Source organism: Spirosoma jeollabukense (assembly GCF_054777855.1).
Window position 1 is genome coordinate 69,933 of sequence record NZ_BAAHAD010000007.1, and the last position, 115,343, is coordinate 185,275.

Below are 115,343 nucleotides of genomic sequence, written 5' to 3' on the forward strand. Positions count from 1 at the left end.
AGTGGCAGCCTGCCTGCGGGCCTGAATCTGAATACCACCACGGGCCTGGTGTCGGGCACCCCCACTCAGAGCGGGAGTTTCCCCCTCACCGTTAGGGTCACCGATGCCAACGGCTGCTCAGCCACCAGTGCGACGTACACGCTGGTAGTGATTGATCCCACTCCCACCCTGGCAGCCTTAGAGGCCAGTCCGAGTGCGGTCTGCGTGGGCAGTCCCGTCACCTTCACCGCTACCGTGGGTAATGTGACGGGCAGCTACAACTACATCCTGACCAACGGCAGCAGTACGTCGATAGCAGGCACCTCGTCCAATACGAGTTTTAGTCAGACCCTGACCGCTAGTGGTGCGGGGAGTCAGAGCTTCACCCTGACAGTGAGTGCCAACGGCCAGGCAGCCAGCGCTACTACCAACGTAACCGTCAACAGCTTGCCTACAGCGGGTTTGACCAACAACGGGCCGCTGAGTTGCGCCACTACGTCGGTGACGCTGACCGCATCAGGGGGCACCTCCTTCACCTTTGCCAACGGCAGCGGCACGCTGGGCACCCCAGTGGCCAGTAACACCCTGGTGGTCAGCAGTCCCGGTACGTATTCGGTGAGTGTGGCCAATGCCAGCGGCTGCGTAAGCAGCACCACCACCACCGTGCTCAGCGCCACAGGCACCGTAGCGGTGAGCAATCCGGGTATCACCAGCGGTACGTTGACAGCGGCCTTCAGCCAGAGCTTCACCGCGTCGGGGGGCAGTGGCCCTTACAGCTACAGTCTGGCCAGTGGCAGCCTGCCTGCGGGCCTGAATCTGAATACCACCACGGGCCTGGTGTCGGGCACCCCCACTCAGAGCGGGAGTTTCCCCCTCACCGTTAGGGCCACCGATGCCAACGGCTGCTCAGGTACTAGTGCGACCTATACGCTGGTAGTGATTGATCCCACCCCCACCCTGGCAGCTTTAGGGGCCACTCCCTCAGCCGTCTGTGTAGGCAGTCCCGTCACCTTCACCGCTACCATCGGCAACGTAACGGGCTCTTATAACTATACGCTGACCAATGGGCTAAGTACGCCCCTGACGGGTACCTCCAGCAGTGCTACGTTTAGTCAACTGGCCACCGCGTCGGGCTCGGGGACTCAGAGCTTCACCCTGACGGTGAGTGCCAACGGCCAGGCAGCCAGCGCGACCACCAGCTTAACCGTCAACAGCTTGCCCGTGGCCGGGCTGACCAACAACGGCCCGCTGAGTTGCGCTACTACGTCGGTGACACTGACCGCATCAGGGGGCACCTCCTTCACCTTTGCCAACGGCAGCGGTACGCTGGGCACCCCGGGGGCGACCAACACCCTGGTGGTCAGCAGTCCCGGTACGTATTCGGTGACGGTCGCTAACGCCAGTGGCTGTGTGAGCAGCACCACTACGACCGTGCTCAGTGCCACAGGCACGGTGACATTAACCAACCCAGCCACCACCACAGCCACTCTGAATAGTGCTTTCAGCCAGAGCTTCACGGCCTCGGGTGGCAGCGGGCCTTACAGCTACAGTCTGGCCAGTGGCAGCCTGCCCACGGGCTTGAGTCTGAATACCACCACCGGCCTGGTGTCGGGCACCCCCACTCAGAGTGGGAGCTTCCCCCTCACCGTTAGGGCCACCGATGCCAACGGCTGCTCAGCCACCAGTGCGACCTATACGCTGGTAGTGATTGACCCCACCCCCACCCTGACAGGCTTGTCAGCCAGCCCGAGTGCGGTCTGCATTGGCAGCCCCGTCACTTTCACGGCTAGTGTGGGCAACGTAACGGGTTCTTACTCATACACGCTGACCAATGGGCTAAGTACGCCCCTAACGGGTACCTCCAGCAGTGCTACCTTCAGCCAACTGGTCACCGCGTCGGGCACCGGAGTGCAGAGTTTCACCCTGACGGTGAGCGCCAATGGCCAGTCAGCCACCAGCGTGACGCCCGTAACAGTGAACAGCTTGCCCGTGGCCGGGCTGACCAACAACGGCCCGCTGAGTTGCGCTACTACGTCGGTGACGCTGACCGCATCAGGGGGCACCTCCTTCACCTTTGCCAACGGCAGCGGTACGCTGGGCACCCCGGGGGCGACCAACACCCTGGTGGTCAGCAGTCCCGGTACGTATTCGGTGACGGTCGCCAATGCCAGTGGCTGCGTAAGCAGCACCACTACCACCGTGCTCAGCGCCACAGGCACCGTAACGGTGAGCAATCCGGCCACCACCACGGCCACCCTGAGCAGTGCTTTCAGCCAGAGCTTCACGGCCTCGGGTGGCAGCGGGCCTTACAGCTACAGTCTGGCCAGTGGCAGCCTGCCTGCGGGCTTGAGTCTGAATACCACTACCGGCGTGGTGTCGGGCACCCCCACTCAGAGTGGGAGCTTCCCCCTGACGGTGCGGGCCACCGATGCCAACGGCTGCTCAGCCACCAGTGCGACCTATACGCTGACGGTGTTAGGAGGCCAATTGGCCGTGGCAGCACCTGACTACAACTGTGCCACCGGGGCCATCACCTTCCACGTCACGGGCGGAGATGGGACACCTATCGAGTTCTTCGCCCCCGGCGTCACGCCCTGGACCACTAACCCGAACCAGACCGTCGAGATCAACCTACAGGCCGACCCCAAAAAGTTCGTGATATATGCCCGCCAGAGTGGCATGCAGTCCAGCTACCTTTTCGATCTGCCAGCCTACTGTGCCGGACTGCCTACCCCACCTCAGTCCACCACCAGTCCTGGGCCTTTTATCGCTCAGGGTATTACTGCTCAGACCACTACTCAAAATCAGCCGTATAGTTTTAGTATTCCGGCGGGCACCTTCATCCAGCCTCAGGGATTACCCCTGACGTACACCATGCTGGGTCTACCATCGGGGCTAAGCTTCTCAGGCACTACCCTCAGTGGTACCCCCATTATAGCAGGCCGCAAGACCGTTACGGTCGTTGCTGTGGACGCTTCGGGCCAGACGGCTAACACCAGTTTCTCGCTGGCCGTCAATCCCCCAAATCCCCCCGCCCCCACGGGTGATCCGTTCCAGCTCCTGGCCCCTGTCTACAACTGCTCAGGCGGCTGGATCACCTTCCAGACTACAGGCGGCAATGGCACAGCAGTGGAGTTCTATGCCGAGGGCATTACAGACTGGACCAGCCTGGCCACGCAGGAAGTCCCTGAGCAACTGCGGGATCATCCCACCACCGTGCTGCTGAAGGCCCGCCAGAACGGCGTGGAGGTGAGTCGACGGGTGGATCTGGCGGCCCTCTGCCAGCCCGATTTGACTCCCCTCCTGTCGACCAGTCCCTCAACGATATACGGGACTAGTACGCTGAACGTGGTGGTGGACGTAGTGGAACTCAACAGTCGGTCCAGTAACGGGCTCATCCAGGTTTACCTGGCTAAAGACCCCTTGTTCAGCCTCAGTTTTGATCCGGCCACCACCAGCGTGCTGGGTCGTCGGGTACAGAACACGGTGTGGCAGTTTGACGCGACCTCGAGCGAGAGTTTCTACATTCTCAGCACAAGGGGTTTAGGCGCCGGTGCCAAAGTGTCGGTGGGTTTGATCGGTCAACTGCGGCCGGGCAATACCAAAGGGCGTTTAAGTATCAGTGCCCTGGTGATGGGCAGTGCTATTGGGGAGTTACAATTGTCCAACAACTCGGATGCTGACCTGATCGAATATTTCAATAAATAAGATAAGACTGATACCCGCCAGGGGTTATATCCAAAGCGGTTAACCGCCTATAACCGGCGCAAAAAGAACCAGTTAGACGTATGTCTGGCTGGTTCTTTGCGTGTAAGGCACATGAGATTAGTCACCGTTTTCACATAGGGTCTAATCTGTCTTTAAACGATTACTCAATTAGTATCATATTACCAGAAAACTATCTTTTTATTTAACAAACCAGTAATTTGCCAGTACGAAAAAATCGAACGTGTTTGATTCTACGTAGTTGGATAACTAATGGTGTGCCAGAATGCGCTTACTCTACCTACTCTTCGTTCTACTTCCCTTTACGCTGGTTGCCCAGCCAACCCATAGAACCGCCAAGGGCTGGCAGGAGCTTACTATTTCTGACGGCCTGTCGCAGGGGATGGTGTATGACCTCAAACAAGATCCCAAAGGGTTCATTTGGGTGGCCACCAAAGATGGGCTCAACCGATACGACGGCTATAATTTCACCGTATTTACCCACGATCCTTATAACGATTATAGCCTTTCCGACAATAATTGCTCGTCGCTGCTGGCCGATAGCCGGGGATGGCTCTGGGTAGGTACGCTTAACAAAGGTCTTAATCTGTTCAATACGCGCACCCAACGCTTTTATCATATTAATATTCGCGACCAGGCATTGCCCAACGCGGGAAATTACGCCATCAACAACATCTTCGAAGATCCACAGGGCGCTATCTGGGTGGTGGCGGGGGAGATTAAATTATTTAAAATCCAGTTGCCCAACTCGCTTAAAAATGGTTTCCCCGATCAGGCCAACTTAACGGATCAAGTACAGATCATACCGATTTCAATTGATGGAAAGGTGACGGGCATCATCAAGCCCCTTAGCTTTCGTACCGACGGTCAGGCCATGGCGGTATGCATCAATGGGTTGTTCCTATTTAACTGGCAACATCCCCAGAAAGCGAATACATTCAATCGCTTTACAGGTGATTTCACCAAGGGTTTATCCTTTTATGGTGATATAAATCAGGATGCCTTTCTAGCGACGATCGACGAGGAGAACAAAATCGTCTGCCGCCATCGGGGCAAGCAGAAAACTGTCCTGATGGCAAGAAATAATGGGGCTGTCATTACCCAGAATGCCCTCAATGCAACCACACTGGCCATTACCAGGGGCGAATTCCTCTGGATCATGTCGCTGGATGAACTCATGCGACAGGACAGCCTGACGGCCCATAATGCCTTTACCACTTTACCCACTGACCTCTATGCGATTACCAGCCTACTCAGAGATCAGACGGGGAATATATGGGTGGGAACGAGTGGGTACGGCCTGCGAAAATTCAACCCCCAGATCAGGCAGTTTCAATCCACACTGCCGGGCATGACCCTTTCCTACCTGTATGCCGATCAGCAGGGACGCACCTACGTCCGGCATCAGTTCTCCTATTACCAATTCGATCGGCTTAATAACCGGACTCAGCCTTTTATGCCCGATGCGCTGCCCCCCGGTGATAAACGGCAGCGCTACCTGATGCAGGATCGACAGGGTACGTTCTGGGTGTCGAACGTGCACTTCCAGACGCACCAGATGCACCTGTTTAAGTTTAGCACCGATTGGCAACTGCTCAAAAAATACCCTATTCCTTCCAATACATCGTTCGGGTTCTACTACAATCAGACCGTTGAGGATAAAGCCGGTAAGCTCTGGATTGGAGCAATAGATGGTAAACTTCTTCAATTCGATCCAAAGACGGAAACATTTCGGGTTTTCTCCTATCAGTCGCTGTTACTGCAGAAAGGAGCCGAAATCGAAACCTATGCCCTGTACTTCGATCAGGCCGGTACACTCTGGATTGCGACCCAACAGGGATTAGTACGAGCCGACCATACACAGACCAGCCCGACGTTTGCCCTCTACAAAAACAGTGCGACAGATCGCCAGAGTTTGAGCAACGACATTGTGCTGAGCCTGCTCGATGACCCCCATGAACCGGGTCGCTACCTCTGGGTGGGTACAAAAGGCGGGGGACTTGACCGCCTGGACAAACAGACGGGGCACTTCACCCATATTACTGAAAAGAACGGCCTGCCTAACAAAGTGGTGTATGGCATCCTGACCGATACGTTCCTGAATCTCTGGTTGAGCACCAACAGAGGACTGGCTCAGTTCAACCCCAAAACAAAGCAGTTTCGCAACTTCACCAAAGCCGACGGCTTACAGGACGATGAGTTTAACACGGGCTCTTTTTTCAAGACCCCTTCGGGCGAGTTGATGTTTGGGGGCGTTAATGGACTAACGACGTTTCGAGCCGCCGACCTGGTTCGAAAAGGGGGTTCTACGCCACAGGTGCAGCTGATTGGCCTGAAAGTTAATAATGAGGCCATTGATGTGGGAAGCCCCGATGGTATTTTGACGGAAAGCATTGAAAACACCCAGCGCATTGACCTGGCCCATGATCAGAACCTAGTTACATTCGAGTTCGGCCTGATGGATTATGCCAATTCGGCGAAAAACCAGTACCGATATCGACTCGAGGGCATCGACGAGAAGTGGGTGTCGGCGGGCACTAATCGCTTTGCCAACTACGCCCAGTTACCATCGGGCAACTACACCTTGCAGATGAGTGGGTCGGTGGAGGGGGAGCACTGGAGTAAACCGATTGCGTTACAGGTACGGGTGCATCCGCCCTTTTATCGGACCTGGTGGGCGTATGGGGTTTATCTGCTCCTACTGGCGCTTATTGCCTGGCAGTTGCACCGCATCCAGACCCAGCGTCTATTGCTTCAGCAGCAGGTAGCCTTCCGGCAACAGGAAGCGAGTCGACTGGTGGAACTGGATACGCTTAAAACACAGTTTTTTACCAATATTTCGCATGAGTTCCGCACCCCGCTCACGTTGATTCTGGGCCCACTGGCTAATCTGAAAAAACGATTTCCTGATGATTCGGACCTTACGTTGATGGAGCGAAACGGCCAGCGGCTACTCAGCCTGACAAATCAGTTGCTCGACCTGAGCAAGCTGGAAGCGGGTCAGTTAAAAACGGAAGCCGAGCCGGGCGATATTGCCGCCTTTCTCAGGACACTGGCCAGCTCGTTTAGTTCGCTGGCCGACAGCCGGGCTATTCAGTTCATCTTCACGCAGGATCAACCTACGTACTGGGTTCGTTTTGATCGGGATAAGGTGGAGAAAATTATAACGAATCTGCTGTCCAACGCCTTTAAGTTTACGCCCGATGGTAACGTAGTGCGCCTGACCGTGGCGTATGAGCCCAGGGGAGTCATCCTGCGGGTAGCAGACACGGGCATTGGCATTGCTACCACCAACCTGCCCAAAATCTTCGACCGCTTTTATCAGGTAGATAGTCAGTCTAATCGAAATTACGAAGGCACGGGCATTGGTCTGGCGCTGGTCAATGAACTGGTGAAGGTCTTGCAGGGCACGATTTCGGTCGATAGTATAGAAGGCAAGGGCACTACGTTTACGGTTCACCTGCCACTGACGCCAGTGGCCGAACCCATAGCGGCTGACAATACACTAGCCCCTGCTGACACCTCCGGCGGTGAAGCCTCCTTTAGGGATGAGCGACCGCTTTCAGTGGAAGTACTACCACTGGAAGTGCCGATCAATAGATTAGTTGATTCTCCGGCCACCGATAATATTCTGCTCATCATCGACGATAATGCCGATATCCGAGCTTATGTGCGAAGCATCTTTGAGACCGATTACCAGATCATTGAAGCGGTTGATGGCCAGGACGGTCTGGAAAAAGCCACGGCTACGTTGCCTAATATCGTTATCTGCGATTTGATGATGCCCCGGCTCGATGGCTTTGGCTTCTGTCGGATGCTGAAAACGCAGGAAGCCACCAGCCATATTCCGGTGGTGATGCTCACCGCCAAAGCCACCGTTGAGGATCGGATCGAAGGCTTTGAACTTGGCGCCGATGATTACCTGACCAAGCCCTTTAACCAGGCAGAAATTCAGGTACGGGTGCGGAATCTGCTTGATAAACAGGAACGTCTGCGGCTCCATTATACCAGCAACCTGCTCTTTCACGAACCCGTTTCGGTTCAGGCTACGTCTCCCGAAGACGCTTTTCTGAAAAAGGCACGAGCCATTATCGAGGAACACCTGAGCGATAGCCGATTCGGTGTCGAGCCGTTCAGCAAAGCCATGAACCTGAGTCCGTCACAATTGCTGCGCAAACTAAAAGCCCTGACGAACTTAACCGTCGTGGAGTTTTTGCGGCAATATCGGCTACAACGCGCGGCCACCCTGCTGGCTCAGGGCGATGGCACTGTCTCGGCCATTGCCTATCAGGTGGGTTTTGAAAACCTATCCTATTTTACCAAAATGTTCCAGGAAGAGTTTGGCGTACTGCCGTCGGCCTACGCGGAAACGTAGCAAGCTTTTCGGCTGAAAATACCTGAAAAGCCAGCACTCAAATAACTCGAATTTCTTCGTCCCCCGTAAAAACACCCTTTTTGACAATTGGGTGTTTTTGCTGCTTTGGGATGTAGTCTGGATATAGACTTTTGTCGAAAACATTTTCCGGTGGAATGATAGCCGATAGTATACGGCCCTGTAGCCTTTTACTGGCAAAAAAACGTTTTGTGGGCAAATGCTGAAAATGAGTCAAAGAATGCTGAAAATGAGTTAACACTTGGCTTAGCTAAACTACCACATTTGTTAACTCCTTCTGACTATCATTTGGACGTACTATAATTGGATATCCTCTCAACCTTTCTCTTCTTTTTTAGGTATGAATACTTCCCTGAATCAATCCACCAGTGCCCTTAAAATGCACGTTCGCAATACGGGCAAAATTACACTTCCGTTTGCGGATCTTATGTTCTTACAGGCGACCGGCAATTATAGCTGGCTGCATTGGAAAGACGGTCAACGCATATTGCTGCCCCGCACCTTAAAATACTATGAACCGCAATTGCCCATTGAGTTGTTTGTGCGTGCCCACCGCAGCTGCATCATAAATATTCACTATATCGAGCGGATGGTGCCTACTTACCCCGACCGGGGGGGCGTCATTCATCTGCGCTCGGGGGATGTGCTGCCGGTGTCGCGTCGTCGGTGGGTAGCGATTCGAAAAATTTATCAGAGTCTATCCACCACGGATCGGTACCCCTCAACTGGTACAGCCTAGAAGCTCAGTACGCACGAAACAATTCAGGCCGCCCCAGCGAGACAGCCCGAAACACCTCCACAAATAGCAAAGTCAAGTTTTTCAATAGGTTGTACATACGTGGTCCAGCAGGTAGTTGGATTGACAGACCCAGATAAAACAGATACTCGGGTCAGAATGCCACAACATAGAAGTGGGCTTACTACATTTGGTTGTACAGTTTAAAAATGAATGAACTACTACGCCAAAGATAAGTGGCTACGTATCATCGGGATTACCCTGCTGGTCGTGGTATCCGTTACGATTGATGACTTCTACCGCCAGCCGCTTACCGGGATGGTGTTTGTTAAATTCCTGATCGGGGCTGGAACAACCATAGCAACATGGCAGTTGAACCGGACGATCATTCTCCGGTATAAGGCAGCCTTTCCGGCCAGAAACCAGGCAGCTAAGCGCCTGTTGCTCACATTCCTGAGCGGGGCGCTGTCTACTACGTTCCTTTCCTGGTTCTCAAACGCGCTCGAATTTCTAGCCATCCATGGAACGCTAGCCAGCTACTTCGGTAGTTACAAGGGCATGTCGGTTACAATTAACAATCTGACAATCAAGCTATCCCTCTACGGTTTTGACTTTTTGCACGGCATTCAATATGCTCTTTTCTTTATAGTTATTTACGGAATTCTGTTTTTTGTACAGGATTCATCTTTGTATAAAGATCGGCTCAGGCGGGCCGAACAGGAACGGGAGGAGCTTCGGGCGGCTCATCTGCAAAGCCAGCTTGACGCGCTCAAACAGCATGTCAATCCGCACTTTTTGTTTAATTCCTTAAATTCATTGTCGTCCCTGATTAGTGAAGATCCTAAGCAGGCCGAGCGATTTGTCGATAAACTCAGCGAAGTTTACCGGTATCTGCTTCGGTCTAATCAACAGCATCTTACTACGCTGGACGCTGAACTACAGTTTATCAACGCCTATTACCATCTCCTGCAAACTCGCTATGGCGCAGCGTTGCATTTAGAGGTGGCGGTACACGAATCTTATTTCTCCTACCAGCTTCCGCCCCTGAGCCTTCAGTTACTGGTCGAGAATGCCGTCAAACATAACGTAGCGTCGGTCAAACGTCCCCTTCATATTCAGATTACGGTTGATCAACAGGCCTGGCTACGGGTCAGTAATACGCTACAGCGCAAAACAAGCCGGGTATTATCGAATGGTATCGGTCTGACCAATATCGTAGCAAAATATCAGATGCTACATCTTTCTCAACCTATTGTGGAAGAAACAGATACCCAGTTCACAGTCGTGCTGCCGCTGCTGGCCTGATTCGAAAATGCTTGCCCCAAAATCTTGCCGGAAACGAAATAGTTAGTTTATTGCCGCATGATAGCTCAACGACCGATACAAGCAATTTTCCTCGACATTGGTGGCGTGTTACTAACAAATGGCTGGGACCAGCAGGCGCGTTTGCGGGGATCTCAGCAATTTGGCCTGGATTTCAATGTGCTGAACGAGCGCCACCACCGCATATTTGATACGTATGAGTCGGGTAAAATGACGCTGGACGAATACCTGACGCGGATTGTCTTCTACGAACCCCGCGATTTTTCCCGCGATACATTTACGCAGTTCATACTGGATCAATCAGAGCCCCATACCGCCATGATTGATTTGTTTCATCAGCTAAAAAAGCAGTATGGACTAAAGCTGTTTGCCGTCAACAACGAAGGGCGGGAACTCAATGCATACCGAATTACGCACTTTGGTCTTAAAGAACTTTTTGATGCCTTTATGTCGTCCTGCTACGTTCATGTGCGTAAACCCGACCCGGAAATTTTTCGTGTAGCCTTAGATATTACCCAGATAGACCCAGCGCAGGTAATTTATTTCGATGACCGGCAGATGTTTGTTGAAGTAGCGCAGTCGGTCGGCATTCAAGCTTTTCAGCACCTCGACTATGAATCTACCCGCCAAAAACTGGCGACACTGGGTTTTTCACTAACTGAGGACTGAGCCCTTAAGTACTGTAGCTGACAGTTGCCTACTCGTCGTCGTCATCGTCTTCAGCGCCCGCTAACTCAGCGGGGTACCGCTTTTTCCCCTTTGCCGAAAACCATAAAATCCGGTTGAGTAAGTCATCATGGCCCCGGTCAATGAAATGAAAACCGTATTTTTTTGATTGATTGGCAAACCGTAGCGACGTTCCTTTCAGGCCGGTTGCCGGGTTCATTTCGGCCAGATCAACGCGATTGGGTTGTGCTTTGTAGGTAAATGACAGATCAGGTTTGTCCGTAAAACAGTCGAACATGGGCAAGGCCGTCGCATCAATCACGTTCATGGGCGGTAAGCCCAGAATCTGTTCCATCGTGCGCACGACGGAGGTTTGATTATAATTTGTGTGGATGGTTTTCTGTAAGCGAGAGTATGGGCTAATAATGTAACCCGTTGTCCGATAGGCCGATACGTGGTCCCAGCCCGCCTGAGAGTCGTCTTCCGTAATAAAAATGACGGTCGACGCTGCGAATCGACTTTTCGTGACGGCTTCAACGATACGGCCAACGGCCAGGTCATTATCGGCCACCATGGCCTTGGGAACGGGAAATCCTGGACTCAAACCGGCCGTATGGTCGTTGGGCAGCGACATAACCATCAGGTTGGGCAAATCGGCATTTGGGTTTGCATTGGCCTCCTGCAATTCCTTAATGAACGCATCAGCCCGCATTTGATCGCTGACGGTTTCGTCGTCGCAGCCCGGAAAATTCATGGATAACACGGGCCTGACGCGGGAAATTGTCGTGGTGTTTGTATACGAAAAAGGCTGGCTGGTCTGCCGCATCTGATACAACTTGCTCCAGTCGTATTGTTTCTTGTCGAAGGCACAGGAACAGGCTTCGCCATAGATACGTACCGTTTTGCCATGATCGAGCGCATTGTTCCAGATCAGCCCTTTTTTATCGTAGACCATCGCGTCATATAATACGTGCGGATAGCTCCTGAACCAGGCCCGAACACTCTTTTCTGTATAATCGGTAACCATAGCCGCGCTGGCCCAGTGATGCCCTTCCGCCGAAGACTTCCCGGATACGTGGTAGTTGTCGAGCAGCAAGTAGTCCTGAGTCAGCCGGTGTTGATTAGGCGTTATGCTATCCCCAAATATGCACAAGGACGGCATCCCGTTCCCCTGTGGCATATCGCCCAGCACCTGGTCGTAGGTACGGTTTTCTTTGATAATGTACAACACATGCTTAAATACCGACGGCTCACCAATACGTTCCGGAACAGGTTTTGGGGCAATAGCTGGCCGGGGTGCCTGCTCGGTCAGCGCCAGCCGAAACTCAAGACTCTGTTTTTTTACTTTCTCCGTGAAGGCTGCCAGTTGGGTCGCATTGGGTACCGGAATAAAAGAGATGGAAGCTAACTGTTTGTGGGAGTTATACGCCTTCGTATCCTGACGTGGATTTTTACCCTGACTGCCCTGATCGACCGGATTGGCAACTCTAGGGCCAACGGCTTCTAAGTTCGTTACATACAATTCATTCTCATTCAGCACAATGCCGGACGGATAGGCTTGGGTAGGAATATAGCCCTTGATTTGGTGATTCCCCGTGGCATTGGTGGATGCCGTACGGCCCAACCCGACCACGCAGATCGCATTATCCATCCCATTCGCTACGTATAACGTAATGCCCTGCGGATCAATGGCCAACGCATTGGGTGTGCTGCCAATGTAGCCATTTCCCCGATTGAACAGGCCGACAAAAATAGAGTCGGTAACCTGCTGTTTCTGAGCATCGATGATAGAAACATAATCGCTGTTGCCATTCGCTACGTATAGAAACCGCCGATCGGGACTACTAATTATGGCATTGGGGTGCAGCCCTACAGACAGTTCCCGCTCTGCTTTCCCTTGTCGAATGTCAATGACAGAAACCGTTCCCCGTGCCATAGCGCCCGTTTTGGGATCAATGTAAGCGCTCCCCCAGGGTACACCGGCCGTTTCCAGCCCGTTGCTGGCATCCGGAACGGGCCCAGCCCAGTTAGTAATGTAGGCTTTCTCACCAAGTATGGTTAGGCCAAACGGGGCTACTCCCGTCGGGGCTGTCCAGATCACTTTTTGATCAGCAACCCGGACTTTAACGAACTGATTATTGCCATTCAAAACGGCATATACATACAATTCACCGGCTTCTTCTTTAACGGCCACTTCGTTGGGTAAGGCAATGGTTGCCGGGGCAATAGCCTCAAAGGGAATAGTTCGAAGCAGTCGGGCGCGCGTGCCGTCCCACACCGCCTGCATGACGTATGAATTTGGTTTTCCCCGGCCGCCAGCGCCCCAGAAAATGTAGGTCGAATCGTGATGAACGATGGCTTTGATACCTGAGAAGGAACTCATGCTCCCTTTGAGATTCGAGCCTTTCGTATAGTCCCAGCGCGAAATCAACTCTTGTTGTTTTACATCAAAAAAAGCGATGCCAAACCGATCTTCAACGACCAGCGTTTTCTTATCCGGTAGCAATACGGCGTCCAGACTATGGTTTTCAAGGCTGGCATCGCCAAAACTGACTGATTTCCCGGCGGCATCGATGATGCGGTTGTAAGGCATTAGAAACGGGGACTTATCGCTGGTCAAGGTACTATCATCCGTAGCGATTTTATAGGCTGACGTATATTTTGTGGTTGGGCCAAACGGATGACAGCCAGCCAATAAAAACAAGTCGCAAAGAGCGAATAACCCGTAAACGATTGACTCAATTTTGATTTTCATACAATCCAACTGCCAGAAAGCCTTAGGCGGGGAAACCCGGAATTTTTAAATCGGCAGGTATGTAACCCGCCCCTCTCCCGGAAGGAGAACAAAGTAGGCAAGGTTTACTCAAAAATCGATGGTCGTTGTGTGTCTTTCCAGTAAAAATATAAATGCGCATTGGCTTCGCTGGCTTTCTGCTACGTTAGCTATAACCCGGTGGTTCATTAGTAGCCCCCTGTTGCGTAGCTGTACATAAGCGGACGGGGCCTGTCCGAAATCGTACAATGAGCGCCACGCTAGTAGCGCTATATCAGTACATACGGTGTTTTTAATGGGCTGGTACGATAGTTGCCATTAGCTAGGAGAAATTGGTCAGGCAACTGCCAGGGCGCCTGGGGAAACCAATTACAGCAAAGCATATTCCGACTCTTTGGCCAATGAGCCTACAGTCGACTTCATAAATTTAGTTTAGGTTAGGTTATAAACTGGAAAGCATATACAGACTCTGTATATGCTTTTTTATTTTGGTCGACAAGATGGCTGTCTTGCTGCTTGTTCATCAGCGACACTGCATGCTGGACAGGCCGGAAATAGTCTTTTCAGGATAACCGGCTAACTAGTTGGACCGGTTAAATTTCTGATACACCCCCCGGATAATCAAATCGCTCATTTCATCGAGATGAAGCAGGTTGTGCTTCCGCAAAAAATACTGATGCAAAGGCGACTCAACCACCCATAGTTTCAATTCACGCTGTATTTTCATACCAATGCCTCCGCTTAGTTCGCTATGGCAGAAAGCCGTAAACTCTTCCTCACTCTTTCCCATGTATTTTTCCATCCCCTCGAAACGAGGCAGCAGATAGGCAACAGCCTCGTCCAGCGTTGTCAAGGTCACGCTATCAGCCGCCGAGTCGGCGGCCTTCGAGGACGTATTTTTTTCAATCAATTCATGCTGATAGTCCAGCACTTTATCGAAGGCCTTCAACGAACTAGTCAAATAATCGGCTAATACACCATTGGGAGAACTGGTATTTTCTTTACGGTATTTCTTGAGGAGTGCTTCTACTTCCGTTCTGAGCGTGATTTCCATACATTAATAGTCTTTTGTTTTCAACTCTAAAACCGATGTTTTCATTGTCGGGCGAATGGCTATTTCCAGCTATTTTCTTATCTAAAGCACATTAGAAAACTATCAAACCTATATACATAGGACGAAAAGTTATTATCGAGTCATTATGTGCCGTTTAATAAATAATGAGTAGACTATTTAATGTATACACATCTAATTGGGTTATGACAATCGTATGTGAGCTATTAACCCATTTAAAAAGCATCAACTTGCCATTCTCCAATGAACGTAACTTTAACTGACGAAGAGATGATTCGGGATTACTTACCTGTTCAGCCCAATCAACTTTTCGAAACACTTTACAACCGATATGTGAACAAGGTCTATAAACGATGCCTTTATATGACCAAAGATTCCGAAAAAGCACAGGATTTCACCCATGACATATTTATAAAAGCCTTCGATAAACTGGATGCCTTTCAAGAACGATCCAATTTCTCGACCTGGCTGAACACAATTGCCTTTAATTACTGCTCCGATCAGCTACGTATAGCCAAGCGGCTAAATACAACTCCGCTGGATGAAAATCACGAGTTGTCGGACTCCAGAGAAGCTGGCTTGCAGGAGGAAACACTTCAGTTGTTCCAGCAGGCGTTGGCCAGCCTTCCTTTAAAGGAACAGACCTTATTGCGACTGAAGTATGAACAGGGAATGACCGTTGAGGAGATTGCCCAAATCTACCGGCTCAAAACCAGTGCAGTTAAGATGCGCCTGAAGCGAAGTAGGGAGAAATTACAACAGCTATGCGCAATAAATTACGCAAACTGAATGACCACGATAACGTAAATGGTGAGCGTATCAAACTGGGATATAACAAATTTTGCCGGATGAGGCCAATCGATAAACGGCTCATCCGGCAAAATTTGTTATATGAGATTTTACATAACAAGTGGGATCTTTATGATCCCACGGCGTTACCCAGTACTACCTTTTTCGCTTGATAGAAGTTCTGGCAGCTACCTCCGCCTGAAACTTGATCTTTAATTGCCGATCAAGCTCCTTATCACGCGGTACATAAATACTGGTTTTCCCGTCTGACGACTTAACCAACCAGTAGGCGTTGTCCGTTGTTGGCGGAATAGAGGTGTAAATGGGTTTGCTCATAACTTAAATGTTAATGTTTACATGTGTCGTTTGCGCACGATGTCTATTACAAGAACTCTATTTTGATCAGATTAGTGTCCTGATAGGGTTGTATACGAAAACAAAACCCCCGTTACCGGCGATTACTGGCATACAGGGGTGTTTATGAGGTAAAGAAAGTTGCTTGTCAGCGCGTTACAGCCTGAATTTCATCCTGTTGTTGCTGACGCACCTGCTGCCCAATAGGTACATACTCAACTTCACAGGGATACCCGAACAGGCAATTGGCTTTTATTTGTTCGGCGACTCGTTCTGGCACCAGTTTTTCCCAGCCATCTTCGCCCCGCTGAATCATTTCCAGAACACCATCGGTCGATATGTGCAGATTCTGTTCATTAAAATCTGTAATGTCCTCAATCTTGTCATTACGAACCAGATACTGAAACAATGGCTCCAGGGTGGGCGGCAATTCAAACTCGTTGCAGGTATAGATCGCGCCATGCCTCAACGTTGGGTAGACAAACAGTTTGACTTTTCGGCTAAACAACGTAGCGAACGACTCCAGAATACCACCCGGCAGAAACTCATAATGGCCTTCCTCAAAAATATATTCCAGGTTTGGAATACCGACAATCAGACCAATTTTGAGCCGTGTCAATCGAGCCAGGTAGGCCACCAGTTTGTAATATTCCAGGTAGTTGGAAATCATCACGGTCTGGCCCATCGAACACAGAATATCCACACGGTCCAGAAAATCTTTTTCGTCAATGCCCTGTTCGTTGGCTTTCAGGTTATGAAGTGTTAGCTCCGCCATAGAAACCACTCGATTGGCGTCTACATCAGGCTCGTCTTTAAACTGTTTCAAGCCATTTTCGATCATATCCATCTGAACATTCGTAACGGGACGTAGTCGCCCGCGCATGACCAGAATATGCTTTTTATAGAGTGCTTCCGATGGCTGTAAAACCTGTCCATCAGCACCGAACAGGGCGGCATCGGTAAACCCGTTTTTGACCAGGTGTAAGCTCATCAATCGGTTATCCACGTCGGCAAAATCCGGCCCACTAAACCGAATCATGTCAATTTGAATACGATCCGGAGACAGGTCATCCATGAGCGATAATACCAGCGTTTCAGGCGATTTGGCGTAGTAATAACACCCGTAAATCAAGTTGACCCCAATAATACCCAAGGCCTGCTGCTGCAATATATTCTCGTTGTCGATCATTCTAACGTGAATAATCACGTCATTATAGCCTGCCTGCGGATTCAACTGAAATCGACATCCGATCCAGCCATGCGCTTCATTAGTCTTCTGATAATTGAGTGCCACAACCGTATTGGCAAACGAAAAAAACGTAGTATCGGGACCACGTTTTTCAGCTAATCGCTTCTCTAACAAGCTGTATTCCTTACTCAGCATTTTCACCAATCGCGACTCCACTACGTAGCGCCCACTTTCTTCGACGCCGTAAATTGAGTCACTGAAGGTCATGTCGTAGGCCGACATGGTTTTAGCAATAGTACCCGAGGATGCGCCTGCCTTAAAAAACATGGCCGCTGTTTCCTGGCCCGCGCCGATCTCAGCAAAAGAGCCATAGATCCGGCGGTCGAGGTTAATACGTAGTGCTTTTTGCTTAGTACCTATATTCTTTTCGTACATAGTGGTGGCTGCTTGCTGATGCTAAAGTTACATTATAAAACGCCAAAAACACCCTTCTAAGCTGTTAGTCCCTTGAAATAACACAATAATAATGTCGTACGTTCAACACGTTATAGTAGCCGAATGGCTGCCTTCTCACCCCGAACTTCCTTAGCTGATCACGAACCCGTTAGGTTGACTTGCCAGCCTGATTACCAGTCCATGAATGATCTTCTATAAAATCTCAGAAAAATGCATCTTCAATATGGTTTATGCGCAATTCGTTGCCTGCTAATGTAACGGCTACAATATCGAAGCGAATATCATGAAGCCAGTCATTGGCAAAAATATAATTCTCGGCAGCTTTCATGACCAGTTTTGCTTTCGTGTAGGAAACAAATTCTTCAGGATTACCATAGCTGAGGTTCGTGCGCGTTTTCACTTCTACAAATACTAAGAGCTTCCCTTTTTTGGCGATAAGGTCAATTTCAGCATGTTGATACCGATAGTTTCGAGTCATGATTTCGTAGCCTTTCTGCTGTAGGTATTGAACGGCTTCCAGTTCACCCTGCTTCCCCGTTTCGTTGTGTTGAGCCATTGTTTTGATTTAGGTTACAAATGACGAATCGAACGAAAGATACCGAAGTGATTGTTATCTAACCAACGGGAGGTAGCCTTAGGAAAGGGATTGCTCTTTCGTAAGAGCAATGAATAGTAGAGTCAATAAACAAGTTGAGGTTAAGGGATGGGGGCTGATTGATTATCAGGAGGCCTGGAATGAGCAGGAACGCCTGTTTGCCACCATTGTTGATCAAAAACTGCTGAACCGAACCCTTCCCGCCGACGAGCAGACAATCACCCCGAATTATTTGCTTTTTTGCGAACATCCACCCGTCTATACGATGGGGACGAGTGGCCACGCCGAAAACCTGTTGATCGATGAAACCCGGTTAACTACCGAGCTGGGGGCAACGTTTTTTAAGATCCGGCGCGGGGGCGACGTTACGTATCACGGCCCCGGCCAGCTGGTCGGCTATCCAATTCTGGACCTGGATAATTTCTTCACTGATATCCATCGCTACATGCGGTTACTGGAGGAAAGCATCATTCTCACACTAGCTGACTACGACCTGAACGCGGGCCGGATCGATGGATTAACAGGCGTTTGGCTTGATTATGACGGGGGCAGTAACCAGCCAGACATGAGACCTCGAAAGATTTGTGCGATGGGTGTCAAAGCGAGCCGTTGGGTAACGATGCACGGTTTTGCCCTGAACGTGAATACAGATTTAAGTTATTTTAACCATATTGTCCCCTGTGGCATTACCGACAAAGCTGTTACGTCAATGGCGGTCGAATTAGGCCGTGAAATACCACTGCCTGAAGTAGCTGAACATGTACAAAAGCATATGGCTGTGTTGTTTGACATGGAATTGATTGGGACAAAAATTGCAAGGCCCCAGATGTAAGATTCTATATAGCGTTAGGCGATACGTATATATTGCCTATACTAGTACTTCTTGTTTCTGAGTTCATTATGAAAAAAGACATTAATTTTTTGCCCGTTGAGGGCGTGCATATTGCCATCGCTCGGAAAGCAAATGCAGCGGGTGAGTTTGATTGGCAGGTTTTCCTGATTAACCAGAATAGCGTACCGATCAAAACCGTGTTTGTAACATCGAAAGGATATGGGCTGAAAAACGACGAGGAACAGAAAACGTCTACGTTGCGGCATTTCTTTGTGGAAGTACCGGCAGGTGCCTATGAGATCGTTGAGTCAATTATGCCCGACGTATTTCACCTTAACAATGAGTACTGGGTAAGCTATTTTATTGATGATCAGATCTTTGACAAAAAATTCATTTTTGTACCCGATAGTATTGTCGAAGACCATCTTGTCACGGTACCTGTGCTGGGACTGGAAGGAATTTTGCATGCGTAGTTCATTTTGAGATTTTCTTATTCCTATGCCTCAACCCGTCTCCTGGAAACGTCGACTCAAAAATTTCCTGTTTATTGACCTTAAAACAGTAGCAGGTGAACCATCGCTTCTGGCAGTCGAACCGCGTTTGCAACGACAATGGGAGGAGAAAAGCCGCTTTTTCAAAAGCGAAGATGAACTCTCTGCCGCTGGCTGGTATGACCGACGAGCCTCTTACTATGCCGAATTTGGTAAGATTATCTGCGTGGGTGTCGGTGGGCTGTTTTTCGATGATGAGGATAAGCCGCACCTGAAAGTAAAGCTGCTTAGTAACGACGATGAAGCCGCGCTTCTGGAAGAATTCATTACCATTGTCAACCGCTACCCACCCGGCGAATTGACGCTCTGCGCGCATAACGGAAAGGAATTTGATTTCCCTTATCTGTGTCGGCGTCTGATGGTTAACGGATTGCCCCTACCACCTGCTTTGCAAATTTCGGGTAAGAAGCCCTGGGAAATTCCTCATAAGGATACGCTCGAATACTGGCAGTTTGGCGATAAACGGCATTTTGTGCCACTCGATTTACTGGCAGCCGTCCTGAACGTACCGACTCACCCACTCGAATGGTCGGGCGATCGCACCAGCGAAGTTTATTACCGCGAACATGACTGGCAACGTATTGAACAGTACGCCCGCGATTCGATGGTCATGCTCGTACAGGTTTATTTAAAAATGGTGGGTGCCCCGCTCGTGGCCGACGAGCACATTGTACAGAGTGACTGATCACACAGAAACGGAGTATTTTATAGACGCCGATAAACATTGTGAACCAACAGTCTGTCCTGTATTAACCATTTTAGCTTGCTGATTTAGCGAGCACACAACATGAAAAACGGAAAACCGAAACAAGATAAATATAGCAAAGCCGGATCCGCCAAATCTGGCACCGGACAGCCGCATACAGCTCGCCCGCGCGAAAAGGGCATAGAGAAATCAGCAAAAACCCGGCCTATTCAACAGACCGATTCGTTTCTGGACGAGTTAAAAAACGACCTGATGGCGTTTTTCCAGGTAAATGACGACCAGTCGTTTACCCAACAACAAGTGCTTGAGCACTTCGATACGGGCGACCGCAGAATGAAACTGATCATGCATGGCCTCATGGCTGAACTCACTGATGAAGGCGCCTTGATCCGTCAGGCTGATGGTAGTTACCGTGCTGATGCCGACGCGAATGTTATCGAAGGCGTAGTCGACCACGTAAACTCGCGGTTTGCATTCGTCATTCCTACGACGGCCAGCGGCATTCGCGGAGATCGTAACAATGATATTTGGGTTTCAACCGACGACCTCGCCGGAGCCGTTGATGGCGACCGCGTACGGGTGGTTCGCTTTAATGACTCAGGCAACCGCAGCAGACGCGTTGAAGGTAAAGTTGCCAATGTTATTGAACGGGGACGTACTGAATTGGTCGGTCGAATTGAAGTTTGGCCAACCTATGGATTTGTTGTTCCTGACAGCAAGAAGATTTATGATGACATTTTCATCCCGAAAGAAAAACTTGGCGGGGCCAGCGATGGCGAAAAAGTCATTGTCCGGTTAACTAAATTTCCTGATCCCAAAAGCAGCAAACAGCGCTTTGAAGGGGAGGTCATTGCGGTTCTGGGCGTAGCCGGTCAGAACAACACCGAAATGCACGCCATTCTGGCTGAATTCGGATTGCCCATTCATTTTCCGGCCGATGTTGAGCAGGAAGCCGAAGCGATTCCAACTAAAATCCTGGCAAAGGATTTAGCTAAACGGCGCGACATGCGTGAGGTAACGACCTTCACCATTGACCCCATTGACGCAAAAGATTTTGACGATGCCTTGTCGGTACAGCTGCTTGACAATGGCAACTACGAAATCGGTATTCACATTGCCGACGTGACGCACTACGTGCTGCCGGGCACGAAACTGGAGGAAGAAGCGTACAAACGAGCGACGTCGGTCTATCTGGTGGATCGCGTGGTGCCTATGCTTCCCGAAAAATTGTCGAATGGACTATGTTCACTACGTCCTAATGAAGACAAACTTACGTTCTCAGCCGTCTTCGAACTGACGCCCGACGCCAGAATCGTGAATGAGTGGTTTGGTCGAACGGCTATTCACTCGAACCGGCGATTTGCTTACGAAGAAGCTCAAGACATCCTGAACAACAACAGTGGTGATTATCTGGAAGAACTTCGCTTGCTGAACGAACTGGCGTACAAACTTCGCGATGAACGGTTTAAGAATGGAGCGATCAATTTTGAAACGGTTGAAGTACGGTTTCGGCTTGATGAAAACGGCGTGCCGCTGGGCGTTTATCCAAAAATTCGGCAGGACACCAACAAACTCATTGAGGAGTTCATGCTCCTGGCCAACAGACGGGTGGCTGAATTTGTGCATTCGCTCTCAAAACGAAATAAGAATAGCGAGGAGAACACCATGGTTTACCGCGTTCACGAAGGTCCGGATGACGAAAAACTGCGTAGTTTCTCCGACTTTGCCCGCAAGTTAGGCTACAAACTGAACGTAGACGATGAGCAGCTCTCGAAATCCATGAATCGGTTTATGACCAGCATCGAAGGCAAGCCCGAAGCTGGAATGCTGCAAAAACTGGCCGTGCGTACCATGTCGAAAGCTCGGTACAGCACCGAAGATCTTGGGCATTTTGGTCTGGCTTTTAAACGATATTCTCACTTTACGTCGCCCATTCGTCGCTATCCCGACATGATGGCGCATCGATTATTGCAGTATTATCTGGACAAAGGCAAACCCGCCGACCGCGACGAATATGAAGATAAATGTCGCCACTCATCTGAGCGGGAGAAAATGGCCGCCGAAGCCGAACGGGCCAGCATTAAATACAAACAGGTTGAGTTCATGAGTCGAATGGCGCCCGACCAGGCATTTGAAGGCGTCATTTCGGGCGTTACGGAGTTCGGTTTCTTCGTCGAAATCACCGAAAACAACTGCGAAGGCCTGGTTCGGATGCAGGATTTAACTGACGATTACTACGACTTTGATAAGGATAACTACCGGATCATTGGGCAGCGTCATAAGAAAATGTACACCTTCGGTGACCCGGTGGTTGTCAGTTTGAAAGAAGCGAATCTCGCGCGCCGGAGCATGGATTTCAAATTGGTGAGCGATAAAGCCGGGCGGGCAACGGACTCCGAGCCTGGCCGTTCGTTAGGGCAACGTAGTACTACCCGAAGTTCACGCTCGGGCAACTCACGGACGACATCTTCATCACGACCAGGAGGCAGCTCTAAACGTAGTGAAGGCACGGCGGCTAAAGGTGAAAATCGCCGTGGAGGCCGCGGACGCCGATAAAAGTCATTAGTTTGTTCCAGAATAAGCTTGGATTTTAGTCATCGAATCTCGTATCTTTGCACTCCCAAATAGGGAAATTGCCTGCTTCCGTAGTTCAATGGATAGAATTTCGGTTTCCGGTACCGACGATAGGGGTTCGAATCCCTTCGGGAGCACAAATCCTACCTTTTACGGGATCAATTAAAGTGAAGAAAACGCTAATTCTTAACGAGTTAGCGTTTTTCATTTATTCTACTTTACCAAAAGAAATACGGTTTCATCAACTAAATCCGTCAACCATTCCGTCAACTGTATTGCTATTCTTCGTAACTTGGGATTGACCAAACCAAGAAGAATAATGAAAACCGTTTCTGACCAGAACGTCAAGTTTTTACTTAAAGACCCTCGCGCCGACCGGCCAACGCTCATTTCACTCTTTTATCGGTATGATAATAACCGGTTTGTGTATTCGACCGGGTTGACGATTGATCCCTACCAATGGGATGCCCAACACCAACGCGCCCACACCAATCAGAAGAGCCGCGCCGACCGCGAAACATACCAGACGATAAATGCCGGTCTCGACCGCTACCGGACCGCCTTAAAAAAGACGTTGACCCGGTTGCAATTAGCTACTGTCTCCCTCGATAACAAGATCCTAAAACAACACCTCGACACAGAGTTAGGCCGCGTCAAGAAAACAAAACCCGCGCCGGTTGATGTAGTGGCACAAGAGACGTTCACACAGTTTATAGAACGGTTTGTTGAGGAAGGCCGCGCCGGTCGTCGGCTCAACGCTAAGAGTAGCCACTATTCACCCTATACCCTGGCTGGCTACCTCAAACTAAAACGGTTGTTGGAGAATTTCAGCGATGCCACCGGGCAACCGATAAACTACCCCGCTTTTAGTCTTGACTTCTACAATGCCTTTAAAGGCTGGCTGACCGGGCGAGGGCTGACACTTAATTACGTCGGCTCATTGATGAAAGATTTGAAAGTGATGCTGAAGCAGGCACACGCCGACGGACTGCACACGAACACCATATTTCAGCATAAGGACTTTAAAAAGTTCTCGGAGGAGGTAGACAGCATTTACCTCACTGAAACCGATCTGACGCAGCTCTATAACCTTGACCTGACCAATACGCCCGGCTTAGACAAGGCACGGGACTTATTTCTGATTGGTTGCTACACGGGGTTACGGTTTTCGGACTTCATGCACTTACGGCCAGAGAACATTAAAGGCCGCATTTTGACCCGTAACACTCTCAAAACATCGGAACGGGTTTCCGTACCTCTAAACTCTAAAGTTCTTGCTATTGTCGCTAAATACAACGGAGTACCACCTCGACCAATCAGTAACCAGCGGCTCAACGATCATCTAAAGGAACTTTGCAAACGGGCGGGACTGACCGAACGAATTGAGGTCAGTAAAACGCGGGGCGGCAGTAGTGAAACCTTATATCCTGAAAAATGGGAACTAGTGGGAACGCACACCGCCCGCCGATCATTCGCAACAAACGCCTATCTAGCAAAGGTGCCACCGGTTGCCATTATGAAAATAACGGGCCATCGTTCGGAAAAGATGCTACTACGCTACATCAAAATCTCCTCACAGGAAAATGCTGTGATGTTGCTCGATCATGCCCATTTCCAGTAAATAGATATTAGATGAAGGATTTTGAGAGCTTACACTTCGTTTTTACTTTCAATTTACGACCAAACCAAGATTCGACTTATGTCTATTTTGACCAATTGTGTTTCCAATTTTAGTGACTTGAATACTAGAATTAATCTCTACCTGATGGTTACTGATCTTTGCACTCAGCGTTTAGATTCGGTCATTATCCAACAGGTTAAAGACTTTATAAAGGCAGATGAATTAGAGCCTGCATTAACTGATTTTTTTGTAACGCGAAATGAAGCGGCTCTACAATATACTTATGCCAAAATTTTAGTAGGGCATCTTTTAAATGACTGGTTGCCGACAAATAAATTTGTCTTTGAAAAACTGATACACTTACAAAATATAAACTATGTTGAAATAAAGGTTTCGGATAGTGGTGATTTACTTTCAGTTACAGAAATAGATACGTCAGTTCCAGATTTTGCATACGTTAGAGAAAATTTAACTACGGTGAGCTGGTTGCATCAAACATTAGAAGGACTCAACCGAATCATTATTCATCAAATAAGGCAATTTGCACCCGACCTTTATACAAATTATCGAAATACATTCTACGATTTCATCAACCTTAAAGACTATAATATTATTGCAGTTGATCAAGAGCCACTATCAAAGGAAACAGAAGTCAAACTTAAATGGAACTGTAAACCCGCTATTGCTGGCTATATCATTTCCGAGCTTATACGCGCCGGATACATTGAACCACCCGTTCGGCGTGGCGACCTTAATCTGAAGGAATTAGCTCGTATATGCGATCAACTATTTGAGTTCAAAGACTATAAACCGGGGGTTGATGGCTGGCGTAACAATGTTGACCAAACCCGTAACGAATTAACGGAGATACCCCGTGCTAAACTAAAACTGCATGACCTCGACCAGTTATCTTAACTGAACAACTCCTACTATCATGATAGTAGCGTGATAGATGTAGCCTGTTCAGAACTGCCAACTTTGACTTGTACAAAATAAAGTACGATTCAAAATGTACGGCACAGTAACACAAATCCAGATTACCCCCGACCAGTTGACTGAACTGGTACGCGGGGCAGTTCGCTCGGAGTTGGCGAACTACTCACCACCCGCCCCCGCCGGGTTAGCCCTACCCGACTTGCTGACACGTCGGCAAACCGCCGATACATTGCAAGTATCGCTCACTACTTTACATGATTGGGCAACTGACACCGACGACCGCCCCGCCGTGTTACTCCCACTAAAAATAAACGGGCGTGTTCGCTATCAGAAAACCGACGTATTAGCCGCGCTCAAACAGCCACGCCGATTCAAACACCAAAAGGCACAGGAGGGCCGGGGCCAATGACCTACTTACCTACCTCCCACCGCCTAACCTTTCGGCTCGATGCCGACCGGGGCCGTTACATCGTCAAAGAATGTGAGCCGGGCTTTTGTAAGGTCCCGCGTGAATTGACTGTCGAGGAACGGCGATTTAATGACAACATAGAGGCTGAGGTCATTCTACGGGGTCCCAATACCCAAAAGAAAGACACCGGCAAAAAGGCAGGGCGAAAGATTACCTTCTTCACGGGTCTGCAACGTACCGACTATATAGGCGTTTACGTTGGCAATGTTGTGACGTTCAGCCAGAGCGGGGAAAAAGTTCGTAATGGGGTTGTCGTGCAATTCTCAACCGACGCTGGACATATGACCCTCCGCTACTTTCCCGCCTACTATCCTTATCCCAAAGACCGGGCCGCCTTCGTTTCTGCTCTTCTCCAACGGGGATTACTCTAATAACTATCCACACCTGACGAACCGCCCCACGCGGGCAAGTACCACACGATGGAACGTGTGGGCGGTTCTCCTATGCCATGTTCGACGGAATCACCATACAGGACCTTTCGGTAAATGTAGACGCATTGCTAAACAATGACCGTCTAACGTTCTGCTCAATGGTTGATACCCAGACTGGATTTGTTTTTAACCCAAACCGCTGGGCAAATCATCGGGGGCTAACGTTTAGGATTGTGCCCCGAAAAAATGGGCAAGGCCACCGGGTTGAGTTGAAAGGGAGCTTACATAAGTTTCACAACAACGGGCAACATAACGCCGATCAGTTCACTCTGAATGATTTGTTGCTGACCCTCGATGAGTTAGTTCATGCTTACGGGTTCAACCTTTTTGACTCCAAGATTAATAAGGTTGAGTTTGGCGTCAACGTTGAATTGCCGTTTCCGGTTAGTCAGGTTTTGGATAACCTTGTTTCCTACAAAAACCAGCCGTTTAGCCGTGACACCAGCAGCGGTACGCCGTATTACGTTTGCAATTTTCAACGCTACGCCGTAAAAATTTATGATAAAGGCAAACAGAAGGGGTTAGCCTGTCATATGCTACGGTTTGAGATTCGTGCGGATAAGATGGAATATTTCAATGGCAAGGGTATAGAATTATACACCTTAGCCGATCTTTTGAATAGTTCGAATTACGGCCTTTTAGGGGCCTTATTGGTCGATACGTTCAAGGAAATACTGTTTGATGACCCAGCGATTAACAACGCCCCCCTAACGCCCACCAATAAAGAAATTTATCGCAATGGACGCAACCCGCGTTACTGGCAGATACCGGACAATCTAACTCCCAAACAGGCCAATGCCCACCGCCAACGATTGAACCGAGCTAGACAACGTTACCGATCATTATATGAGCAATACGGCGGTAGTTGGCAAACAGAGGTAGCCGCACTCATTGGTGAAACCTGGACTCGTTTAACCCTCCTTAGTGATGACTTACGGAGTCGGATTGACACGCATAAGACAGAATGGAAATTTGGGGTAGGCTGTCACAAATTAACCGAGGTTGAGCCCTCTTCAGATGAGCCGATCTCGAATCGTTCGCCGGAGTTAACCTGTCACGAATTAACCAACATTGACCCACCGATCTGTAACAAATTAACCGACCTTCCTACGGCGGACCTGTCACAAATTAACCCTTTATATTCTGAGTTACATTGTGACAGCAACCAACCGGCCAATAATACCGTAGAACCTGTTCACCTACTGCCAAAACCGGGGGCGGTTGTCTGTCTAATTACAGGTCTTACGATTGAATCACCGCGCCTGCGTCAACGGTTCGTTTCAGCCACCCAGTTAAAGAATCTACACGCTACCGACCGCCCTACGTTTGATAGAATAGCCGCGCGATTTCTGACCGCGAAACAGGCCGGGGCTACCCTCAACCAGCAATGCTATTACATGGCTCACAATATCCGTAACACTTACACCAATCTATTCAACAACCCCCTACGGCGACTTAAAAAGTATCTTAGGAGAAACCAAAGGCCGTTGCTGTTTACACTTAATAAGGCTCAATTGACTGAGCGCATACAGGCCGGAATTGGGTATCGGGAGGGAACACGCTACGAAGTGGAATTGTAGAATGAGCCTTAGCTACTATCCATATAAACGGCTTCAGTGCGTGTATTCCAAACGGCATAAATAAATAGGTAGCCAAAACATGATTGGGCCATTTATAATGCTGAATTTAGCCGCTTAGATTATACTAATAGCTTCTACTACACATTCTATTTTAACCGTCGAATTTATTGTCCATGACTACATCATTACGTTCTGTCAAGTTATTGGCACTCCTCAAAATTACGCTTATAAGCATATTACTAAGTCAGATCAGCATAGCTACCATCAGCTATGCCCAGGACGGACCTGTTTGCACCACTTTTGTTAACAGAACTACAGCCAATGGACTAGGCGGTAATTTTACCAATGGAGTATATGCCAACGGTTCGACTCTCTATGCCGCTACGCAAGGCGGATTATCTATTTCTACGAATGGAGGGAGCACCTTTACTACGGCCAATGGAACGGCTGGTCTTTATACCTTTAATGTGTTTGCCGTTGGCTCAAATGTTTATGCCGCAACTGTAACCGGCGGCCTGAAAATTTCCACTGATGGTGGAGCTACCTTTACTACAGCATCGGGAATCGGCAGCCCTACCGTATATGATGTGTATGCAGTAGGCTCGACCGTCTATGCCGCAGTGGCTAATGTTTCTGGGTTAGGTGGGGTGAGCATTTCCACCAATGGGGGGGCTTCCTTCACGGCGGCCCCAGGAATCAGCAATGTAAACGTATATCGGTTGCATGTGGTAGGTTCAACAATCTATGGGGCCACTGACTCTGGTTTAAAAATATCTGCGAACGGTGGAGCCACCTTTATCACAAAAACCACTGCTGACGGACTGGGCAGTAACAACGTGAGAGATGTATATGCGGTCAATTCTACCGTCTATGTTGCAACAGCAGCAGGTTTAAGTATATCCACTAACGGGGGAGACACGTTCAATACTTATACTACCGCCAATGGACTCGGCAGTAATGAGATACGGGCCGTGTATGCCATTGGCTCGACGGTCTATGCAGCAACAGCAGGCGGCTTAAGTATCTCCACAAACGGAGGAGCTAATTTTACCAATTATACAATGGCTAATGGGATTGGCAGTAATTCAGTACTAGGTGTTTTTGCCACTGGGACATCCGTGTATATGGCTACTGAAGCAGGCTTCTCATTATGCCCGGATGCTACGGCCTCTATCCCAAACGGCCCCGTATGCACCACTTTCGGCACCAAAACTACTACTTCAGGCTTGGGTGACAATGGTGTGATTGGTGTTTTTGCAGAAGGTATTAAGCTTTATGCAGCTACTCGCAAAGGTGTGAGTATTTCCACTGATGGAGGTAATTCTTTTCAAAATAAAACTACCGCTGACGGCTTGGGTGACAATTTTGTAGCTGATGTTTATGCAGTAGGCAACATGGTTTATGCGGCTACTAACGACGGGATAAGTATCTCTGCTGATGGCGGTAACTCCTTTACGAATAAAACATACTTCGATAATGGATTAGGCAATAATTATGTAAATGGTGTTTATGCAGTAGGTAACACAGTGTATGCCGCGACTAATGGGGGATTAAGTATATCCACTGATGGAGGTAATACTTTTACGAATAGAACCATGACCAATGGACTAGGGGACAACACTGTCTCAGATGTCTATGCGGTAGGTAATATGATTTACGCTGCCACTAACGGCGGGGTGAGCATATCCATTAATGGAGGCATTTCATTCGTCAACAAAACTCCTAGTAATGGATTAATTAGTAAGTATGTGAGTGGTATCTATGCGATAGGCAATTCAATCTATGCCGCGACCAATGAAGGAATAAGTATTTCCACTGATGGAGGTAATTCCTTTCAAAATAAAACTATTGCTGATGGTCTGGGGGATAATGTCACTTTTAATATATATGCCTTGGGTAGTACGGTATATGTTGCTACTACTAACGGATTGAGCATCTCCACCGATGGAGGTAATACTTTCACAAGCTATAACAAGAGTAACGGACTGGGTGATAATTCAGTATATAAGATATATGCTACAGTCGCTACAGTTTATGCGGCTACTAATGGTGGTTTATCTTATTGCTCCAATGCGGCTCTGCCTGTAAGTTTAGTGAATTTTACGGCCCAGGTGCAACCAGAACACACGGTGTTAGTGGCTTGGCGTACGGCCTGGGAACGCGTCAATAAGAGCTTCATTGTCGAACGTAGCAAAGATCTGCAAACCTATGAGAGAGTCGGAGAAGTGGTTGACGTAGCTGGGACAAGCGACAATTTCAACACATATCGTTTTGTCGATCAGAGTCCTATTAAAGGCACGAGTTACTACCGCCTGCGACAAGTCGATCTGGATGGCAGCAGTCGTACGTATCCGGCCGTTGCAGTGGTCCTTAATGGTACCTATGGGGTGTACCCTAATCCTGTAGCGGGCTACTCCTTTACACTCGATCTGGATGAACCTGTTACTGCCTTATTACAACTATACAGTACCAATGGACGGGAAATAAGCTTTGACAGGAAAGTCATTAGTGGCAGTACTATACAGCTAAGTTCATCCATCAAACTAGCCGCCGGTGTGTATGTACTGACCGTGGAAGAACGCGGTACTCGCCGAACCCACCGTTTAGTCGTTCAGTAGATTCAAAAAGGGAGTGGCCTTTGTTTGACGTGCCAGAGGAGTTGATCCGGGCGGTCAGGGTTGGGGATTTGTAATGAGGGGAAATGTGCGTTGCATTGTAGGAGGCCTATAAAATATATAACCCGCTCAAGCTGTCCCAGCATAAGCGGGTTATACTACCTATAAATAGATGCTCTTATTTCTTATCGACCAGTTGCTTGACCAACTGTTTTAACTCGTCAATTTCCTTTTGCTGCTGAATACTATATAGGGTCAACTCCTCAATTTTCTCCAGCAACTTGGCATCCATCTTGGCCACGTCTACCCCTTGTTCAACGATCTCAACCGCTGAAGGAACGCCCGGCAGGTGACCGGTTTTTTGAATGTGCAGTTCCACTTCAACCAGGCTTTTCAGGTTATACCCTTTCTCAAAGACCTTGTCGCTCCAATCATTGGTGCTTTTGACAGCGACTTTTACCTTCTCAGTCAAGATGCCCTCGGCAACGTATAACCGATAACCTGCCGGCGTTTTATTCACACCTGAGCCAATCACCACTCCACCTGAATTGCTATTTTGGAGATTATCCCCGGCGGTCTGCCACAAGCCGTCCGTGTCAGCTCCTACCCGGCCAGATCCGTTGATGCTGGCCAGGATGACATCTCCCTGAGCATTGACGGTCAGAAATTTGGTCTGGTTCAGCACTGTCGTCGTGTAGGAGGAGGTCAGATTGGTAAAGCGAAGTCCACTATTGCCCGGAGTGCCCTGCGTGATTTCCAGTTTGTTGGCCGGGGCCGTGGCACCAATGCCAATGTTCATCGCATTGTTGCCCAGCACCAGCGCATTGGAGGCTGACACGACAGCGCCTGCCCCAATCGCCCCTGCGTTGGTGATATTGCCCGCGCTGGGAGCCGCATTGGCCTGCCAGCCTATAAAGAGGTTATTACTGCCACCCGTAATGCTTGTTCCGGCTTCCTGACCAATAAAGACATTGTTATTACCGTTTTGATTGTTAAAGCCAGCGCTAGAACCGACAAAGGTATTTTGATTCCCTTGGTTTTTATAGCCCGCACCGCTGCCGATGGCCATGTTGTAATTACCGGACACGTTTAAAGCACCCGAGGAGCTGCCAAAGAACATGTTAAAGCTACCACCGGCATTGTTGGCTCCAGCCTGCGGACCGATAAAGACATTGTCACCACCGCTTGTATTATTATAGCCCGCTAAGGTGCCCGCAAAGACATTACTGGCTCCAGTGGTATTGAGGTAGCCAGCTTGCTGGCCGATGAACAGATTGTTGTTGCCAGAGGTGGTGCTATAACCAGTTTGATAGCCCAGAAACGTATTGGCATCGGCGTTATTATAGGCGCCAGCACTAACACCCATAAAAGTATTATAACTTCCAACTGAGTTCGCGGCACCTGAATAGGCGCCTGTAAAGGTATTATAGCTCCCCGTTTTGTTGCCCCCACCCACATTTGCACCAAAAAAGGAATTAAATGAGCCAATTGTATTCTGACTGCCAACACCACTCCCCACAAAGGAGTTAAAGTTCCCCGTCGAGTTGTTATTACCTGCACTAGAACCAACAAAAGCATTAAACGAGCCGGTTGTATTAGCAGCGCCCGCAAAGGCTCCAAAGATGACATTAGACCACCCCGTTGTGCTAGCGGAGCCGGCATTATACCCAAAAATGGCATTTTGAACCCCCGTCATAGTAGAATTACCGGCATACGGTCCTACCAGTGTGTTGAATATTGCGGGGCTTGATGAGTTAGCCGAATTGGCTACGTAGTTGCTTTGGCCAAGCGTTAAAACGGGGAGGCTAATGAATGCCAAACAACCTAAAAAGCGTCGATAGAAAGTAAACATAAACTGGTCCATATAAATAAAAAAGTGTAGAAAAAATGTACTCAAAAGTAAATTAAAGCAATATTCATTCATATTGGATAGCCTGATAAAGTGGCTTATTTACTATTTGGTAGTCTTTGGATATATTAGGCATTTTGATTTGGGTGTGGATAGAATCAAAGGCCCTCTGAGTTAGATTGTGACACCAACCAACAGGCCAATAGTAGCGTGGAACCTGTTCACCTACTGCCAAAACTGGGCACGGTTGTTTGTCCGATCACGGGTCTTACGATTGAACGTCCGCGCCCGCGTCAACGGTTCGTTTCTGCCACACAGCTAAAGAATCTACACACTACCGACCGCCACACGTTCGATAAAGTAGCCGCGCAATTCCTGACCGTAAAACTGGCGGGGGCTACCCTCGACCAGCAATGCTACTACATGGAGCATAATATCTGCAATGCCTACGCCAATCAGTTCAACAATCCCCTACGCCGACTGAAAAAGTATCTGGGAGGAAATCAAAGGCCGTTACTGTTTACGCTTAGTAAGGGGCGCTATTGACCGACCGCATACAAGCCGGGGTTGAGTACCGGGAGGGAACGCGCTACGAAATAGTTCTGTAGAGCAAATATTGAGTAACGAAGTCACACATCTTTAGAGATAACACTTACCTTTTAAAGACATTCATATTGAAGATTAACGATATAAGAAACGGGCAGGTGATTGGGGTAAGTATTAATTGCACTAATCCTAATCACTTTGCCATCCTTGTCAAAATCGTAACTAAATTCATTCGAGAGTGTACCAAATCCTGTCGAAGTTAAAACGTTAGGAGTGGACGTTTTTTTAAGTAAATTAGAATAAGTTTTTCCGCTCATTCCAATCAATAGGTCTCCTGTTATAATATTTAAATCATAAAAGGGCAAGAAGCCCGATTGTGTTGTCAATGTATAATAGAATTAGACTTATCCATATAGAACTCATTCGTTGTAATTCCTAAAACTGAGTTGCTTATAGTTGAAGTTATAGTACTTGAAGAGGGATTACCAAGATTACTTAGGCTATAACTTATAAATTGCCCACTTTGGCTATAAGATTGGCTAGCCAGATAGCCACTGCTATTGTAGTTATTCGTAACAATATAGCTATTTTGACCACTCTGATACTTAGCTAGTAGGATGTAGCCATTATTGTCTAAGGTAAATCTGCTGGCGGGTGTTGCGTTGGTTACTCCATTTTTGTCAACTCTATATAAGTCAGCCTGATTGGTTGTGTAGATTAGTTTATAGACATTACCATCACTAGTAGAAATACTAGAAAGTTTATTATCAGTTGAATAGGAATAGGTAAGTGTTATACCTCCTTCAACACCGTAGGAAACTAGTCGGCAGTTTTGTTGAGGTTGTTTTGCCACTGGCTCTTTCTGGCAACTACTCAATAGAGCTAACAGGATTAAAAACACAACTAAACTACTATGTTTCATAATAAGAAAGAATGGATTCCTATAAGTGTGAAGCCTTTCCAGATTAGATTTCAATAATAACCAACGCTGTAAAAATAGAAAAAACTTAATACAGGCTGGAATCGAGTATCGTGAGGGAACACGCTATGAAATTAGTTTATAGCCATTACACTACGTAGAGGACGTTTTACCGTGCCTCGACTATCGCTATTTCTTCTTCTGTCAATCCGTAGAGCGCGTAAACCGTCTTATCTATTTCGGCTTCTAATGCCAACGTATCGGTAGTTGAGTCAGTGGCTTTGGCCTTTAGAATTTGGCTGACTAAAACCTCTATTTGCTTATCCTCTTCGTTTGCTACTATTAGAATCGGTAATTGGTTCATATAAATTGACTGTAATGCTAATGCACCCCCTTGAAGCTTTGAGGCAATTTGATTTAAAAAAAACCAACTCATTTTAGAATTCATTATACCAAGAAGGAATTTGGTAGCATCAGGTATAAAGAAAAGTTTGTTATTGCAGTAGTATCCTTCGTTTTCAAACGAGAATGTCTGGTATGTACTAATTTCCTGGAACAGAATCTTGGGCTTTTCAAATTCCTCAAAGGAACCAGAGCCAAACCTTTGCAACGCATACCATTCATAACGTATGCCTGTTTCAGCTTTATTTCTGTTAGCAAGCTCAGTTTTAAATTTCAATAAGTGTTGATAAATAGCAGGATAACTTTTTTCAAACAGCTGTTCAGATTTTATAGAAGCCCCTTTTATTGTGGAATCTTTGTGTAATGGAAAGTGCCATGGAATGTAAATCAAATACTTGTCTACTTTCGGTATTTGATATCGTTTTAAATCCCTCCCTGCCAAAAACGGTTTAATCACATCAGCACTACGTGGGTCTTCAGCAATTAAACGGTCTTTAGTTTCTGCATCAATGACAAATGCATTATTGAATCCGGTCTTAATGCCGTAATAGATTTTACCGTCAACGTATTCGCCTAGTGGCTTGCCCTTTGCCCGCAGCTTAGCCATAAGTTGCTGTATTGTCTGGTTGGTCAACTGCCAACCCTCATCCTGCAACGTATCGTTTCTAACCTCAAAACGATTATCCAGAATATAATTGGCTAATCCATTCGGATAGGTTAATGTGTCAATTTGCGCTACCTGAAACGGAGCATTTGCCAACGTATTCCGAATGCTCAATATACTTGGATAGGTTATAGCTTCATCAAAAACGGCTAAATCGCCAAAGTCGGCAATTTGCTCAATCGCTAGAGTTTTCAGCCATTTACGGAGACTTAGACCATACCCCGCCCGCATCCATTTGTTTGGAATGATGAAAACGAACTGACCGTTTTGCCGCAAAATTCGTAAACCATGCTCTACGAACATGACGTACAAATCAGCCGTACCCGCGTAAGTTTTTGGGAAGTCTTTCTTCAGCAACTCTTTAGATTCGCCTAACTCCTCCTGTCGGATATAGGGAGGATTACCAATAACGGCATCAAAACCAATGTAGTTACCCTGTCCGTCTAAAACTTCGGGGAACTCAAACCGCCATTCAAACGAGCCGCGATAGAGCGCGTTATTTTCAATATCTGTAATCTCCGATTCAACCTGTTCAATTAGTTTGTCGTACCGTTTTTTTTCAAGGGCAATCAATTTGGGGTCCTTTACGGTATCGAAAATGCTTAGTTCACTATCTAATAAAATGCGTTCCCCGCGCAATTTTGACAACTTCTTTCGGCGCGGATCTCGATTGATGACCGTTTCCCGAAACTGATTTTTTATTTCGTTGATGAAACGTAGTAGTTCCGCTTTAGCATCCTTGCTCTTTTCATCCTTGTAGGCTTTAACTGCGTTTTTGTAGGTCTGAATATTGAACTTCTGTTTTTTAAATACGTCGCTGAGGTCTTCCGTTAGACTAAACTTGCTCAACAGACTATTCCCCTGTTTGATGTTAATATCAATATTGGGCAAGGTTTCCAGTTCGGCAAAATCAGAGTCAACGGTATAGTAGGCGTTCTTCAGCAATTCAATCCAGAGCCGTAACCGGCAAATCTTAACCGAGTTGGGGTTTATGTCCACCCCAAACAGACAGTTTTCGATAAGGGTCTGTTTTTCCTGAAACAGTGTCTTTTGTATTCGTTGCCGTTCGGCGGTTGGTTTGCCCGTTGCGGTCTGTAGTTGATAGCTGAATGGTTCGTCGTCTTCATCCTGCACAACCAATTCATCATTCAACACGCTAACCGTATAGCCTTTTAGCCGTTTCCCGGTTTCATCTTGTAATACCTGCAAATCAGACTTGATAGCAATCAGTTCATTGAGTGCCGATACCAGAAAGTGACCCGAGCCCACGGCCGGATCACAGATACGGATTTCATTAAGAAGAGCGTTGGCTTCGTTGCGGTCTAGGTCTTTGTCCTGCAAGTCGGCAAAGTCGTTGCAATCCCACCCTTTGGCCTCGTTGAACTTCTGCACAACCGTTTTACGGATGGTTTCGCGGCACATATATTCAGTAATGAACCCCGGCGTATAAAAGGAACCGTCTTTGTAGCCGTTGATTTTCTCAAAGATCAGTCCTAACACGCTGGCATTAATGAGCGTCCGGTTTTTTTCCTGTATCTCATCCCGACTTTCAGATGCAAAATCATAGGCGTCCAGAAAGGCAAATAGATAGGAGAGCGTATTGAGGTCTTTATTACTCTTGTATGAGGGGTTATCGTTGAGGACGCTCTTAGGTAGTATCGGCAGCTTTAGACCGTCTTCCAGGCTGTTTATATTGATCGTAGCGTCTTCTAAGTCGGTAATTTCAAACAGCGAACTATTCAGATAAGGGACCCGGCCAAATTTGATTTGAATGGACGTTTGCCGTTCAGACGGTCTTTTAGCCAACACCCGAAAGAAGAGCTTATAGAGTTCGTCAAAGTCGGCAATCGTTTCGCGGTTTAAAAAGGCATAGTCTAGGTTGCCGTTCTGGTATTTGATAACCTGCGATTCCAGCAGTTTAAGAAAAGAATCCGGTTTACCCATGTAATACACAGCTCCAGCGCTACGCTAAACAGTTGCTCATCGTTGGTGGCTCCGTATTGTGCCCGGTCGTGTAGGTGATATAGCTTATTGGCGGTATACAGTTGAACAATGGTGTTTTCCAGTAGTGACCCCTCATCCCGTTTGCCCGCTTCTTTCCGACGAATGACTTTTTTACCGCCTTCTTTGACCTCTTCCAATCCAATAAGGTGTAAGAGTTCCCCGTAAAATTTAGGATTCAGCCGGTTACTATCGGTAGCGGCTGGCAACTTCAGCAGATGCGTAGGTGACAGAATCTTGTAGAGAGACAGTAAGGCTTTATCGTTGGCCTTATCCTCATCCGAGACAATTTTCTGAAAGTCTCGTAGGTCGAAATAAGTAAAGGGTATTTCGTCGGGTAGGTCAACTAGAAAGGGCTTGACAATTTCGTTGTAGAACAGGTCATTGTTTCTGCTTACCTTTTGGCCGGACTCCCAGGCTTTATACTCTTTGGTTAAATGAGCGTTCCGAAAAAATAGCCGATCAATCAGAGCCGCGTCAAAGATGAACCATTCATACACGTTGGTAATGACGCAGTGCCGAATGTCGCTGTTTTTAGATCGTTGCCGTTCCTGAAAATAGTATAGTAGGAGTTCGTGAAAGGCTTTAGTGTTGAGGTTTTGGCGGGTAATCATTTCGCCTTTATTGGCCGGTCGTTTGACCTCAAATAATACGCCCGCCTGCGTAGTGGCGTCTTTGCCTAAGTGAATGACAAAATCGGTTTTTCCTTTTGGTGCTACTACGTGGGCGTCTTTGTAATAGACCTCTTTGAGAAAGTCCATCAAATGATCTTTTACGTTTTCCTCGCTCTCCTTTTCGTTGATATGTCCTAAAAGTTTGACGAAGTGCGTTTTAAATAGCTCAATCTGTTCACGGGTAGCCGATTGAAGACGATACGTTTTTTCAAGAGATTCGGAAGGAGTGAGGATGTTAAGGTGCATTGCATTTGAGCGTTAGGAAGAGCAAGTAACGCACCGTAAGACAACCAAACAAATGAACGAGTGTAACAGTAGGGAGGGGTAGGTAAAATCATCAAAATCAGGGTCGCCACAACCGCTAGCCTAGGCAAGAAAAATCGGTGTCAAAATTCAGGGGGTGGGGTATTCTTGATTTTCATATCTAGATAATAAGTTGGTGAGAACAAATAATGGACAAAACGATATTCTACCTTTTTACTAATTAGTGATACTAGCCAGTAGATTAGTTAGTCTACTGCATTTCATAAAAAAAAACATATGGCCATGATAAACAGCTATTTAACAAGGGCGATCTCTGGGATTCTGTTGTATGTTTCCCTGTCCTTATCGTGTCCCTTATATGCACAAACGGCTCTCATCCCTGTTCAGCCTACTTATCTTTGTAGCAATGGATTTATTGCCTTCAATACAGTTGGGGGAGATGGGACAACTATTACTTATTCAGCAACGGGCGTTACCCTTTCCTCACCTACGAGTAGTACAGGTGTTGTAGATGAAGCCTGGCGAAACAGTCCCGGCAACCCAATTATCATTCAAGCCACTCAGAGTGGAGTTACGGCTACTTACAGCATAGATATACAAGCCTATTGCGCATCGAATAACAGGTATTACAGCCCTTTCTTAAAAAGTCCTATACCAGACATTACATTAACTGAGTCAACGACTAGCACTGCCATTAATGTTGGAGATTATTTTGGTTCTAATGATAATGGTTATGACTACCGAGCCTTATTCAGTTATGAAGCTTACAACCTACCTCCCGGCTTAGTTTTTAATAGTGCGAGGAGCACACCTCCTGGCTATGCCTTTATTAATGGTGTTCCCAATCAGACGGGTGTTTATCCGGTAGCCGTTGTAGTTACTAAACTAAATGCCTTTAACGCTGCCTATTCGGTAGCTGATACGTTTACAATTACGATTGCACCAAAACCATTGTCGGTTGATTTAATCTCTTTCACAGCCAGACCAAATGCCGCTCAACAAATTGAATTAGTTTGGAGAACCCAGAACGAGATAAACAACCAAGGATTTCTTATTGAGCGTAGCAAGGACTTACTTCTGTTTGAAAGAGTAGCTGAAGTTGGTAAGACGGAATTAGTGAATCAAACAATTAATGATTATTATTTCACTGATACAACGCCCTATACAGGTACTAGTTATTATCGATTAACTCAGATTGATTCAAATGGCCAGCGCAAAACCTATCCTTCTAGTTCTGTCATATTGCGGGATAGTCCCTATTCAGTAACACCGAATCCTATTACCGACCAAGGTACGTTTGTAATCCAGTTGGACGAACCCACAACGGCAGCTATTCATATCACTAATAGTGATGGTCATTCAATACCTTACACGAAAACGGACATAGGACCACAGAGCCTGCTACTGGCTTTAGCAGAATGCACCTCAACTGGTTTATACATAGTGACGGTTAAAGAACGGGGCCAAACTCGCAACTACCGTATACTAGTCAAGTGATATCCCGAAAACTTGTAGTCTTACAAAAAACGGGTCGGGGGAACCACCCACCCGACCCAATGAGCCGAGGGAACCACCCGCTCGGCTCTGACCAAACCAAGTGACCCGTAAAGGCCGCTCGATAGAACGGTAAAGTTACAATCTCTATCAACCAGACCGTCAACTGATCAATAAATAGTTTCGTATGTTAGACAATCCGTCAACTATTCCGTCAACCAACTAACTATTCCTTAAATTGTACCCTGATATACAGTAAGTTACAATAAATATTCAAGTCCCTTCGGGAGCACAATTAATGAATAAAGGCTAATCAGGATTAGAGTTTAATTACTCAAAATCAACTGATTAGCCTTTTTGCTTTATCGGACTTTACTAAAACAAAGGAGTAAACCGAGCTGGAAATCGTTCGGCTTAATGAATTCGAAGTGAACCGATAACAGGTAATGCCCACTAAAAGCTGAGGAACTTAAAGAGCATTGATTCATTCGAACAGTTTTGTAAAATATAGGTCTATTGTCAGGAGTTCTAGACCTTAGTGGAGGTGACCTGATCGCGACTCATGTCGGCCAGTAGCAGAAGGCTTGGGAAATGGTTGATGGTCAGGATACCACCCAGCCCTGGTGGGTCCTTTACGAATGCCACAAACCTAACCTATCGACAGTAGTTCACTACAGAAACCTGTTCACAGCATCCTGCTGGATTATTGTCAGAGAAAAGAAACAGATCAATTCATTTTTCCGTTTCTCAAATACAAGTACCGTAACTATATGTAGCTAGAACTTGAGGAACCGATCCAGTCCGCAAGTTGATGACTGTGACAGGTTACTAAAAAAGGTTGCGGCTATGCCTGGCATTAGTGAAAACATACCCCTGTACACAGCTCGTCATAGCTTGGCAGAACGTTAAATGGAATCAACAGGATAAATAAATAAAAACGTTGCAGGATTCGCTAGTCATACTGCTATCAGTGCAACCCAACGATACAGTTCCCGGATGAATCAGAGCCGCTTAGATATGGGTAATTTCGGTTGCGAACGTTGGCAAATACCAACCGAAACAACCGACGATGACCAACAGGTCCCCAAGGCCCTGAACTAAATTCGTACTGAAACCATACTGAAGTATTTGGCGAATCCCTCGAAAACGACGGTTCGAAAAAAAGCTAACTAATTGTTATTCAACTAAATGCGAAACAAAGGTTTCGTTTACTTTCGCGCTATGAATATGATGGACATGTTCGGGAAAATGAAGGAAGTTCAATCCCGAATGAAAGATGCCCAGGAAACACTCAGCACCATTTCGGAAACGGGTGAGTCGGGTGCAGGCCTGGTTAAAGTGACAGTCAACGGTCTGAAAAATGTATTGAAAATTGAGATTGACCCGGATTTAATTCGGCCGGACGACCGTGAAATGCTACAGGACCTGATTGTAGCGGCTACCAATAAAGCGATGTCGAATATTGAAACAAAGTCTCGTGAACACCTCCGTCAGGCTACCGAAGGGTTGTTGCCTAACATTCCCGGTTTGAATCTGGACGGGCTGATGCAATAAATAGTTTGTAAGTTTGTCGTTTATAGTTTGTCGTACGCGCTACCCGTACCTGTCGTAACGTCAAACTACAAACGTCAAATTCGTTGTGTGGATACGCTTGCTATAGTTATACTGAATTACAACGGGCAACCGTTTCTGGCCAAATTTCTGCCTACGGTGCTGGCCAATACCGATGGGCATCCGGTTTACGTAGCGGATGGTGCGTCTACGGATTCATCTGTTTCATTTGTACGGGCTAATTTTCCCGAAGTTCGTCTTATTGAGCTTCCTTACAATGATGGCTACGCAGGTGGGTACAATATGGCACTCGAGCGTGTCCGAACTGAATATGGAGGAGCTACTTACTACGTTCTGCCCAACTCCGACATTGAAGTGACACCGGGCTGGCTTTCACCCGTGTTGACGTTGCTGTCCAATAATCCGAAGATTGCTGCCTGCCAGCCCAAAATCCGGTCGTATGACCAGCGGGAATTGCTGGAACATGCGGGCGCAGCGGGAGGATTTGTCGACTGGCTGGGGTATATCTTCTGCCGGGGACGAGTTTTCGCTACGTTCGAAACCGACCATGGGCAATATGACGACAGTCGACAGATATTCTGGGCAACGGGTGCCTGCCTGTTCATGCGTGCCGACGTATTCCACCAGACTGGCGGCTTCGACGCGTCATTTTTTGCACATATGGAGGAAATTGACTGGTGCTGGCGCATTCAGCGGCTTGGCTATGAGGTGTGGGTATGCGGTCAGTCGACAGTGTTTCACGTTGGCGGAGGCACGTTACACAAGTCCAATCCCAAGAAGACGTACTTAAATTACCGGAATAGTCTGTTCATGCTCTACAAAAACTGGCCCGCCGATGGCTGGTTGTGGCCTAAAATACTGCTTCGACTGGTTCTGGACGGCCTTTCCTCCCTCCTCTTTCTGAAAGTTGGTGAGTGGAGCGATGTGGGGGCAATTTTACGAGCACACTTCGCATTTTATAAGCGTCTGCCTACCCTTCACCGGGAACGGAAGCGCTTACAGCAGCAACAAACGACCGAGGTCAGGCTGTTTCCGCGTAGTATTGTGTGGCAGTATTTTGCAGAAGGGAAAAAGACGTTCGAGGAAATATATGATACAGAGGCATGATGCGGTTGGGAATCAGTATACAACGTGCGTTAGGAAATACATCATACGTCCTATATCCTATACTATCTCATAATTCCCAGATGGTTGGATGAGCATGCCGACGCAGGTGTTTGTTCATTTCCATCCAGAAGGCAAGGATAAGGTATAAAATAACGGGCGAACCGAGTGTTAGAAACGACGTATAGATAAAATACAACCGAATACTGCTGGCTGAGATATTCATCTTCTCCCCTAATCGCGAGCAGACGCCAAAGGCCTGACTTTCAACGAAATATCTGATCTTATTCATGCCGTTTAGTTTGCGAAGCGTATGGATGTAAATTGAACCTATCTGAGGGTCACTAACTAATATGTGTAGTAGATTGTTTGCCGTTTACACAGAAAACCAGTATAAACATAGTGAAAATAGCTAAAAAGTATCGTCAATCTATCTGAAGTCAGAACATTTTTGTTTTCTTTGTGTTGTAACGGCGTTAACGGGCACTATGCGTCATTTGCTACGTTACGCTTAACAAAGTTCGATGATTTTCAACTAATTTCTTGTGTTCTCTGATGCTCTGGTAGTTGTTTCGTGATCTTTGTTAGTAACTGACCCTTTGTATGTTTAATTGTTTAATTGATTACGTTTTATGCAAACAGGTGTAGTAAAATTTTTTAACGAAAGCAAAGGTTACGGATTCATAGTTGAAGACGATACCAATCGGGACATCTTCGTCCACATCACCGGCCTGAACGGAATTACCATTCGAGAGAAAGACCGGGTGCAGTTTGAAGTGGTTGACGGCAAAAAAGGACTTAACGCTGTAAAGGTGAAAAAAATAGACTCAGATTACTAACTCTCCTACGTCTATATGTGACATTGAAACCCCGCCCGGTATCAGGCGGGGTTTTTCTTTGTTGCTTTCCAACCGGCAAATCAGTTGTTGGATCATCCGTAGAAACAAGGTAACATACTATGAAAACGTTGATATTCATGCTCCTGACAGGTTTGCTAATGACCTGCAACAAAAAGGAAATCACATCTACCTGCAATGCTAACACTGAGTATACCAAAGATGCCGACCAGGCCCGCAAATGGATCGTGGGTGACTGGAAATTAGTGCGTGTTACGAGTATGATTCCTAACCCAACGGTAGATAACGTGGTGTTGAAGTTTTCTGATACCGGTCAGGTCTCTATTAATAAAGATGATACACCAACGGCAACCAATACGTATCAGATAGCCGATGTGCAAGGTAATTTAGTCCTCAAAACGGATGCAGAACCAACAGGAGAAAATTGGTACGTTCGAAACCCAATAGTACGAATATGCTCCCGTGAGCTGGTTTTGGACGGTGGTATTGCGTACGATGGGCCTGGTTATACGTTCCAACGTATCAAATAAGTCATAGAATGCAACTAATCTCTTGCATTCTATGACTCGTGCTTGTTATCCTATCCAACCTTTAACATCGTCAAGAGTTGGCATTTTAGCCTCTAGCTTCAATTTCTTTCGAACGCCCCCAAGGTCGTTGAAGAGTTTGTTTGGGTTGGCCGTACTCAGCTGATCAACCGTCAAAAAGCCCAGTTTCTGCACGGCAGGAACCCACTCGGCCGGAACGCCCGCGGCCACGAAATCACTTTCGTCCGACTGCTCCACTTTCTTTTCGGGCCGCATTTGTGGGAAAAACAATACGTCCTGGATCGACGGCTGGTTGGTCATAATCATCGCCAGACGGTCAATGCCCAGACCCACGCCTGCCGTTGGCGGCATACCGTATTCGAGCGCCCGCAGAAAATCTTCATCCAGCGCCATGGCTTCTTCGTCGCCCCGTTCGGCTAAGCGAAGTTGCTCTTCAAAACGTTCCCGCTGATCGAGTGGATCATTTAGCTCAGAGTACGCATTTGCAATTTCCTTTCCATTACAAATCGCTTCAAATCGCTCCACCAAACCGGGTTTACTACGGTGCTTTTTGGTCAATGGCGACATCTCAACGGGGTAGTCGGTGATGAACGTTGGTTGAATCAGGTTAGGTTCGCAGGCATCGCCGAACAGCTCATCAATCAGCTTCGACTTGCCCATCGTGCTGTCTACTTTAATCCCTCTATTTTCGGCTACCTGCCGAAGGGCATCCTCGTCCATTTCCGATACGTCAACGCCTGTATATTCCTCAATGGCTTCGAACATAGTCAGTCGTTTCCAGGGTCGTTTGAAGTCGATGACATTTTCGCCAACCGTCACTTTAGTCGTTCCGGCTACGTCCAGCGCCACTTTCTCCACCATCTCCTCGATAGTATCCATCATCCAGAGGTAATCTTTGTAGGCAACGTAGAATTCCACCTGCGTAAATTCCGGATTGTGCGTCCGGTCCATGCCCTCATTTCGGAAGTCCTTAGCGAACTCAAATACGCCATCATAGCCGCCTACAATCAGGCGCTTCAGGTATAACTCGTTGGCAATCCGCATGTAGAGCGTCATGTCGAGCGAGTTGTGGTGGGTGCGGAACGGTCGCGCGGTGGCGCCACCGTGAATGGGTTGCAAGATGGGCGTTTCGACTTCCAGGTAGCCTTTCGCGCTCAAAAACTGCCGGATTGAGTTGACCAGCTTCGTACGTTTTATGAATACCTCACGCACCTGCGGATTCACGATCAGGTCTACGTAGCGCTGGCGATAGCGTTGTTCAGGATCGGTAAACGCGTCATAGGTCTCTTTTTCGCCTTTTTCATTCACCACCTCCTTCACTACCGGAAGAGGACGTAGTGATTTGTTCAGGATTTTGAATTCCTTCACGTAAACAGACAATTCACCGGTCTTGGTGGAGAACACATGACCACGAACGCCAATGATGTCGCCAATGTCCAGTAGCTTCTTGAAAACGGTGTTATACAGGGTTTTATCGTCGCCGGGGCAGAGATCATCACGCCGAAAGTAAAACTGCATACGACCAGTCGCATCCTGAATTTCGGCAAACGAAGCACTGCCGCTAATGCGGAACACCATAAGCCGCCCGGCCAGTTGAACATCGCCCCAGCGCTCGTCGCCAGAGAGATCCATTTCTGGCTCAACATCACTACCAAAAGCAGCTCGAATGTCGGCGATGGTGGTTGTTACGTCAAATAATGCGGCTGGATAGGGATCAATGCCCATCCCGATTAACTCTTCGCGTTTTTGTCGGCGATTTATTTCTTGTTCACTCAGCATGTCAGTCAGATCGTTGGTCAGTCAGTACGTTGACCAGGTATTTGAGTGGGCAAAAATAGTGAAAAGGATTGGCGTTTACTGGTATAAGGCCGAATATGCCATTGCTGTAATCAGACAACCGCTCTTCTATTTTTTGATGAGGCAAAGAAAATCATTCGTATCATTGTGATATTAAAACGATATCACATTTTCACCTTACTCTTTACCGTCATGCAGGAGAAAAAACTTACGTCTGTTTCGGGTTATATTTTTGTCATAGGCGCCCTGGTCTGTTTTGGTGTGGCGGCATTGGCTGCTACCTATAATGGGGCACTACTGGCCATACTGTTAAGTTTGATCGGTGTTTTTCTGCTGAAAGGTATCGTTGTTATTTATCCAAAAGAAGGGATGAATGCTACGTTCTTTGGCGACTATGTCGGCACCATTAAAGAAACGGGATTGCGGTGGGTGAACCCACTGTATAGCAAAACGAAAATCAGTCTACGCGCTCGTAACCTAAATGGGCAGACGCTGAAAGTAAATGATAAAATGGGCAATCCGGTAGAGATTGCCGCCGTTGTCGTCTGGCAGGTGAGCGATGCCGCCAAAGCCTTATTCGAAGTTGACAATTACGTTAATTTCGTGCAGATTCAATCCGAAGCGGCCGTGCGGAAATTAGCCAACTCATATGCGTATGACCATATGGAAGATGAAACCTCGTCGGTAACCCTGCGCGACAGCACGGGCCAGATCAACGAATTTCTTGAAAAGGAACTCAACGAGCGTCTCGAACGAGCTGGCGTTGATATTATTGAAGCCCGTGTCAGCCATTTGGCGTATTCCTCCGAAATTGCGGGGGCCATGCTACAACGCCAGCAGGCATCAGCCATGATAGCCGCTCGTCGTTTGATTGTGGAGGGAGCTGTTGGGATGGTGGAGATGGCGCTGGAACGCCTGGAAAAAAATGGTGTAATTTCGTTAGATGAAGAACGTAAAGCCGCTATGGTAAGCAACCTGCTTGTTGTTTTATGTGGCGAAAAATCCGTTAGCCCAGTCGTAAATGCGGGAACTTTGTATAATTAACAGGAGAGAGGGAGAAGGGAAAAATCTGACTAGCTTGTCATCCTTCTCCCTTTTTTCCCTTCCCTCCTCTTTCTCCCTTTTATGGCTACAGAAAAAAAAGCATTTGTCTTACGGATTCAACCGGAAATACTAAAAGAGCTGGAGCGTTGGGCACAGGAAGAATTCAGGAGTGTGAATGGGCAGATCGAATACCTGCTCAACGATGCGCTCCGAAAACGGAAAAAGCAGAGTCAGCCTATAGCTGATGATGAACCGACTCCCCAATCCGATACGTAGCACAACTTATTCCTGTGAGGGAACAGACTCTCTGGCAGAAGCCGTTCCAGTATCTTTATGCACCAAAGAATTATACTGATCGATGAGCACCAGGCGCCCTAAAAGGGTACGGGTATTGATATTGTGCTGCTGCACATATGCCTGCAGCTCACGATCATAAGTCATCATTAGCGGTTGGTAAATTTCCAGGTAAAACCGATCCAACGCCATCAACTGACCCGCATCCTGTACATAGTAGTCAAAAAGATCGGTACTCTGCGCCATAATAGGCTGATCGGCGTAATTTGATGGGTGCCCAAATGCTCGTTTAAATAAACCATGCGGTCGTCTTAGTCGCCGAACGACAGTCAGTGGACCATCCATCCATACCTCGAAAAACGTACGGTTGTCATGATTTTTAGTTGGAGAACCCGACAACGATCTAAAGTCCCTATTTTTGTGTAGACTATAATCGAACCAGCCAAACTGAACAACCTGATTCGCTGAGAGCGTGTATAAACGCCCATCTGACTGACGAAACATGACCATCTCCGCCAGCCAGTTATAGGATAGGTTTCCTTCCAAAACCGTTTTATCCCAGAGCGTTATATGGCCCGTATGCCAGACTTCTTTCTCAGGTGAAGCTTGAGCGGAAAAAACACAAAATAATACAAGTATAGTGATTAGTGTACGTTTATAAAGAGTTTTCATAATTGTTGATGATACGTTGATAAATATGATTTTTCGGCGACTCTTTCCTCTTACTGAACACTGTTGAGTCAGGCCACTTAGAGCAAGTTAATGAATAGATAAACGCCTTATTATCAGGGGATAAATAATCCTATTTTTGATTATTTAATTATGTATAGATAGGATAGAACTGATAAAGGAAAAAATTGGTAATGTTCTATTTCTATATTCTTTGTTAAAAAAAAGCAGCCGTAAACTTTTGACTTTATGGTCTGGAATAAATTAATATTTTTTACGCCTATTAATATAGTACAAAAAAAGCGCCCTAATTAGGGCGCTTCAAGCGTTATCAAATTAACCAATAAGGTTATTTAGTCGATGCGGTGACCAGATCACCAATAAGTCGTATGCCCTCGAGAGTCAGGGAAGGAACAACGTCGGTGAAGGCGTTGCGTAGTGATGGGATTCGGCCCGACAGTCCACCCGTAGCTACGGCAAGGCAATCGCCCTGAAGTTCGGCTCGAATGCGATCAAGTAAAGAACGTACTAAACCCTCATAGCCGAGAATAACGCCAGCCTGGATCGCCAGCGTTGTACTGGTACCAAGTGCAGACACGGGTACTTCAATAGGCACTTCGGGTAATTGGGCTGTATTCGCAAACAGCGACCGAATGGCCGTTTTCAGACCCGGTGCAATGGCTACACCCAACATTTTTCCCTCGCCCGATACCGTTGTAAAGGTAAGCGCCGTTCCAAAATCCACGACGACGCAGTTGCGATGGTAGCGCGTATAAGCCGCCAGTGCATTAGCGACAAGATCGGCCCCAATTTCATGCGGGCGAAGAATCTCAATTGGTAATATTGGATAAATTTCCGGCCCGGTCACCACGGGTTCAAAACCAAATAATTCAGCTAGCATGGCCCGCATAATGGGCGCTAGTCCAGGAACAACGCTGCTGATGACGGTGGTTCTGACAGCACTCAAGGGAACACTGGCTTCCAGCAGCCAGAGCCGTAGTCGACGCTCATAAGAGTCAGCGGTTTCATCGAGCCGGGATGGTGTACGCCAGATGTGTTTCCAGGTGGTTTGATCGTAAAGTCCGAAAACAGCGTCGGTATTACCAATATCAACTATAATCTGCACAGGAACGGGAAATAGACAGTTGTCGGGGCGAAATAAGGAGAAAAATGGCAGATTCCCGCGTAGTTGTCAAACGATAGGCATGTATTCACCCTAAAGTACCGCCTTCTTCGGCTGCGTTGTCATGAAATCTTTGAGGTAGAACGGTTCGAAAGTGGCCAGATTTTCAAACCGACTTTCCGAAAATGAATGCGTGGCTAATTGACCAACTGTCCGGGCAGAAGGCACTACGTTCACATTTGGAAATATAGCATTAGCCTGTTTTCCAAGTAGGGCCCGGCATTTGGCGGCTCCATCGCCAAAGAATACAACCGGGCTTTGGGTCAGCCACTCGTTGAATGAGCTATCGTCGATGATTTGCGCCCAGGTAGGTTTGATCTCCTCCCCTTCAGTTGTATACAGTGCGCAATAAACTTCCATCCGTCGCGCATCGATCATTGGGCAAAGAACAGAATCAGCCGGGAAATACGACCCGACTTGTGCGGCCAGTGCGGCCAGCGTGTTAATAGCCAGCAACGGTTTGTCCAGCGCAAAACAAAGTCCTTTTGCTGTTGAAACACCAATGCGCAGACCCGTATAGGAACCCGGCCCTTTGGCTACGGCTACGGCATCTAACTGGCTCAATTCGTGGCCCGTTTGCTGCACTACATTGCTAATCAGCGTCGTAAGCATAGCTGCCGAAGTACGTTCTGTATAAAGCTCGTGGCAACCCAGCAAAACCCCATCCTTGTGGAGCGCAACCGAACAAACTGTAGTAGACGTATCGAGGGAGAGAATAAGCATATTAAGGATGAATGATGAATGATAAATGATGCTCAGTAGGAAATCATTTATCATTCATCATCGCTCCGGCGACCCGGTCATAACTCATCATTTACTTTTTAAAATTGTACTGTACCTATTCATGTCCTTAAAGAGGTTGAGAGCGGCTTTCATTTCGGGGTCCGTAGCAAATGAAGCTTCTTTGAGGCCCTTCTGTAAATAATAGTGCCCGGCTATTTCCTGCTCCAGCAGCGTCTTGATCTCCGTCTTGAAGGTATTCAGGTCCGCATCTTTGCTGTGCGACATTTTCGTTTTGAGCGACTTCAGCTGATCCTGAATCTGGTCGAAATATTTTTCTTTCTTAGCTGAGGCTTCGAGCGTACCAAGGTCTTTTTCCACCTGCGTCGTGTAATCGTAGTCTTTGTCAGCGACCCACTTGGTGAAATCCTGATATTCGGCATCAGTCAGATGGAATTCGCGGGCGGGTTTGATGCTGGCGTGTTCGTGGCGGTATTTAACGGCATAATCAAAAAGTAGTCCCTTGTTGTTCAGGCTTAGCGCAATGGGCGTAGGCGTCTGGGCTTCAACCACTACGTCGGGCAGAACGCCACCCCCATCATAGACGACCCGGCCCGCTTTGGTTTTAAAGGCCGTTTTCAGCGAATCGGGAATCTTACCAACGCTTCCGTCGGGATTGCGGTGGCTGTAGTCAATCGCCTGAATGCAACGCCCGCTGGGTATGTAATACTTGGCCGTTGTAATTTTCAGTTTCGTATTGAACGACAGCTCACGGGTGGTCTGCACCAGGCCTTTGCCATACGTACGCTGGCCAATCAAAACACCCCGGTCGTAATCCTGAATCACGCCCGACACGATCTCTGCCGCCGATGCGCTGTGGCTGTTCGTCAGGACAACAATCGGAATGTCAAGATCAAGCGATGGATTTAGCGCCGTGTAGGTCTTGTTCCACTCGGTTACTTTCCCTTTTGTCGTTACAACTTCAGAATCTTTCGGGATAAAAATATTGGAGATATCAATAGCCATATTGAGCAAGCCACCGGGGTTTTCGCGCACGTCGAGAATGAGTTTCTTCATTCCTTTCCCTTTCAATTCCTGAAAGGCGCTACGTACTTCCCGAGAGGCCGTAGCCGTAAAATCTTTAAGATCGATATAGCCAACGTCATCGGAGACCATCCCGTAATAAGGCACGTTGGTCATCTTCACTACGTCACGTAGCACGCTAAGCTCCACCGGATCTTTCTGCCCAAATCGCTGAACCGTCAGTTTTACGGCCGTATTGTTCTGGCCTTTTAATAGTTTTCCCGGATCAGCGTCTTTAAGGCTTTTCAGCGCTACGCCGTCAATCTTTACGACCTCATCCCCGATTTGCAATCCCGATTTTTCGGCCGGTGTTCCTTCATAAATCATGAGCACGATGCTCTTGCCCAGCCGCTGGCCAATCAGCGCACCGATGCCGTTGTAGCGGCCGGTGGTCATGGTCATGTAGTCCTCTATTTCGTCTTCGGCGAAAAAGTTCGTGTACGGATCAAGGGCTTTCAGCATCGCGTCGATGCTGGTTTTCACCATGCGGTTGGGGTTCACTTCATCGACGTAGTAGAGATTCAACTCTTTGAACAACGTAGCGTAGATGTCGAGGTTGCGGGCAATCTCAAAAAAGCGATCGTCGGTCTTAAAGGAAAAGAAACCAATGCCACCCGCTACGAGGGCCGACGAAGCTAACAGGGTAAAACGTTTAGAGAAGCGCATAAGTGAGTTGATACCGGGTCGCCGGTGCGATCGTTAGTCAAGGAGTCGATAGCTGGCAGTTGATAGTCAGGGTGCCTTTTTGAGTCCACGATTGACTAATAACTATCGACTGACGACTTTTTGTATAGCTAATTTCATACCTTTTTCTATCTCTTCAAACGAAATTATTTGTTTGGCGGTATAAAGAAAAGCAATGTAGGGAGGATAGGTCGTTTCCTTGTCGAAAAGATGCTTATTTAGTCGATACGCTTCCCGTACTCGCCTGCGGATGAGGTTGCGGTCAACGGCGCGTTTGAAGGTTCGTTTGGGAACGGTGATGACAATGGCTGGCAGTGCCGATTCGACTGCTGGCTCGGATGCGGACGCACGCATATATAGTGTCCGAAACGGAAAAAGGTAGAACGTCCCGACAGACATACTACCTTTTTTAAATAATTCACCCAGAATTTTTTTACTGCAAAGCCGTTCGGATTTCGGGAAGGTTTGCGGCATAAAGTAATGGGAATCAATAGCTGTTTACGTGTCAGTGGCACTATTAACTAACGACTGACCACTATTGACTATCGACTAGATTTTAAAGCGTTCGCCTTTTTTCTCGTCCGAGACGGTCAATTTGTGGCGACCTTTGGCACGACGGCGGGCCAAAACCTGACGGCCATTGGCACTGGCCATCCGCTCGCGGAAGCCGTGTTTGTTTTTCCGCTTCCGATTCGATGGTTGGTACGTTCTTTTCATGATATATCTTTCCTAAACCTGTATTTTCCAAATGAGTCCGCAAAGATAGCAGAATGACTACAGTTTACCAAGCGTAAGTTTATAAAAACGAATTGATCTATTGGACGTTACTTTTGTAGAGACGTTTTTCGCCGGAAGTTGGACCTTATTATAGCTATTACTTTAGTATACAGGGCATCATGGCCTTCGGCGACTGTTATTTTTGGGCCTTACTCTTCTGTTAATTCTTACTCTTCTGTTAATTTATGCATTATCGACTGTCTGCCGACCGGGCCATTCCGCATTATATTGCCGTTGACGCGCATCTAACGAATATCACAACGCCGGAAGTGGATTTACAGTTGCCCGCCTGGCGACCTGGCCGGTATGAATTGCAGCAGTTCGCTAAAAATATTCAGCGGTTCGAGGTTTTCGACGAAAAAGGGCAACCCCTGCCGTTTCGGAAAATCACGAAAGACCGCTGGCGCGTTCAGACGAACGGGGCGACTGCATTGACTGTACAATATAATTATTACTCGCTACTCCCTACGCCTAATCTGCTTAATGCAGGCAGCAGTTTCATCAGTGATACGTTACTTTATGTAAATCCGGTAAATCTGTGCCTATATGCTGAGGGACGTATTACAGAGCCCTGTACGCTTGAATTGGATATTCCTGATGGCTGGATGATTGCCTGTGGACTGGAACAAACTGATCCTAAAAACCTGCGGGCGGCTGATTTCTATGAACTGGTAGACTGCCCCTTGATTGCTGCGCCGATTATGCAGCATATTCACTATGAGGTGGGTGGCGTGCCGTTTCACGTCTGGATTCAGGGCGGTCGACGTACCGATGGAAACACTACGTTCGATGCCGACCGGATCATCCAGGATTTCAGCCGGTTCTCGCAAAAACAATTTGATCTGTACGGCGAATTTCCCGAGAAAGCCTATCATTTTCTGACCCTGATACTACCCGTACCGCATTACCACGGCGTCGAACACCGCAATTCGACGGTGCTGGTACTGGGGCCAAATGATGAAGGAGAAGGATTGTATCAGGATTTACTGGGTGTGTCGTCGCATGAGTTATTTCATGCCTGGAACATTATCCGTATTCGGCCTGTCGAGTTATTGCCCTATGATTTCACACAGGAGAATTACTTTACAACCTGCTTTGTGGCAGAAGGCGTAACGACCTATTATGGTGATTTGATGCTTCGGCAGTCGGGCGTATTCACGGATGAAGCGTACCTGAAAGAGTTGCAGGTTGTGTTCAAACGTCATTTCGAGAATAACGGGCTGGCCTTTCAATCGCTGACCGAGTCGTCGTGGGATTTGTGGCTCGATGGTTACGACAAAGGGGTGCCGGATCGCAAAGTGTCGGTTTATCACAAAGGGGCCATTGTCGCGCTGATTCTGGATTTGCACATTCGCCGACTCACGAACCACGAGCGTTCGCTGGACGACGTCATGCGGCTGATGTGGCAACGTTTTGGAAAACCCTTCGTTGGCTACACCCTCGACGATTACCGTGCCGTGACAGAAGCCGTTGCCGGTGAGTCGCTGGACTGGTATTACGACGTGTGTATTTTCGGCAATCATCCGCTCGAAGCCACATTAAACGAGTATCTGGCCTGGGTGGGGCTCCAGGTTGTGTATGAAGAGCCCAGCAACGACCATCCCGGAGGTATCCGGCTGCTGGAACTGAATAGTGACCAGGCTAACGGCCAGTTCGTCTACCAGCAACGGGCGCGCTGGTTTGGCCAGGCAGCGACCGCCGAACTACCAACCGAGCTTCCCCATGAAGCCGAACTGGTGCCTGACAAAAATATAGGTAAAATAGTAGTGGCCAAATGATGATGTCTGGCTTTTCATCAAGCGATTAAACCCTAACCCGATCTATAATGAAGCGTTCGTTTCTATTCCTTTTCCTATTGCCAGGCTGCCTGTTGGCGCAACCCAAACCCGAAAAGCCCTGGATGCTGGGGCCATTTCAAAAAGAGAATGCCCATAACCCGATTCTGGATGCTAAAAGCAGCACCACATTTGCCTGCCCGATACGTAAAGAAACCGTTCGATGGGAAGAAAAAGACGTATTCAACCCGGCAACTGTAGTACGTAATGGAAAGGTATATATGATTTACCGGGCCGAAGATACTGTTGGAAAGTATGCCGGTACGTCGCGCCTGGGATTGGCGGAGAGTACGGATGGTATTCATTTCAAACGGATGCCAAAACCGGTGTTTTATCCCGATAACGATGCGATGAAGGTATATGAGTGGGAAGGAGGTTGTGAAGACCCGCGCATTGTTGAAAGCCCGAATGGCGTATACGTAATGACCTACACATCCTACGACGGTGATATAGCGCGACTTTGCGTAGCTACGTCGCGCAACCTGATCAAATGGAACAAACAGGGACTGGCGTTCAATCAGTTCGATAATGGCAAGTATCGGAATTTATGGTCGAAATCAGGGGCGATTGTATGCAATCGTATTGGTGACCGATTGGTTGCACAGAAAATCAACGGGAAGTATTGGATGTATTGGGGCGACCAGCCAAAGCTTCGGCTTGCTACGTCGGATGACCTTTTGCACTGGTCACCACTCGAAAGCGACAAGGGCGAACCTGTAATTGCCGCCGAGTCGCGACCGGGTAAATATGATTCTCGATTAATTGAACCTGGCGCGTTTGCCATGCTCACGAAAGCCGGTATTCAGTTAATTTATAATGGTATGAATGCCGATCAGAATGGTGATCCAAATCTTCCTAAAGGAGCTTATTGCGGAGGGCAATTGCTGTTTGATGCACACGATCCGGCAAAACTGCTCGACCGTTCGGAAACCTATTTTATTAAGCCCGATCAGCCGTACGAAATACAGGGCCAGGTCAACCAGGTCTGTTTTCTGGAAGGCCTGGTACCCTTCAAGGGACGCTGGTTTTTGTATTATGGAACCGCCGACTCTAAAATCGGGGTAACCGTTGCCAAACAATAGACGGCCGTCTATCCATCCCAAAACCTACCCTATGCAAACTTCCCCTGCCCAAGCCCTATCCTTTGAAGAGTACGTCAAGCACGATGCTACATCGCTGGCCGAACTTGTTCGCACGGGCGAAGTAACGCCTGCCGAACTCCTGGAAATGGCCATCGTTCGCGCTGAAGCCGTCAATCCGAAGCTGAACGCCATTGTTACGCCCTTGTACGACAAAGGCAGAGACATAGCGAAACAATTGCCACAAACAGGCCCATTTCGCGGAGTGCCGTTTCTGCTGAAAGACCTGGAATTTGAATGGGCCGGAACACCTATGAAAGCGGGTTGTGCAGGGTATAAAAATTATGTCTCCACAACCGATAGTGAAATTATTAAGCGTCTGAAAGCCGCGGGTCTGGTGTTCTTTGGCAAAACCAATACGCCCGAATTTGGGCTGACACCTTACACAGAATCGAAACTCTACGGTCCTGCCCGCAATCCCTGGAAACTGACGCACTCACCAGGCGGGTCGAGTGGTGGGTCAGCGGCTGCCGTAGCGGCTGGGGTTGTTCCAGCGGCTACTGCTTCAGACGGTGGCGGCTCGATTCGCATTCCATCGGCCTGCTGCGGTTTATTTGGGCTCAAGCCTTCGCGCGGACGCATAACGCTCGGTCCGCGTTTTGGCGAATTATGGAACGGAGCCGTGACGGCCAACGTCGTAACACGTAGTGTCCGGGATAGTGCAGGCTTCCTGGATGTGATTGCGGGCCCGTTGGCAGGTGATCCTTACGGCATTGCCCCACCCGAACGACCCTTTCGGGAAGAAGTTGATCGGGAGCCGGGGCAGCTACGTATTGCCTTCTCAACCCAGTCGCTGATGCCTTCGCAGGTTGTTGATCCGGAATGCGTAAAAGCGGTTCAGGAAACGGCTCGCTTGCTCGAAAGTTTAGGCCATACAGTTGAAGAAGTGCCCTTGCCGTATGAAAAAACACTCGTGACAGAAGCATTTTTTCTATCGGTGCTGAGCGAAACAGCGGCTACTCTTCGGGAGTTGGGACATTACCTGGGCAGACCCGTCCAACGTAGTGATGTGGAGCTGAATACATGGGCACAAGCTCGGCTGGCGGAGGGCTTCACGGCGGCTGATGCCGCGTATCAGAAACGTCGCTGGAATAGCCTCAACCGTAGCATGGGCCAGTTTCATGAAACGTATGACCTGTTTTTAACGCCAACCTTGCCCCGTCCACCTATTGCTATTGGCACATTTCAGAATACAGCTTCGGAGCAGCGGTTACTTAAATTAGTGGATTCATTGGGTGGGTTGAAATACCTGAATGGGAGCAAAACAGTGAATGATTTGGCTGAGCGATCTCTGGGTTATATTTCATTTGCCGTGATTACGAATATGACCGGCCAGCCGTCGATGTCAGTACCGCTGCACTGGTCGGCCGACGGGTTGCCTATCGGCGTAATGTTTGCGGCCAAACTCGGCGACGAAGCAACCCTTTTTCGAATGGCGGGTCAACTGGAACGAGCCAAACCCTGGTTTGACAAACGGCCAGACGTATAGAGCTCAGTGCGAATAGCGCTTTCGCAAAACCCGTTCATAGTGCTTTTGCGAAAGCGCGGTTCCATTATTTTTGCTGAATAACCGTTTCTCCGAGACAATGTTGACTGACACGTCCGTATTTTTGACGCGACCCACCACCACGCTTTAATGAACCAAACGCTATACGCATATCTACCAAATAAAACGCCTGCGGGCATATTAAAGCATCTGACAGGACTAACCATCTTGTGCATTATTTATTGGTCAGTAGGTATTTGCCCTGTGGGCGCCCAAACGGTTCAACCACAAAAAAAACAGTCGGCTTCGGCCATGCTGAACGTAGCCATTCGCCTTATTGATGCTGAAACGGATACCATTGTCTCTAATGCGAAGTTGTCAGTTATTGACGAAAGCAGTGGGCAACCTGTACCCGTCGCACCCGATAGTTTAGGCTTTAAACTGTCTGGTATGCGTGGTTCAAGTTATATTGTTAAAGCGTCGGCTCCGGATTATTTTGAGGCTAAGACCCGAATTTTTAACCTGTCGCTCGCCCAGCGGCTGATCGTAAAATTGATGCGCACGAGACCCAGCGTGCTGATCATTAAAGCATTTGCCGTGAAGATCGACCAGCCGCTATCTCCGGCAACAGCCGTCATTACATCGCGTATTACAGGAAAATCCGAACGGTTTCAGCTACAGAAAGGACGATTGCAGCGAACCTTCACAAAGCCAGATAATCTGGATATTGAGGTGAGTGCGCCGGGCTATAATTCCGCTCATCGGCAGTTAACTATTGACGTAGCACCGACGGGTAAGCGGTATGAATTCGACGCAGAGTTAGATAAAACAGCGGTTGATCTGATCATTCGTGCGGTAGATAGCCAAACAAATCAGGCCGTTGTGGGCGGACGCTTTATGCTGTCTGGCCCAGTTGGCATGGCCCCTATTGTGCTGGCTCCCAGTCCTGAAGTTGGGTTATTTAGCGCAACGTTACCCGCCAGAGGAGCTTATCAGTTGCGGAGTAATGCCAAAGGCTATGAAGATGTTACGTTTATGATCGTTACGAATAAGGCACAAAACGAAGTGCTGGTCAAACTAACGCCTATTCCGCCAGCGCCTGAACCCGCTGAGCCTAAACCGGATATTGTTGTTGGTGAACTGAAATCGAATCTCACCGCAAGGGAGACAAGTACAGCCTCTGTTTCTGCTATCACAACAAAAATTTTTGGTGTAATAGAAAAAGGCAAAAGCATACAATTGAATAAAATTTATTTTGATCAGAGTAGTCCAGTGCTACGTCCTCAATCTTACACTGAACTTAATCAACTTTACGACGTACTGACGCAATACCCAATGCTACGTATAGAGATTCGCGGCCATACGGACAATCAGGGTGATTTGGACCTCAATATCCAGCTCTCCCGCGACCGCTGCCAGGCCGTAATTGATTATCTGGCTGGTAAAGGTATCCGTCGGACTCGCCTGACAGCTGTTGGGCGCGGCCCCCTCGATCCGGTCGCCCCAAACAACAACGAAGAAAATCGGAAGAAAAACCGGCGGGTAGAGTTTGTGTTGCTGTAAGATCGCGTTCAACTTATGTTCGGCGTAATCAGAGACGACGCCGAACAATAAACTACACGGAATCAGACAGTAACGGCCTTGGGAAGACCAGTAGAGGAGCTTAGAAAACTAACGTTCAACAACCGCCACAGGCAAATTCATGAATCTTGAGAAATGGTTGATAGAATCGGTTAATGCAGTTTGTTCAGGTTCACTTAGCTTTTTGAATAGAGTAAGCTCAAGATCAATGTTTTTTGCGTTGATAACCCGTCGCCAGGTACCCATAAGTTGGCCATCAATAACAATGGTCTGATCGAAGACGAAATTTGAAGCTATTCTGTCCGAATCCTTGCACGCTAGTATCGCACGTCTGTCTTTATAGCCCATAATATACTCGTCATAGATCGGCAACAGGCGCGTAAGGGGGCCATCCGTATTGACTACGTTAGCTGGCGGAAAATAATACGTTTCGTTGTCCAGGACTTCCTGTAAAAAATGAGATTTGACCAGACCAATCCCTTTTTTTACGTCAGAAATAGTGAGTCCAGACCAGGTAGAAAAGTCCTTTACAGTAGCGGGACCCCGGCTAAAGAAATACCGTTTTGTTAACTCAGCCAGGGCTTCATCCCTATGGAGTGCTTTTGCTGGCGGCACGCGTTCGTCGAGCAGGGCATAGGTGAATTGTTTGCCCTGTCGGGCGCCACTGCAAATAATGCCATCGAGTTCGGCCTGCATCATCAGGCAACTTAACCGAATGCCATCGGCTGTAATACCCTGGTTAGCCAGCTCTGTATTTAACTGCGTGCGTGTCAGTTGTTTTCCACCTTCCAGGGCTTTAACTATCGTATCATGGCTATGCGCAAAAATGTCCGCATTTAACTCCATTTTACGATACATGAACGCATTGGCTGCTTTCACGCGCGGAGCCGTTAATTCAAGTAACCAATGAATATCAGCGGGCGTCACGAAGTGCCAGGTCGGACGTAGCAGGTGAGTTCGAAGGATTTTTCCATCCGTAAATTCCTGCTCAATATCGGCATCGGTCAACTGCGGGAGCCTCAACCCAATAGCCCATTTGGATAAACCATATTCCTGCGCCTGAACTGCCCCTAGCCAGGCCACCATGTCTGCGGACTTCGTGAAAGTGCTTTCCCGAATGTGTTGATTGATAAGCCGGTAGCTAGCAATTTCAGACAAGGTCATAATGATACGTATGTTCTATTTAATGGCCCTATGTAAGAGAATTCATTAAACTAAAGTGAAAAGCTTTACACATGATTTGATGGTCTTTATTAGTAGGCAACGGCGTAAAACTCAGTATGATCACCCCAACCGATTCGCCTTCCACTTACTCTTCTGCACTGTTACTGTGGCAACTCCATTACTTTTTGGCTTATTAGTTTCCAGTAGATAAGCTGCCAGCACAGCCGCTACTCCGGTTTCTACTACGCCGGGCGTTGGTGTTAATTTATCGGGTGTGAAATAGTTGCTCACAAAACCCGTGTCGAAGTGGCCGGACCGGAAGGCGTCGTGTTCCATCACAAACCGGCAGAAAGGCAGCGTCGTTTGTACGCCCGAAATCTGGTATTCGTCGATGGCGCGAATCATTTTCTGGATGGCTTCTTCGCGCGTGTCGCCATAGGTGATGAGCTTGGCGATCATGGGGTCGTAATAAATCGGGATGGCCATGCCCTGCTCGAACCCGTCATCTACCCGAACGCCGTTGCCCTGCGGCCGTACATACGTATCGAGTGTGCCTACATCGGGTAAAAAGTTGTTGGCAGGGTCTTCAGCGTAGACCCGCACTTCAACCGCGTGGCCTTTAATCTGTAAATCTTCTTGTCTAATCGTCAATGGTTTGCCTTCGGCGATGTAAATCATCTGCTTCACCAGATCCACACCCGTAATCTGCTCCGTGACGGGGTGTTCAACCTGAAGCCGGGTGTTCATTTCCAGAAAATAAAAGTCGAGCGTATCGTTAACAATGAACTCAACCGTGCCCGCTCCGTAGTAGCCACAAGCCCGTGCTACGTCGACAGCGGCCCGACCCATGGCATCGCGAATTTCGGGCGTCAAAATGGCCGATGGCGCTTCTTCTACTACTTTCTGGTGCCGACGCTGTACCGAACATTCGCGTTCAAACAGGTGAATAATGTTGCCATGCTGATCCCCCAGCACCTGAATTTCAACGTGCCGGGGCGACGTAACGTATTTCTCAATAAACACCGATCCATCACCAAACGCTGACTGCGCTTCGCTGACGGCGCGGTCCATCTGTTCGTCAAATTCGGTCTCGTTCTCCACAACGCGCATACCTTTTCCTCCCCCGCCAGCACTAGCTTTAATTAGAATTGGATAGCCAATTTGAGACGAAATCACTTTGGCTTCAGCTCGATCCGTAATGGCAGACGGTGTCCCCGGCACCATTGGAATATTATACTGGGCAACGGCCGCTTTAGCCGCCAGTTTGCTGCCCATAACTTCGATGCTTTCGGGCGAAGGGCCAATAAAAATCAAGCCAGCTTCACGTACCAATCGGGCGAAATTGGCATTCTCAGACAGGAACCCGTAGCCAGGGTGAATAGCGTCGACGTTCAGCCGTTTGCAAACGTCAATAATCACATCGGCACGAAGATACGACTCCGACGAAGGCGCTGGTCCGACGCACACTGACTCGTCGGCGTAACGAACGTGGAGCGCGTTACGGTCGGCTTCTGAGTAGATGGCTACTGTCTGAATACCCATTTCGCGGGCCGTTCGCATGATCCGCAAGGCGATTTCGCCCCGGTTGGCAACAAGTAATTTATGAATTTTTGGCATCGTAATACAGGTCGGAAAGGCGTGATAGGAATTGGCAATAAACCCCGCCAAATTAGCCTATTGGCTCAATAGAATGCTATGATTTACCAAAATAAAGCATTTGCTACAAAACGATTCGCTAATTGAAATTTTAAGGATGAATTTGCGCTACCAAAAGTTAACCGTATTTTTGCACTTACTCTGCAAAAAAGAAGGGTTCCCCCTGATAAACAAGATCAAAAAGTGGATTTATTCGAGAAACTGCGTAATAACCTGGGACCAATCGGTTCACCAGCTCGGGAGTTCAACGGTCACCATTATTTCGCGTTCCCCAAGCTTGAAGGCGAATTAGGCCCTCACATGCGTTTCCGGGGCAAGGAAGTATTGAACTGGAGTTTGAACAATTACCTCGGTCTGGCTAACCACCCCGAAGTGCGTCAGGTGGATGCCGAAGCATCGGCGCAGTGGGGTCTTGCCTATCCCATGGGCGCCCGGATGATGTCGGGTAATAGCGATCTCCACGAGCAGTTTGAAAAAGAACTGGCTGAATTCGTTGGCAAAGAAGACGCCTTCCTGCTGAACTATGGTTATCAGGGCGTTATGTCGGCCATTGAAGCCGTCGTTGACTATCGTGACGTGATCGTGTATGACGCTGAATGTCATGCCTGCCTCATCGATGGCATCCGGTTGCACAAAGCCAAAATGGGTGAATACTATAAATTCAACCACAATGACATGGCCAGTCTGGAGAAAAACCTTCAGCGGGCCACCAAAAAAGCCGCCGAAAAAGGAGGAAGCATTCTGGTTATTACTGAAGGCGTATTCGGTATGTCGGGTAAAGTAGGTAGCCTGGATAAAATCGTTGCCTTAAAAGAGAAATACGAGTTTCGGTTGTTGGTTGATGATGCCCACGGTTTTGGGACCATGGGGGCCACAGGCGCGGGCGTTGGCGAGATGCTAGGTTGCCAGGAAGGCATTGACCTCTATTTCTCAACGTTTGCCAAGTCGATGGCCGCTATCGGTGCGTTCATTGCCGCCGACCACGATATCATCATGTACCTCAAGTACAACATGCGGTCGCAGACCTATGCTAAAGCGCTGCCAATGCCTTACGTAGTGGGTGGCCTCAAACGCCTGGATATGATCCGGAATTCGTCGGAGTTCCGGGACAAACTGTGGACAAACGTACGGGCGTTGCAAAGTGGCCTGAAGGAACGCGGATTTAACATCGGTGATACCCAATCTCCGGTGACGCCCGTGCTGTTACAGAATGTGCAGGGGGGTATTCCCGAAATAACAGGGTTGATCCGCGACCTGCGCGAAAACAAAGGGATCTTCTGCTCGATTGTTGTTTACCCGGTTGTACCGAAAGAGATCGTTATGCTACGTATCATTCCGACAGCCGCGCATACCCTTGAAGACGTACAATTTACACTCGAAGCATTCTCGTCGGTAGCGGAGAAATTGAAGAATGGTGATTATCGGCCAAATAAGGCTGAAATCGACCCTCACGCCCTCGAAGTATCGGCGGAATCAGCCGCTGAATAGGGTTTTTGTCAAAAAATTGGATTTTTTGATCATTTTTTTGGCTTAGCTATTGCGCTGTATAAGAGAATGACTAAATTTCAGGCGAAAACCGCGTTTTTAGCGGAATTTGGGCATTTTCATACACTTAAACCCATACAATATCGCTATGGCACGCTTCGATGAAGTAAAGAATTTGGTTCTATCCCTGGAAGGTGATTTCGAGAAATTTTACGAAAAAAATAACCAGGCTGCCGGAACTCGCGTTCGCAAAGGAATGCAGGATTTGAAAACGCTGGCTCAGGAAATCCGTTCGGAAGTTCAGAACGCAAAGAACAGCCCTGAGAAAGCGTAATCAACGGACCTTAGGTCAAACAAGAAAAACACCCCTGTCAGACACGATCTGACAGGGGTGTTTTTTCGTGTAGAGATACAAGGAATGGCGTCTACATTACAAAATCTTCTCCTTGTGCATCAACGTAGCAATACCTTTTGTGGTGACTTTCCCGGTCTTTACATCCCGGATTTCGCCCAGAATTTGAGCGGTATGCTTTACGGGGTCAATTGACTGCACCGTGAACGTCGCTTCGTAGTCGGTGTCGACAAACATAGGCCGCAAAAATTCCAGCGTCTGTGCTAGATACACCGAGCCGTACCCCGGAAACTCCGTTCCCAGCACTTTTGTGAAGATGCTGGCACCCAGCATCCCATGAATAATCGGGCGTTTAAAAGGCGTCTGTGCGGCAAAATCAGCATCGAGGTGTAGCGGGTTATTATCGCCCGTAACACGAGCAAAGTCAATTACGTCATCCTGTGAGAAGCGGAATGCGTAACGGTGAACGGCATTAAGTCCAAATTCCATAAAAACCTGAATGATAACCGGGTCGCCGGTGCGATTATAAACGATAAATGATAGGCCACATAAGCGGCCCCGAATGTACAATGAATAAGGATGATTCAGGAATAGTTCGTACCCTCGGATTGCTGGTTTGTAAGCCCGGTCATCATTCATCATTCAGCATTCGTTCTTACCTTCGTGATTACTTATGCGTAACCAATTGTTTTCGCTCGGTACGTCGTCGGCTAAGCGCGTATTTGGGTTAGATGTCATGCGAGCAGCGGCTATCCTGATTGTGGTAGATGCCCATGCGACCATTGCCTTAAAGGACTATTACAGTGGTGCGTTCTGGCACCACCTCCTGCCCGACGGCGTTGAACTGTTTTTTGTATTGAGTGGCTTTCTCATTGGCGGCATCCTGATACGGTCGTACGAAAAAAAAGGCAGCTTTGATCGTGATTTACTTCTGAATTTCTGGACACGTCGATGGTTCCGCACGTTGCCCAATTATTACCTTGTGCTGACCGGGTTGATCGTTTTCGCCCTGGTTCGGTCGTGGCGTAGTGGGCTGCATCATACATTACCGGCAAACGGTGTTCTGCTCAAATACTTCTTTTTCCTGCAGAACTTCACTACTGATGTTCCCACTTTTTTTGGCGAGACCTGGAGCCTGGCCATTGAAGAATGGTCGTATCTAACGTTGCCGCTGGTGTTGTGGGCTATGCACAGCTGGCTATCAGGTCGATTCTCACGGCAACGCATCGTGTTGCTAACGATCCTGTTTGTAATCATTGGCACGAATGTGTACCGACTTATTACGGCTATCCAGATTCCGATTTCGGCGGGAGAATTAGGCTACCGGGGCATTGTCGTCGCCCGGTTAGACGCTATTTCCTACGGCGTTCTGGCTGCCTATGCCAAGCATTATTTCCCAACTTCCTGGACAAATGATTCACTACGTCGTAGACTCTTCGTCGTCGGCTTACTGGTAACGGTGATCACGGCCTTATCGGCCTCTATTTTTATTCTGAAGTACTACGTTCAAGCCGGGATTTTACCAGCTTATATATTTTACAAGCGCACGTTTTATTTCCCGACTATTGGGTTGAGTATGGCCTTGCTGGTTCCGTATATGGATGGCTGGCGCACGGCTACCGGAGGGTGGGCCAGGTTTGGCATTGCCCGTGCCATCACGCACATCAGCCTGATTTCGTACTCCATGTATTTGCTCAACCTGACACCCATCATGATGAACGTCGTTGAGCGCATCCCAACGAGCTCCTTTATGGTTGCCTGGCTGAAGGTCGGCTTGTTTTGGGGATTGGTACTTGTTTTATCGACACTGCTTTTCAAATACTTCGAGAAACCCGTTACCGAACTTCGTGAACGTCTATCCGCAAAAGAACCGACGCAGTTGGTGAACGAGCCTGGAGCCCGGAGCCTGGAACAGGGTGCTAACTCTTAACTCCTAGCTCCGCGCTCTCTGCCAACTAGCTCGAATGGTCGCTGATAATAACCCAACGGTTTTTAATCTTGCGCCAGAGTAGGGTAAAATGCCCCTCTGCATCGCCAATGGTAGGCCGTTTTAAATGAAAGCGCCCAATGACATAGGCAAGATTAGGCGCAGGAAAATCCAGTTGCAGAATATCGAATTTGAGCGTACCCATCGAGTCTCTATTAGGGTAGCGCTTTTTGTAGTTAGCCAGTGTGGCCTGATAGCCATACGTAATGCCGACTTTCCCGATAAAGGTCAGCGAATCAGACGGCCAGTAGCCACTCATGAACTTATCAACTCGCCCATTGTTCCAGTCTTCAGTCTGGCGTTTCAGAATTTGGAGGATTTCCCGGCGGTCTTTAGCGAGCACTTCGGGTTTGACAGATTTCTGACTCCAGGCAGATTGAGCGAATAGACAGAGTAACAAAAAAGTGAAAACTTGTTTCATGATTGACTGTTATGGTTGACCTAAGGTACGTATTCGCAAGTTTAACCAGGTAGTAGGCGCAGTAAGTATTTTTACTTGGTTATTGGCTACAAACTAAACCACTCGTTTCCGTCATCTGTTTAAAATCGACTATTCTTACTTATCAGGCTATGAGATTACAAAATAGAGTCGCCATCATTACAGGGGGTGCCAGAGGTATTGGGCGGTCAGCCGCTGAAGTATTTTGTCGGGAAGACGCTACCGTCATCATCTGGGATTTGCTCAGCGAAGGCGAAAGTACGGCCCAAGCGTTACGTGACCAGGGCTTTCGTTGCGAATTTATGTCCGTCAGTACGACCGACGTGCGCGGCATTGAAGCCGCGGCCCGCGATGTGCAGGACCGGTATGGCCGAATCGACATTCTCATTAACAACGCAGGAATTACACGTGATAAAACTCTGCTAAAAATGTCGTTTGAAGAATGGCAGCAAGTTATTGACGTGAATTTGACCGGTGTCTTTAACTGTACCAAAATCATTGCGCCCTACATGGTGGAACAGAAATACGGACGCATCATCTGCACGTCTTCCATCAACGGTGTGCATGGCGCATTTGGACAGACCAATTATGCAGCGGCCAAAGCGGGAATTATTGGCATGGTACGTTCATGGGCGAAGGAACTCGGACCAAAAGGTATCACTGCCAACGCCGTTGCCCCAGGATTTATTCAGACGGCCATGACCGATGCCATGCCCGAGGAAGTTAAAAATCAGGCAGTTGCTACAATTCCGGTGCGCCGTATGGGTAAACCCGAAGACATTGCCAATGCGTATTTATTTCTGGCCTCCGACGAAGCTTCTTTCGTGAATGGACACGTATTGGCCGTCAATGGCGGGCAGGCGTTGTGATCGTTTTTGGTTTTTGGTTTACGGTTGGCTGACGCAAGAGGTGCTTACGCGTCAGCCAACCGTAAACAGAAAACCGAATACCGTGAACTATCTTTACGCCCGTATTTACCGTAAGCGATCCATGAAAAAGATTCGAAAATTCTACAACGAGTATAAGCCCTATATTTTCTCCGATGGCTGGTACTACGTCTTTATCGTTGTTTTTATTCTGATCTTATTTATTTTCTTCTCTTAAGTGGCAACCCGTTCGGCAGTTCTCGCCATCATCAATCCGCTATCCGGCACTACGTCGGCCGAGCAGAAAAAACTGCTTCAGGACGCCTTTATGCGCCAGGCCGACGCACTTGGTTTTGCGCCCGAAGTTATTCAGACCAGCTATGCCGGTCATGCTACTGAACTAGCTGCAGAAGCCGTGAAGCGGGGCGTCAATCGGGTGTTGACCATTGGGGGCGACGGCACAATCAATGAAACCGCGCAGGCGCTTCGAAAATCCGCTACGTCGCTGGGCATTGTACCGATTGGATCGGGAAACGGACTGGCGAGGCATTTGGGCATTCCGCTGAATCCACTGAAAGCCATTGAGCGGGCGCTGAAAGGCCGGCCGGTGGTAATTGACAGTGGAGAAATTAATGAATACCCTTTTTTCTGCACCGCCGGATTCGGCTTTGAAGCCTACGTAGCACACGCCTTTGCGAAGGAGCCTGTGCGTGGCTTACCAACCTACATCCGGTCGGCCTTTCGGTCGTTTTGGGCGTATAAGCCGGAACGATTGATTGTCGATGGGCAGGAAAAGGAGATATTCTCGATGACGTTTGCCAACGCCGGACAATTTGGGAATAATGCCTGGATGGCTCCCACCGCAAACATCGCTGATGGTAAACTGGAATTGTGTGAGATTCGGCCGTTTCCGGCGCAGGCTGCCGGTATGCTGACGTGGCGACTGTTCAATAAAACGCTCAATCAATCCGCTTACTGGCGTGGCCGTTCTATTACAAAATCTGTTGTAGAGGCTAATGGCCCTTTACTAATTCATGCCGACGGCGAACCGCTGACATTGCCCACGGGCCGGGCTGAGATTCGCATACTGCCAGGGAGTTTACTGGTGTTGCTGTGAGGCTCTGTTTTTATTCCTAAGCTCGATTAGGTTTAGCTTTCTTTATCGACTTTGCCAAATCTTTGCCATCCTGCATTTTTCGTTGCATAACCGGATCTGCAATCAGTGTGTCCCTAAACTCTTTCGAATAGAGCCTCTCGTCAATAATGGCTGCATTTCTCTCTTTCGTTCGCATATGAATTACTGATTGAGTGCTTTCAAAGATACTACAAATCCTGTGTAATTTTGGTTTGGCCTAAATGGCTCATATTCGCCAGACAGCGTTAGTCCACCCACGTCGAAAATAAAAATTATTTCAGGCAGAAACTTGCTTATTACTATGCGATAGAGTCGTGTACGTTCTGGTGTGCTGCCCTGAAACGTAACGATTGCATCTGATTTACGATTAAGAAAATCCGATAAAACTCGAATGACAGTTGCCAACACTATCTCCATATCTTGATTGTTACTGATAGACATATCACTCAATTCACCCGACTCCAGCAGATCCACCAAAGCCATGTTGTAAATACCTGATTCGGAGCGAGTGAAGAAAATAAGCTTTTGAATAGTTTTCTCTGGACTTACACTGACAAAACTGTAAATCACTACATCTTCGGAGCTATCAAGTGTAACAAATGGATACGGCGGGAAATTCATGCGCGCAAGTTAACGTCATAAGTCCGATATTTGCCCCTCCAAAACTATCCTGATGGCGGGCGGCCTACCGAAACGGCGGACCGTGTCCAGCGTCTTCTGTCTGATGTCTCAAAAAGTAGTTCTTGCCTTTAGTGGAGGTCTCGATACCTCCTTCTGTGTTAAATATTTATCTGAAGACCGGGGTATGGATGTATACTCGGTGCTGGTCGATACGGGCGGTTTCTCCGACGCCGAACTCAAAGCCATTGAGGAGCGGGCTTATTCGTTAGGGGTCAAATCGCACGTAACAATTTCTAAAACAGACGATTATTATCAGCAATGCCTGAAATTTCTGGTATTCGGTAACGTACTGAAAAACAATACGTATCCACTCAGTGTAAGTGCCGAACGCATTTTCCAGGCGATTGCCGCAGCCGAATATGCCCGTGAAATTGGTGCATCAGCTATCGCCCACGGTAGCACGGGAGCGGGTAACGATCAGGTACGTTTCGATATGGCGTTCCGAATCATTGCCCCCGATGCCGAAGTTATTACGCCAATCCGCGATCTTAAGCTGTCGCGTGAGGCTGAAATCGAATACCTTAAGGCGAAAGGCGTAGAGCAGGAATGGCACAAAGCTGCTTATTCCATCAATAAAGGCTTATGGGGAACATCAGTTGGTGGAAAAGAAACACTGACCTCCGACCAGTTTCTACCCGAATCCGCCTGGCCAACTCAAATCACAAAATCAGAGCCGGAAACGCTTACGCTCACGTTTGAGCATGGCGAAATTAAGGCGGTAGGCGATGAGAAGTTTGTGAATCCAGTCGACGCCATCCGTAAAATTACCGAACTCGCCGGGCCATTTGGCATTGGTCGTGATATTCACGTTGGGGATACGATCATCGGTATAAAAGGTCGCGTTGGATTCGAGGCTCCGGCCCCGCTTATCTTGATCAAATCGCACCATGCGCTCGAAAAACACGTACTGGGAAAATGGCAACTGTACTGGAAAGAGCAATTGGCTAACTGGTATGGTACGATGCTGCACGAAGGGCAATTCATGGACCCCGTCATGCGGAATATCGAAATCTTTCTGGCCGACACGCAGTCGCATGTCTCGGGAAAAGTGCACGTACTGCTGGCTCCTTACCGGTTTCAGGTACTCGGCATTGAGTCGGAGCACGACCTGATGTCGTCGGCTTTTGGTAGCTACGGTGAAATGAATAATGCCTGGACCGGCGACGACGTACGGGGTTTCTCGAAAGTGGCATCGAATCAGGTCATGATCTACGAAAAAATTCGTGAACATAATTCTTGATGCTGGCCTTCTGGGCATTGGGTTTTACCACCGGCAGGCGCAAACGGGCGTTGGTCGGGTCGTTGAGCAGTTAATGACGGGGTTGTGGCAGGCAGATGGTGTAAATTTATCGCTGGCCGCATCCTCGCATCTGCCCGAAACGATGCGCTACGCCCGTGTCATGTTTGGCCCGTCGCGACCGTCGTTCGTCAATCGGCCGGCAGATCAGGCATGGGGGGCTTTTGAGAATTCCATCCTGTCGCCATTAGCCGTTGGGAGCTTACCATCGAAGGCGATTCGGTACGGGTTTTACCAGGCAAAAAAGACGTTTGGGTCGAAATCCGTTCGATTCAACATGAACCAGTGGACGCCCGACAGCATTTACCATTCCCCATTTTATCCGATTCCCGGAGCGGTCGGCCGAAATCCGACGATTCATACAGTACAGACGATTCATGACCTGATTTCGGTTTTTCACCCTGAATGGTTTCCGAATGGCGATGACACCGTTAAGCAGGTCATTAATTCTCTGACTCCTGCTACACAAATTACTACGGTATCGAACGCCACGAAGCAGGATTTATGCAACTACACCCAAATAGACCCGGCTCGCGTCACGCCCATTCAACTGGCGGCCTCACCGACTCTGTTCACTGTCGTAACCGATACCGAACGCAAGCGGTCCATTCGGGCGAAATATGGCCTGGGTGATTCGCCGTATCTACTCAGTCTAGCTACGTTTGAGCCACGGAAAAACATTGATCATCTGGTTCGATCCTTCGTTCGGCTGGCCACGAGCGGTGATATTCCGGCCGACGTTAAACTCGTGTTAGTTGGCACCAAAGGCTGGAAATTCGACAAGATTATGGCCGAATTAACCCAAAACGAAGCGTTACGGTCCCGGCTGGTGGTTACGGGGTTTGTGCCTGATGCAGAGCTTGCTCCCCTTTACTCTGACGCCCTGGCGTTCGTTTATCCATCGCTTTACGAAGGATTCGGGTTGCCACCGTTAGAAGCCATGCAGTGTGGCTTGCCGATTATTACGTCTGATATACCTGCTATTAATGAGGTGGTTGGCGACGCGGCCGTCCGGGTGCCACCAACGGATTCCGATGCACTTTGTCAGGCCATATTGACCGTTGTTGCGTCCCAATCGGTAAGAACGGCCTTATCAGAAAAGGCGGTAAAGCGGGCATCCCTGTTTTCGTGGGACAAATTCACGGCCGAACACGTTGCATTATATAAACGAATACTTTCCGAATGAAACTGAATGTTGGCATCATTGGCGGAGCGGGCTACACAGGTGGCGAATTGCTACGCATTCTTATAAATCACCCCTTTGCGAACGTAGCGTTTGTGCATAGCAAAAGCCATGCGGGCAAACCTGTCTGGACGACGCATACCGATTTGCTGGGCGATACTGATCTAACGTTTTCGGGTGACATCAACCTTACCCCGGCGCTGTCGGTGAAAGAAGCTGGAGACGCGGGCGAAAGCACCGGTATCGATGTGCTTTTCCTCTGCTCGGGTCATGGGGCATCCCTTACGTTCATGGCCGAACACGAGATTCCCGACGATATTACGGTGATTGATCTGAGCGCCGATTTCCGCGATGAACATGATGATTTTGTGTATGGTTTGCCCGAACTCCAGCGCGAACGTATTCAGGAAGCCACACGCATTGCCAATCCTGGCTGTTTTGCCACCAGCATTCAACTGGCGCTATTGCCCCTGGCCAAAGCGGGAAAGCTAACGAATGATGTGCAGGTAAGCGCTATTACCGGCAGCACGGGTGCAGGTCAGGCATTGGTGCCCACCACGGGCTTCACCTGGCGCAACAACAACGTATCGATTTACAAAGCCTTCACACACCAGCACTTAGCCGAAATTCGCCAAAGCCTGACCCAGCTCGATCCGGATTTTAAGTACGCGATCAACTTTGTGCCGTATCGGGGCGATTTCACCCGCGGCATCATGGCGAACGTGTATACACCTTTTTCGGGGACGCAGGAAGAAGCCAACGAATTATACCGGGCCTACTACGCAGCGCATCCGTTCACACACATCAGTGAGGCACCGGTGGACGTAAAGCAGGTGGTCAATACAAACAAATGCCTGCTGCATCTTGAAGTACACGACGGTCAATTGCTCATCACGAGCGTGATTGACAACCTGACCAAAGGCGCGTCGGGGCATGCGGTTCAGAACATGAATCTGGTGTTTGGTTTGCCCGAAGATGCCGGTTTACGCCTGAAATCAGTAGCGTTTTAGAACGTTAGATAAATTTGTTCAACTACAGAGCGGTACGCTGTTGCGGCACATAGATCAAAGCGACTCAAAGTCAATCAGTTATAGCATTTTAAACTCCTCATTCTCTGAGCCGCAACGGCGTACCGCTCTGTGGTTAAATTTACGTGATGATCGAAACCGACCGTTTGCTTCTTGAAAAGTTTACTGTTGACGATGCGGCTTTTATGCTTGCCCTGCTGAACACGCCTTCGTGGATTGAATTTATTGGTGACCGGAACGTAAGGACACTTGCCGAGGCCCGCCAGTACATTCTGAATGGAGCCTTGAAAGCGTACGAGCAGTTCGGTTTCGGACCTTATCTGGTCAAACTAAAAGCGGGCAACATTCCCATTGGCCTTTGCGGACTGTTTAAGCGGGATACTCTGGACGACATTGACATTGGGTTTGCCCTCCTGCCCGAACATGCTGGAAAAGGGTATGGCTACGAATCGGCCTCGGCCGTCATGACTTACGCCACAACTGCGTTAGGACTCACACGTATCACGGGCATCACCACCGCTGCCAATCACCATTCCATCCGATTGCTCGAAAAGCTGGGCATGCATTTCGAGAAAAAGATCATGTTCAGGTCTGATGGCGAAGAAAGCTTATTATTTGGCGTAACGCTGGCTAATTGAGAGCTTCATCCGGGTATGACAACGTAGCGTTTGTATGAGGGAGGTGTGTAGCGTACTGTCATTCACAAGTGTGAGTCCCATTCCCAGCAAGCATACCTTAAGGCTTCGGCAAGATTTATAAAGGTTAATACCTTCCCTATCCACGCAGGGGCTAATTAAATGTCGGCTTCTCCCCCATAGCCCGAACGTATTAGGGAGACCTTTACTAGCAATAGGCTATATCTACTAACAAGCTTCTAAGAAAGGATTCGGCCGGGGCTCTTTGGGGTCGTTGATTGCGTGTTGATAAATATCTAAAAAACGCCTTTTCAAAGGTTAGGCACCATGAGTGGCAATTAAAATGACTTAGATTATTTACCTTGGAAGTATGGAATATTATCTAGGCGTAACTGACTGGCGTTGGTATAGTTATTTAAGTAAGAAATCGCCCGAAGATGTAAACTTTTGGCAACCTGGGGGCCGGAACGCCTTTCGAGTTCTTAAACCTGGCGGGACCTTCCTATTTAAATTAAAAAGTCCATATAATGCTATTGGAGGCATCGGTTTCTTTGCGGCACAAAGTCAAATTCCACTGTCATCAGCTTGGGACACATTTCAGTCAAGGAATGGTTTTGATACTTTAGAACAGTTTCGGGCAGTTATTCAGCAGTACCGCGGCAACTTAGACCGAAATCCTACAATTGGCTGTATTGCCCTAACAAGTCCAGTATTTTTCAAGCGGGAGGATTGGATTCCTACGCCTACAAATTGGAGCAATAGTATTGTACAAGGAAAAATGTATAATACAAGTGATGAAATCGGCCTGAAAGTGTGGCAGCAGATTGAAACAGTTCTTAATTACTATTTGGCTTCTGTTCCCAATACTAAAGATTCATTTGCTGTAACAGAAGAAGCACCACAATACGGAAATCCAGTATTACATAAAGTACGCATTGGGCAAGGTGCTTTCCGACTCTCAGTAATAGATGCTTACAATAAACAGTGCGCTATTACAGGCGAGAAAACATTACCGGTACTAGAAGCAGCCCATATAAAACCTTTTGCAGAAGCTGGCCCTAACCAGACAGCGAACGGCCTACTACTTCGCTCTGATATGCACAAGCTATTTGATAGTGGTTATATTACGGTTACTCCCGACTTAAAAATTGAGGTTAGCAAACGAATTCGTGAGGAATTTGACAACGGACGAGAGTATTATCGATATCATGGCAAGAACTTATTAATACTTCCTGAATTATCTATAAATAAGCCTTCAGCTCTTTATTTAGAATACCATAACGGCACGATTTTTCGTCCGTAATATTCGATAAACTTTTAATCGCGTGAAATCAGTCTTCTACTATAGCCTCCTGCAATATCGGTACGCCCAGTCCTTGGGTGAAGTACTGAACGTTGGCGTGTTGCTACTGTTTCCTGAGCAACGCACAGCTATGTTCCTCCACCCCGAGCGATTAGGACGTATCAGAAAGTTGTATCCTAAGTTTGCTGAAAAGGTAATACGTTCTTATTTCAAGGGTATTGTCGCCAGAACCAATCAATTAACGAAGCAGCCGGAAATCTTCGCCAATTACGAAGCGCACCCACGTCAACTGATCGACAACGAAATTTTTATTCGTGATAGCAGTGCCTTACAGTTTAGCGAGGTAAAAACATCTGTTCTATACACGGAAGATTTGTCGGCAATCGGCGAACAATTTTATAAACTGTATCTGTCGTTTTATGATGAGGATGAACAGCATACAGCTCGCCATGATGAGAGTTATTTACTAAAGGAATATCAGAAACGCCTTCAGCGACGCTTGAGTGGGGTATTGTCCCGTGAAGCATTTGAGCGACCATTTACGATCAAACCCGAGGGCACTAACTTCGCTTATCAGTTTGCATTTGCCTGGCAGAACGGAAGTCATAATTTGGTAAAGCCAGTCAGTTTCGATTTGAAATTAGAGCAATCGATTACTGATAAGGCAACCCTTAACGTAGGGCAGTTCACCGTGCTACGTCCTTATGCAGAGCAGCATAACGCTCGTTTTGATGTGCTGGTGGCTCGCCCTAAAAATCATCAGTTGTATAAGCCTTACGATCAGGCAATCAAGCTTTTAGCCGATCAGCCGTTTGTTAAAATCGTTGAAGAGGAACAATTAGACAGCTATTCCGAGAAGACTGCGGAAGCACTATGTTAAGCGCACAATATTTACACAAACATATCCGCTACCACAAACTGCAACTCCGGCACAACCGGTGCTGCTGAAATAATGTCCTGCCCTTTGTAGGTTTTTGAGTCGTCGGGAGAGGTATAGGCAAAAATCTTCTGACGCTTAGGAGCAATGTACCAGACCAATCGGGCACCTCCATCGAAGTAATCCTGCAATTTGTCCAGTACGTCGTCGTAGGACTCCGAATTAGATAGCAGTTCAATAGCGAAAAACGTATTTATTCGCTCTCCCCGACGAATAGCCTGATGTTGATCGGCTGTAACATAAATAAGGTCGGGAACACGCTTTCGATTGCTATCCACATACGAATCACCTTCTGGCATTAATGTGTGACCTGACTGAAAAACTTCCGTTCGTATAAATTGACGCAATATAAAATCAGCAATGTAAAACTCGTCCTGCTTCATGGTGGGTTTCGGGATGATACGTCCCCGTACAAACTCATAGCTGCCTTCATGAGGGTACTGACGTTCCCATTCCTCAAACTCATCAACAGTTTGCAGGTGGGCAGGAAAGGTAGGTGTAGCTGGCGTTGCGATCATAATGGATGTACGCTAACTTGGTTAACGATAATTAATCAAATTTACGGAATATATAATAGTAACCCTATATCGGTTCGGCCTTCAATAAGACAAGCTCTAAATCCTGTTGTAACTCATTTGCTACTCCTTCAACAAATAGTACACCACCCAAAAACGAAAACTCCCCACCCGTTTTCACAGATGGGGAGTTTTATATGAATCAAATGCTACCGGTTAATTTACGGCAACCAAACGGCTAGGCATTACGGGCTGTTGCGTGGCGATCGTCACGGTGTGCAGCGTCCTTTCAACCCCATTTGTGATTTCTACCTGGTAATCGCCATCGGGCAATTCACTCACGTTCAACAGCGTACGGTACTTGCTCTCCTTCTTGCCCAGATGCTGGCTATACACCACTCGACCATCTTTAGTTTTCAGTTGAACGTCAACGACTCCGCCAACTTCCTTGTCGAGCGCAATACTCAATTTACCACCAACAGTCGTGTAAATAGCTGATTTAAAAGAGGATACTACCGTCTGACGACCACCAGGGTTCGTATTGGCAAACGTAGAAACCGATGTAACAAAACCCAAGGTAAGGGCTAAAGCGAGTGATTTGATGAGTGTTTTCATGCTATGTATGTTTTTGTTTCAGTTTAAAATCTAGCCGGGTTATTCCCGATTTGTTAAACAAAGATATATGCGAAAGATGGTACTATGTATTACAAACTACCGGAACGGTTATTTTGCTGGATGAATGGCAACTGGGCATAAAAAGAGGTCGCTTCACTGCTGAAACGACCTCTTGTGGAGCAACGCAAAGGGTTACACTTCTATCGCTTATCCCACCACACTTTGCTCAAATACGAGTCTCCGTTCGAAAAACGAGCGACGGCGGCATCGTAGTTGGTTTTGTTGAGCAGTGTCTCCTGGGTAGAATAGACCGACCGTCGGGGAATTTGTCCGTTAGTCGAGCCGGGATTTGGGCCCGGTGTGAGTTTGGGGTAACCCATTCTCCGCCATTCGATAAAGGCTTCGTAGGATCGACCAAACAACTGAATCCATTTCTGCGTACCGATTTTTTCGAGTTTCTGTTCTTTCGTCAAGCCCGTAAACGACAGTTCAGTATATGTAGTGGGGATTATCGTTACGTTGTAGGGCGCCATGGCCATAGCGGCTTTCACGCCATCCTGGTAGAATTTTTCAGCCTGATCGGCGGTGGCGCCCCAGCCTTCCAGCGCAGCTTCCGCTTTGTAGAAACTCACGTCAGCAAAGGTGAAGTGCTGACAAGGAATTGGGGGGTTGTACGCTTTATTGAAAAACGTCGTCTGCGAAGCCGTTGAGTAATCGTCTTTGATGATGGTTTTGAGCAACGCATCTGTCAAGGCCACACCAATGCCTTTGTAGGCAGGTTTTCCGGCTTTCACCGAGTTAACCGTTGGCTGCACCAGGCTTGGCAACCGCGGATCGTTCGTTGCAACCAGTTGATTGACAAACGTATCAGCCAGATACTTCAAATCGGGACTGCCGGCCAGCCAGTGATTCAGTACCGGGTGGACGTTGGCGTTGGTTGCGTCGTTATAGGTTGGAACGGCCGCATTGTCAGCGTTCGATTCCATGAGCGGTTGGCCCATGGCTTCGGTAACCGTTTTCTGCGCTAGAGCCGCATCGGCGTAGCGAACCCGCATCCCCAACCGAAGCTTCAGTGAATTGCCGTATTTCTTCCATTTCGCTACGTCTCCTTTGTAATAGAAATCGGCGGTACCGTAGTTTTCGTCGGTTGCATTCAACTGCGCAATGGCAGCATCCAGGGTAGAAATCAGCGATTTGTAGATTGACTCCTGCGTATCGAACACTGGCTGATTGTTCACATTTTCGACACCCAGCGCACTTTGCGAATAGGGTACGTCGCCAAACAAATCGGTCAGGCGTTGCCAGATCGAAATCTCTACAATCCGGGCAATGGCCAGTTTGGTACGTCCTTTCGGATCGTTTTCCAGCCCTTTCAACAACTGGTTTCTGATCTGGCTGATGTTCCGCAGATAGACGTAGTGGCTCGCCCAGAGGTCAGTATCAGCCTGCTGCACGTAGCGTGAACTCGAAATCAGCACACCGCCCGCCCACTGCTGCACCCAGGAACCGAATTGATTGTTTGGGTATTCAAACCCTTCCGAAAAAGCCGCGTCCCGCTGCACTTTCGACAGCACCAGGCCCGGATCAATAACCGTAACGGAGGTCGGTGGCGTGTTTATTTTTTCAAAATCATCCGTACAGGCCTGGGCCATCAATAAGACCACGGCGATGTAGATGGGTGTTAGTATTTTTTTCATTGACGAATCAAGTTTGGAGTAAAGCTGGAACTACCCCCAACCCCCTGAAGGGGGCTTTGGTTGAGCGTTAGGGAAGCCCCCTTCAGGGGGTTGGGGGTATTTTCCAGCTGATTATCAGACATTCTGTTCCGAGTTTAAAAATAATCTACAGTTCGCAGTTGAGGCTAAAGCCAAAATACCGGAGCAGCGGCAAAGCTGTCGATTCCAGTCCCAACGAGGAATTGTTGACGTTGAACGACGACGCTTCCGGCGCAAATCCATCCGTTTTGCGCTGTAAATAGAACAGGTTCCGCCCGTAAACGCCCGCCCGAATGTTGCGGAATGGCGTTTTGCTCACCCATTTGCTCGGAATGCTGTAGTTGAGTGTCATTTCCCGCAGCATAACGTAGCTGGCGTCATTGAGCATTTCTTCCGACACTACGTTGTCTTTATCAGGCGCCACTACGTTCCAGTAATCCTGCGCCCGAACGGTTTTGGTGTTGGCCTGTCCGGTGCCGGCCCAGGTGCCATCAGCCGCTTTCGAACCGACGACGCCTTCTGCTACGTAGCTTCCATCACGACCCGGAACGGTCTTTTTGATCGTTCCATAAATAAGTTCTTCGCGCAGGCTCTGCGAATAGACTTTGCCCCCCTGACTCACGTCAATCAGGCCCGACAACGTAATGCCTTTGTAGCGGAATGCGTTGTTAAAACCACCAATCCATTTCGGTAGCGCGTTCCCCATTTCATACAGAATTTTGGCATTCGTTTTCACCGGAAGGCCCGTTGCGGGATCAATGATTCGGTTGCCAGAGCCATCGCGAAGCCACTGAAATCCGTTGCCAAGAATGGTTCCGAACGGTTTTCCCGGCGTTGCAATGACTTGTACACCCCGGTCACTGCCCAGAATGTAGGTCGAGACACCTTCGGCTAGTGACACCACTTCGTTGCGATTGTGCGAGTAATTTATCGTAGCATCCCAGGAGAACCCTGAAGTCGTTTTGACGGGTGTAGCATTGACGGACAGCTCGATACCGTGGTTCCGAATTTCGCCCGCGTTGATCAGCCGCGACGTAAACGTACTCGACGGTGGCAGGGGAACATTCAGAATCTGATTTTTGGTACCAGCGCTGTAATAAGCAAACGTAACGCCCACCCGATTTTTGAACAGGCGTGCCTCCAGGCCAAATTCGGTCGATGTTGTCAACTCGTTTTTCAGATTTGGATCGGGAATGGTCGAGGCAAAAGACGCCAGTGGAATACCGCCCTGCGTGTACTGATCCAGCGAGTAATTCCCATTGAGCTGATACGGACTACCCGAACTACCCGCCTGCGCCCACGACGCTCTCACTTTCAGGAAACTCAACGCGGGACTCTGCAAGCGGAAGGCATCTGTCAACACCAGACTCCCACTGATGGCCGGATAAAAGAACGAATTGTTTCTGGGCGACAGCGTCGACGACCAGTCATTGCGGGCGGAAAAGTCGATGAATGCCATGTCTTTATACCCGACCGACCCCGACGCATAGACCGAATTGATCGACGATTCCGTCAGGCCGAATACATAGGAATTTGTCAGCGTATTATTGATAATGAACAGATTCGGCGCGATAAATTCGTTCCCTGTGTTCCCCGTTGTGCGGGAGTAATACCGCTGGTGATTGGCACCAAGATTCAAGCCGAAGGAGATATTCTCCGAAATTTTGGGCGTCAGTGATAGCAATACGTCGCTATTGTCTTCCCGCGTACGTGTCACCTCTTCGGTGATGTCGCCGTTTTTGTTAGTCGTTACGTAAGTGCCTTTATCGCGATAGCGGAACCGCTCGTCGGTATAAAAATCCGTTCCGGTCCGGGCCGTCAGGCGAATCCAGTCGTTGAATTGATAGCTCAGTTTAACTAAACCAATGATACGACGACGATCGTCGGAGTTGCGGGTACGGTCCCTTGTCCAGTACGGATTTGCCGTTGAGGAGTTGGTGGCATAGGTTTTTTCAAGCCCGACAAAAGCGGTTGTGCCATAGCCGAGTTGTTTAGCAATGTCCGATGCTGTCCAGGCCGAGTTCGCTAAAATGTCCATCGGCATACTTCGTGGCTGACTGATAAAAATATAGGCGGGATTATCGGCGGCATCAGAAACCGTCGGCCGGTTTACACCCGCCTGCGCGATGTAGTTGACCTTCACGTCGGCCTCTAATTTCGAGGTTACTTTAGCGACCGTCCGCAAGCTGATGTTATTCCGGTTTAACGTATTGCTGGGGACATAACCATTGATGTTCGTGTTGGAGTAGGCCAGTCGGTAACTCACCGCATCATTGCCGCCTTCCAGACTCAGGTTATTGACCGCTGTTTTTTCCGTATTAAAAAACTTCTGGAACGTATTTGGCTGTGGTGTCAGATTCAGTACGTTTCCCCACTGATCTTCGTATTGCTGACCGTCCATGTGAGCCCCCCAACTGGCACGCGTGAAGCGATCACGGCCACCACTCATCTTAGGCAAGCCCTGAATACCAGCCGCCTGCGCTGCGGCCCACGTATAAATTTTACCGTCGTTTCCGCGAAAATTCGTAAACGTGCCATCCAATCCCTGCGCGTATTCGTCCTGGAAATCAGGCAGGACCAACGCATTTCCTATCGTGTAATCGATGCCATATTTAACCCCGATACCTTTCTTGTTTTTCCCGGATTTGGTTGTAATCAGGACCACCCCGTTACTTCCCCGCTGACCGTATAGGGCTGCTGCGTTCGGGCCTTTCAGCACCGACATGGTTTCGATGTCTTCTGGATTGATGTTGGAAATTCCATCCCCGTAATCGATGCCGCCCGAGCTGCCGGGTGCGCGTGGATTCTGGTTATCCATCGGAATGCCGTCAATAACATAGAGCGGCTGACTGTTTCCAACGAGCGAGTTGGCGCCCCGAATAATCACCCGTGACGAGCCGCCTGCGCCGTTGGCCGAGCGAGTTACCTGAACGCCCGCCATTTTCCCGGCCAGCGAAGTGGCTACATTGGCTTCTTTGGCAGTTGAAATATCCTGCCCGTTTATCTCCTGAATCGAGTAGCCCAGCGACCGCTTATCGCGCTTGATGCCTAGTGCCGTGACGACAACTTCACTCAACACAGCATTGTCTTCGGCAAGCGTTACGATAATGTCTGTCTGGTTACCCACCGGAATTTCCTGCCTGACAAAACCCACGCCCGAAAAAATCAGGATAGAATTATTATCGGCACTTACCGAAAATTTACCCGTAACATCCGTAACGGTTCCGCGGGTGGTCCCCTTTACAAGTACGTTCATGCCCACTAAAGGCTGTTTCTTAGCATCCAGGACGGTTCCCTGAATAACGTTCTGAGCCCATAGAACTCCAGAAATTAAAAAGGCTATCATCGTGAGCGATAGCCTTTTAGTGAAAAAAGAATGAAGAAATTTCCGCATATTTTTTAACGATAATTTAACAATATGTTAATATCAAAACGGTCAAAATTACAAAAAAAATGACTAAACAAGCGCGCAAATAACTGCTAAAAAAATATGATTACCAATTGAATGCATTCTCACGTTTGACCATTTAACCAAATAATAATTGCCAAAACAATTAGTTGACCGTATTTTTGGCTATCATTCAAAAAAAATAGTCACATTGGTGTAGATAACCTTCATTTTATCTAATCCCAAATGTGACTGATGTGGATAGCTATCTACTGGCTAAATGTCCATATCTACCTTCATTTGTTACTCTATGGAATTCATTTACAGACTGATACTTGTTTTTTTTGCATCAACCTATTTATTCACATCAGCCTGCTTGTCTCAGCACGTAGCACCGCCAAAAGGCCATGAGACTAGCGCTGTTTTATTAACCCAAATCGATAAAGTTGCTGACGGTCTAACGCCCAAAGTAGTTGCCTGGCGACGCGACATTCACCAGAATCCCGAACTCGGCAACCGGGAGTTTCATACGGCAGAAAAAATTGCCGCTCATTTACAATCCTTAGGCATCGAAGTCAAAACCGGCGTGGGCAAAACAGGTGTCGTTGGTCTGTTGAAAGGCGGCAAACCAGGCCCCGTCGTCGCACTGCGGGCGGATATGGATGCGTTGCCCATTACCGAACGGGCGAATTTGTCTTTCAAGTCGACCGCTACGACCGACTATAAAGGCAAAGCCACAGGCGTGATGCATGCCTGCGGACACGATGCGCACGTAGCGATGCTGATGGGTGCGGCCGAGGTGCTGGCCTCCGTAAAAAGTGAGCTACACGGGACGGTAAAGTTTATTTTTCAGCCCTCAGAAGAAGGCCCACCCACGGGCGAGGAAGGTGGCGCTAGGCTGATGGTGAAAGAAGGTGTACTCGACAATCCAAAAGTGGACGTTATTTTCGGTCAGCACATTGCGTCAGGCAATGACATTGGCCTGTTCACGTACCGGCCCGGTGGATTTTATGCCGAAAATGACATTTACCAGATTACCATTCATGGCAAGCAAAGTCATGGTGCTTCGCCCTGGTCCAGCGTTGATCCGATTGTTACGGGCGCGCAGATTATCATGGGGTTGCAAACGATCGTGAGCCGAAACCTGCCGCTCACCGACAACGCAGCGGTAGTGACCGTCGGCGCGTTTAATGTGGGCAATCGGGAGAATATCATTCCCGAAGAAGCTACCATGATTGGCACAATCCGCACGCTGGATACCACCATGCGCAACACCATTCATCGACGCATCCGGGAAATTGCGACCAGCATTGCCAAAAGCGCCGGGGCTACGGTCGACGTATCGATCAGTATGGAAGATGCGCTGGTTTTCAATAATATAAACCTGACGAAGCAGATGGTACCGACGCTCCAGGCGCTGGCGGGCCGGGAGAACGTATTACTTGTTCCCGCGGCAACCGGATCAGAAGATTTTTCCTATTACGCCCAAAAAGTACCCGGCTTCTTTTTCCGGTTGGGTGCCAAACCGACAGATACAAAACCGGGCGAGAATCTGTCGCATCATACGCCCGATTTTCGGATCGATGAAAGCAGTTTCCCACTTGGGGTTAAAGCGCTTTGTCACCTCACGGTTAATTATATGAATAGCAAGCCGTAAGAAGTGTACGGCAAATCGTATAAACACAACACCTGAATTCAATGGATTTATCTGAACAGAAAATTGGTACAGCCACCGTTTGGGGTGGTGAAACCGAACGGTTTCTCAAAGGAGCAGTTACCTCACCAATCGTTAACAGTGTTGCTTTCGCCTACGATGATCTCGATGAGTGGCACGCCGTGGCAACCGGCAAAGCCGAAGGCTACATTTATAGCCGGAACACCAATCCGACAGTTGCCGTACTGGAAGAAAAGATTCGCATTCTGGAATCGGCCGAAGCCGCTACATCGTTCGCTACGGGTATGGGCGCCATCAGCAATACGTTGTTTTCGTTCCTGACACCCGGCAAACGGGTTGTTTCACTTAAGGATACATACGGTGGGGCCAGCCGACTTTTTCTGGATTTTCTGCCGAAATACAGTGTCAACGTAACGCTTTGCGACACTACGGACCACGAACAACTCGAAGCTGAAATTGCGAAAGGCTGCGACGTTGTCTACCTCGAAACACCGACCAATCCAACGCTTAAGATTGTCGATATCAAGCGGTTGGCGGCAGCCGCCAAAAAGGTTGGCGCGATTGTGGCGGTCGATAATACGTTCGCTACGCCCATCAACCAAAATCCGCTGAAACTGGGCGCTGATCTGGTAATTCATAGTGCGACGAAATTTCTGAATGGCCATTCGGATGCGATGGGTGGCCTTTTGGCAGGTAAAAAAGAACTTGTCGAAAAGGTGTTCCAGTTCCGGGAGATCAACGGGGCCAGCCTCCAGGCCGATCCGGCGTATATGATCGCCCGAGGGATGAAAACGCTGGAATTGCGCATCGAACGCCAGAACGCATCGGCGTTAAAAATTGCCCGTTTTTTGAAGGCGCACCCCAAAGTCCGTGACGTATTTTACCCAGGTCTCGAAACACATCCTGGCCATGATATTGCCAAAGCACAGATGACAGGATTCGGCGGGATGATGAGCTTTTCCCTAAATGGCACCTACGACGATGTAAAGAAGTTTTTGCCAAAACTGAAACTCGTGCACCTGGCGGCAAGCCTCGGCTCGGTCAGTACGCTGGCCGGACCACCCAGAACGACCAGCCACGTTGAACTTACGGAAGAACAGCGCGCACATCTGGGCATCCCCGAAAGTCTGATCCGGTACTCGGTGGGTATCGAAAACGTAGAAGATTTAATGGCTGATTTAGGCCAGGCACTGGACTCTTTATCTTGACCCTCTATTGACTATGAAATCGACTACATGTTTCAAAACCGTTTGTATACTTGTTATTAGTCTCGTACTTTCGGTTAGTCCTACACGGCCCACCCGGGCGCAAGGTGCAGCTGTTCCGGACGTAGCATCGCAACGATTACAGCAGGAACTGGAACGTATCGTTACCCTGGCAAAAGGAAAAGTAGGCGTTTGCGCGGTTCACCTCGAAAGCGGTAAACAGGTGAGTCTGAACCTGCAGGAGCGGTTTGCCATGGCGAGTACCATTAAGGTAGCGATTGCGGTACAGTTGTTCACCAGGATTGAAAAGGGTGAACTATCGCTCAGAACCATGACGGAACTGAAACCGTCTGACCTGCACCCGGGAAGCGGCACACTCGACGTTTTATTTGCCAAACCAGGCGTTCAGTTGTCGGTGGAGAATTTGCTGGAGCTGATGATGGTGATCAGCGATAACTCCGCTACGGATATTCTGATTCGGCTGGCGGGGGGCACCGAAGCAGTCCAGAATCGCTTGAAAACATTGGGTATACAGGGCATGTCCGTTGACCGAACCATCATTCAATTATTGGCTGATTTAGAGGGTATTACATTACCTCCGCCCAGCCAGTGGACGTTAGGCTTCTATCAAAATCTGGAGAAAAGCGTTACACCGGAATCCCTGAAAGCGGCCGAAGCTAATTTCAAATATGATCTTCGTGATACGTCAACACCCGAAGCGATGGTGAATCTGTTAACTCAGATTTATCGGGGAACGGCCCTTAAACCGGCGAGTCGGGATACGTTGCTGGCCGTCATGCAGCGGTGTCGGGGTGGACTCAACCGACTGAAAGGCTACCTTCCTCCCGAAACCGTTATCGCGCATAAAACGGGCTCGCTGGACGGCAACGCCACCGACGACGTAGGTATCATTACGTTACCGGGCGACGCAGGCCATATCGCTATTGCCGTTTTTGTTGGACCATCACCCCAACCACTTGAGATTCGGGAACAAACAATTGCCCACGTTAGCCGCCTGATTTATGATTATTTCTTATTCCAGACGCCAGTAGTAAAGACATCGACACGTTGATGAACGATACAAAAAAGCGTATTTAATGGCAAATTGCCCCGTAGGGTCATAACAGCGTAGCATCGGTAGAACAAACCTGCAAACGAGTTGTCAAGTGTGCCGTCAGGTACACAACGGTTGTGTACCTGACGGCACATATATGAAAAGGGCAACTCTATTTCTTCTAGCGACGCTGCGTTGTTAAGCCGCTGGCGGACCATCCCTAACAGGACAAATCGGGTTTTCACAACCGGCTCAAGCGCTCGGCGGCTTCCTGCAAAATAGCGTCGTTTTTTGCAAAACAGAACCGAAGTATGTTGTAATCGTTCTTCTGATTGTAAAACACCGAAACCGGAATGGAGGCTACGCCAATTTCTTTGGTCAACCGTATCGCCAGATCGTAGTCGGGTTCGTCGGTGATGGCGGCATAGGAAACGGTTTGAAAAAAGCTGCCCTCCGCCGGTTTGAACGTAAAGCGGGAACCGCGCAAACCGTCCAGAAACAAATCGCGCTTGCGTTCATAGAATGCGGGCAGGCTCAGGTAATGCTCAGGCTCTTTCAGGTAATCAGCCAGCGCGTACTGAATCGGTGTAACGGTGCTGAATGTCAGGTACTGGTGGATCTTTCTAAACTCAGTTGTCAGATCGGCCGGAGCCAGGCAATAGCCAATTTTCCAGCCGGTAATGTGAAAGGTTTTACCAAACGACCCAATAATGAACGTCCGTTCCCGCAACTCAGGATGCGTCATGAGTGAGTTGTGTTGCCTTCCATCGAATAGAATATGCTCATAGACTTCGTCGCTCACGATCCAGATATCCCGGTCACGCACTATGCTCGCTAATTGGTTGAGATCGTCGCTTGTCCAGACATGGCCTGTTGGATTATGGGGCGTGTTGACTAGAATCAGCCGCGTTTTGTCGGTAATTTTCTCCCGTACTACGTCCCAGTCAATCGCGTAGTCAGGTGGAGTTAACGTTACGTAAACGGGAATGCCACCATTCAGGTCGATGGCTGGAACGTAGCTGTCGTAGGCTGGTTCAAACACAATTACTTCGTCCGGTCCGGCGCTCCGGTCAGGCCGTATTACCGCCGTAACCGCAGCAAAAATCGCTTCGGTTGCGCCAGACGTAACGGTGATTTCGGTATCCGGATCGTAACTAACGTTATAGAGATCAGCGGTTTTCTGCGCCAGTGCTTCCCGCAACGCAGGCACGCCCGCCATGGGAGCGTATTGATTGAATCCCTTTCTGAGATAGTATTCAACCAGCGTCACCAGCTCGGACGAACAATCGAAACCCGGAAATCCCTGCGACAGATTTATAGCCCCGGTTTCGGTCGCGAGCTTCGACATGACGGTAAAAATCGTCGTGCCAACATTCGGCAGTTTCGATATAAGCCGTCTTGTTGTCGAAGGTATAGTAGTATGCATTGTATATTTTCTTGATTCACCGGGTTAAAACCCGGTGCAATTGATCAGGCGATTGTTCTTGCGCCGGGCTTTAACCCGGTGAATCTACATCATCAATTTGGGAACAGTTCGCCAAGCGAGATTTTGTCAATGTACGGTTCTAGCTCGTTTACCGTATCCAGCACCCGGACCAACGTAACCTCATATCGACGCTGGCACACCCACATTTCCACAAAGAAGGCATTTACCGAATACAGATGCAACCAAAAACCGGGAATCCGCCGGGCTTCGAGCAGTTTACCCTGCTGCCAGACAAGATTCAACTGATCCTGATACGGCAACCCTTGAAAATATAATGCTCCCCCTCCTGACTCGTTCGCTACGCATATACCCTACTCCACGGCATTAATGGTCACCGTAGCGTTTCTCACCCGCCGTTACGTTCAGCGCCAGCATGTTTTGTTTGGGCGGAAGCGGACAGGTCGCATAAGGCGTAAACGCGCAGGGCGGATTGATGGCCTGATTAAAATCAAGTATTACCAAACCATCAGGAGAGTCTGTACTGGGTCTATCCGCATAGAGAAATCGGCCAGCGCCATACGTATCATGGGCATTGGTCGGATCGCTGAATAAAATGAACAGTTTCCCTTCCTCACCGACGGCATCCAGCCGGTAGGTTTTCCCGTCTTTTTCAAATACGAGCGTACCGGCTAAGGGCGTTGACGTAACCTGGCCCAGTACGTTCAGAATTGGAATGGTTCTGGGCGTAGCTGGCTTTTCCAGTTTAGCTTTTACTTTCCAACTTTCGTCTACAGGGTAGCGCTCAACGGTGGTAAACTCTTTCAGAAACGGGCTTTCCAGATCGCGCAACCGAATGCCGTATTTATCACCCCGTTTGATAATCACCCATCGTAACGAGCCATTTTCCAGCACAGCGGGTTTACTAGTGGGCGAAAAAACAACGACGGATTCTGTTATAGGCTTTCCATCAGCCAGAACGTTTGCGCCCGCTTTTGGTACAAAGTGAACGTCACCTTTTTCCAGAACGAGTTGACCAAGCTCTGCCGGGCCATTGGCTTCCGGAAACGGCACGTCGAAATCGGACCCTCGGCCAAGCGAGTTTTTGCCTTCTTTCAGCCAGAACAATCCCGCCAGATTCAGCCAGCCGTTTTCACTTTTGAGGGAATTTACACGCTTCTGGTGCCATTCGTCAATTTGGGCTTTGTAAGCCGGTCCGTCATCGGCAGGCCCCACCCCCGCAGCGTGCGATTCGGCAGCTTGCCGAAAGCCGACGGATGCGACCATGGCCAGCAACCATACACCAAAGAATAAGCCAGAATAGAGATTCAGAGGTTCAGCCGGTTTATTGATTCGTTTCATGAGAAAGTAAAGTTAAACGTGTTTCAGGTTGTATAGCAGGCAATTAATAATGCGCATCATTTAACTCTCGAACGACGTTAAAAATAGCTTCCTGATCAATGGGCTGATCGAAGTTTTCGTCCAGGAAATGGTAAGCAACCCGGCGATCCGGACCGATGACGTATAAAGCGGGCGTAAAGGCTTCGTCCGAAATGCCCGACACGCGTTCCCAAACAGGATCATCTTCGCTATAGACGCCAAACCGCTGCGCTACAGCCGATTCAGCATCGTAAGCCACACGAAAATCCAGTCCATTCACCTGCCGCACCAATACTTTGGGCGACTCATTCGAAAACACAACCAACTCAGCATCAGCGATGAGCAAGTCCTTATACAAACGAACCAGCGAATCCAGATAAGGGCGAGCGTAGCGTCCCCAGCATGGGCAATAGAAACTAACGACTAAGGGGCGGGCACTGACTAAATCCAGAACCGACGTAGTATGCTCCTGATTTTTATGACCAAAAACCGACGCTCGCCAATTGCTGGGGGCTCCGGCAAGACTGAAAAATGGCGCCAGATCGCCCGTTACCAGCGGCTGCATCCGAATAGTACGGAGTCGTTCCTGTGTGCTAACGGTTCTAATATCGCCTAATTCGTTTTCAAATTCAAGTGTCATGAGCGCATGTGTTTATAAGTTTTATTACATTGATCACCAAACAATCAATCATCCATAGATCAATCGAAAATAGCGTTTCTGGATCAAGGAGAAATAAGCCCAGAGTGATAGCGCACCAATGTATCCTAATACAATAAGCATCGGCTCACCTAGTATTGCATATAGAGCCAGCCAGAGCACCCCCACCCGACCCATTTCGAGGTAAAGTACCCACTGCCGTTGTTCCAGCAACGCGCCACAATTGATGGCCGTGAGCAGGATAAATAAAGCGGTTAAAAACTGAAGATAGCCTGGCACATACTGATCGAGTAGTAAAAACGAGAATAGAATCAACAACGTACCAGCCAGTTGCCCAATAACGTAGCCTCGAAATCGTCGGCTCTTGTTGTGTGCAGCCGTCCGTTCACCAACGTTACCCGACAAAAACCTGGCTTCGAGCTTGTTACGAATTGTTGGATCAACTAAATCAGGACGGCCAAAGAGAACAGCTAATTTTGCCGACCAGCCCGTTGCTAGTCGGGTAGCCACCAGCACTTCGAGCAACCCATGAAAATGCTGCCACAAGAAACTATGGCTGTTAAGTGGCTTGGTCAACCCATAAACGGGTTCTTCCTGTTCTTCGGCAAACGTACCGAACAGCTTATCCCAGATAATGAACATATCACCGTAATTCTTGTCGAGATACTGCGGATTGCTGGCGTGGTGAACCCGGTGGTGCGATGGTGTCACCAGAATATATTCGAGCCAGCCCAGTTTACCAATCGTGCGGGTATGGAGAAAAAATGGATACAATCCATGAATCAGGAGTATTGTCGTAATCATCTCAGCCGGAAAGCCAATGATGGGCAAAATGGACCAGAAACCGGTACGTACCATCGCCTGAAAAACCGTGATACGTGCTGAAACGGTATAATTAAAATCGTCGCTCTGATGATGCACAACATGAATCGCCCAGAACACATTGATTTCGTGGGCCAACCGGTGGTACCAGTACCAGACAAAATCGGTGGCAATGAGCAATCCAACCCACCCCCACATATTCGCCCGGATGTCGAACAGCGCATAGTGTCGGTGCAGGTACTCGTACACGAAATAAAACCCGCCGACTGTAAAACTATCCAGTAACCGTTCTGCTACACCGACATTGAGATTTGCGACCGAGTTATTGAAATGGAAGTAATTTTTTTTCTGCCACTTTGCCACAAGGTATTCCAGCCCCATAAAGAGCAGAAACAGCGGAACCGCAAAAGCAAGCCAATTGAAATGCATGTGAAAAGGTTGTCAGTGAATCAGTTGCTACCTATCGTACTTAATTCTGGATTCTAGCCGCAAACCGATGGTAAAACGGCGTTTTGCTGGCTGCACTTTTGGGCTGATAATCCCCTGTGATCAGCGGAATGTACATGACCCGCCGACGGCTTTCGGCACCCAGATTGGGCGACTGTTCTACCCGATGCCAGAGACTTCCATTGTGAATGGTCAGGTCACCTGCTTCGATGTCGAACCCCACTTCACGAGGATCCGGGCGGTGGTCGATAAACTGACGTTTACGGAACAGCGTTAGCAAGGTGTTTTGCTTATGCGTACCAGGCAAAACACGCAGTCCGCCATTACTCATCGGGCAATCGTCCAGGTGCAGCCCTACATTGAGCATTGGCCGGATTCGATGCCCCAGAAATAAATCACGTGGGCTGTCGGTATGCCAGCCCATCCGCGAGAAGTTGCTCTCAGGCGTACGCACGTAGTGATTGACAACCAGCCCATCTTTTTCTTCCTCGCCGATACGTCCCTCATAAGGCTGCAGCAATTGAGTAAGTGATTTGAGCCGGTGATCCTGCAAAAATTCATGTAATACCGGACTGAATAAGGAAGCAAACGCAAACCGCTGGACGATTGGTTGCCCATGTTCGTCGCGTCCGTATTTAATGGGTGTCCCGTTGATTTTATCTACTTTCTCGTCAATCCAGTTTGCCTCTACACGCTGTAGCTCATGCAGAAAAAGCTGTACTACGTCGCGACCAACAAAATTCTTGATATGAAGGAAGCCATTTTTATCAAAAAAGGCGGTTTGCTCAGCGGTTAACAAGCTGGTAGACTGAACAGGGGCTGCATCTTCTAGTAATACCATCGGCGTATAAATTACACAGTTGATTTATTTTAAAATACTTACTATACAGATTAAGTATAGTAATATTGATTATAAAAGGCAAACCTAGGTTTGCTGCTAAAATTTCTGATGGGCTATTTCCGGATAAACCGTGATGAGAGCCCTAGAAGGCCTGAAAACTAAAAAATAGGTGACAGGGTGAACAAAAAAGTAGTGCCTGAATGAACAAACGAAATCGTTAACAAATACATATTTACCTCATAAAGGCCATGACGGAGTCTACCTTGGAGTGTTTTAATACGTAAAAACGAGCGCTTGTTGATCAGGTTTCCTACCTGTTAAGTTAAGTTGATTCTGCTTACTCTGTTAGATTGATAGGCAAAGGTGGATAGTGCTTTTTACATTTCCAAATTTTTTCGCCTGAACCTCAAAATAATAGTAGATATACTTAGTAAGGCACTTTATTAATTTTTTACTAAGAAATAATTAATAGAAGATTAGATTGTCTTATTTAAATAAGTGAACAAAATTAATTCCTACCCCTGATGAAACATCTTGTACAAAAGCGAATCAGTGTGCTCAGCATGCTGTTTTGGTTGACTATTCTACTCACCAATGCTGCCCAAGCGCAGGACGTTCGTGTAACCGGTCGGGTTATTTCGGGAACGGATCAAAAAGCCATCCCAGGCGCAACGATTTTACTACGTAACTCGACAAACGGTACGACCACGGATGCAGATGGCAACTTTTCTATTCTTGCTCCGGCTAATGGATCACTGGTCGTTAGCGCTATCGGTTTTACCGGACAGGATATTGTTCTGGGCAATCAGACTCAACTGACCATTACGCTTCAGGAGTCAGCCCAAAACCTTAACGAAGTTGTCGTTACCGCTTTGGGAATCAAAAAAGAATCGAAAAAACTTGGTTACGCTACAGCAACTGTTGGTACAGAACAGCTTACCATCAACCGAACGACTAATTTAGGAAACAGCTTACAGGGCAAAGTGGCGGGGGTAAACGTTACGGCCCCTACGGGAGGGCCTGGCGGAACGTCGAAAATTCGTATCCGCGGTCAATCGTCTTTCAAAGGCGATAATTCGCCACTCATTATCGTCAACGGTGTTCCCATCAATAACTCCAATTTTTCGAGCCGGCAGGGCGACACCGACGGAACAGCGAACCGTAGCGGATCGGCTGCGGACGGGGGCGATGGTTTACAAAGCGTTAACCAGGACGACATTGAAACGATGACGGTGCTAAAAGGATCGACTGCGGCAGCCCTCTACGGTTTCCGGGCGAAAGATGGCGCCATTGTCATCACCACAAAAACCGGCCGTCGTAACGCCGGAATTGGCGTGGAAGTGAACTCGAACTTCACGGCCGATCAGGCACTGGATTATACAGATTTCCAGTATGAATACGGACAGGGCGAATTTGGCAAACGGCCAACCACCGTTGGTGAAGCGCAAAGTTCGGGCGTTTTTAGTTTTGGCGAAAAAATCGATGGGCAACCAACGTACCAGTTCGACGGGGTCATGCGGCCGTATCTAGCCAGCAAAGATCGTATCAAGAAATTCTATCGCACGGGTAGTACGTTCACAAACACGGTGGCCTTATCGGGCGGCAGCGACAAAGGTGGATTTCGAATCTCCTTTTCGAATACTGACGCCAACGCCATTATCCCGAACTCTGACTACCACAAGAAGATTTTTAACATAGGCCTTAATTACAATTTCACGCCTAAGTTTTCGGCTCAGGTAAACGCCAACTATTCCAATGAATATAATCACAATCCGCCCCAAATTGGCTTGCAGGATCTGAATGCCAATACAACGGTTTACACCACGGCTACTACAGTCGATATGTACACACTGCGGGATAACCGATACGATGCCAACGGGAATGAGCTGGCTACATCACGTTTTACCAATCGGAACAATCCCTACTGGGTTGCCTACGACCGCGCTGAAAATGTACATCGTGACCGCCTGTTCGGGAATGCATCCCTTCGGTATCAGTTTAATGACTGGTTATATATACAAGGACGTATCGGGCAAGACTATTACACCCGCCCTTATGACTTTAACCGCCCAACCGGAACACGCTCGCTATCGGCAGCGGCAACGGGCTTCAATGGCTACTTCTATCAGGAAGTAATTACGTTCCGGGAAAAAAATCTGGATTTCCTATTAGGTGCCAACCACACGTTTGGCAATTTCGGGATAGACGTAACGCTGGGGGGCAACCAATTGCAGCAGACTTACACGAACAACAGCGCATCGGCCACCAACTTCTACATCCGGAACCTGTATACGATTCAGAACGGCCAAGCCAAAGATCCGCAGTATGCGTATAGCCGCAAGCAGGTCAATTCGTTGTATGCCGCATCGGAATTCTCATACAAGAATTTTTTGTTCGTTAACGTAACGGCCCGGAACGACTGGTTCTCAACACTGGCACAATCCAGTTATCTCTATCCCTCCATCAGCGGAAGTTTAGTGCTCAGTGATGCACTGAAAATCCGGCCAACCTGGTTGAACTACGCTAAAGTTAGAGCGGCTTATGCGGTTGTTGGGGGCGATACAGATCCCTACCAGAACAACTTGTTCTACAGCTTAAACGCCAATACGTTGCAGGGACAAGGTCTTGGTTCCATAACGACTAACACCAGTCCAAATGCGAACCTGCGTCCGCTCAAAATAAAAGAAGCGGAAGTTGGTCTCGAATTACGAGCCTTAAACAGCCGCGTTAATCTGGACTTGGCTGTCTATCAAAAAAATACAGTCGATGAAATCCTGAACGTGGATATTTCAACAGCCTCGGGCTATGATAAGACCAAAGTAAACGTGGGCCGTCTGCGTAACCAGGGCGTTGAAATGCTGCTGACATTGGTGCCTATTAAAAATAACAATTTCAACTGGGAAACAACCTTTAACCTGACCTATAACCAAAGTAAAGTGCTTGAACTGGCCAATGGTCAGCAACGGCTAAAGGTAGGCCAGGGTGATTTCTTTGGAGAATTATGGCACGAGGTTGGTTTGCCGATGGCCTCTTTACGGGGTATTGCCTACAAACGCGATCCGCAGGGACGAATCATTACGTCGGGCGGCAAACCTGTAGCGGGTGACATTACAACCTTCGGCAGCGCGATTCCTAAATATACGGGTGGCTGGTTGAACACGTTCACGTACAAAGGCTTCCGAATCTTTGCGCAGATTGACTTTAAAGCAGGTCATAAACTGATCTCCAACTCAAACCTGAACTTCCTGCGACATGGTTTGTCTCAGGCGTCTTTAGTTGGCCGCGAAGGGGGCGTTTTATTCGAAGGCGTCAATGAAGTAAAAAATGCAACGGGCCAGGTTGAATATACCCCTAATACAACCCGGGTAGAAGCAGAGGACTTTTACTCCAGCTACCGTAGCACCAACAATGCCGAGCAATTTATTTATAACGCCAGTTTTGTTCGGTGGCGGTCTTTGTCGATTGGCTACGACCTGTCGCGGTTTGTCAACAAGACATTCATAAAAGGCTTAACCGTTTCGGCCATAGGCAACAACCTGCTGTTGATTAAAAAATACGTTGATAACCTCGATCCCGAAGCAGTAGCCGGGGCATCCGACAACATTCAGGGTATCGAAACGCATTCACTGCCAACAACACGCAGCTATGGCGTCAACGTAAACCTGAAATTTTAAGGATAAATCAATCTACAGCCATCCAATCATGAAAAAAATACAGTATATCCTATCAGGCGCCCTCTTACTAACCAGCTTGAGTGGCTGTGACAAAGGGTTCGAAGAGATAAACCGGAATCCGGTTCAGTCAACCATCATTGACCCAACTTACCTGTTCTCCAATGCGCAGTTCTCAACCACATTAGCCGCTCAAACGATTATGTACGAAGAGAGTATCGTACAACAAATCATTACGCCTTTTGGTGGGGTGAACAACGGTGGAAATTACAACCAGGATAACCGGACGAATACGATGGTCAACTGGAATTTTTTCTTCAGCGGAACAGGTAATGGTAACAGTGGTCCTGTGAAATTACTGGCCGACGTGATGAATCAGACAAAAGCCGACGCGAATCGCAGCAATCTTTATAATATGTCGCGTATCTGGAGAGCCTATGTTTTTCAGGTGTTGGTCGATACGTATGGCGATGTTCCTTACTCCCAGGCTGGTCAGGCCTATTTACAGTCCACCTATTTGCCTAAATACGATAACCAGCAGGATATTTATAATGATCTCCTGAACGAACTCGATCAGGCAACAGCTGCTCTCGACCCAGCCAAGCGAGTTGAAACGGGTGATTTGTTCTACAAAGGAAACATTGCGCAATGGAAACGCCTAGGCTATTCACTGATGCTACGTGTCGCTATGCGGCTATCGAAAGTTGATGCAGCAAAAGCCCAGTCTTTTGTGCAAAAAGCGGTTGCGGGAGGAGTCATGCAATCGAACGACGACAACGTCAAGATCCAGTACACCAGCATCTTTCCAAGCCCAACCAGTGGTTTATGGAATGGCACGGAAAAAGCTAATTTCTATTTGGCTCAGCCTTTTGTCAGTTACCTGAAGCAAACCAACGACCCGCGGCTGAAAGTCATTGCAACAAAATATGCTGAGCCTTCGAAAGACCCCAGTGGCACGACTGAAGATAACACCCCCGCCAACCAGATAGGCTTCCCGCTTGGCTACGACAACGGGAGTATTGTCAATGCGCCTGGTTATCCCGGTAACGTAGGCTCAGGTGGCTGGAAATACTCTCAACTCAACCGGCGCACGGTGGCAAAGGTAGATGCACCCCAACATTACATTACTTATGCCCAAACGCAGCTTCTTCTTGCCGAAGCGGCCCAACGGGGCTGGACAACTGGCAGCGTAGCTGATTTTTATAAAGCTGGTGTTACAGCTCACATGAATCAGATGAAGGAATATGATGCCTCAGCTACAATTGCAGCCGCCGACATTACCGCTTACCTGACGGCCAATCCATTCGATGCGTCGAAGGCCCTGGAGCAGATCAATACGCAGTACTGGGTAGCCTCGTTCCTGAACGGCCCCGAGGCTTTTGCCAACTTCCGGCGGAGCGGCTTTCCGGTTCTAACCCCAAACCCCTATCCGGGCAAAACGATAACAGGGGCCTTTATTCGTCGCTTAACGTACCCATTGAGCGAAAAATCCGTCAACGCCGACAACTACAATGCGGCCGTTACCCGCCAGGGAGCTGATGATTTGGACACCCGTGTCTTCTGGGATAAACAGTAAGCCATCTGCTTTTTGTCAGAACAAAAACAAGCCCGACCACAATGGTCGGGCTTGTTTTTGTTCTGACATTCCTTCTGCTATCGGAAAGAGAGAAACCTACTTGACGTTTACCGTTCAAATACAACATCCGCAAAATACTCTTTGCCATCCGTGAACCAGCCTGCCATTGTAAAACCGGTTTGCTGAGCCAGTTCCTCAATCTGAGCGCGGGTAAATTTGCGGGAGATTTCCGTATGGATAATTTCACCATAGGCAAATGGCACAGTCATGTCCAGGGCATTAATTTGAACTGTTTGTGCTTTCTGACTGACTAAATACGAACGTGCTTCACCCGTTTCAGGATTATACGCTTCGTAATGATCGAAGGCCGTGAGGTCGAAATCAGCGTCGAGTTCGCGGTTGATCCGTCGGAGGAGATTCAGATTAAAAGCTTTCGTAAGCCCTTGCCGATCGTTATAGGCTGTATGAATAATGGCCGGATGCTTTTGCAAATCGAAACCCGTTAGCACCAGATCACCGGGCTGAAGCCGGTCATGGAGCTGGCGGTAAAAATCGATGGCGTCACCAGGGGCGAAATTGCCGATGTTCGATCCCAAAAACAGAACAACACGCCGGGCATCCGATTCATCAGACAATTGTTCGAGTGCGCTAAAATAATCGCTATGTCGCGGATTTAACGGCAGTTCGGGCCATTGCTTACGAATATCAATGACCAATCCCTGCAGCGCATCAACCGAAATATCGACGGGCGCGTAGGTGAAATCAGCTTTCTGAGCCTCAAAAAAGCCCAGTAAAATCTTCGTTTTTAACCCATCGCCAGCCCCCAGTTCCACCAGTTCGAACGGACGGGTGTCGGGCGTAAATTGCCGGAGCAGATCCGCTTTATAGATATCCAGCACTTCATACTCCGATCGGGTCAGGTAATAATCCGGCGAGTGCATGATTTCAGCAAAAATCCGGCTCCCCTCAGCATCGTAAAAAAACTGCGAGGAGAGTCGCTTGGGTGTTTTTTGCAACCCGGTACGCACCTCTTCGGCAAGGGGCGTGAGGCCAGGGGCATGGGGTAACGTATCAACATCTTCTTCGCTGGACTCCACACTTTGTACTCCTGGCTCCTGGCTCTTAGGACCCATGCCCTCCGCCCAATGCCCTATACTCCCTGCACTAAACGTATTCCTGTAAACTGCCATCGCTTGTCTGGTTGAAAAAAATTGCGGTACGTGGGTCTAGAATGGCCTTCGGGTGTAGCTACCGAAGCGCCCCGTAGCACCATTTGTCCACTCATAAACTTACCGTTGTATTCGCCGACGGCCCCTTCGGCGGTGATAAAGCCAGGGTATGGCAAGTAAGCGGAGTTCGTCCACTCCCACCGTACCCCCCAATTGAGTTGCTGGGCGCCCGCATGCACGGCGGCAACTTCCCATTCGAATTCGGTTGGTAAACGCTGGCCTTTCCAGCGAGCGTAGGCATCGGCTTCATAATGGCTCACATGGCAAACCGGTGCCTCCAGCTCAACAGGCTTAAGTCCGTCAAACGTATACTGCCACCATTCACCATCAACCTGATGCCAGTACAGAGGAGCCTGAATGGCATTTGATTTCACCCACGCCCAGCCATCAGACAGCCAATACCGGAAATTTTGATAACCACCCGAATTGATGAAGGTTAGGTACTCTTCATTCGTAACCAGATTACCGGCCAGCGTTGTTTTGTTCAGGTATACTTTGTGAGCACCTTCTTCATTATCGAAGTGGAACGAACCCGCCCTATGGTCATCAGCAGCTTGATAACCAACCGTATAAATGCCTTCGTCGATGACTATCGGCTGGCCGAATCGTGGCAACTGATGTTCATGAACCGGCATGTCAATGGCAGGCAGCAACGGATTGTGGCCCAGAATGTATTTGATATCCGTAATGAGCAACTCCTGGTGTTGCTGCTCGTGATTCAGACCAAGTTCGATGAGGGCGTAAAGCTCAGGCGACAGTTCGGCCGTGTCCAGATAGCGGCTCATCTGTTCGTCCACGTAGGCGCGATAGGCATACACGCCTGCTACGGTTGGGCGACTCATATTACCCCGGTCCGTACGTAGTACGCGCTTCCCGACCGTTTCGTAATAGCTGTTAAAAACGAAGCTGAAATCTTCGTGAAAAATCCGGTAATTGGGGACGTTGGGCACCAGCACAAACGTCTCCCAAAACCAGGTGGTATGGCCCAGGTGCCATTTCGGCGGGCTAACATCGGCGACAGGCTGCACCACGTAATCCTCGGTTTCAAGGCCACGGCATATTGCTTCGGAATGCAGTCGTACGCGGTAATAATGCTCGGTGAGCGTTTGTTCGGCAATCATTCAGCGTCTGTTGTTTTGAACTGACTAAAGTCTATAGACAATTCTACCACTAAAACGCTAAATCACAAACCTTGTTCAATATGTAACCATCTGTTCATCAACAAAACACCAGAGCCACCGTTCACCGGGTTCGGACGAGACAACAACAGGATGCCCACTCGCACGAGCATGCTTGCTGGCGTGCCTATTGGGCGACGAGTCGCAGCAGAGTGTGGTGCCACAGGTCTGGCAGGTGCGCAGGTGCACCCACGAGTCACCCGTTTTGATGCATTCCTCACAAACGTGTTTTTTAGCCGTGCGAATCTCCGTCAGCGCGGCCAAGTGAGAGCAAATGGTTTCTTCAGCCATGTGTATATATAAGATATATGATGTAGGGTGTATGATATAGTTAGTCATGCATCACATAGCCTACACCCTACATCATTTTAGTTTTCTGCTAAGTATTTATGAACGAAACTCACGGCCATTGCCCCTTCGCCAACGGCTGAAGCTACGCGGTTCATGGCGCCAGCGCGCACATCGCCAGCGGCAAAAATACCAGGGCTACACGTTTCGAGGAGGTAGGGTTCCCGGTCATGTTTCCAGACCTGTTTGAAGTCCGCAAATTTCGCCAGATCGCGCCCAGTGGCAATAAACCCTTTGTTATCCTTGATAATGTCCATTGCGATCCAATCCGTATAAGGTTTGGTGCCGATGAAAATGAACAGGCCGGCCGCTTTAACCGTACGTCGTTCTTTGGTATTCATATCCTCCAGCACGAGGCATTCCAACTGCTCTTTGCCCAAGCCTTCAACGACTTCTGTGCAACCTAACACAGTGATATTCGGCGTGCGCTCAATCTGGTCGATCAGGTACTGCGACATCGTTGATGACAAATCGTTGCGACGTACACAAATGAATACTTCCGATGCCGTTCGTGACAGATACATAGCCCCTTGCCCAGCCGAGTTCCCGCCCCCAACAATATACACCGGTCGTCCTTTGAAGGCATAGGCTTCGGTAGTGGCAGCACCGTAGTACACACCGGCTCCCGTGTATTTATCCAGGCTTTCGTTCTCTAGCTTGTGATACGCTACGCCCGTACTCAGCACAATTGACCGGGTTACGACTTCGCTGCCGTCGGCCATACTGATATGCTTGTATTGCCCCTGGGACTTTATGGAAATTACTTCCTGCGGAGCCAGAAACTCGACCCCAAAGCGTTGCGCCTGCGTTATAGCCCGTCGAGCCAGATCAGATCCGCTGAGTCCATTAGGAAAACCGAGGTAGTTTTCGATACGGGAACTCGTTCCGGCCTGACCACCAGGGGCGCGTTTATCAACCAGAATCGTTCGTAGCCCTTCAGAACCACCGTATACGGCTGCAGCCAATCCAGCCGGTCCCGCACCAATGATGGCCAGATCGTATAAATCATGGGTCGCTTTTGGTTGCAGGCCAACTTTTCCACCCACGTCGCCAATAGTTGGCTGTTTTAGAACCGTACCATCACCAAGTACAACAACCGGCAAATCAGTACGTTCAATACCGTGTAAATCGAGCAATTCCTGGGCGTGAGGATCATCCTCTATATCGAGCCATTGATAAGGGAATAAATTGCCCGCCAGGAAATCCTTCAGCTCGTGCGAACGGGGTGAAAACTGATAACCTACCAGCTTCAGCCCCTCGTAAGGAGGCCGATAGTCTGACTGCCAGTCACTTAGTAAATCATCGAGTACCGGATATAACTTCTCTTCGGGCGGGTCCCAGGGTTTGGCAATGTAGTAATCCAGTTGTACCTCGTTGATGGCCCGAACAGCCGCATCAATGTCAGAATAAGCCGTCAATAGTGCCCGTTTTGCATTCGGGAATATCTTGCGTGCCTGCGACAGAAACTCCACTCCGTTCATGGTGGGCATGCGCTGGTCGGACAGGAACAAGGCCACTTCTTCGCCTTTTTTCTTCAATTCGGGTAGCGAATCGAGCGCTTCCTTAGCGGAAGTGGTGCAAAGAATCCGGTATTTTTTTCGGTATTGCTGGCGCAGATCATGCTGAATGGCCTGCAACACCTGTTGGTCGTCGTCAATGGAAAAGATTATTGGTAGTTTCATGTTTAAAAGAGCGAAAGATTGAATGAGTGAATGAACGAAGTAACGTGTGCATTTACAATACACTCATTCAATCTTTCGCTCTTTCACTGTTTAACTTTATTGAGTTGGTAAACATACGCTAAACTCAGTATGGCCCGGCACGGATTTCAGTTTAATCGAGCCATTGTGATGCTCAACAATACCATTTACAATGTCCAGACCAAGTCCTGTGCCCTTACCAATTTCCTTCGTCGTAAAAAATGGCTCGAATATTTTGTCCCGAATATCTTCAGGAATACCCGTTCCATTGTCGATGATTTTAGTCAGTACAAACTCCCGGTCACGCTGGCTGATGATTTCAATCTTACCTCCGTCGGGCAAGGCATCAATCGCATTATCGATCAGGTTTGTCCAGACTTGGTTCAGTTCACCAGCCCAGCCACAAACACTAGGCAGATCGTCGGGAATGGTCAACGTCAGGTCAATATGCTTACTTTTTATTTTATGATTCAGTAACGTAATGGTACTACGTAGACCCTCAGCAAGTGGCACTTGTTCTTTGCCAGTGCCCCGGTCCATGTGCGTATAATTTTTGATGGAGCCGATCAGTGTCGAAATCCGCTTCGAGGCTTCGCTTATATCAGAAACCAGCTTTTCGGTCACTAAATTATTGACGATCCAGTTGGACACGCCTGCCAGATTTTCATCGCCAATTTTTTCCAGCAGCCAATCCAGATCCTCCGTTGTAAAGCCATATTCGACCATAGGCCCGGCCAGATCCATGCTGTCGTCAACGCCATGATCGTCGAGCCAATCGGTCAGGTCATCTTCCAGACTTGTCCGTTCCATCAGCGACAGCTGGTGCTTGTCAACACCTGACTGCTGGTCCATTTTTTTAAAGAACACGGCCCCTACGCTGTCTACCTGCTCGTCGGTGAGGTCAAGACTCATCACGGTCTTGAACGCTTCGGGCGTTGCCCGCAGATGGGTACTCAGCGTTTCGACCGAACGTACTACGGCTGCTACGGGATTGTTCAGTTCGTGAGCCAGCCCCGCCGACAGTCGACCCAGCGACGCCAGCTTATCGTTTTGCTGAGCCTGTTTCGTAAAATACCGAATGCGGCTTGTCATTTGTTGAACCAGAGACGCCGTCAGTTCATAACAATTCTGTATCATCCCGAGCAGATGATCCCGATGAAGCCGAAGAATTCGCACGTCTGTCTGGGTCACAAATCGGCTGGGAAAGCTCGTCATCCGCGAAAAGGGTAACACACCTATGATGGAGTGTGGATCATACATAAATAGCTCGTCGCCCAGGCTATTCGTCCCATTATCAATACGGATGCGCCCATCCAGGAGCAGGATGAGATGATCGGCCGGTTCCTTGGGTTTATAAAGTACCGTCTCGCGTGGATAGCTTACCTCTTCGGATCGGTCGATAAGCCACTGAAGTTGTTCGTCCGGAACGGTCGCGAACTCCGGAAATTTTTGGAGGGTTTCTAACAGATTCATGGTTTTAGAATAGAAGATACTTTAGAACGTCCCGCCGGGTACCAACGCAGGAATTGTTCCCTAATTGGCAGTTGAACAGGTAATCAAATCTAAATAGGATTGGTTACAGAGACGATATTGTTGCTTTGCCCCTTCCCCATCAGCGGCTTTATTAATTGATAAAGATTCAAATTTAACCATATTCTGATGCGTAGTACGCTGCTTCTGCTTTGTTTATTTGCTTTTGCTTTTCGACCCGATAAACCTGCCTACAGGCTGTATACGCCTACGTTAAAAGCGACAACTTACGCCAAATTGCTTCGTCAGGCGACTGATGCTGACGTCGTGTTATTCGGCGAACTGCATAATAATCCCATTTGCCATTGGCTCGAACTCCAGCTAACGAAAGATTTACAGGCCGCCAGAAAAGGCAACCTGGTTTTGGGTGCCGAGATGTTTGAAACGGATAACCAAACGGGTCTTAGTAACTACGTTCAGGGCCACACCACAAGCAAGGAACTGGCTGTACAAACGCGATTATGGCCCAATTACGATACCGACTACAAACCCATTGTTGATTTTGCCCGTGAACAGAAAATTCCATTCATCGCTACCAACGTACCCCGTCGATACGCCCGTTTGGTCTCACGTCAGGGACTGGCTGCGCTCGATACGATCTCCAGCGAAGGCAAACAGCAGGTGGCTCCACTTCCACTAACGGTTGACCTGACCCTGCCGGGCTACAAAGGCATGATGGATATGATGAGTAGCGGGCCGATGTCCGGCACATCCCACGCAGGCACGGCATCTTCTGGAACGGCAGGCAAAGAAGATGTGAATGCCAATTTTGCCCGCGCCCAGGCCATAAAAGATGCTACAATGGCCCATTTTATCCTGCAAAATCTAAAGCCAGGTCAGACATTTTTGCATTTCAATGGCGATTATCACTCTAAAAATTTTGAGGGTATTGTCTGGTATCTTCGTCAGCAAAAGCCCGCACTCAAGATCGTAACGCTCTCGTCCGTTGAGATTCCTGACATTGACAAGCCTACGCACAAAATCGAAGGGCTCGAAAGTGATAAACTCGCCGATTTTATACTAGCCATTCCATCCGACATGACGAAGACGTATTAAAGTGAATTGACTAAGTTTTTGGGGACTATTTACGCCATTTTTGGCAGTCGGTTTATTGCGGTCCGTCGCTACGGTGGCTGACACTTGCCATAAACCAACTACCAAAAACCGGAAACTACCATGATCAGGGATTTACTCAACGTAGCAGGGAAAAATGCCCTCGTAACCGGCTCAAGTCAGGGTATTGGGAAAGCGATTGCACTGGCACTCGCTGAATTTGGCGCGGGCAGTAGTGGATGAAATCCAGGCCATGATTGTCTATGCCGGCACGAAAGCTGCCGTTCCAATACGGTTCGCAATCTGGCGCTGCAACTCGCCCGGAATGGGGTTACGGTCAACAATCTGTCACCTGGCGTCATCAATACACCCCGCACTGATGAGCCAACGCCCGCTGTTCCGGAACACATCAGCCAGCGCATGAGCATTCCCGTCGAGTCTGAAGGTCAACCCGACGATATTGCTGCGATGGCCGTTCTACTCTGCTCCAACGCAGGGACGCTACGTTACCGGACAAACGATTTTTGTGGATGGTGGGATGGGACTTTAATGATGAATGATGAATGATGAATGATGAATGATGAATGATGAATGATGAATGATTCTACAAAAAATAATTCATCATTCATCATTCATCATTAACACAACATACTCCGCCACCAGTGCCCAGCAATGCGCTTCGCATTGCCAGCGCATTTGCACAATAGAGCGGTCGGCAAACCGACGTAGCAGCGGCTGTTCGTAGGCGGTCAATAAACCTGCAATGAAGAAGTTGAACGTAGTGAAATCCTGTTCGATTCCGGCAATGTCTATACTGGGCACTTGTGTGCCTAAACGTAGTAAAGCCGTTGATAGCAAAATTTGCTCGACGCGATTGGTTGCCTGTGCCAATTTCTGCTGTCCGTCAGCAATCAGGCGCGGGCGAATGGGTTCCAGTTCGGGAATGTTGAAAGCGGCCATCAAACGGGCCATATGATAAATAATCAATGAAGTTCGGGCGTAGTGCGGAGCGCACCGAAACGGTTCCGAAACGTAGCGTCCCGACTCAACGATTGAGCGCAGATAGGTTAGAGAATCGGTATCGTGCTGATTGCGGGGTAAGTCAAACTGGTAGATGCAGTACAGCATATTACTCAGTGCACAGGCATCGAAATCAATACCCATATTCTTACCGAACCAGGTCGAATAGGCGCGTAAATCGCGGTAATCGCGATACGTATTTTGAATTTGGCGTCCCTGGCTTAGGTTGGCGTGCTGGGACAGTTTATCTTTCAACCAGAGCTGATCCGTGCGGGCTGAGTTTGTGGTCAGGTAAACCATCGCCGTATCGTCAATATCGTCGGGAATACGGAAATGTTCGAACCGATGAAACAGGTACCCATTTGGAAAGTGTCGTGACGGGCGAGTGGGCCAGAAATTGTACGTGTTCAAGCCGTCTTTGTTGCGAAACAGTCCGTAGGCAGTTGCTGCCCGCTCCCCAATCCGGTCAATCAGGCCTTTTATGTCATCTGCTACGTATGGACGCAGCTTCTGTAGCACAAAGACGGTGCTGGCGGTAAAAAATATATTCGTATCTGCGCGTCGATAGCCTAACGTAGCATTACTGCGAACCGACGGAAACAGACCCGATTTTTCCTGCAAACCGGCGATACGTTGAATAATAGCCTCCGTGGTTAAGCCCGTCATATTTTCGTAAAAGTACAGTTTGATGTGTTCTCTTTTTACAGATTAAGGTTGGATATTTGCCCCCATACTTCATTGGTACATGCCATGGCTAACCTGATCTTATTCGACGAACCGACTATCCGAAAGGCGCTGCTGCCCTTCACCTTTACGCGACCCGTGGCAGGCATTCGCATTGGTATTCAGACCCTGGCCGAAAAATGGGCCGAATCATTAAGCCAGACACCATCCTTTCTGACCGAATCGTATTTGCAGACAAAGTTTCCACAAATGGCCGGTAACGACAACTGGTACGTGAACGGAGCCATTTGTCCAACCCCCGCCCTGCACGACGCCATCGCTGCGCTGGAAATGGGGGCGGGCCTCATTATGCCGGATGGCTTCGTGCTCGCCGTACGTACTGATAACCAGTTGGAAGCTGCACCAACCATCGACGACGATTATGATTTTCATACGTTTGCTGAACCAATGACAATCGTGCGAAATTCGTGGGACATTTTTGTCCACAACGGGGATCAGATTCGCGCCGATTTCGCCAGACTCACCGCCGGACGGCAATCTGAGCCAATAACGGATCCGTTTACCCGCTGTTACGCCCCTGAGAATATTTTTGTAGAACCCGGAGCCACCATACATGGGTCAATCCTGAACGCAGAAGGCGGGCCAATCTACATTGGCCGTAACGCGACTATCAGCGAAGGATCAATTGTAATCGGGCCGTTTTCTCTTGGCGAAGGCTCTACCGTTAATTGGGGTGGTAAAATGCGCAGCAATACGACAATTGGCCCTTTCTGTAAAGTGGGTGGCGAAGTAGGCAACTCAATTTTCTTCGGCTACAGCAACAAAGCGCACGACGGTTTTCTGGGCAATTCGGTCATTGGTGAGTGGTGCAATCTGGGTGCCAATGTCAACAATTCGAATCTCAAAAATGACTACAGCAACGTTAAGCTTTATTCGTATCCTACCCGCCAGCTTGAAGATACCGGACGGATATTCTGCGGACTGATGATGGGCGATTTCACCAAAGCAGGCATTAGTACGATGTTCAATACGGGTACGGTGGTGGGTGTCAGTGTAAACGTATTCGGGAGCGGCTTTCAGACGAAGTTTGTGTCTTCCTTTTCCTGGGGTGGCGCCAGCGACGGCTTTACAACGTATCGCCTTGAAAAAGCCATTCATGTCGCCAGAGAAGCTTTCAAACGGCGTGATATGGATTTTGATGAGGTGGAAGAACGCATATTGAGGGAAATTTTCAACCAGGAGCGGTCGTTTACCTCATTCAACCCAATGAATGATCTATAGCTAGTCAACCAGCAGAACGACATACTACGTCAGACGGCGCTGCCCGTTCTACAACTTATGCTTTTCAACGAAATTATCGGCCAGGAAGAAACGAAGCAGATGCTGCTGCGGGCGGTACAAACAAACCACCTTGCCCATGCACTGCTGTTCGATGGCCCAATGGGCGGGGCAAATATGGCACTGGCCCTGGCGCTGGCTCAGTATGTTAACTGTGAAGATAAGCAACAGTCTGGTACGCCCGACGCCGACGCCTGTGGCCGGTGTGCGTCCTGCGTGAAGATGCAGAAACTCGTGCATCCCGATCTGCACATGGTGTTTCCGGTAGCGAATCTGGCCAAGGGAAAAACATCGGAAGCGTATCTGACAGACTGGCGGAAATTCCTGCTTGAGCAACCTTACCGAACGTTGCCCGAATGGCTCGAAACCGTCGGGGCGGATAACAAACAAGGCAATATTTCGGCGGAGGAAGCCCGTAGTATTTTGCAGAAGTTATCCCTGAAATCCTACGAAGGTAATTACAAAATCATGCTCATCTGGCTGCCTGAGCTGATGAACATAACGTCGGCCAATGCGCTGCTCAAAGTTCTGGAAGAGCCCCCGGCTCAGACACTTTTTTTGCTTATCACGAATCAGTCCGACAAATTATTGATCACCATTCTGTCGCGAACGCAGCGGGTTGCGGTGCGGGCCTTTACAGATGAGGAGGTCGCTACGTACCTGCGTCAGCACCTGAACCTCGACGAAACGACCGCCCGACGCGTGGCTTATCTTGCTGATGGTAATTTGGCGGAAGCGTTGAACCTGACTAAACAGGAAACACACGCAACGGACCAGCATACCTGGTTTGCCGATTGGATGCGTACCTGCTACCGGCAGGATTTAATAGCGCTGGTTAAACAGGCCGACCAGTTTGACAGTTTCAGCAAGGAAAAACAGAAGGGGTTACTCGATTACAGCATCCGCCTGTACCGCGATTTATTTTTATGGCAGCAAGGAGCCGGTGCACTCCTGCGCTTACCCGACGACGAAATGGCTTTCGTAAAAAATTTTGTTAAAGTCCTTACCGTCGAGCATATCGAACGCATCGTATCCGATCTTAACGAAGCGGCCTATCACCTCGAACGTAATGCTCGGGCCAAAATGATCATGTTAGACATGTCTCTCACGTTCAGCCGCTTAATCCGCATGTAACGATTTACGCTATTCAGTTTTTGGCTTGCGTCAGCCACCCACCGTATACTTAAAACCGAATAGCGTAGCGACAACCTGAAAGACTATGAAGGACCGAACACCTAAACCCAAGCAGGTTATCGGCATGACAGACCTTGTCGATTTTCCCGACCTGGAGCTTTTCGATGTGCAGGCCAAAGTCGATACGGGGGCTTTTACCTCTGCTTTACACTGTAAAGATGTTCAGTTGATACGAACCGGACTTCGGAAGAAATTAAGTTTCTGGCTGATCGACAAATCCGGCGGACCGGCCCGGCAATTTTATAGCGATCAGTTTAGCCAACGTATGATTCGCAATTCATTTGGGGTGGCCGAGCTACGCTACGTTATCAAAACCAGAATTGTCCTATTTGGACGTACCATTCTGGCTGAATTTACTCTTGCCGACCGGGAGCATCTTAAGAATCCGGTGCTGTTAGGCCGGAAGCTGCTCCGCAATCGGTTCATCGTCGATGTTTCGTACACAAATTTATCCTATCAGCTTAAAGTCGATCGTCAACAGTCAGTAGTCGTCAGTAAAAAAAGCGATTAGCCTTTACTGGCAAAAACTACGATGACTGAAGACTCTTGACTATCGACTAACCACTTTTATGCGTATTGCCATTTTATCGGCCAATCCGAATTTATATTCGACTCAGCGACTGCTCGAATCGGCCAGTCAGCGCGGCCACGAAGGCATTATTGTCAATCACTTGAACTGCCAGGTAATGATTGAAGGCGGCCGACCTTCCGTGCTTTATGAAGGGCAGGAACTCGACTCGCTCGACGCAATTGTGCCACGTATCGGTGCTTCCGTCACCGATTACGGCTGTGCCGTTGTCCGTCAGTTCGAAATGATGAATATTTTCACAACCGGCAAGTCGCAGGCCATCATGCGTTCCCGCAACAAGCTACGCAGCTTGCAGGTACTATCGAAAGCGGGAGTTGGATTACCCAAAACCATGTTTGCCAACCATCCTAAAAACGGCGACATCACACAGTTAATCAAGCACGTTGGTGGGCCACCAGTAGTTATCAAACTGCTGGAAGGAACGCAGGGCATTGGCGTGGTACTGGCCGAAACAATCAAAGCGGCCAAATCAACCATCGAAGCCTTTTACGGCCTGAAAAAGAACGTACTGGTGCAGGAATTCATTGCGGAATCTAAAGGGTCGGATATCCGGGCTTTTGTGATAGGTGGGCGCGTTGTGGGCGCCATCAAACGGCAGGGACTTGATGGAGATTTCCGCTCGAATATTCACCGGGGCGGCAATGCGGTGTCGGTTGAACTTACTCCCCAGGAAGAGCAAACCGCGATTCAGGCGGCCCGTGCCCTCGGTCTGAAAGTTGCCGGTGTCGATATGCTTCCTTCTGACCGTGGCCCGCTGGTGCTGGAAGTCAACTCATCACCCGGCCTGGAAGGCATCGAAAATGCCACCGGCGTCGACATTGCTACTCAAATAATAACCTATATCGAAGATAAAATCCGAACTGATGAAGGCGATACGGTAGGAGTGTAAATGAATGATGAATGATGAATGATGAATGATGAATGATGAATGATGACTTATAGCGAAGTATTTTTACATTCATAACTTATAATTCATCATTCATTATTGGTTTAAATGCCTGCGCTCGATCCTGACCTAAAAAAAGCCATTGTCCGAATGCCGGGAGTGGAAAAAGACAAGCTACTGCTACGTTTAATTGCCAAAGATGCCGTGCTGACAGAACGGCTCCAGTTCGAACTGGTCGAAGAAGGGAAAACCATCGACGAACGACGTAGTATGATTCGGGCGTTTATTGACCGAACGGCGAATCTTCACGCCGATACGCCCGGCTGGTTGATGATGGACATGCGCACCGTGAGCGGCTACATCAGTCGCCATTTAAAGGTTACGAAAGACAAATACGGCGAGGTCGATTTGATGCTGTACATGCTCAATACGTTCTATGAGAACAACGCCCACCTGCTTCAGAAATACAATTCCCGCTCCGATAAAGCCGCCGAATACATTGCTAAACGTACTGAACAGGTTCTAAAAAAAGCAATCAAACTCGACCCGGATTACTACGTTGAATTTGCCGACGAGATCAACAGATTGCTAAGTTGGGTTCATTATACAGCGCCCTCACACTACGCCCGGCAACTGGGCTTGCCGAAGGAATGGGATGTATAGCTGGTGAGTAGGTTTGCGAGACACTCACCAAAAAATAACAAACCGTAAGCCTCAAAACCGGGTTGTTTAGGTACTAACTTACTTAACCAGCCTATGAACCAAACGGTATTAATCACGGGTGGCACCGGCTCTATCGGTCGTCGCTTAACACAACTGCTTCAACAACAAGGGTATCACGTATCGTTATTGAGCCGGTCACCGAAGTCTATTCCTGATGTACGAGTTTACCAATGGGATATAAAAAAAGGGCATATTGATCCACAAGCCATCGCCACGGCAGATCATATTGTCCACCTCGCCGGGGCGGGAATTGCCGACGAACGCTGGACCGATGAACGCAAAGACGAAATTCTGAATAGCCGTACTCAGTCAACAGAACTACTGGCGCAGGCATTAGCCAAAAATCCACATGCTGTTAAATCCTTTATGGGCGCTTCGGCGATTGGGTATTATGGGGGCGATACCAACGACATACCCCTAACTGAAACCAGCCAGGGCGGTTCCGATTTCCTGGCGCAGGTAGTCCGGGCGTGGGAACGGGCAGAAGATCAGATAGCGACCCAGGGTATACGTACCGTAAAGTTTCGCACAGGTGTCGCTCTCACCATGGAGGGGGGTGCGTTGCCTAAACTTGTCCAGCCCATCCGTCTGGGAGCGGGCGCACCCATTGGATCGGGGCAGCAATACGTTTCGTGGATTCACCTCGATGATCTTTGTCAACTCTACATTCAGGCGATAAAAGAGCCGTCGTGGCAAGGGATTTATAACGCCGTTGCACCCAATCCTGTCACGAATGAATCACTAACGCGAACCATTGCTCAGGTCTTACATCGGCCGTTGCTATTACCCAATATTCCAACGTTTGCGATTAAACTCCTGTACGGTGAGATGGCCATCGTTGTAACAGGTGGCAACTACGTCCTGAACAAACGTATTAAGGAAGAAACTGATTTTTCGTATAAATATACCGACTTGGCCAAGGCCTTGGAAAGTTTGCTAACCTCTTAACAACATGCCGCTGGAAGAAGCTATTCCAGCGGCATGTTGTTAAGAGACACTATATTTTCTAGCTCCACTCCCGGTCAGCCGAATCTTTGGTGTTCCATGAATCGGTTGGTGCAAACCAGGTTGCTCCTTTTTTGAGGAATTTTTTGGCAGCTTCCTCATTCAGTTCAACGCCAAGACCTGGCTTTTCAGGTACCCGTACAAAACCTTTCTCAACGATGGGTTTCATACCGGTTACGAGGTCTTCCCAGCCCGCTACGTCAACACCGTGGTGTTCCAGCGCAACGAAATTTTCGGTAGCCGCTGCGCAATGCACATTAGCCATCATAGAGATTGGCGAACCGGCAAAGTGCATGGCCATTGGAATGCCCTTTTCTTCGGCGTAATCACCAATCTTCTTGGTTTCCAGCAAGCCGCCCGATGAGGCCAGGTCGGGATGTATCATATCAATAGCTTTCGCATCGATCAGCTTGATAAAGCCTTCTTTCAGAAAAATATCCTCGCCCGTTAGGGTTGGCGTGTCGATGGCATCAGAAATTTGTTTCCACTGGTCGGTATAAAACCAGGGAACAAGGTCTTCGAGCCAGGCGAGCCGGAACGGCTCCATCGCTTTCCCAATCTGGATGGCCGTATTAACGTCAAAGTGACCAAAGTGATCGGCAGCCAGTGGCGTATCGTAGCCCACAATATCCCGGACCTTACCTACGTGTTCCACCAACTTATCCAGTCCTTTTTTCGTAACCTGAATGCGCGTAAAGGGGTGTTTTGTATTGGCATAGTTCCCTAGCTTTCCAGGTTCCGCGTCACTCCACTGTCTTTTCACACTCCAGTTATTGGCATTAACCAGCAGACCCGGCTGGTCGGCCAGCATACCAATGCCGAAGTCCATCTTCAGGAATGTATACCCCTGATCCCGGCGTTTTTTCATATTTTCAGCAAATCCCTCGTAACTATCCGACTCGGGCGTGTCGGCATAGAGCCGAATAAAGTCACGGTATTTACCACCCAGCAGTTGATAGGCCGGTACGTTGTATGCTTTCCCTGCCAAGTCCCACAATGCCATTTCAACGCCACAAACACCACCAGCCGCCCGGCTTTGACCACCAAACTGCTTGATCTGTTTGAATATCTGCTCGACATTACACGGATTCTTACCCAGCAAGCGGCTTTTGAGCATCAACGCGTAGTTTGCACTGGCCCCATCGCGCACCTCACCCCAGCCAACAAGGCCCTGATTGGTATCAATCCGAATAATTGGACTGCTGAATGGTACGCCCTGCAAAACGGCAACGCGCAAATCCGTAATTTTCAATTCGGAGGGTTTGGCAAAGCGGCTTACCTTTTGCGTGATAAATTCCAGTTCCTCATCCGGACGCTTATCGAAGGCTAAGCCGAGTGAGAGACCCCCTAATCCGGCATTACGCAGGAAGTCACGGCGGTCGGAGGGATTGCCGGGTGCTGACAATCGGGAGAAAATGTTTTTCATGGCAAAGAAAAAGTCAGGGATTTATAACTGTTAGGTACGGAATTTTCGTTTGGAATCAGGTCAGAATTTCAGGCAACGTAGTATTAAAACAGGACCAGGTTGATTGTGAGAATCCAACACATATGTAAGTAGGGAATACCAGTATTTTACTTATTCTGTGGTCTTTTTAAGAAAAACTGCCTGAAACCCCTTTCTTTCTTACGTTCCACTGAATAGTCAATCCCTTACCTAAAGCAATGATAAAACGAACACTTGTCGCATTGACCGTCATCGCTCTTTCGGGGAGCTTTGTAGCCCAGGCCCAGCGCGTAGGCTCATCGCCTGAATACGTTAAAGCGTTAACCGCCGACTGGAAAGGCGAACGGTTTCCCGATGGTCGGCCTAAAATTCCCGACATCGTTCTGGAACGCCTGCAAAATTGTACGCTGGAGCAAATCTGGGGATATCTAGGCAGGAAAGGATACCGCAATCAGGTCGAAAAAAACTGGGTGATTCTCAAACCCGGTGAGACCATGACCGGCCGCGCCGTGACGGCTCAGTTCATGCCGACCCGCCCCGACCTCGACAGCCTCGTACGGGCGCAGGGCAAAGCCGAAGGCCGTTCCCAGAAAGGGGGCATAAACATCTGGCCAATTGACATCTTAACGAAGGGTGATATTTACGTAGCCGATGGGTACGGCAAGATAAAAGATGGTACGTTGATCGGTTCGAGTCTGGGAAATGCCATCTACGGAAAAACGGGCAAGGGCGTAATTTTTTACGGATCAGTGCGGGACATGCAGGAATTGAAAGATACAAAAGGCTTCAATGCCTGGGTAAAGGGGCATGACCCGTCTTACATTAAAGATATGACCCCTACGTCGATCAATGCACCCATTCGCATTGGCGAAGTAACCGTGATACCAGGCGATGCCGTGTTTGCGAATGAATATGGCACTGTGTTCATTCCGGCGCATCTGGTTGAAGGACTAGTTTCTGCATCTGAAATGACGGCGCTACGTGACGAATTTGAACGTGTACTTTTGCAGCAGGGAAAATATCCATCCGGCGAAATACACGGCGATTGGTCGGACAAAATCAAAGGTGAATTCAGAACCTGGGTAAGCAAGTATCCGAAGAAATTAGCCATTACCGAAAAAGACATAGATGCCTATCTGGCGAAAGAGGGACATTAATTTAACACAGAGGTAACACAGATAAACACAGAGAGCCTTGAGAAAATCTCCGTTTCCTTTGTGTTCATCTCTATTACCTCTGTGTTTACTTCGCTCAATCATCAATCAAATTTCAGCCTAATGAACAGTAAGTACGCTGTCTTCTCCCTCCTATTGAACCTGTGTGCTGTAAGCTCTTTGTTCGCCCAAACCATTCCGAAAGACGAACTGATGTTTTTAACATCGGAATGGAAAGGTGATCGGTTTCCAGATGGCCGCCCCAAGATTTCTGACGATTTAGTCCAGCGCGCCAAAAACATAGGTATTGATGATGCCTGGACAGTTTTAAAAAACGAAGGCTACCTGAACCAGTTTGAAGGTAACTGGAAGCTAATCAAAGACGACGTACCGGTAACGGGAAGGGCCGTAACGGCGATGTTCATGCCCACTAGGCCGGATGTTGAAAAAGTTATTAAGGAGAGGGGTACAACCAAGCAAGGCCGCAAAGGAAACACGAATACCTGGCCGATCGAAACCCTGACCAAAGGCGATGTATATGTTGCTGATGCCTTCGGCAAAATTGGCGGTGGAACGCTCATGGGCGCTACGTTAGGAAACGCTATTTTCAGCAAAACGGGCAATGGCGTCGTGTTCAACGGAGCGGCCAGAGACTTGCAGGAATTACAGAACATAAAAGGTTTCAACGCCTTCGTTCGCGATTTTCACCCGTCTTTCCTGGAAGAAATGGTTCTGATGGGGTTAAATACCCCAATCCGCATCGGTAATGTGATGGTCTTGCCCGGCGATCTGGTGATAGCCCAGCGGGAGGGTGTTCTTTTTGTGCCCGCCCACATGGCCGAACAGGTGATCACGACGTGCGAGTTTGTCGCCCGTAAAGATCAGTTTGGCTTCGAAATGGTCAAATCAGGGCGCTACACAACCGGCCAGATCGACAGCCAGTGGCCGGACGATATCAAAACGGAATTTCTTAAATGGTTGGGGAAGCATCCCGAGTTGGGCACCATGACCAAGCCCGAACTGGATAAGGTGATGAGCAAGCGAACCTGGTAATGTCTGGTTCTCGCCTACACTAAAAAAGCTCCGGGATATGGATATCCCGGAGCTTTTATTCAGGTAGACTGTCAAATTTAGGCAAATACAGTTCGTTCGGGGGTTAATCCAGCCTGTTTTGCAAACGATGCTAACAAGCGTTGATATACCTGAATCTGTTTGATTCGATACGTATCACTCCAGGCTAATTCAGTAGCCATAAGATCGGCGACCTGCGGGGCAAGCTGTGCCGTTCGTTGCCAGTCGGAGAGTTCGAGCCGCCACCGGCGTGCCAGTACGTCACGTAACGTAACGGCCATTTCTTCGCGCACCTGATACACAACTTCGGCGTTTATAAACGGTTGGCTATCGGTCAACTTTTTAGCCAGAGCGGGGTTCTGTTGCGCCAGTTTCGCTACGTGTTCGGCACGATTCCCGTAGGTCCGCATCAAATGCTGGCACACATCAGTTGACAGAGCGTATTTTTTTTGCAGCGTCTGCCAATCCTCGAAACGGTAGTTTTCGCCCCCAACCAGATAGTGGGTTTCGGTGGTGCTACGTACCGGATTTTCCAGCAACTCAGCCACCCGATCAATTGCGTCCTGTGCCATCAATCGGTAGGTTGTCCACTTTCCGCCGAGTAAACTTAACAAGCCCGACGTATCGTCGTGTTCAACTTCGTGATCGCGAAGTAAGGTCTTGGTATCGGCGCGACTGCTCACAATCAAGGGACGAATGCCCCCAAAACCCGCCTGCACATCCGCCCGATCGGGCGTTTTATCCAGATAAGGCTGTAGGGTCTCGAGCAGATAATCAACTTCGGAAGGTTCCAGAACGGGCTCGTCTTTCAGGTCGGCATAATCGTTGTCCGTTGTTCCCACAAAAACTTTATCGCCGAATGGAATCGCAAATACAACCCGACCGTCGTCGGTTTTAGGAATCAGTATGGCATAGTCACTGGCCAGCGTTTCGCGCGGCAACACAATATGAACGCCCTTGCTGGGCCGAATCCGTTGGTCGAGCGTGGGATTGGCCAGCAAACGAACAGCGTCGGAATAGGGGCCGGTGCAATTCAGGAAAACCGTTGCCTGCACCTCAATCATTTCGCCCGTAAGCTGGTTCTGTACGGTAGCCGTTTTGATACGGCTGCCCTCATGACCAAAATTAGTCAGCGCAACGTAATTAACGACAGCGGCTCCGGCTTCGTCGGCCGAGTGGGCAAGGGCCAGCGCGTAACGGGCATCGTTGAACTGACCGTCGTAATAAAGAACAGCGGAGTGCATCTGACGCGTCAATCTCGGACTTTTGTCGAGTGCCTGCGTTTTGTTGAGCCAACGGCCTTTCGGAAACGAATCATGGCCCGAAATAAAATCATAGAGCGTCAGGCCGATGGTCATATACATGCCTTCGAACCAACTGAAAACGGGCGTCAATATGGCCAGCGGATGCGCTAGATGGGGAGCGTTCCGTATGACCGTCCGGCGTTCGGCCAGGCCGTGGCGAACCTGCTTTAATTGTGCCAGATCGAGTTTTTTGATGGCCTGCTCTAAATATCGGACACCCCCATGAATCAGCTTGGTAGAACGGGAAGAAGTCTCACCGGCAAAATCGCCCTGGTCGATTAAGGCCACGCGATAGCCTCGTAGAGCAGCATCCAAAGCGGCTCCGGCACCACTGGCGCCAGCGCCAATTATGCACACATCAAATGTTTCTTTCCGCAGCCGCTCCCAATTCTTTTTCCGATTCATGTTATTGACTATAAAGTAATTGGATAACGGCTGTGTATGGGCAATTAGTTGCCTAAATCTGTTGAAATTACGGTAAGCCGCTCGTCTTCTACTCCATTACCCAATCAACTCAGGACGAGAAGCCCCGGCTGCGGCCACCGCCAAAGAAACCACTGCGTCCGCCCGATGGCCGAACGGTACGTGTTACCCGAGAGGTACGAACGTTCTCGCGAACCTGATTTGAGCGATCGTAAAGGCCCTGATTGGCGTAAACACCAGCCCCATACCGACGTTCATCGTTCCGATATTGAGGAGCCGTAGACCGACCGAGCATGTAGCCCAAACCACCCCAGAGCAGTACATTGGCCAGCCCGTTGTGGTGCTGGTAGCCATTTGGATTATTCAGGTACGTTCGGGTCGATTCGTCGGACTCTACGAGTTTCCTGGCTGCTGCCACACTCAACGTATCGCGATGGCCGTCGTAGTAATTCACAATAGCTCCCGCCTGACCAGGATCGGCCTGAATTTCGTCGGTAATTTTGAAGTTGCCGGGTGCCGTTTCAGTAATAAAGGTTCGGACGCCCTGTTTGAAATGGGTTTCGGTTTGCTCTGTCTGCTCATCATCTGAGCTATTGCTACTACAGCTTTGAAGCAGGGCCGAACCATTCAGCAGCGCCAGGCTAAGCGTAGCACTAAGCGTAATATCTTTGACACGCCGAAGAACGGCATGTCGGCGAAGGGGTGTCATGGCTTTAGTTAATTAAGTATCAGCTACTAAACTACGGTGCTTCGTTGAAGGTTACAACCAGATGCGGATGGAAGGG

At 48.5% G+C, this 115,343-nt stretch carries 94 protein-coding genes, 1 tRNA gene and 1 pseudogene; 55 read left to right on the plus strand and 41 right to left on the minus strand.

Going from position 1 to position 115,343, the window contains the following annotated elements; all coding sequences use genetic code 11:
* The 5 genes from ACYVEA_RS23065 to ACYVEA_RS23085 form a co-directional block, all read left to right on the plus strand.
* Positions 1–3,687, plus strand: a 3,687-nt coding sequence (locus ACYVEA_RS23065) for a putative Ig domain-containing protein (RefSeq protein ID WP_461115798.1), incomplete at its 5' end; no start/stop codon positions are given.
* Between the two features lie 283 nt (positions 3,688–3,970).
* Positions 3,971–8,080, plus strand: a complete 4,110-nt coding sequence (locus tag ACYVEA_RS23070) for a hybrid sensor histidine kinase/response regulator transcription factor (protein WP_461115799.1) — start codon at positions 3,971–3,973, stop codon at positions 8,078–8,080.
* 358 nt (positions 8,081–8,438) lie between these two features.
* Positions 8,439–8,837, plus strand: a complete 399-nt coding sequence (locus ACYVEA_RS23075) for a LytR/AlgR family response regulator transcription factor (protein WP_461115800.1) — start codon at positions 8,439–8,441, stop codon at positions 8,835–8,837.
* Positions 8,838–9,047: 210 nt separating this feature from the next.
* Positions 9,048–10,139, plus strand: coding sequence for a sensor histidine kinase (locus tag ACYVEA_RS23080; protein ID WP_461115801.1), 1,092 nt, complete (start codon positions 9,048–9,050; stop codon positions 10,137–10,139).
* Between the two features lie 57 nt (positions 10,140–10,196).
* Entirely contained in the window at positions 10,197–10,826 is a 630-nt protein-coding gene (locus tag ACYVEA_RS23085; RefSeq protein WP_461115802.1) for an HAD family hydrolase, read from the plus strand.
* A 28-nt stretch (positions 10,827–10,854) separates the two neighbouring features.
* Here ACYVEA_RS23085 and ACYVEA_RS23090 read toward each other — a convergent pair whose 3' ends face one another.
* The gene (locus ACYVEA_RS23090; protein ID WP_461115803.1) at positions 10,855–13,578 is read right to left on the minus strand and encodes a bifunctional YncE family protein/alkaline phosphatase family protein; all 2,724 of its coding nucleotides are present in this window, start codon (positions 13,576–13,578) and stop codon (positions 10,855–10,857) included.
* Positions 13,579–14,176: 598 nt separating this feature from the next.
* The gene (locus ACYVEA_RS23095; RefSeq protein ID WP_461115804.1) at positions 14,177–14,650 is read right to left on the minus strand and encodes a DUF6794 domain-containing protein; all 474 of its coding nucleotides are present in this window, start codon (positions 14,648–14,650) and stop codon (positions 14,177–14,179) included.
* A 261-nt stretch (positions 14,651–14,911) separates the two neighbouring features.
* On the opposite strand from ACYVEA_RS23095, the gene ACYVEA_RS23100 reads away from it, so the two are divergent.
* The gene (locus ACYVEA_RS23100; RefSeq protein ID WP_461115805.1) at positions 14,912–15,457 is read left to right on the plus strand and encodes an RNA polymerase sigma factor; all 546 of its coding nucleotides are present in this window, start codon (positions 14,912–14,914) and stop codon (positions 15,455–15,457) included.
* 156 nt (positions 15,458–15,613) lie between these two features.
* On the opposite strand, the gene ACYVEA_RS23105 is transcribed toward ACYVEA_RS23100, so the two are convergent.
* The 3 genes from ACYVEA_RS23105 to ACYVEA_RS23115 all read right to left on the minus strand — a co-directional run bounded on the left by ACYVEA_RS23105 (position 15,614) and on the right by ACYVEA_RS23115 (position 18,012).
* Positions 15,614–15,793 (minus strand): hypothetical protein, encoded by a 180-nt coding sequence (locus ACYVEA_RS23105; RefSeq protein ID WP_093827469.1) that lies wholly within the window; start codon positions 15,791–15,793, stop codon positions 15,614–15,616.
* A gap of 166 nt (positions 15,794–15,959) precedes the next feature.
* A complete protein-coding gene (locus tag ACYVEA_RS23110; protein WP_461115806.1) occupies positions 15,960–17,435 on the minus strand; it encodes a TonB-dependent receptor in 1,476 nt (491 codons plus the stop codon).
* Between the two features lie 223 nt (positions 17,436–17,658).
* Positions 17,659–18,012, minus strand: a complete 354-nt coding sequence (locus tag ACYVEA_RS23115; protein WP_461115807.1) for a YraN family protein — start codon at positions 18,010–18,012, stop codon at positions 17,659–17,661.
* 109 nt (positions 18,013–18,121) lie between these two features.
* On the opposite strand from ACYVEA_RS23115, the gene lipB reads away from it, so the two are divergent.
* The 11 genes from lipB (at position 18,122) to ACYVEA_RS23170 (ending at position 30,369) form a co-directional block, all read left to right on the plus strand.
* Complete coding sequence (lipB, locus tag ACYVEA_RS23120; protein WP_461115808.1) at positions 18,122–18,883, plus strand: lipoyl(octanoyl) transferase LipB; 762 nt, start codon at positions 18,122–18,124, stop codon at positions 18,881–18,883.
* Positions 18,884–18,951: 68 nt separating this feature from the next.
* A complete protein-coding gene (locus ACYVEA_RS23125) occupies positions 18,952–19,356 on the plus strand; it encodes a hypothetical protein (protein WP_461115809.1) in 405 nt (134 codons plus the stop codon).
* Positions 19,357–19,381: 25 nt separating this feature from the next.
* Positions 19,382–20,119, plus strand: coding sequence for a 3'-5' exonuclease (locus ACYVEA_RS23130; protein WP_461115810.1), 738 nt, complete (start codon positions 19,382–19,384; stop codon positions 20,117–20,119).
* A gap of 102 nt (positions 20,120–20,221) precedes the next feature.
* A complete protein-coding gene (gene rnr / locus ACYVEA_RS23135; RefSeq protein WP_461115811.1) occupies positions 20,222–22,696 on the plus strand; it encodes a ribonuclease R in 2,475 nt (824 codons plus the stop codon).
* 83 nt (positions 22,697–22,779) lie between these two features.
* Positions 22,780–22,851, plus strand: a tRNA-Arg gene (locus tag ACYVEA_RS23140).
* Positions 22,852–23,033: 182 nt separating this feature from the next.
* Complete coding sequence (locus ACYVEA_RS23145) at positions 23,034–24,335, plus strand: site-specific integrase (protein ID WP_461115812.1); 1,302 nt, start codon at positions 23,034–23,036, stop codon at positions 24,333–24,335.
* 144 nt (positions 24,336–24,479) lie between these two features.
* The gene (locus ACYVEA_RS23150) at positions 24,480–25,250 is read left to right on the plus strand and encodes a hypothetical protein (protein ID WP_461115813.1); all 771 of its coding nucleotides are present in this window, start codon (positions 24,480–24,482) and stop codon (positions 25,248–25,250) included.
* A gap of 94 nt (positions 25,251–25,344) precedes the next feature.
* Positions 25,345–25,680 (plus strand): DNA-binding protein, encoded by a 336-nt coding sequence (locus ACYVEA_RS23155; protein ID WP_461115814.1) that lies wholly within the window; start codon positions 25,345–25,347, stop codon positions 25,678–25,680.
* The gene (locus ACYVEA_RS23160) at positions 25,677–26,111 is read left to right on the plus strand and encodes a hypothetical protein (RefSeq protein WP_461115815.1); all 435 of its coding nucleotides are present in this window, start codon (positions 25,677–25,679) and stop codon (positions 26,109–26,111) included. The genes ACYVEA_RS23155 and ACYVEA_RS23160 overlap by 4 nt, the downstream gene beginning before the upstream one ends.
* 158 nt (positions 26,112–26,269) lie before the next feature.
* Positions 26,270–27,751 carry a hypothetical protein gene (locus ACYVEA_RS23165; RefSeq protein WP_461115816.1) on the plus strand — a complete coding sequence of 494 codons (1,482 nt, stop codon included), beginning with the start codon at positions 26,270–26,272 and terminating at the stop codon, positions 27,749–27,751.
* A gap of 203 nt (positions 27,752–27,954) precedes the next feature.
* Entirely contained in the window at positions 27,955–30,369 is a 2,415-nt protein-coding gene (locus ACYVEA_RS23170) for a T9SS type A sorting domain-containing protein (protein ID WP_461115817.1), read from the plus strand.
* 175 nt (positions 30,370–30,544) lie between these two features.
* Here ACYVEA_RS23170 and ACYVEA_RS23175 read toward each other — a convergent pair whose 3' ends face one another.
* A complete protein-coding gene (locus ACYVEA_RS23175) occupies positions 30,545–32,230 on the minus strand; it encodes an autotransporter outer membrane beta-barrel domain-containing protein (protein ID WP_461115818.1) in 1,686 nt (561 codons plus the stop codon).
* Between the two features lie 195 nt (positions 32,231–32,425).
* Here ACYVEA_RS23175 and ACYVEA_RS23180 point away from each other — a divergent pair, with 195 nt between their 5' ends.
* Positions 32,426–32,761, plus strand: coding sequence for a hypothetical protein (locus ACYVEA_RS23180; protein WP_461115819.1), 336 nt, complete (start codon positions 32,426–32,428; stop codon positions 32,759–32,761).
* 382 nt (positions 32,762–33,143) lie between these two features.
* Here ACYVEA_RS23180 and ACYVEA_RS23185 read toward each other — a convergent pair whose 3' ends face one another.
* From ACYVEA_RS23185 to ACYVEA_RS23195, 3 genes and pseudogenes are all read right to left on the minus strand, one after another.
* A complete protein-coding gene (locus ACYVEA_RS23185; protein WP_461115820.1) occupies positions 33,144–33,683 on the minus strand; it encodes a hypothetical protein in 540 nt (179 codons plus the stop codon).
* 166 nt (positions 33,684–33,849) lie between these two features.
* Positions 33,850–36,168 carry an Eco57I restriction-modification methylase domain-containing protein gene (locus ACYVEA_RS23190; protein WP_461116002.1) on the minus strand — a complete coding sequence of 773 codons (2,319 nt, stop codon included), beginning with the start codon at positions 36,166–36,168 and terminating at the stop codon, positions 33,850–33,852.
* Positions 36,169–36,315: 147 nt separating this feature from the next.
* Positions 36,316–37,667, minus strand: a pseudogene (locus ACYVEA_RS23195) (DUF7149 domain-containing protein); the annotation flags it as partial.
* 300 nt (positions 37,668–37,967) lie between these two features.
* Here ACYVEA_RS23195 and ACYVEA_RS23200 point away from each other — a divergent pair.
* From ACYVEA_RS23200 to ACYVEA_RS23210, 3 genes are all read left to right on the plus strand, one after another.
* Positions 37,968–39,182, plus strand: a complete 1,215-nt coding sequence (locus ACYVEA_RS23200; RefSeq protein WP_461115821.1) for a T9SS type A sorting domain-containing protein — start codon at positions 37,968–37,970, stop codon at positions 39,180–39,182.
* Between the two features lie 1,218 nt (positions 39,183–40,400).
* Positions 40,401–40,733, plus strand: coding sequence for a YbaB/EbfC family nucleoid-associated protein (locus tag ACYVEA_RS23205; RefSeq protein WP_093828054.1), 333 nt, complete (start codon positions 40,401–40,403; stop codon positions 40,731–40,733).
* A gap of 87 nt (positions 40,734–40,820) precedes the next feature.
* Positions 40,821–41,858 carry a glycosyltransferase family 2 protein gene (locus tag ACYVEA_RS23210; RefSeq protein ID WP_461115822.1) on the plus strand — a complete coding sequence of 346 codons (1,038 nt, stop codon included), beginning with the start codon at positions 40,821–40,823 and terminating at the stop codon, positions 41,856–41,858.
* 67 nt (positions 41,859–41,925) lie between these two features.
* Here ACYVEA_RS23210 and ACYVEA_RS23215 read toward each other — a convergent pair whose 3' ends face one another.
* Entirely contained in the window at positions 41,926–42,147 is a 222-nt protein-coding gene (locus ACYVEA_RS23215; RefSeq protein ID WP_461115823.1) for a PspC domain-containing protein, read from the minus strand.
* 340 nt (positions 42,148–42,487) lie between these two features.
* Here ACYVEA_RS23215 and ACYVEA_RS23220 point away from each other — a divergent pair, with 340 nt between their 5' ends.
* Both ACYVEA_RS23220 and ACYVEA_RS23225 read left to right on the plus strand, forming a co-directional pair.
* Positions 42,488–42,694: a cold-shock protein gene (locus tag ACYVEA_RS23220; RefSeq protein ID WP_012930831.1), complete on the plus strand. Its 207-nt coding sequence runs from the start codon at positions 42,488–42,490 to the stop codon at positions 42,692–42,694.
* 119 nt (positions 42,695–42,813) lie between these two features.
* Positions 42,814–43,242 carry a hypothetical protein gene (locus tag ACYVEA_RS23225; protein ID WP_461115824.1) on the plus strand — a complete coding sequence of 143 codons (429 nt, stop codon included), beginning with the start codon at positions 42,814–42,816 and terminating at the stop codon, positions 43,240–43,242.
* A 45-nt stretch (positions 43,243–43,287) separates the two neighbouring features.
* On the opposite strand, the gene lysS is transcribed toward ACYVEA_RS23225, so the two are convergent.
* Positions 43,288–45,039 (minus strand): lysine--tRNA ligase, encoded by a 1,752-nt coding sequence (gene lysS / locus ACYVEA_RS23230; RefSeq protein WP_461115825.1) that lies wholly within the window; start codon positions 45,037–45,039, stop codon positions 43,288–43,290.
* 210 nt (positions 45,040–45,249) lie between these two features.
* Here lysS and ACYVEA_RS23235 point away from each other — a divergent pair, with 210 nt between their 5' ends.
* Both ACYVEA_RS23235 and ACYVEA_RS23240 read left to right on the plus strand, forming a co-directional pair.
* A complete protein-coding gene (locus ACYVEA_RS23235) occupies positions 45,250–46,101 on the plus strand; it encodes an SPFH domain-containing protein (protein WP_461115826.1) in 852 nt (283 codons plus the stop codon).
* 81 nt (positions 46,102–46,182) lie between these two features.
* Positions 46,183–46,377, plus strand: coding sequence for a type II toxin-antitoxin system antitoxin (locus tag ACYVEA_RS23240; protein ID WP_461115827.1), 195 nt, complete (start codon positions 46,183–46,185; stop codon positions 46,375–46,377).
* Positions 46,378–46,383: 6 nt separating this feature from the next.
* On the opposite strand, the gene ACYVEA_RS23245 is transcribed toward ACYVEA_RS23240, so the two are convergent.
* The 6 genes from ACYVEA_RS23245 to rpmH form a co-directional block, all read right to left on the minus strand.
* Positions 46,384–47,067 (minus strand): hypothetical protein, encoded by a 684-nt coding sequence (locus tag ACYVEA_RS23245; protein ID WP_461115828.1) that lies wholly within the window; start codon positions 47,065–47,067, stop codon positions 46,384–46,386.
* 346 nt (positions 47,068–47,413) lie between these two features.
* Positions 47,414–48,190: a type III pantothenate kinase gene (locus ACYVEA_RS23250; protein ID WP_461115829.1), complete on the minus strand. Its 777-nt coding sequence runs from the start codon at positions 48,188–48,190 to the stop codon at positions 47,414–47,416.
* Positions 48,191–48,280: 90 nt separating this feature from the next.
* Complete coding sequence (tsaB, locus tag ACYVEA_RS23255) at positions 48,281–48,970, minus strand: tRNA (adenosine(37)-N6)-threonylcarbamoyltransferase complex dimerization subunit type 1 TsaB (RefSeq protein ID WP_461115830.1); 690 nt, start codon at positions 48,968–48,970, stop codon at positions 48,281–48,283.
* 87 nt (positions 48,971–49,057) lie between these two features.
* Positions 49,058–50,716, minus strand: coding sequence for a S41 family peptidase (locus tag ACYVEA_RS23260; protein WP_461115831.1), 1,659 nt, complete (start codon positions 50,714–50,716; stop codon positions 49,058–49,060).
* 102 nt (positions 50,717–50,818) lie between these two features.
* Entirely contained in the window at positions 50,819–51,208 is a 390-nt protein-coding gene (locus ACYVEA_RS23265; protein ID WP_461115832.1) for a ribonuclease P protein component, read from the minus strand.
* Positions 51,209–51,283: 75 nt separating this feature from the next.
* Positions 51,284–51,451: a 50S ribosomal protein L34 gene (gene rpmH, locus ACYVEA_RS23270; RefSeq protein WP_046576258.1), complete on the minus strand. Its 168-nt coding sequence runs from the start codon at positions 51,449–51,451 to the stop codon at positions 51,284–51,286.
* Between the two features lie 245 nt (positions 51,452–51,696).
* On the opposite strand from rpmH, the gene ACYVEA_RS23275 reads away from it, so the two are divergent.
* From ACYVEA_RS23275 to ACYVEA_RS23290, 4 genes are all read left to right on the plus strand, one after another.
* Positions 51,697–53,289 carry a M61 family metallopeptidase gene (locus ACYVEA_RS23275; protein WP_461115833.1) on the plus strand — a complete coding sequence of 531 codons (1,593 nt, stop codon included), beginning with the start codon at positions 51,697–51,699 and terminating at the stop codon, positions 53,287–53,289.
* A gap of 47 nt (positions 53,290–53,336) precedes the next feature.
* Complete coding sequence (locus tag ACYVEA_RS23280) at positions 53,337–54,428, plus strand: glycoside hydrolase family 130 protein (RefSeq protein ID WP_461115834.1); 1,092 nt, start codon at positions 53,337–53,339, stop codon at positions 54,426–54,428.
* A gap of 31 nt (positions 54,429–54,459) precedes the next feature.
* The gene (locus tag ACYVEA_RS23285) at positions 54,460–55,974 is read left to right on the plus strand and encodes an amidase (RefSeq protein ID WP_461115835.1); all 1,515 of its coding nucleotides are present in this window, start codon (positions 54,460–54,462) and stop codon (positions 55,972–55,974) included.
* Positions 55,975–56,121: 147 nt separating this feature from the next.
* A complete protein-coding gene (locus tag ACYVEA_RS23290) occupies positions 56,122–57,534 on the plus strand; it encodes an OmpA family protein (protein ID WP_461115836.1) in 1,413 nt (470 codons plus the stop codon).
* A 108-nt stretch (positions 57,535–57,642) separates the two neighbouring features.
* Here ACYVEA_RS23290 and ACYVEA_RS23295 read toward each other — a convergent pair whose 3' ends face one another.
* Together ACYVEA_RS23295 and accC are read right to left on the minus strand one after the other, a co-directional pair.
* Positions 57,643–58,716, minus strand: coding sequence for a winged helix DNA-binding domain-containing protein (locus ACYVEA_RS23295; RefSeq protein ID WP_461115837.1), 1,074 nt, complete (start codon positions 58,714–58,716; stop codon positions 57,643–57,645).
* Between the two features lie 120 nt (positions 58,717–58,836).
* Complete coding sequence (accC, locus tag ACYVEA_RS23300; RefSeq protein WP_461115838.1) at positions 58,837–60,333, minus strand: acetyl-CoA carboxylase biotin carboxylase subunit; 1,497 nt, start codon at positions 60,331–60,333, stop codon at positions 58,837–58,839.
* A gap of 222 nt (positions 60,334–60,555) precedes the next feature.
* Here accC and ACYVEA_RS23305 point away from each other — a divergent pair, with 222 nt between their 5' ends.
* Both ACYVEA_RS23305 and ACYVEA_RS23310 read left to right on the plus strand, forming a co-directional pair.
* Positions 60,556–61,860 (plus strand): aminotransferase class I/II-fold pyridoxal phosphate-dependent enzyme, encoded by a 1,305-nt coding sequence (locus ACYVEA_RS23305; RefSeq protein ID WP_461115839.1) that lies wholly within the window; start codon positions 60,556–60,558, stop codon positions 61,858–61,860.
* Positions 61,861–62,005: 145 nt separating this feature from the next.
* Positions 62,006–62,191 carry a histone H1 gene (locus tag ACYVEA_RS23310; RefSeq protein WP_093827431.1) on the plus strand — a complete coding sequence of 62 codons (186 nt, stop codon included), beginning with the start codon at positions 62,006–62,008 and terminating at the stop codon, positions 62,189–62,191.
* A gap of 96 nt (positions 62,192–62,287) precedes the next feature.
* Here ACYVEA_RS23310 and ACYVEA_RS23315 read toward each other — a convergent pair whose 3' ends face one another.
* A complete protein-coding gene (locus tag ACYVEA_RS23315; protein WP_461116003.1) occupies positions 62,288–62,698 on the minus strand; it encodes a MaoC family dehydratase in 411 nt (136 codons plus the stop codon).
* 184 nt (positions 62,699–62,882) lie between these two features.
* On the opposite strand from ACYVEA_RS23315, the gene ACYVEA_RS23320 reads away from it, so the two are divergent.
* A complete protein-coding gene (locus ACYVEA_RS23320) occupies positions 62,883–64,139 on the plus strand; it encodes an acyltransferase family protein (protein ID WP_461115840.1) in 1,257 nt (418 codons plus the stop codon).
* 25 nt (positions 64,140–64,164) lie between these two features.
* Here the strand turns inward: ACYVEA_RS23320 and ACYVEA_RS23325 are convergent, their stop codons facing one another.
* Entirely contained in the window at positions 64,165–64,617 is a 453-nt protein-coding gene (locus tag ACYVEA_RS23325) for a YybH family protein (protein ID WP_461115841.1), read from the minus strand.
* A gap of 149 nt (positions 64,618–64,766) precedes the next feature.
* Here ACYVEA_RS23325 and fabG point away from each other — a divergent pair, with 149 nt between their 5' ends.
* Positions 64,767–65,504, plus strand: coding sequence for a 3-oxoacyl-ACP reductase FabG (fabG, locus tag ACYVEA_RS23330; RefSeq protein WP_461115842.1), 738 nt, complete (start codon positions 64,767–64,769; stop codon positions 65,502–65,504).
* Positions 65,505–65,739: 235 nt separating this feature from the next.
* Positions 65,740–66,618: a diacylglycerol/lipid kinase family protein gene (locus tag ACYVEA_RS23335; protein WP_461115843.1), complete on the plus strand. Its 879-nt coding sequence runs from the start codon at positions 65,740–65,742 to the stop codon at positions 66,616–66,618.
* Between the two features lie 180 nt (positions 66,619–66,798).
* Here ACYVEA_RS23335 and ACYVEA_RS23340 read toward each other — a convergent pair whose 3' ends face one another.
* A complete protein-coding gene (locus ACYVEA_RS23340; RefSeq protein WP_461115844.1) occupies positions 66,799–67,257 on the minus strand; it encodes a DUF6934 family protein in 459 nt (152 codons plus the stop codon).
* A gap of 103 nt (positions 67,258–67,360) precedes the next feature.
* On the opposite strand from ACYVEA_RS23340, the gene ACYVEA_RS23345 reads away from it, so the two are divergent.
* The 6 genes from ACYVEA_RS23345 to ACYVEA_RS23370 all read left to right on the plus strand — a co-directional run bounded on the left by ACYVEA_RS23345 (position 67,361) and on the right by ACYVEA_RS23370 (position 73,643).
* Entirely contained in the window at positions 67,361–68,557 is a 1,197-nt protein-coding gene (locus ACYVEA_RS23345) for an argininosuccinate synthase (RefSeq protein ID WP_461115845.1), read from the plus strand.
* The gene (locus ACYVEA_RS23350) at positions 68,541–69,800 is read left to right on the plus strand and encodes a glycosyltransferase family 4 protein (RefSeq protein WP_461115846.1); all 1,260 of its coding nucleotides are present in this window, start codon (positions 68,541–68,543) and stop codon (positions 69,798–69,800) included. Before ACYVEA_RS23345 ends, ACYVEA_RS23350 begins: the two co-directional genes overlap by 17 nt.
* Positions 69,797–70,807, plus strand: coding sequence for an N-acetyl-gamma-glutamyl-phosphate reductase (gene argC / locus ACYVEA_RS23355; protein ID WP_461115847.1), 1,011 nt, complete (start codon positions 69,797–69,799; stop codon positions 70,805–70,807). The genes ACYVEA_RS23350 and argC overlap by 4 nt, the downstream gene beginning before the upstream one ends.
* Before the next feature lie 146 nt (positions 70,808–70,953).
* The gene (locus ACYVEA_RS23360; protein WP_461115848.1) at positions 70,954–71,463 is read left to right on the plus strand and encodes a GNAT family N-acetyltransferase; all 510 of its coding nucleotides are present in this window, start codon (positions 70,954–70,956) and stop codon (positions 71,461–71,463) included.
* A 367-nt stretch (positions 71,464–71,830) separates the two neighbouring features.
* The gene (locus tag ACYVEA_RS23365; protein ID WP_461115849.1) at positions 71,831–72,763 is read left to right on the plus strand and encodes an HNH endonuclease; all 933 of its coding nucleotides are present in this window, start codon (positions 71,831–71,833) and stop codon (positions 72,761–72,763) included.
* A 22-nt stretch (positions 72,764–72,785) separates the two neighbouring features.
* Entirely contained in the window at positions 72,786–73,643 is an 858-nt protein-coding gene (locus tag ACYVEA_RS23370; RefSeq protein ID WP_461115850.1) for a DUF3037 domain-containing protein, read from the plus strand.
* Between the two features lie 11 nt (positions 73,644–73,654).
* On the opposite strand, the gene ACYVEA_RS23375 is transcribed toward ACYVEA_RS23370, so the two are convergent.
* The 4 genes from ACYVEA_RS23375 to ACYVEA_RS23390 form a co-directional block, all read right to left on the minus strand.
* Complete coding sequence (locus ACYVEA_RS23375; RefSeq protein WP_461115851.1) at positions 73,655–74,218, minus strand: Uma2 family endonuclease; 564 nt, start codon at positions 74,216–74,218, stop codon at positions 73,655–73,657.
* Between the two features lie 213 nt (positions 74,219–74,431).
* Positions 74,432–74,830: a hypothetical protein gene (locus tag ACYVEA_RS23380; protein WP_461115852.1), complete on the minus strand. Its 399-nt coding sequence runs from the start codon at positions 74,828–74,830 to the stop codon at positions 74,432–74,434.
* 200 nt (positions 74,831–75,030) lie between these two features.
* Positions 75,031–76,527: a SusD/RagB family nutrient-binding outer membrane lipoprotein gene (locus ACYVEA_RS23385; protein ID WP_461115853.1), complete on the minus strand. Its 1,497-nt coding sequence runs from the start codon at positions 76,525–76,527 to the stop codon at positions 75,031–75,033.
* Between the two features lie 145 nt (positions 76,528–76,672).
* Complete coding sequence (locus ACYVEA_RS23390; protein ID WP_461115854.1) at positions 76,673–79,891, minus strand: SusC/RagA family TonB-linked outer membrane protein; 3,219 nt, start codon at positions 79,889–79,891, stop codon at positions 76,673–76,675.
* 418 nt (positions 79,892–80,309) lie between these two features.
* Between ACYVEA_RS23390 and ACYVEA_RS23395 the strand changes: the two genes are divergently transcribed.
* The 3 genes from ACYVEA_RS23395 to bla are packed head-to-tail and all read left to right on the plus strand — an operon-like array spanning position 80,310 to position 83,885.
* Positions 80,310–81,590: an amidohydrolase gene (locus tag ACYVEA_RS23395; RefSeq protein WP_461115855.1), complete on the plus strand. Its 1,281-nt coding sequence runs from the start codon at positions 80,310–80,312 to the stop codon at positions 81,588–81,590.
* Positions 81,591–81,631: 41 nt separating this feature from the next.
* The gene (locus ACYVEA_RS23400; RefSeq protein ID WP_461115856.1) at positions 81,632–82,816 is read left to right on the plus strand and encodes a cystathionine gamma-synthase family protein; all 1,185 of its coding nucleotides are present in this window, start codon (positions 81,632–81,634) and stop codon (positions 82,814–82,816) included.
* A 13-nt stretch (positions 82,817–82,829) separates the two neighbouring features.
* Entirely contained in the window at positions 82,830–83,885 is a 1,056-nt protein-coding gene (bla, locus tag ACYVEA_RS23405; RefSeq protein ID WP_461115857.1) for a class A beta-lactamase, read from the plus strand.
* Between the two features lie 223 nt (positions 83,886–84,108).
* On the opposite strand, the gene ACYVEA_RS23410 is transcribed toward bla, so the two are convergent.
* From ACYVEA_RS23410 to ACYVEA_RS23435, 6 genes are all read right to left on the minus strand, one after another.
* On the minus strand, positions 84,109–85,293 hold the full coding sequence (locus ACYVEA_RS23410) for a methionine aminotransferase (RefSeq protein WP_461115858.1): 1,185 nt from the start codon (positions 85,291–85,293) through the stop codon (positions 84,109–84,111).
* Between the two features lie 92 nt (positions 85,294–85,385).
* Positions 85,386–85,595, minus strand: a complete 210-nt coding sequence (locus ACYVEA_RS23415; protein WP_461115859.1) for a hypothetical protein — start codon at positions 85,593–85,595, stop codon at positions 85,386–85,388.
* Between the two features lie 82 nt (positions 85,596–85,677).
* Positions 85,678–86,652: a DUF1684 domain-containing protein gene (locus ACYVEA_RS23420; RefSeq protein WP_461115860.1), complete on the minus strand. Its 975-nt coding sequence runs from the start codon at positions 86,650–86,652 to the stop codon at positions 85,678–85,680.
* 43 nt (positions 86,653–86,695) lie between these two features.
* Entirely contained in the window at positions 86,696–87,310 is a 615-nt protein-coding gene (locus tag ACYVEA_RS23425; RefSeq protein WP_461115861.1) for a redoxin domain-containing protein, read from the minus strand.
* A gap of 48 nt (positions 87,311–87,358) precedes the next feature.
* The gene (locus ACYVEA_RS23430) at positions 87,359–88,579 is read right to left on the minus strand and encodes a sterol desaturase family protein (RefSeq protein ID WP_461115862.1); all 1,221 of its coding nucleotides are present in this window, start codon (positions 88,577–88,579) and stop codon (positions 87,359–87,361) included.
* Between the two features lie 40 nt (positions 88,580–88,619).
* Positions 88,620–89,438, minus strand: a complete 819-nt coding sequence (locus ACYVEA_RS23435; RefSeq protein ID WP_461115863.1) for a phytanoyl-CoA dioxygenase family protein — start codon at positions 89,436–89,438, stop codon at positions 88,620–88,622.
* A gap of 524 nt (positions 89,439–89,962) precedes the next feature.
* Here ACYVEA_RS23435 and ACYVEA_RS23440 point away from each other — a divergent pair.
* A complete protein-coding gene (locus tag ACYVEA_RS23440; RefSeq protein ID WP_461115864.1) occupies positions 89,963–93,112 on the plus strand; it encodes a SusC/RagA family TonB-linked outer membrane protein in 3,150 nt (1,049 codons plus the stop codon).
* A 28-nt stretch (positions 93,113–93,140) separates the two neighbouring features.
* Positions 93,141–94,685, plus strand: coding sequence for a SusD/RagB family nutrient-binding outer membrane lipoprotein (locus ACYVEA_RS23445; protein ID WP_461115865.1), 1,545 nt, complete (start codon positions 93,141–93,143; stop codon positions 94,683–94,685).
* 107 nt (positions 94,686–94,792) lie between these two features.
* Here the strand turns inward: ACYVEA_RS23445 and egtD are convergent, their stop codons facing one another.
* From egtD to ACYVEA_RS23470, 5 genes are all read right to left on the minus strand, one after another.
* The gene (gene egtD, locus ACYVEA_RS23450; RefSeq protein ID WP_461115866.1) at positions 94,793–95,875 is read right to left on the minus strand and encodes an L-histidine N(alpha)-methyltransferase; all 1,083 of its coding nucleotides are present in this window, start codon (positions 95,873–95,875) and stop codon (positions 94,793–94,795) included.
* On the minus strand, positions 95,836–97,035 hold the full coding sequence (egtB, locus tag ACYVEA_RS23455; protein ID WP_461115867.1) for an ergothioneine biosynthesis protein EgtB: 1,200 nt from the start codon (positions 97,033–97,035) through the stop codon (positions 95,836–95,838). Before egtB ends, egtD begins: the two co-directional genes overlap by 40 nt.
* Before the next feature lie 75 nt (positions 97,036–97,110).
* Positions 97,111–97,356 (minus strand): UBP-type zinc finger domain-containing protein, encoded by a 246-nt coding sequence (locus ACYVEA_RS23460; RefSeq protein ID WP_461115868.1) that lies wholly within the window; start codon positions 97,354–97,356, stop codon positions 97,111–97,113.
* 104 nt (positions 97,357–97,460) lie between these two features.
* Positions 97,461–99,122, minus strand: coding sequence for an NAD(P)/FAD-dependent oxidoreductase (locus ACYVEA_RS23465; protein ID WP_461115869.1), 1,662 nt, complete (start codon positions 99,120–99,122; stop codon positions 97,461–97,463).
* A gap of 96 nt (positions 99,123–99,218) precedes the next feature.
* On the minus strand, positions 99,219–100,613 hold the full coding sequence (locus ACYVEA_RS23470) for a sensor histidine kinase (RefSeq protein WP_461115870.1): 1,395 nt from the start codon (positions 100,611–100,613) through the stop codon (positions 99,219–99,221).
* A 186-nt stretch (positions 100,614–100,799) separates the two neighbouring features.
* On the opposite strand from ACYVEA_RS23470, the gene ACYVEA_RS23475 reads away from it, so the two are divergent.
* Both ACYVEA_RS23475 and ACYVEA_RS23480 read left to right on the plus strand, forming a co-directional pair.
* Positions 100,800–101,726, plus strand: coding sequence for a ChaN family lipoprotein (locus tag ACYVEA_RS23475; protein ID WP_461115871.1), 927 nt, complete (start codon positions 100,800–100,802; stop codon positions 101,724–101,726).
* Between the two features lie 342 nt (positions 101,727–102,068).
* Positions 102,069–102,290, plus strand: coding sequence for a hypothetical protein (locus ACYVEA_RS23480; RefSeq protein ID WP_461116004.1), 222 nt, complete (start codon positions 102,069–102,071; stop codon positions 102,288–102,290).
* 54 nt (positions 102,291–102,344) lie between these two features.
* Here ACYVEA_RS23480 and ACYVEA_RS23485 read toward each other — a convergent pair whose 3' ends face one another.
* Positions 102,345–103,409, minus strand: coding sequence for a hypothetical protein (locus tag ACYVEA_RS23485; protein WP_461115872.1), 1,065 nt, complete (start codon positions 103,407–103,409; stop codon positions 102,345–102,347).
* A gap of 84 nt (positions 103,410–103,493) precedes the next feature.
* Between ACYVEA_RS23485 and ACYVEA_RS23490 the strand changes: the two genes are divergently transcribed.
* The 6 genes from ACYVEA_RS23490 (at position 103,494) to ACYVEA_RS23515 (ending at position 109,105) form a co-directional block, all read left to right on the plus strand.
* Entirely contained in the window at positions 103,494–104,708 is a 1,215-nt protein-coding gene (locus tag ACYVEA_RS23490) for a putative sugar nucleotidyl transferase (RefSeq protein ID WP_461115873.1), read from the plus strand.
* Positions 104,709–104,765: 57 nt separating this feature from the next.
* Positions 104,766–105,899: a DNA polymerase III subunit gene (locus ACYVEA_RS23495; protein ID WP_461115874.1), complete on the plus strand. Its 1,134-nt coding sequence runs from the start codon at positions 104,766–104,768 to the stop codon at positions 105,897–105,899.
* A gap of 85 nt (positions 105,900–105,984) precedes the next feature.
* The gene (locus ACYVEA_RS23500; RefSeq protein WP_461115875.1) at positions 105,985–106,470 is read left to right on the plus strand and encodes an ATP-dependent zinc protease family protein; all 486 of its coding nucleotides are present in this window, start codon (positions 105,985–105,987) and stop codon (positions 106,468–106,470) included.
* A gap of 58 nt (positions 106,471–106,528) precedes the next feature.
* The gene (gene rimK / locus ACYVEA_RS23505; protein ID WP_461115876.1) at positions 106,529–107,437 is read left to right on the plus strand and encodes a 30S ribosomal protein S6--L-glutamate ligase; all 909 of its coding nucleotides are present in this window, start codon (positions 106,529–106,531) and stop codon (positions 107,435–107,437) included.
* A 105-nt stretch (positions 107,438–107,542) separates the two neighbouring features.
* The gene (locus tag ACYVEA_RS23510) at positions 107,543–108,097 is read left to right on the plus strand and encodes a hypothetical protein (RefSeq protein ID WP_461115877.1); all 555 of its coding nucleotides are present in this window, start codon (positions 107,543–107,545) and stop codon (positions 108,095–108,097) included.
* A 93-nt stretch (positions 108,098–108,190) separates the two neighbouring features.
* Complete coding sequence (locus tag ACYVEA_RS23515; protein ID WP_461115878.1) at positions 108,191–109,105, plus strand: TIGR01777 family oxidoreductase; 915 nt, start codon at positions 108,191–108,193, stop codon at positions 109,103–109,105.
* A gap of 58 nt (positions 109,106–109,163) precedes the next feature.
* Here ACYVEA_RS23515 and ACYVEA_RS23520 read toward each other — a convergent pair whose 3' ends face one another.
* Positions 109,164–110,588: a mandelate racemase/muconate lactonizing enzyme family protein gene (locus ACYVEA_RS23520; RefSeq protein ID WP_461115879.1), complete on the minus strand. Its 1,425-nt coding sequence runs from the start codon at positions 110,586–110,588 to the stop codon at positions 109,164–109,166.
* Between the two features lie 236 nt (positions 110,589–110,824).
* Here ACYVEA_RS23520 and ACYVEA_RS23525 point away from each other — a divergent pair, with 236 nt between their 5' ends.
* A complete protein-coding gene (locus tag ACYVEA_RS23525; RefSeq protein WP_461115880.1) occupies positions 110,825–111,763 on the plus strand; it encodes an RraA family protein in 939 nt (312 codons plus the stop codon).
* A 120-nt stretch (positions 111,764–111,883) separates the two neighbouring features.
* On the plus strand, positions 111,884–112,813 hold the full coding sequence (locus ACYVEA_RS23530; protein ID WP_461115881.1) for an RraA family protein: 930 nt from the start codon (positions 111,884–111,886) through the stop codon (positions 112,811–112,813).
* 77 nt (positions 112,814–112,890) lie between these two features.
* On the opposite strand, the gene ACYVEA_RS23535 is transcribed toward ACYVEA_RS23530, so the two are convergent.
* Together ACYVEA_RS23535 and ACYVEA_RS23540 are read right to left on the minus strand one after the other, a co-directional pair.
* Positions 112,891–114,540 carry a glycerol-3-phosphate dehydrogenase/oxidase gene (locus tag ACYVEA_RS23535; protein ID WP_461115882.1) on the minus strand — a complete coding sequence of 550 codons (1,650 nt, stop codon included), beginning with the start codon at positions 114,538–114,540 and terminating at the stop codon, positions 112,891–112,893.
* A 109-nt stretch (positions 114,541–114,649) separates the two neighbouring features.
* A complete protein-coding gene (locus tag ACYVEA_RS23540; protein WP_461115883.1) occupies positions 114,650–115,267 on the minus strand; it encodes a hypothetical protein in 618 nt (205 codons plus the stop codon).
* Between the last annotated feature and the right edge of the window lie 76 nt (positions 115,268–115,343).

Excerpts from the sequence above, each read along its gene's own strand:
- ACYVEA_RS23070 (WP_461115799.1), top strand. The coding sequence starts at position 3,971 with ATGCGCTTACTCTACCTACTCTTCGTTCTACTTCCCTTTACGCTGGTT.
- ACYVEA_RS23075 (WP_461115800.1), top strand. The coding sequence starts at position 8,439 with ATGAATACTTCCCTGAATCAATCCACCAGTGCCCTTAAAATGCACGTT.
- ACYVEA_RS23080 (WP_461115801.1), top strand. The coding sequence starts at position 9,048 with ATGAACTACTACGCCAAAGATAAGTGGCTACGTATCATCGGGATTACC.
- ACYVEA_RS23085 (WP_461115802.1), top strand. The coding sequence starts at position 10,197 with ATGATAGCTCAACGACCGATACAAGCAATTTTCCTCGACATTGGTGGC.
- ACYVEA_RS23090 (WP_461115803.1), bottom strand. The coding sequence starts at position 13,578 with ATGAAAATCAAAATTGAGTCAATCGTTTACGGGTTATTCGCTCTTTGC.
- ACYVEA_RS23095 (WP_461115804.1), bottom strand. The coding sequence starts at position 14,650 with ATGGAAATCACGCTCAGAACGGAAGTAGAAGCACTCCTCAAGAAATAC.
- ACYVEA_RS23100 (WP_461115805.1), top strand. The coding sequence starts at position 14,912 with ATGAACGTAACTTTAACTGACGAAGAGATGATTCGGGATTACTTACCT.
- ACYVEA_RS23105 (WP_093827469.1), bottom strand. The coding sequence starts at position 15,793 with ATGAGCAAACCCATTTACACCTCTATTCCGCCAACAACGGACAACGCC.
- ACYVEA_RS23110 (WP_461115806.1), bottom strand. The coding sequence starts at position 17,435 with ATGTACGAAAAGAATATAGGTACTAAGCAAAAAGCACTACGTATTAAC.
- ACYVEA_RS23115 (WP_461115807.1), bottom strand. The coding sequence starts at position 18,012 with ATGGCTCAACACAACGAAACGGGGAAGCAGGGTGAACTGGAAGCCGTT.
- lipB (WP_461115808.1), top strand. The coding sequence starts at position 18,122 with ATGAATAGTAGAGTCAATAAACAAGTTGAGGTTAAGGGATGGGGGCTG.
- ACYVEA_RS23125 (WP_461115809.1), top strand. The coding sequence starts at position 18,952 with ATGAAAAAAGACATTAATTTTTTGCCCGTTGAGGGCGTGCATATTGCC.
- ACYVEA_RS23130 (WP_461115810.1), top strand. The coding sequence starts at position 19,382 with ATGCCTCAACCCGTCTCCTGGAAACGTCGACTCAAAAATTTCCTGTTT.
- rnr (WP_461115811.1), top strand. The coding sequence starts at position 20,222 with ATGAAAAACGGAAAACCGAAACAAGATAAATATAGCAAAGCCGGATCC.
- ACYVEA_RS23145 (WP_461115812.1), top strand. The coding sequence starts at position 23,034 with ATGAAAACCGTTTCTGACCAGAACGTCAAGTTTTTACTTAAAGACCCT.
- ACYVEA_RS23150 (WP_461115813.1), top strand. The coding sequence starts at position 24,480 with ATGGTTACTGATCTTTGCACTCAGCGTTTAGATTCGGTCATTATCCAA.
- ACYVEA_RS23155 (WP_461115814.1), top strand. The coding sequence starts at position 25,345 with ATGTACGGCACAGTAACACAAATCCAGATTACCCCCGACCAGTTGACT.
- ACYVEA_RS23160 (WP_461115815.1), top strand. The coding sequence starts at position 25,677 with ATGACCTACTTACCTACCTCCCACCGCCTAACCTTTCGGCTCGATGCC.
- ACYVEA_RS23165 (WP_461115816.1), top strand. The coding sequence starts at position 26,270 with ATGGTTGATACCCAGACTGGATTTGTTTTTAACCCAAACCGCTGGGCA.
- ACYVEA_RS23175 (WP_461115818.1), bottom strand. The coding sequence starts at position 32,230 with ATGGACCAGTTTATGTTTACTTTCTATCGACGCTTTTTAGGTTGTTTG.
- ACYVEA_RS23185 (WP_461115820.1), bottom strand. The coding sequence starts at position 33,683 with ATGAAACATAGTAGTTTAGTTGTGTTTTTAATCCTGTTAGCTCTATTG.
- ACYVEA_RS23190 (WP_461116002.1), bottom strand. The coding sequence starts at position 36,168 with ATGTGCCGCGAAACCATCCGTAAAACGGTTGTGCAGAAGTTCAACGAG.
- ACYVEA_RS23200 (WP_461115821.1), top strand. The coding sequence starts at position 37,968 with ATGATAAACAGCTATTTAACAAGGGCGATCTCTGGGATTCTGTTGTAT.
- ACYVEA_RS23205 (WP_093828054.1), top strand. The coding sequence starts at position 40,401 with ATGAATATGATGGACATGTTCGGGAAAATGAAGGAAGTTCAATCCCGA.
- ACYVEA_RS23215 (WP_461115823.1), bottom strand. The coding sequence starts at position 42,147 with ATGAATAAGATCAGATATTTCGTTGAAAGTCAGGCCTTTGGCGTCTGC.
- ACYVEA_RS23220 (WP_012930831.1), top strand. The coding sequence starts at position 42,488 with ATGCAAACAGGTGTAGTAAAATTTTTTAACGAAAGCAAAGGTTACGGA.
- ACYVEA_RS23225 (WP_461115824.1), top strand. The coding sequence starts at position 42,814 with ATGAAAACGTTGATATTCATGCTCCTGACAGGTTTGCTAATGACCTGC.
- lysS (WP_461115825.1), bottom strand. The coding sequence starts at position 45,039 with ATGCTGAGTGAACAAGAAATAAATCGCCGACAAAAACGCGAAGAGTTA.
- ACYVEA_RS23235 (WP_461115826.1), top strand. The coding sequence starts at position 45,250 with ATGCAGGAGAAAAAACTTACGTCTGTTTCGGGTTATATTTTTGTCATA.
- ACYVEA_RS23240 (WP_461115827.1), top strand. The coding sequence starts at position 46,183 with ATGGCTACAGAAAAAAAAGCATTTGTCTTACGGATTCAACCGGAAATA.
- ACYVEA_RS23245 (WP_461115828.1), bottom strand. The coding sequence starts at position 47,067 with ATGAAAACTCTTTATAAACGTACACTAATCACTATACTTGTATTATTT.
- tsaB (WP_461115830.1), bottom strand. The coding sequence starts at position 48,970 with ATGCTTATTCTCTCCCTCGATACGTCTACTACAGTTTGTTCGGTTGCG.
- ACYVEA_RS23260 (WP_461115831.1), bottom strand. The coding sequence starts at position 50,716 with ATGCGCTTCTCTAAACGTTTTACCCTGTTAGCTTCGTCGGCCCTCGTA.
- ACYVEA_RS23265 (WP_461115832.1), bottom strand. The coding sequence starts at position 51,208 with ATGCCGCAAACCTTCCCGAAATCCGAACGGCTTTGCAGTAAAAAAATT.
- rpmH (WP_046576258.1), bottom strand. The coding sequence starts at position 51,451 with ATGAAAAGAACGTACCAACCATCGAATCGGAAGCGGAAAAACAAACAC.
- ACYVEA_RS23275 (WP_461115833.1), top strand. The coding sequence starts at position 51,697 with ATGCATTATCGACTGTCTGCCGACCGGGCCATTCCGCATTATATTGCC.
- ACYVEA_RS23280 (WP_461115834.1), top strand. The coding sequence starts at position 53,337 with ATGAAGCGTTCGTTTCTATTCCTTTTCCTATTGCCAGGCTGCCTGTTG.
- ACYVEA_RS23285 (WP_461115835.1), top strand. The coding sequence starts at position 54,460 with ATGCAAACTTCCCCTGCCCAAGCCCTATCCTTTGAAGAGTACGTCAAG.
- ACYVEA_RS23290 (WP_461115836.1), top strand. The coding sequence starts at position 56,122 with ATGAACCAAACGCTATACGCATATCTACCAAATAAAACGCCTGCGGGC.
- ACYVEA_RS23295 (WP_461115837.1), bottom strand. The coding sequence starts at position 58,716 with ATGACCTTGTCTGAAATTGCTAGCTACCGGCTTATCAATCAACACATT.
- accC (WP_461115838.1), bottom strand. The coding sequence starts at position 60,333 with ATGCCAAAAATTCATAAATTACTTGTTGCCAACCGGGGCGAAATCGCC.
- ACYVEA_RS23310 (WP_093827431.1), top strand. The coding sequence starts at position 62,006 with ATGGCACGCTTCGATGAAGTAAAGAATTTGGTTCTATCCCTGGAAGGT.
- ACYVEA_RS23315 (WP_461116003.1), bottom strand. The coding sequence starts at position 62,698 with ATGGAATTTGGACTTAATGCCGTTCACCGTTACGCATTCCGCTTCTCA.
- ACYVEA_RS23320 (WP_461115840.1), top strand. The coding sequence starts at position 62,883 with ATGCGTAACCAATTGTTTTCGCTCGGTACGTCGTCGGCTAAGCGCGTA.
- ACYVEA_RS23325 (WP_461115841.1), bottom strand. The coding sequence starts at position 64,617 with ATGAAACAAGTTTTCACTTTTTTGTTACTCTGTCTATTCGCTCAATCT.
- fabG (WP_461115842.1), top strand. The coding sequence starts at position 64,767 with ATGAGATTACAAAATAGAGTCGCCATCATTACAGGGGGTGCCAGAGGT.
- ACYVEA_RS23340 (WP_461115844.1), bottom strand. The coding sequence starts at position 67,257 with ATGAATTTCCCGCCGTATCCATTTGTTACACTTGATAGCTCCGAAGAT.
- ACYVEA_RS23345 (WP_461115845.1), top strand. The coding sequence starts at position 67,361 with ATGTCTCAAAAAGTAGTTCTTGCCTTTAGTGGAGGTCTCGATACCTCC.
- argC (WP_461115847.1), top strand. The coding sequence starts at position 69,797 with ATGAAACTGAATGTTGGCATCATTGGCGGAGCGGGCTACACAGGTGGC.
- ACYVEA_RS23360 (WP_461115848.1), top strand. The coding sequence starts at position 70,954 with ATGATCGAAACCGACCGTTTGCTTCTTGAAAAGTTTACTGTTGACGAT.
- ACYVEA_RS23365 (WP_461115849.1), top strand. The coding sequence starts at position 71,831 with ATGGAATATTATCTAGGCGTAACTGACTGGCGTTGGTATAGTTATTTA.
- ACYVEA_RS23375 (WP_461115851.1), bottom strand. The coding sequence starts at position 74,218 with ATGATCGCAACGCCAGCTACACCTACCTTTCCTGCCCACCTGCAAACT.
- ACYVEA_RS23380 (WP_461115852.1), bottom strand. The coding sequence starts at position 74,830 with ATGAAAACACTCATCAAATCACTCGCTTTAGCCCTTACCTTGGGTTTT.
- ACYVEA_RS23385 (WP_461115853.1), bottom strand. The coding sequence starts at position 76,527 with ATGAAAAAAATACTAACACCCATCTACATCGCCGTGGTCTTATTGATG.
- ACYVEA_RS23390 (WP_461115854.1), bottom strand. The coding sequence starts at position 79,891 with ATGATAGCCTTTTTAATTTCTGGAGTTCTATGGGCTCAGAACGTTATT.
- ACYVEA_RS23400 (WP_461115856.1), top strand. The coding sequence starts at position 81,632 with ATGGATTTATCTGAACAGAAAATTGGTACAGCCACCGTTTGGGGTGGT.
- bla (WP_461115857.1), top strand. The coding sequence starts at position 82,830 with ATGAAATCGACTACATGTTTCAAAACCGTTTGTATACTTGTTATTAGT.
- ACYVEA_RS23410 (WP_461115858.1), bottom strand. The coding sequence starts at position 85,293 with ATGCATACTACTATACCTTCGACAACAAGACGGCTTATATCGAAACTG.
- ACYVEA_RS23420 (WP_461115860.1), bottom strand. The coding sequence starts at position 86,652 with ATGAAACGAATCAATAAACCGGCTGAACCTCTGAATCTCTATTCTGGC.
- ACYVEA_RS23425 (WP_461115861.1), bottom strand. The coding sequence starts at position 87,310 with ATGACACTTGAATTTGAAAACGAATTAGGCGATATTAGAACCGTTAGC.
- ACYVEA_RS23430 (WP_461115862.1), bottom strand. The coding sequence starts at position 88,579 with ATGCATTTCAATTGGCTTGCTTTTGCGGTTCCGCTGTTTCTGCTCTTT.
- ACYVEA_RS23435 (WP_461115863.1), bottom strand. The coding sequence starts at position 89,438 with ATGGTATTACTAGAAGATGCAGCCCCTGTTCAGTCTACCAGCTTGTTA.
- ACYVEA_RS23440 (WP_461115864.1), top strand. The coding sequence starts at position 89,963 with ATGAAACATCTTGTACAAAAGCGAATCAGTGTGCTCAGCATGCTGTTT.
- ACYVEA_RS23445 (WP_461115865.1), top strand. The coding sequence starts at position 93,141 with ATGAAAAAAATACAGTATATCCTATCAGGCGCCCTCTTACTAACCAGC.
- egtD (WP_461115866.1), bottom strand. The coding sequence starts at position 95,875 with ATGGCAGTTTACAGGAATACGTTTAGTGCAGGGAGTATAGGGCATTGG.
- egtB (WP_461115867.1), bottom strand. The coding sequence starts at position 97,035 with ATGATTGCCGAACAAACGCTCACCGAGCATTATTACCGCGTACGACTG.
- ACYVEA_RS23465 (WP_461115869.1), bottom strand. The coding sequence starts at position 99,122 with ATGAAACTACCAATAATCTTTTCCATTGACGACGACCAACAGGTGTTG.
- ACYVEA_RS23470 (WP_461115870.1), bottom strand. The coding sequence starts at position 100,613 with ATGAATCTGTTAGAAACCCTCCAAAAATTTCCGGAGTTCGCGACCGTT.
- ACYVEA_RS23475 (WP_461115871.1), top strand. The coding sequence starts at position 100,800 with ATGCGTAGTACGCTGCTTCTGCTTTGTTTATTTGCTTTTGCTTTTCGA.
- ACYVEA_RS23485 (WP_461115872.1), bottom strand. The coding sequence starts at position 103,409 with ATGACGGGCTTAACCACGGAGGCTATTATTCAACGTATCGCCGGTTTG.
- ACYVEA_RS23490 (WP_461115873.1), top strand. The coding sequence starts at position 103,494 with ATGGCTAACCTGATCTTATTCGACGAACCGACTATCCGAAAGGCGCTG.
- ACYVEA_RS23495 (WP_461115874.1), top strand. The coding sequence starts at position 104,766 with ATGCTTTTCAACGAAATTATCGGCCAGGAAGAAACGAAGCAGATGCTG.
- ACYVEA_RS23500 (WP_461115875.1), top strand. The coding sequence starts at position 105,985 with ATGAAGGACCGAACACCTAAACCCAAGCAGGTTATCGGCATGACAGAC.
- rimK (WP_461115876.1), top strand. The coding sequence starts at position 106,529 with ATGCGTATTGCCATTTTATCGGCCAATCCGAATTTATATTCGACTCAG.
- ACYVEA_RS23510 (WP_461115877.1), top strand. The coding sequence starts at position 107,543 with ATGCCTGCGCTCGATCCTGACCTAAAAAAAGCCATTGTCCGAATGCCG.
- ACYVEA_RS23515 (WP_461115878.1), top strand. The coding sequence starts at position 108,191 with ATGAACCAAACGGTATTAATCACGGGTGGCACCGGCTCTATCGGTCGT.
- ACYVEA_RS23520 (WP_461115879.1), bottom strand. The coding sequence starts at position 110,588 with ATGAAAAACATTTTCTCCCGATTGTCAGCACCCGGCAATCCCTCCGAC.
- ACYVEA_RS23525 (WP_461115880.1), top strand. The coding sequence starts at position 110,825 with ATGATAAAACGAACACTTGTCGCATTGACCGTCATCGCTCTTTCGGGG.
- ACYVEA_RS23530 (WP_461115881.1), top strand. The coding sequence starts at position 111,884 with ATGAACAGTAAGTACGCTGTCTTCTCCCTCCTATTGAACCTGTGTGCT.
- ACYVEA_RS23535 (WP_461115882.1), bottom strand. The coding sequence starts at position 114,540 with ATGAATCGGAAAAAGAATTGGGAGCGGCTGCGGAAAGAAACATTTGAT.
- ACYVEA_RS23540 (WP_461115883.1), bottom strand. The coding sequence starts at position 115,267 with ATGACACCCCTTCGCCGACATGCCGTTCTTCGGCGTGTCAAAGATATT.